The sequence below is a fragment of the Allorhizobium sp. DMC15 genome, assembly GCF_056314065.1.
Map to the genome: position 1 here is coordinate 584,546 of NZ_JBQUZB010000003.1, position 114,753 is coordinate 699,298.

General features: G+C 61.4%; 102 protein-coding genes, 1 tRNA gene, 1 pseudogene and 1 riboswitch (1 of these 105 running past the window's edge). Of the genes and pseudogenes, 50 read left to right on the plus strand and 54 right to left on the minus strand.

Annotated elements, in window-relative coordinates:
- Positions 1-959: the 3' portion of a SulP family inorganic anion transporter gene (locus tag ACT53S_RS17160; RefSeq protein ID WP_476067866.1), read on the plus strand. Its footprint begins 664 nt before the window's first position; 959 of the gene's 1,623 nt are visible here — the last part of the coding sequence; the start codon falls outside the window, past its left edge; its stop codon occupies positions 957-959.
- 21 nt (positions 960-980) lie between these two features.
- On the opposite strand, the gene ACT53S_RS17165 is transcribed toward ACT53S_RS17160, so the two are convergent.
- The 3 genes from ACT53S_RS17165 to recA all read right to left on the minus strand — a co-directional run bounded on the left by ACT53S_RS17165 (position 981) and on the right by recA (position 6,355).
- The gene (locus ACT53S_RS17165) at positions 981-2,237 is read right to left on the minus strand and encodes a GGDEF domain-containing protein (RefSeq protein WP_476067867.1); all 1,257 of its coding nucleotides are present in this window, start codon (positions 2,235-2,237) and stop codon (positions 981-983) included.
- A gap of 208 nt (positions 2,238-2,445) precedes the next feature.
- Positions 2,446-5,103, minus strand: coding sequence for an alanine--tRNA ligase (gene alaS / locus ACT53S_RS17170; protein WP_476067868.1), 2,658 nt, complete (start codon positions 5,101-5,103; stop codon positions 2,446-2,448).
- 163 nt (positions 5,104-5,266) lie between these two features.
- A complete protein-coding gene (recA, locus tag ACT53S_RS17175; RefSeq protein ID WP_113376600.1) occupies positions 5,267-6,355 on the minus strand; it encodes a recombinase RecA in 1,089 nt (362 codons plus the stop codon).
- 242 nt (positions 6,356-6,597) lie between these two features.
- On the opposite strand from recA, the gene ACT53S_RS17180 reads away from it, so the two are divergent.
- Entirely contained in the window at positions 6,598-7,542 is a 945-nt protein-coding gene (locus ACT53S_RS17180) for a carbohydrate kinase family protein (protein WP_476067869.1), read from the plus strand.
- Positions 7,543-7,570: 28 nt separating this feature from the next.
- Positions 7,571-8,497 (plus strand): pseudouridine-5'-phosphate glycosidase, encoded by a 927-nt coding sequence (locus ACT53S_RS17185; RefSeq protein WP_113376602.1) that lies wholly within the window; start codon positions 7,571-7,573, stop codon positions 8,495-8,497.
- Positions 8,498-8,582: 85 nt separating this feature from the next.
- Here the strand turns inward: ACT53S_RS17185 and cckA are convergent, their stop codons facing one another.
- The gene (gene cckA, locus ACT53S_RS17190; RefSeq protein ID WP_476067870.1) at positions 8,583-11,213 is read right to left on the minus strand and encodes a cell cycle histidine kinase CckA; all 2,631 of its coding nucleotides are present in this window, start codon (positions 11,211-11,213) and stop codon (positions 8,583-8,585) included.
- A gap of 261 nt (positions 11,214-11,474) precedes the next feature.
- Here cckA and ACT53S_RS17195 point away from each other — a divergent pair, with 261 nt between their 5' ends.
- Complete coding sequence (locus tag ACT53S_RS17195) at positions 11,475-13,049, plus strand: hypothetical protein (protein WP_476067871.1); 1,575 nt, start codon at positions 11,475-11,477, stop codon at positions 13,047-13,049.
- Positions 13,050-13,200: 151 nt separating this feature from the next.
- On the opposite strand, the gene dksA is transcribed toward ACT53S_RS17195, so the two are convergent.
- Positions 13,201-13,620, minus strand: coding sequence for an RNA polymerase-binding protein DksA (dksA, locus tag ACT53S_RS17200; RefSeq protein WP_062278662.1), 420 nt, complete (start codon positions 13,618-13,620; stop codon positions 13,201-13,203).
- Between the two features lie 276 nt (positions 13,621-13,896).
- Here dksA and ACT53S_RS17205 point away from each other — a divergent pair, with 276 nt between their 5' ends.
- From ACT53S_RS17205 to ACT53S_RS17220, 4 genes are all read left to right on the plus strand, one after another.
- Entirely contained in the window at positions 13,897-14,388 is a 492-nt protein-coding gene (locus ACT53S_RS17205) for a SixA phosphatase family protein (protein WP_113376605.1), read from the plus strand.
- A 137-nt stretch (positions 14,389-14,525) separates the two neighbouring features.
- Positions 14,526-15,998 carry a YcjX family GTP-binding protein gene (locus ACT53S_RS17210; protein WP_476067872.1) on the plus strand — a complete coding sequence of 491 codons (1,473 nt, stop codon included), beginning with the start codon at positions 14,526-14,528 and terminating at the stop codon, positions 15,996-15,998.
- On the plus strand, positions 15,995-17,098 hold the full coding sequence (locus tag ACT53S_RS17215) for a YcjF family protein (RefSeq protein ID WP_476067873.1): 1,104 nt from the start codon (positions 15,995-15,997) through the stop codon (positions 17,096-17,098). Before ACT53S_RS17210 ends, ACT53S_RS17215 begins: the two co-directional genes overlap by 4 nt.
- A gap of 141 nt (positions 17,099-17,239) precedes the next feature.
- On the plus strand, positions 17,240-17,791 hold the full coding sequence (locus tag ACT53S_RS17220) for a hypothetical protein (protein WP_476067874.1): 552 nt from the start codon (positions 17,240-17,242) through the stop codon (positions 17,789-17,791).
- 40 nt (positions 17,792-17,831) lie between these two features.
- Here the strand turns inward: ACT53S_RS17220 and folK are convergent, their stop codons facing one another.
- Genes folK through folP form a run of 3 tightly spaced genes read right to left on the minus strand, consistent with a single transcriptional unit; the run spans position 17,832 to position 19,577 of the window.
- The gene (folK, locus tag ACT53S_RS17225) at positions 17,832-18,356 is read right to left on the minus strand and encodes a 2-amino-4-hydroxy-6-hydroxymethyldihydropteridine diphosphokinase (protein ID WP_476067875.1); all 525 of its coding nucleotides are present in this window, start codon (positions 18,354-18,356) and stop codon (positions 17,832-17,834) included.
- Positions 18,337-18,708 carry a dihydroneopterin aldolase gene (gene folB, locus ACT53S_RS17230; RefSeq protein WP_113376609.1) on the minus strand — a complete coding sequence of 124 codons (372 nt, stop codon included), beginning with the start codon at positions 18,706-18,708 and terminating at the stop codon, positions 18,337-18,339. Before folB ends, folK begins: the two co-directional genes overlap by 20 nt.
- Positions 18,705-19,577, minus strand: a complete 873-nt coding sequence (folP, locus tag ACT53S_RS17235) for a dihydropteroate synthase (protein WP_476067876.1) — start codon at positions 19,575-19,577, stop codon at positions 18,705-18,707. Before folP ends, folB begins: the two co-directional genes overlap by 4 nt.
- 120 nt (positions 19,578-19,697) lie before the next feature.
- Here folP and ACT53S_RS17240 point away from each other — a divergent pair, with 120 nt between their 5' ends.
- The gene (locus tag ACT53S_RS17240) at positions 19,698-20,318 is read left to right on the plus strand and encodes a DUF922 domain-containing protein (protein WP_113376611.1); all 621 of its coding nucleotides are present in this window, start codon (positions 19,698-19,700) and stop codon (positions 20,316-20,318) included.
- A 292-nt stretch (positions 20,319-20,610) separates the two neighbouring features.
- Here ACT53S_RS17240 and ACT53S_RS17245 read toward each other — a convergent pair whose 3' ends face one another.
- Both ACT53S_RS17245 and ACT53S_RS17250 read right to left on the minus strand, forming a co-directional pair.
- Positions 20,611-20,931, minus strand: a complete 321-nt coding sequence (locus ACT53S_RS17245; protein WP_113376612.1) for a 2Fe-2S iron-sulfur cluster-binding protein — start codon at positions 20,929-20,931, stop codon at positions 20,611-20,613.
- A gap of 121 nt (positions 20,932-21,052) precedes the next feature.
- Positions 21,053-21,427 (minus strand): Hpt domain-containing protein, encoded by a 375-nt coding sequence (locus ACT53S_RS17250; protein ID WP_113376613.1) that lies wholly within the window; start codon positions 21,425-21,427, stop codon positions 21,053-21,055.
- A gap of 474 nt (positions 21,428-21,901) precedes the next feature.
- Here ACT53S_RS17250 and ACT53S_RS17255 point away from each other — a divergent pair, with 474 nt between their 5' ends.
- Positions 21,902-27,667 (plus strand): apolipoprotein A-IV repeat region-like domain-containing protein, encoded by a 5,766-nt coding sequence (locus ACT53S_RS17255; protein ID WP_476067877.1) that lies wholly within the window; start codon positions 21,902-21,904, stop codon positions 27,665-27,667.
- Positions 27,668-27,812: 145 nt separating this feature from the next.
- Here ACT53S_RS17255 and ACT53S_RS17260 read toward each other — a convergent pair whose 3' ends face one another.
- The 5 genes from ACT53S_RS17260 to ACT53S_RS17280 all read right to left on the minus strand — a co-directional run bounded on the left by ACT53S_RS17260 (position 27,813) and on the right by ACT53S_RS17280 (position 32,860).
- Complete coding sequence (locus tag ACT53S_RS17260; RefSeq protein WP_476067943.1) at positions 27,813-28,418, minus strand: ABC-type transport auxiliary lipoprotein family protein; 606 nt, start codon at positions 28,416-28,418, stop codon at positions 27,813-27,815.
- A 62-nt stretch (positions 28,419-28,480) separates the two neighbouring features.
- A complete protein-coding gene (locus tag ACT53S_RS17265) occupies positions 28,481-29,854 on the minus strand; it encodes an MlaD family protein (protein WP_142068532.1) in 1,374 nt (457 codons plus the stop codon).
- Between the two features lie 4 nt (positions 29,855-29,858).
- A complete protein-coding gene (locus tag ACT53S_RS17270; RefSeq protein WP_113376617.1) occupies positions 29,859-30,677 on the minus strand; it encodes an ABC transporter ATP-binding protein in 819 nt (272 codons plus the stop codon).
- A gap of 9 nt (positions 30,678-30,686) precedes the next feature.
- Complete coding sequence (locus ACT53S_RS17275) at positions 30,687-31,838, minus strand: ABC transporter permease (protein ID WP_476067878.1); 1,152 nt, start codon at positions 31,836-31,838, stop codon at positions 30,687-30,689.
- A gap of 173 nt (positions 31,839-32,011) precedes the next feature.
- Positions 32,012-32,860, minus strand: a complete 849-nt coding sequence (locus ACT53S_RS17280) for a UDP-2,3-diacylglucosamine diphosphatase (RefSeq protein ID WP_113376618.1) — start codon at positions 32,858-32,860, stop codon at positions 32,012-32,014.
- Between the two features lie 196 nt (positions 32,861-33,056).
- Here ACT53S_RS17280 and ACT53S_RS17285 point away from each other — a divergent pair, with 196 nt between their 5' ends.
- The 5 genes from ACT53S_RS17285 to ACT53S_RS17305 all read left to right on the plus strand — a co-directional run bounded on the left by ACT53S_RS17285 (position 33,057) and on the right by ACT53S_RS17305 (position 38,851).
- Positions 33,057-35,372, plus strand: a complete 2,316-nt coding sequence (locus ACT53S_RS17285) for an NADP-dependent malic enzyme (protein ID WP_113376619.1) — start codon at positions 33,057-33,059, stop codon at positions 35,370-35,372.
- A gap of 57 nt (positions 35,373-35,429) precedes the next feature.
- The gene (locus tag ACT53S_RS17290) at positions 35,430-35,978 is read left to right on the plus strand and encodes a GNAT family N-acetyltransferase (RefSeq protein ID WP_476067879.1); all 549 of its coding nucleotides are present in this window, start codon (positions 35,430-35,432) and stop codon (positions 35,976-35,978) included.
- A gap of 159 nt (positions 35,979-36,137) precedes the next feature.
- Positions 36,138-36,884, plus strand: coding sequence for a helix-turn-helix transcriptional regulator (locus ACT53S_RS17295; protein WP_476067880.1), 747 nt, complete (start codon positions 36,138-36,140; stop codon positions 36,882-36,884).
- Positions 36,885-37,006: 122 nt separating this feature from the next.
- Positions 37,007-37,648 (plus strand): acyl-homoserine-lactone synthase, encoded by a 642-nt coding sequence (locus ACT53S_RS17300; protein ID WP_476067944.1) that lies wholly within the window; start codon positions 37,007-37,009, stop codon positions 37,646-37,648.
- A 132-nt stretch (positions 37,649-37,780) separates the two neighbouring features.
- A complete protein-coding gene (locus ACT53S_RS17305) occupies positions 37,781-38,851 on the plus strand; it encodes a DUF2865 domain-containing protein (protein WP_476067881.1) in 1,071 nt (356 codons plus the stop codon).
- A gap of 6 nt (positions 38,852-38,857) precedes the next feature.
- Here ACT53S_RS17305 and bluB read toward each other — a convergent pair whose 3' ends face one another.
- From bluB to ACT53S_RS17320, 3 genes are all read right to left on the minus strand, one after another.
- Complete coding sequence (gene bluB / locus ACT53S_RS17310) at positions 38,858-39,562, minus strand: 5,6-dimethylbenzimidazole synthase (RefSeq protein ID WP_476067882.1); 705 nt, start codon at positions 39,560-39,562, stop codon at positions 38,858-38,860.
- 41 nt (positions 39,563-39,603) lie between these two features.
- Positions 39,604-39,793: riboswitch (cobalamin riboswitch) on the minus strand.
- Positions 39,794-39,831: 38 nt separating this feature from the next.
- The gene (locus tag ACT53S_RS17315) at positions 39,832-40,668 is read right to left on the minus strand and encodes a TolB family protein (RefSeq protein WP_476067883.1); all 837 of its coding nucleotides are present in this window, start codon (positions 40,666-40,668) and stop codon (positions 39,832-39,834) included.
- A gap of 29 nt (positions 40,669-40,697) precedes the next feature.
- Positions 40,698-42,377: an NAD+ synthase gene (locus ACT53S_RS17320; RefSeq protein WP_476067884.1), complete on the minus strand. Its 1,680-nt coding sequence runs from the start codon at positions 42,375-42,377 to the stop codon at positions 40,698-40,700.
- A 201-nt stretch (positions 42,378-42,578) separates the two neighbouring features.
- Between ACT53S_RS17320 and ACT53S_RS17325 the strand changes: the two genes are divergently transcribed.
- Both ACT53S_RS17325 and ACT53S_RS17330 read left to right on the plus strand, forming a co-directional pair.
- Positions 42,579-44,513: an LTA synthase family protein gene (locus ACT53S_RS17325; RefSeq protein ID WP_476067885.1), complete on the plus strand. Its 1,935-nt coding sequence runs from the start codon at positions 42,579-42,581 to the stop codon at positions 44,511-44,513.
- Positions 44,514-44,730: 217 nt separating this feature from the next.
- Positions 44,731-45,624: a hypothetical protein gene (locus ACT53S_RS17330; protein ID WP_476067886.1), complete on the plus strand. Its 894-nt coding sequence runs from the start codon at positions 44,731-44,733 to the stop codon at positions 45,622-45,624.
- A gap of 14 nt (positions 45,625-45,638) precedes the next feature.
- Here ACT53S_RS17330 and ACT53S_RS17335 read toward each other — a convergent pair whose 3' ends face one another.
- On the minus strand, positions 45,639-46,037 hold the full coding sequence (locus ACT53S_RS17335) for a GFA family protein (RefSeq protein WP_476067887.1): 399 nt from the start codon (positions 46,035-46,037) through the stop codon (positions 45,639-45,641).
- Between the two features lie 82 nt (positions 46,038-46,119).
- Positions 46,120-47,496 carry a class II 3-deoxy-7-phosphoheptulonate synthase gene (locus ACT53S_RS17340; RefSeq protein WP_113376627.1) on the minus strand — a complete coding sequence of 459 codons (1,377 nt, stop codon included), beginning with the start codon at positions 47,494-47,496 and terminating at the stop codon, positions 46,120-46,122.
- 243 nt (positions 47,497-47,739) lie between these two features.
- Between ACT53S_RS17340 and ACT53S_RS17345 the strand changes: the two genes are divergently transcribed.
- Both ACT53S_RS17345 and ACT53S_RS17350 read left to right on the plus strand, forming a co-directional pair.
- Positions 47,740-48,612, plus strand: a complete 873-nt coding sequence (locus tag ACT53S_RS17345) for an alpha/beta hydrolase family protein (protein WP_476067888.1) — start codon at positions 47,740-47,742, stop codon at positions 48,610-48,612.
- Positions 48,613-48,857: 245 nt separating this feature from the next.
- Positions 48,858-48,986 carry a hypothetical protein gene (locus tag ACT53S_RS17350; protein WP_476067889.1) on the plus strand — a complete coding sequence of 43 codons (129 nt, stop codon included), beginning with the start codon at positions 48,858-48,860 and terminating at the stop codon, positions 48,984-48,986.
- An 88-nt stretch (positions 48,987-49,074) separates the two neighbouring features.
- On the opposite strand, the gene gor is transcribed toward ACT53S_RS17350, so the two are convergent.
- From gor to rpiA, 3 genes are all read right to left on the minus strand, one after another.
- Positions 49,075-50,463, minus strand: a complete 1,389-nt coding sequence (gor, locus tag ACT53S_RS17355) for a glutathione-disulfide reductase (protein WP_476067890.1) — start codon at positions 50,461-50,463, stop codon at positions 49,075-49,077.
- Positions 50,464-50,579: 116 nt separating this feature from the next.
- On the minus strand, positions 50,580-51,119 hold the full coding sequence (locus tag ACT53S_RS17360) for a DUF2059 domain-containing protein (protein ID WP_113376631.1): 540 nt from the start codon (positions 51,117-51,119) through the stop codon (positions 50,580-50,582).
- A gap of 17 nt (positions 51,120-51,136) precedes the next feature.
- A complete protein-coding gene (gene rpiA / locus ACT53S_RS17365; RefSeq protein WP_113376632.1) occupies positions 51,137-51,838 on the minus strand; it encodes a ribose-5-phosphate isomerase RpiA in 702 nt (233 codons plus the stop codon).
- Positions 51,839-51,982: 144 nt separating this feature from the next.
- On the opposite strand from rpiA, the gene gph reads away from it, so the two are divergent.
- The gene (gene gph, locus ACT53S_RS17370) at positions 51,983-52,672 is read left to right on the plus strand and encodes a phosphoglycolate phosphatase (protein ID WP_476067891.1); all 690 of its coding nucleotides are present in this window, start codon (positions 51,983-51,985) and stop codon (positions 52,670-52,672) included.
- A gap of 57 nt (positions 52,673-52,729) precedes the next feature.
- Here the strand turns inward: gph and ACT53S_RS17375 are convergent, their stop codons facing one another.
- A complete protein-coding gene (locus ACT53S_RS17375; RefSeq protein ID WP_476067892.1) occupies positions 52,730-54,592 on the minus strand; it encodes a L,D-transpeptidase family protein in 1,863 nt (620 codons plus the stop codon).
- 447 nt (positions 54,593-55,039) lie between these two features.
- Here ACT53S_RS17375 and fumC point away from each other — a divergent pair, with 447 nt between their 5' ends.
- Complete coding sequence (fumC, locus tag ACT53S_RS17380; RefSeq protein ID WP_476067893.1) at positions 55,040-56,428, plus strand: class II fumarate hydratase; 1,389 nt, start codon at positions 55,040-55,042, stop codon at positions 56,426-56,428.
- 44 nt (positions 56,429-56,472) lie between these two features.
- Here fumC and ACT53S_RS17385 read toward each other — a convergent pair whose 3' ends face one another.
- Positions 56,473-57,336 (minus strand): GGDEF domain-containing protein, encoded by an 864-nt coding sequence (locus ACT53S_RS17385; protein WP_476067894.1) that lies wholly within the window; start codon positions 57,334-57,336, stop codon positions 56,473-56,475.
- Between the two features lie 179 nt (positions 57,337-57,515).
- Here ACT53S_RS17385 and ACT53S_RS17390 point away from each other — a divergent pair, with 179 nt between their 5' ends.
- Both ACT53S_RS17390 and ACT53S_RS17395 read left to right on the plus strand, forming a co-directional pair.
- Entirely contained in the window at positions 57,516-59,123 is a 1,608-nt protein-coding gene (locus tag ACT53S_RS17390; RefSeq protein WP_476067895.1) for a fumarate hydratase, read from the plus strand.
- A gap of 219 nt (positions 59,124-59,342) precedes the next feature.
- Complete coding sequence (locus ACT53S_RS17395; protein WP_476067896.1) at positions 59,343-60,407, plus strand: GGDEF domain-containing protein; 1,065 nt, start codon at positions 59,343-59,345, stop codon at positions 60,405-60,407.
- Between the two features lie 12 nt (positions 60,408-60,419).
- Here the strand turns inward: ACT53S_RS17395 and ACT53S_RS17400 are convergent, their stop codons facing one another.
- A complete protein-coding gene (locus tag ACT53S_RS17400; protein ID WP_476067897.1) occupies positions 60,420-61,028 on the minus strand; it encodes a pyridoxamine 5'-phosphate oxidase family protein in 609 nt (202 codons plus the stop codon).
- Between the two features lie 56 nt (positions 61,029-61,084).
- Positions 61,085-62,014 (minus strand): alpha/beta hydrolase, encoded by a 930-nt coding sequence (locus ACT53S_RS17405; protein WP_476067898.1) that lies wholly within the window; start codon positions 62,012-62,014, stop codon positions 61,085-61,087.
- 48 nt (positions 62,015-62,062) lie between these two features.
- Between ACT53S_RS17405 and ACT53S_RS17410 the strand changes: the two genes are divergently transcribed.
- Entirely contained in the window at positions 62,063-62,566 is a 504-nt protein-coding gene (locus tag ACT53S_RS17410; protein ID WP_476067899.1) for a MarR family winged helix-turn-helix transcriptional regulator, read from the plus strand.
- On the opposite strand, the gene ACT53S_RS17415 is transcribed toward ACT53S_RS17410, so the two are convergent.
- Positions 62,547-62,909, minus strand: coding sequence for a gamma-butyrobetaine hydroxylase family protein (locus ACT53S_RS17415; RefSeq protein ID WP_113376642.1), 363 nt, complete (start codon positions 62,907-62,909; stop codon positions 62,547-62,549). The two genes, ACT53S_RS17410 and ACT53S_RS17415, sit on opposite strands and share 20 nt — an antisense overlap.
- Before the next feature lie 207 nt (positions 62,910-63,116).
- Here ACT53S_RS17415 and moaA point away from each other — a divergent pair, with 207 nt between their 5' ends.
- Positions 63,117-64,103 (plus strand): GTP 3',8-cyclase MoaA, encoded by a 987-nt coding sequence (moaA, locus tag ACT53S_RS17420; RefSeq protein ID WP_476067945.1) that lies wholly within the window; start codon positions 63,117-63,119, stop codon positions 64,101-64,103.
- A gap of 30 nt (positions 64,104-64,133) precedes the next feature.
- Here moaA and ACT53S_RS17425 read toward each other — a convergent pair whose 3' ends face one another.
- Positions 64,134-66,668 carry a methyl-accepting chemotaxis protein gene (locus ACT53S_RS17425; protein ID WP_476067900.1) on the minus strand — a complete coding sequence of 845 codons (2,535 nt, stop codon included), beginning with the start codon at positions 66,666-66,668 and terminating at the stop codon, positions 64,134-64,136.
- A 235-nt stretch (positions 66,669-66,903) separates the two neighbouring features.
- On the opposite strand from ACT53S_RS17425, the gene ACT53S_RS17430 reads away from it, so the two are divergent.
- Genes ACT53S_RS17430 through mobB form a run of 4 tightly spaced genes read left to right on the plus strand, consistent with a single transcriptional unit; the run spans position 66,904 to position 70,192 of the window.
- On the plus strand, positions 66,904-67,809 hold the full coding sequence (locus tag ACT53S_RS17430) for a DMT family transporter (protein ID WP_476067901.1): 906 nt from the start codon (positions 66,904-66,906) through the stop codon (positions 67,807-67,809).
- 30 nt (positions 67,810-67,839) lie between these two features.
- The gene (locus tag ACT53S_RS17435) at positions 67,840-69,054 is read left to right on the plus strand and encodes a multidrug effflux MFS transporter (RefSeq protein ID WP_476067902.1); all 1,215 of its coding nucleotides are present in this window, start codon (positions 67,840-67,842) and stop codon (positions 69,052-69,054) included.
- Positions 69,054-69,674: a molybdenum cofactor guanylyltransferase MobA gene (mobA, locus tag ACT53S_RS17440; protein ID WP_476067903.1), complete on the plus strand. Its 621-nt coding sequence runs from the start codon at positions 69,054-69,056 to the stop codon at positions 69,672-69,674. The genes ACT53S_RS17435 and mobA overlap by 1 nt, the downstream gene beginning before the upstream one ends.
- Entirely contained in the window at positions 69,671-70,192 is a 522-nt protein-coding gene (mobB, locus tag ACT53S_RS17445; RefSeq protein WP_476067904.1) for a molybdopterin-guanine dinucleotide biosynthesis protein B, read from the plus strand. Before mobA ends, mobB begins: the two co-directional genes overlap by 4 nt.
- Positions 70,193-70,267: 75 nt before the next feature.
- Here mobB and ACT53S_RS17450 read toward each other — a convergent pair whose 3' ends face one another.
- Entirely contained in the window at positions 70,268-72,631 is a 2,364-nt protein-coding gene (locus ACT53S_RS17450; RefSeq protein WP_476067905.1) for an OmpA family protein, read from the minus strand.
- Between the two features lie 356 nt (positions 72,632-72,987).
- Here ACT53S_RS17450 and ACT53S_RS17455 point away from each other — a divergent pair, with 356 nt between their 5' ends.
- From ACT53S_RS17455 to ACT53S_RS17470, 4 genes are all read left to right on the plus strand, one after another.
- The gene (locus ACT53S_RS17455; RefSeq protein WP_113376649.1) at positions 72,988-73,761 is read left to right on the plus strand and encodes an ABC transporter substrate-binding protein; all 774 of its coding nucleotides are present in this window, start codon (positions 72,988-72,990) and stop codon (positions 73,759-73,761) included.
- A gap of 105 nt (positions 73,762-73,866) precedes the next feature.
- Positions 73,867-74,670: an ABC transporter permease gene (locus ACT53S_RS17460; protein ID WP_476067906.1), complete on the plus strand. Its 804-nt coding sequence runs from the start codon at positions 73,867-73,869 to the stop codon at positions 74,668-74,670.
- Positions 74,667-75,497, plus strand: coding sequence for an ABC transporter permease (locus ACT53S_RS17465; RefSeq protein ID WP_142068468.1), 831 nt, complete (start codon positions 74,667-74,669; stop codon positions 75,495-75,497). The genes ACT53S_RS17460 and ACT53S_RS17465 overlap by 4 nt, the downstream gene beginning before the upstream one ends.
- Before the next feature lie 207 nt (positions 75,498-75,704).
- On the plus strand, positions 75,705-75,971 hold the full coding sequence (locus ACT53S_RS17470; RefSeq protein ID WP_113376652.1) for an aspartate-semialdehyde dehydrogenase: 267 nt from the start codon (positions 75,705-75,707) through the stop codon (positions 75,969-75,971).
- A 5-nt stretch (positions 75,972-75,976) separates the two neighbouring features.
- Here ACT53S_RS17470 and ACT53S_RS17475 read toward each other — a convergent pair whose 3' ends face one another.
- Positions 75,977-76,711, minus strand: a complete 735-nt coding sequence (locus ACT53S_RS17475; protein WP_113376653.1) for a DUF2270 domain-containing protein — start codon at positions 76,709-76,711, stop codon at positions 75,977-75,979.
- 122 nt (positions 76,712-76,833) lie between these two features.
- Here ACT53S_RS17475 and ACT53S_RS17480 point away from each other — a divergent pair, with 122 nt between their 5' ends.
- The 5 genes from ACT53S_RS17480 to ACT53S_RS17500 all read left to right on the plus strand — a co-directional run bounded on the left by ACT53S_RS17480 (position 76,834) and on the right by ACT53S_RS17500 (position 83,433).
- Positions 76,834-77,646: a methyltransferase domain-containing protein gene (locus ACT53S_RS17480; RefSeq protein ID WP_113376654.1), complete on the plus strand. Its 813-nt coding sequence runs from the start codon at positions 76,834-76,836 to the stop codon at positions 77,644-77,646.
- A 99-nt stretch (positions 77,647-77,745) separates the two neighbouring features.
- Entirely contained in the window at positions 77,746-79,356 is a 1,611-nt protein-coding gene (locus ACT53S_RS17485; protein ID WP_476067907.1) for a hypothetical protein, read from the plus strand.
- A gap of 120 nt (positions 79,357-79,476) precedes the next feature.
- Positions 79,477-81,705 carry an HAD family hydrolase gene (locus ACT53S_RS17490; protein WP_476067908.1) on the plus strand — a complete coding sequence of 743 codons (2,229 nt, stop codon included), beginning with the start codon at positions 79,477-79,479 and terminating at the stop codon, positions 81,703-81,705.
- A gap of 166 nt (positions 81,706-81,871) precedes the next feature.
- Positions 81,872-82,744 carry an NAD(P)-dependent oxidoreductase gene (locus tag ACT53S_RS17495; protein ID WP_142068462.1) on the plus strand — a complete coding sequence of 291 codons (873 nt, stop codon included), beginning with the start codon at positions 81,872-81,874 and terminating at the stop codon, positions 82,742-82,744.
- Positions 82,741-83,433 carry a DNA alkylation repair protein gene (locus tag ACT53S_RS17500; protein ID WP_476067909.1) on the plus strand — a complete coding sequence of 231 codons (693 nt, stop codon included), beginning with the start codon at positions 82,741-82,743 and terminating at the stop codon, positions 83,431-83,433. Before ACT53S_RS17495 ends, ACT53S_RS17500 begins: the two co-directional genes overlap by 4 nt.
- A 12-nt stretch (positions 83,434-83,445) precedes the next feature.
- Here ACT53S_RS17500 and ACT53S_RS17505 read toward each other — a convergent pair whose 3' ends face one another.
- Genes ACT53S_RS17505 through ACT53S_RS17515 form a run of 3 tightly spaced genes read right to left on the minus strand, consistent with a single transcriptional unit; the run spans position 83,446 to position 85,246 of the window.
- On the minus strand, positions 83,446-83,934 hold the full coding sequence (locus tag ACT53S_RS17505; protein WP_113376659.1) for an Lrp/AsnC family transcriptional regulator: 489 nt from the start codon (positions 83,932-83,934) through the stop codon (positions 83,446-83,448).
- A 50-nt stretch (positions 83,935-83,984) separates the two neighbouring features.
- Positions 83,985-84,644, minus strand: coding sequence for a uracil-DNA glycosylase family protein (locus ACT53S_RS17510; protein ID WP_476067946.1), 660 nt, complete (start codon positions 84,642-84,644; stop codon positions 83,985-83,987).
- A gap of 35 nt (positions 84,645-84,679) precedes the next feature.
- Entirely contained in the window at positions 84,680-85,246 is a 567-nt protein-coding gene (locus ACT53S_RS17515) for a thermonuclease family protein (RefSeq protein ID WP_476067910.1), read from the minus strand.
- A gap of 139 nt (positions 85,247-85,385) precedes the next feature.
- On the opposite strand from ACT53S_RS17515, the gene ACT53S_RS17520 reads away from it, so the two are divergent.
- Positions 85,386-86,921: a sensor histidine kinase gene (locus ACT53S_RS17520; protein ID WP_113376661.1), complete on the plus strand. Its 1,536-nt coding sequence runs from the start codon at positions 85,386-85,388 to the stop codon at positions 86,919-86,921.
- 2 nt (positions 86,922-86,923) lie between these two features.
- On the opposite strand, the gene ACT53S_RS17525 is transcribed toward ACT53S_RS17520, so the two are convergent.
- Both ACT53S_RS17525 and cobT read right to left on the minus strand, forming a co-directional pair.
- Complete coding sequence (locus ACT53S_RS17525; RefSeq protein WP_113376662.1) at positions 86,924-87,346, minus strand: diacylglycerol kinase; 423 nt, start codon at positions 87,344-87,346, stop codon at positions 86,924-86,926.
- The gene (gene cobT, locus ACT53S_RS17530) at positions 87,339-88,361 is read right to left on the minus strand and encodes a nicotinate-nucleotide--dimethylbenzimidazole phosphoribosyltransferase (RefSeq protein WP_113376663.1); all 1,023 of its coding nucleotides are present in this window, start codon (positions 88,359-88,361) and stop codon (positions 87,339-87,341) included. Before cobT ends, ACT53S_RS17525 begins: the two co-directional genes overlap by 8 nt.
- Positions 88,362-88,486: 125 nt before the next feature.
- Here cobT and ACT53S_RS17535 point away from each other — a divergent pair, with 125 nt between their 5' ends.
- The 3 genes from ACT53S_RS17535 to ACT53S_RS17545 are packed head-to-tail and all read left to right on the plus strand — an operon-like array spanning position 88,487 to position 90,226.
- Positions 88,487-89,272 (plus strand): adenosylcobinamide-GDP ribazoletransferase, encoded by a 786-nt coding sequence (locus ACT53S_RS17535; protein WP_476067911.1) that lies wholly within the window; start codon positions 88,487-88,489, stop codon positions 89,270-89,272.
- A gap of 34 nt (positions 89,273-89,306) precedes the next feature.
- Entirely contained in the window at positions 89,307-89,528 is a 222-nt protein-coding gene (locus ACT53S_RS17540) for a DUF1289 domain-containing protein (RefSeq protein WP_476067912.1), read from the plus strand.
- Positions 89,525-90,226, plus strand: coding sequence for a TIGR02281 family clan AA aspartic protease (locus tag ACT53S_RS17545; protein ID WP_476067947.1), 702 nt, complete (start codon positions 89,525-89,527; stop codon positions 90,224-90,226). The genes ACT53S_RS17540 and ACT53S_RS17545 overlap by 4 nt, the downstream gene beginning before the upstream one ends.
- A 2-nt stretch (positions 90,227-90,228) precedes the next feature.
- Here ACT53S_RS17545 and ACT53S_RS17550 read toward each other — a convergent pair whose 3' ends face one another.
- From ACT53S_RS17550 to hmuQ, 7 genes are all read right to left on the minus strand, one after another.
- Positions 90,229-90,990, minus strand: a complete 762-nt coding sequence (locus ACT53S_RS17550) for an ABC transporter permease (protein ID WP_113376667.1) — start codon at positions 90,988-90,990, stop codon at positions 90,229-90,231.
- On the minus strand, positions 90,987-91,913 hold the full coding sequence (locus ACT53S_RS17555) for an ABC transporter ATP-binding protein (RefSeq protein WP_113376668.1): 927 nt from the start codon (positions 91,911-91,913) through the stop codon (positions 90,987-90,989). The genes ACT53S_RS17550 and ACT53S_RS17555 overlap by 4 nt, the downstream gene beginning before the upstream one ends.
- 168 nt (positions 91,914-92,081) lie before the next feature.
- Positions 92,082-92,906 (minus strand): response regulator, encoded by an 825-nt coding sequence (locus ACT53S_RS17560; protein ID WP_142068448.1) that lies wholly within the window; start codon positions 92,904-92,906, stop codon positions 92,082-92,084.
- Positions 92,907-93,073: 167 nt separating this feature from the next.
- Entirely contained in the window at positions 93,074-93,349 is a 276-nt protein-coding gene (locus ACT53S_RS17565; RefSeq protein ID WP_476067913.1) for a hypothetical protein, read from the minus strand.
- A gap of 115 nt (positions 93,350-93,464) precedes the next feature.
- Complete coding sequence (locus ACT53S_RS17570) at positions 93,465-96,077, minus strand: mechanosensitive ion channel domain-containing protein (protein WP_476067914.1); 2,613 nt, start codon at positions 96,075-96,077, stop codon at positions 93,465-93,467.
- A 116-nt stretch (positions 96,078-96,193) separates the two neighbouring features.
- Positions 96,194-96,712: a heme utilization cystosolic carrier protein HutX gene (hutX, locus tag ACT53S_RS17575; RefSeq protein ID WP_476067915.1), complete on the minus strand. Its 519-nt coding sequence runs from the start codon at positions 96,710-96,712 to the stop codon at positions 96,194-96,196.
- A 6-nt stretch (positions 96,713-96,718) separates the two neighbouring features.
- Positions 96,719-97,063, minus strand: coding sequence for a heme-degrading protein HmuQ (gene hmuQ, locus ACT53S_RS17580; RefSeq protein WP_113376673.1), 345 nt, complete (start codon positions 97,061-97,063; stop codon positions 96,719-96,721).
- Positions 97,064-97,309: 246 nt separating this feature from the next.
- Here hmuQ and ACT53S_RS17585 point away from each other — a divergent pair, with 246 nt between their 5' ends.
- The 4 genes from ACT53S_RS17585 to ACT53S_RS17600 all read left to right on the plus strand — a co-directional run bounded on the left by ACT53S_RS17585 (position 97,310) and on the right by ACT53S_RS17600 (position 101,844).
- Complete coding sequence (locus ACT53S_RS17585; RefSeq protein WP_476067916.1) at positions 97,310-98,197, plus strand: heme/hemin ABC transporter substrate-binding protein; 888 nt, start codon at positions 97,310-97,312, stop codon at positions 98,195-98,197.
- A 20-nt stretch (positions 98,198-98,217) separates the two neighbouring features.
- Entirely contained in the window at positions 98,218-99,282 is a 1,065-nt protein-coding gene (locus ACT53S_RS17590; RefSeq protein ID WP_476067948.1) for a FecCD family ABC transporter permease, read from the plus strand.
- Positions 99,282-100,067 (plus strand): heme ABC transporter ATP-binding protein, encoded by a 786-nt coding sequence (locus tag ACT53S_RS17595; RefSeq protein WP_476067917.1) that lies wholly within the window; start codon positions 99,282-99,284, stop codon positions 100,065-100,067. Before ACT53S_RS17590 ends, ACT53S_RS17595 begins: the two co-directional genes overlap by 1 nt.
- 322 nt (positions 100,068-100,389) lie before the next feature.
- Entirely contained in the window at positions 100,390-101,844 is a 1,455-nt protein-coding gene (locus tag ACT53S_RS17600; protein WP_476067918.1) for an FAD/NAD(P)-binding protein, read from the plus strand.
- Between the two features lie 21 nt (positions 101,845-101,865).
- Here ACT53S_RS17600 and ACT53S_RS17605 read toward each other — a convergent pair whose 3' ends face one another.
- The 3 genes from ACT53S_RS17605 to cysT are packed head-to-tail and all read right to left on the minus strand — an operon-like array spanning position 101,866 to position 104,616.
- Complete coding sequence (locus ACT53S_RS17605; protein WP_476067919.1) at positions 101,866-102,900, minus strand: sulfate/molybdate ABC transporter ATP-binding protein; 1,035 nt, start codon at positions 102,898-102,900, stop codon at positions 101,866-101,868.
- 11 nt (positions 102,901-102,911) lie between these two features.
- Positions 102,912-103,775: a sulfate ABC transporter permease subunit CysW gene (gene cysW, locus ACT53S_RS17610; RefSeq protein ID WP_113376678.1), complete on the minus strand. Its 864-nt coding sequence runs from the start codon at positions 103,773-103,775 to the stop codon at positions 102,912-102,914.
- Complete coding sequence (gene cysT / locus ACT53S_RS17615; RefSeq protein WP_476067920.1) at positions 103,765-104,616, minus strand: sulfate ABC transporter permease subunit CysT; 852 nt, start codon at positions 104,614-104,616, stop codon at positions 103,765-103,767. Before cysT ends, cysW begins: the two co-directional genes overlap by 11 nt.
- 231 nt (positions 104,617-104,847) lie before the next feature.
- Between cysT and ACT53S_RS17620 the strand changes: the two are divergent.
- Positions 104,848-104,981: pseudogene (locus ACT53S_RS17620) on the plus strand (Rrf2 family transcriptional regulator); the annotation flags it as partial.
- 121 nt (positions 104,982-105,102) lie between these two features.
- Here ACT53S_RS17620 and ACT53S_RS17625 read toward each other — a convergent pair.
- The 5 genes from ACT53S_RS17625 to ACT53S_RS17645 form a co-directional block, all read right to left on the minus strand.
- Positions 105,103-105,178, minus strand: a tRNA-Lys gene (locus ACT53S_RS17625).
- 148 nt (positions 105,179-105,326) lie between these two features.
- The gene (locus ACT53S_RS17630; RefSeq protein WP_476067921.1) at positions 105,327-106,244 is read right to left on the minus strand and encodes a PhzF family phenazine biosynthesis protein; all 918 of its coding nucleotides are present in this window, start codon (positions 106,242-106,244) and stop codon (positions 105,327-105,329) included.
- Positions 106,245-106,318: 74 nt separating this feature from the next.
- Positions 106,319-107,047 carry an NUDIX hydrolase gene (locus tag ACT53S_RS17635; RefSeq protein ID WP_476067922.1) on the minus strand — a complete coding sequence of 243 codons (729 nt, stop codon included), beginning with the start codon at positions 107,045-107,047 and terminating at the stop codon, positions 106,319-106,321.
- 9 nt (positions 107,048-107,056) lie between these two features.
- Positions 107,057-108,166 (minus strand): endonuclease/exonuclease/phosphatase family protein, encoded by a 1,110-nt coding sequence (locus ACT53S_RS17640; protein ID WP_476067923.1) that lies wholly within the window; start codon positions 108,164-108,166, stop codon positions 107,057-107,059.
- 160 nt (positions 108,167-108,326) lie between these two features.
- Positions 108,327-109,550 (minus strand): aminotransferase-like domain-containing protein, encoded by a 1,224-nt coding sequence (locus ACT53S_RS17645; RefSeq protein ID WP_476067924.1) that lies wholly within the window; start codon positions 109,548-109,550, stop codon positions 108,327-108,329.
- Positions 109,551-109,750: 200 nt separating this feature from the next.
- Here ACT53S_RS17645 and ACT53S_RS17650 point away from each other — a divergent pair, with 200 nt between their 5' ends.
- Positions 109,751-110,962 carry a GGDEF domain-containing protein gene (locus ACT53S_RS17650; protein ID WP_476067925.1) on the plus strand — a complete coding sequence of 404 codons (1,212 nt, stop codon included), beginning with the start codon at positions 109,751-109,753 and terminating at the stop codon, positions 110,960-110,962.
- A gap of 27 nt (positions 110,963-110,989) precedes the next feature.
- Here the strand turns inward: ACT53S_RS17650 and ACT53S_RS17655 are convergent, their stop codons facing one another.
- Complete coding sequence (locus ACT53S_RS17655) at positions 110,990-111,607, minus strand: TetR/AcrR family transcriptional regulator (protein WP_476067926.1); 618 nt, start codon at positions 111,605-111,607, stop codon at positions 110,990-110,992.
- Positions 111,608-111,674: 67 nt separating this feature from the next.
- On the opposite strand from ACT53S_RS17655, the gene ACT53S_RS17660 reads away from it, so the two are divergent.
- Together ACT53S_RS17660 and ACT53S_RS17665 are read left to right on the plus strand one after the other, a co-directional pair.
- Positions 111,675-112,157 carry a cupin domain-containing protein gene (locus tag ACT53S_RS17660; protein ID WP_476067927.1) on the plus strand — a complete coding sequence of 161 codons (483 nt, stop codon included), beginning with the start codon at positions 111,675-111,677 and terminating at the stop codon, positions 112,155-112,157.
- 75 nt (positions 112,158-112,232) lie between these two features.
- Positions 112,233-112,607, plus strand: a complete 375-nt coding sequence (locus ACT53S_RS17665; RefSeq protein WP_113376687.1) for a heme-copper oxidase family protein — start codon at positions 112,233-112,235, stop codon at positions 112,605-112,607.
- Positions 112,608-112,697: 90 nt separating this feature from the next.
- Here ACT53S_RS17665 and ilvC read toward each other — a convergent pair whose 3' ends face one another.
- Together ilvC and ACT53S_RS17675 are read right to left on the minus strand one after the other, a co-directional pair.
- Positions 112,698-113,717 (minus strand): ketol-acid reductoisomerase, encoded by a 1,020-nt coding sequence (gene ilvC / locus ACT53S_RS17670; protein ID WP_113376688.1) that lies wholly within the window; start codon positions 113,715-113,717, stop codon positions 112,698-112,700.
- A gap of 23 nt (positions 113,718-113,740) precedes the next feature.
- Positions 113,741-114,424 (minus strand): TetR/AcrR family transcriptional regulator, encoded by a 684-nt coding sequence (locus ACT53S_RS17675; RefSeq protein ID WP_113376689.1) that lies wholly within the window; start codon positions 114,422-114,424, stop codon positions 113,741-113,743.
- Positions 114,425-114,753: the final 329 nt, after the last annotated feature.

Consider the following 114,753-nt stretch of genomic DNA (forward strand, 5'->3'; position numbering starts at 1 on the left):
CGACCATCGGCTCGAAGTTCGGCGGCATTCCCTCGGGCCTCCCCATGCCGAGCATGCCACAACTGTCGCCGGAGCGGATTGTCTCTGTCTTGCCGGACGCCGTAGCCTTTGCCCTTCTCGGTGCGATTGAATCACTTCTGTCGGCCGTGGTCGCCGATGGCATGACCGGACGACGCCATCGTTCGAATATGGAACTTGTGGCGCAGGGGATCGCAAATATCGGTTCCGCAGCTTTTGGCGGCATCTGCGTCACCGGCACGATCGCCCGGACCGCCACCAACGTAAGAGCCGGAGCAACAAGCCCCATCTCCGGGATGCTTCACGCGGTGTTTCTGCTGTTCTTCATGCTGGTTGCCGCACCGCTTGCCGCCTACATCCCGCTGGCAAGCCTCGCCGGCGTTCTGGCTGTCGTGTCCTGGAACATGGTGGAACGCTCCGCAATCGTCGCGCTGATACGCACCTCGCGCGGAGAAACGCTGGTGCTGGCGGTCACGTTCCTCCTGGTCATTTTCCGCGACCTCACCGAAGGCATACTCGTCGGCGTGTCGCTCGCGGCGCTGCAGTTCATCCGCCACATGGCGAAAAGCCTCAGAATAACCGCCCAGGAGGATGAACTCCCCCTCGACAACAGTGATGCCGACACGGTGGTCTACCGGCTCGACGGCGCCTTCTTTTTCGGCGCCGTTGCTGCGGCAAGCGCCGTGCTCGACCGGATTGCGGCCGGTCACCGCAATCTCGTCCTCGATTGCAGCGGCATTCAGTTTATCGATACGTCAGGGGCCAATTTGCTCGCAGGCGTCATCAAGAAGGCCCAGCGATCCGGGGTCAAGGTCTATGTCGTCAGTGAACGCCCGGAGATACGCCTGATGCTGGCCCACCACGAATTGCCCATGAAGGACATCGTCTTCACCACGACACTCACGCAGGCCCGCTGGGCCATCCGCGGCGATAGCATCTGACGTGACTGACGTTGGAAGCGATCAAGCAGCCGGACGCGCCGGTTCAAGCGTCTCGCCGCTCGGTCGGGGCTGTAGCGCCTGCAACGGCACGGTCGACGACGGCATTACATCGAAATCAGACCAGCTCAACTTGTCACGGCCGCCTTTCTTGGAGGCATAGAGAGCCCGGTCTGCGGCCGCGAGCGCCATCTGCAGATCGACATCTCCGGCTGCGAGGCGCACGGCACCGAGGCTGATCGTCACCGGTAGTGGCGTCTCCCCCTGGCGAATATCGAGCCGTCCGACAGCGACCCGCAAACTCTCCAGGAGATCGGGCTCGTGTTCCACCTGAGGTGACGGCAGATAGATGCCGAACTCCTCGCCGCCCAATCGGCCGAAGACGCCCCCCTTCGGAAGCCGCCCCGACAAGAAGGCCGCAAGGGCCACCAGCACCGCATCGCCCGCGGCATGACCATGCGTGTCATTGATCGATTTGAAATGATCCGCATCGACCAGCGCAAGAATGGCGCCTGCCGAAGCGCCCTCGGGTTTCTGCCGACTGCTTTCGACCGCCAGAAGGAAGGCGCGGCGGTTCGGCACCGCGGTGAGGAAATCGATTTCCGAGGCCAGCTTATGGGCACGCAGCGTCCGCTCATAGACCATGGCGAAGATCGCGAGCACGCCGACCAGTCCCTGCACGAAAAAGATGAACATCATCAGCCCGAACCAGAGCGGCCCGTAGCCAGCCGAAAGCGTCACTGGTTCGACCAGTGGCATCGGTACGCGGATCAGATAGACAAGCCCATGACCGCCGAAGGCGAAGATGGCCAGGCGCCGTGCCGCCATCGGATCCTGTCGATAACCCCGCCATATGGCCGACGTGACCATGAGAGACGCAAGACAGAAGAGCACGGAACAGACAACGATCCGCATGTTGAGATCGGCGGCAAAGCGCGGCCACAGCGCAAAGCAGACCAGCCAGATCGCGCCGCATGAGAAGGCTTTGACTGCCGGAAAACGGATCTCCAGCCGGTCGAAGGCGATGCAGCCGAGCCAGATGAGACCAAGGCTCCACAGGCTGAAGGCATTGCCAAAGCCGAGCGCCACAACCGGTGGCGCGACATCACGAAGAGCGAGAAGCCCGAGCCCGCCACAGCCCGCCCAAAGACCGAGTGACCAGAATGCCAGCGCCCGATTGCCTCTGTCCTCGTGCCACAACACCGTCACAAACACCGACACGGTGATGCAGACCGCTGACAGGCAGAGGCTAAGCGTCGGTATATGAAAAATCTGGTCCAAGTCCAAACCTCGCGAACGGCGGGACCATGGCAGCGAAAATTGAAGAAAACCCAAAACGCTTCGGTAAATTCACCGATGTATCCACGAAAACTGGGGGGACCATCTGCGGCAAAACGGCTTGCACCGGCGTTCTCCCGTCGCGAATGAGCCACAAAGCAAAAGAGCCGGCACGAATGGCCGGCCCTCTGTCGTTCTTTTCAAGTCCGCTTCAGACGAGCGCGGCTTCGACGGCGGCAATCGCCGCCTCGGCCTGGCCACCGTCCGGACCGCCCGCCTGGGCCATGTCCGGGCGGCCGCCGCCGCCTTTACCACCGAGTGCCGCGGACGCGACACGCACCAGATCCACGGCGCTCAGCCGTTCCGTCAGGTTCGGCGTCACTGAAACCACCGCGCTGGCCTTGCCGTCATCCGACACGGCGATCAGCAGGACGACGGCCTGCTCCAGCCCGACCTTGGCTTCGTCGGCCATACCCTTCAGGTCTTTGGCGTCAACACCGTGCAACACCCGCCCGACAAAGCTGATGCCGTTCACGACCTTTGGTGCTTCGGCGCCGCCGCTCGCGCCGCCGCCCATGGCGAGTTTGCGCTTGGCATCCGCCAGCTCCTTTTCGAGCTTGCGGCGCTCGTCGATCAGGGTTTCAACGCGACCGACCACATCGGCCGGCTGAACCTTAAGCGAAGCAGCCAGCGCCTTCACACGCTCATCCTGCTCGGCGAGATAGGCACGCGCCGCATCCCCGGTCAGCGCCTCGATCCGGCGAACCCCGGCACCAACGGCACTTTCTCCGACGAGGCGGACAAGACCGATGTCACCGGTTGCACTCACGTGCGTACCGCCGCACAGCTCGGTGGAATAAGACTTGCCGGCTTTTTCGCCGCGCAGCGCCGTTCCCATCGAGACCACACGCACTTCGTCACCGTATTTTTCGCCGAAAAGCGCCATTGCGCCTTCGGCGATCGCGTCATCCACTGCCATCAACCGGGTGGTAACCGGAGAATTCTGCAGGATGATCTCGTTCGCCATTTCCTCGACGACCTTCAACTCCTCGGCGGTAATCGGCTTGGGATGCGAAATATCGAAACGGAGACGCTCGGGCGCCACCAGCGAGCCCTTCTGAGCCACATGCGTGCCGAGGATTTCGCGCAGCGCTTCGTGCAGCAAATGCGTGGCGGAATGGTTGGAGCGCAGACGCGAGCGGCGTGCATGGTCGACATTAAGCTGCACTGCGTCACCAGCCTTGACGATACCGTTCTGGACGGCCGCGACGTGCACGAAGACGCCTTCGCCCTTCTTCTGGGTGTCGCTCACAGACAGCGAGAAACCTTCACCGACGATCTCACCGGTATCCCCCATCTGGCCACCGGACTCGCCGTAGAAAGGCGTCTGGTTGACGACGATTTGAACCTCTTCGCCGGCGCTCGCCTGGTCGACGACCTTGCCATCCTTCACGATGGCGAGAACCTGCCCCTCTGCGGTCTCGGCGCTGTAACCGAGGAACTCGGTTGCCCCAAACTTTTCCTTGAGTTCGAACCAGACAGTCTCCTGCGCCTTGTCGCCAGAACCCGCCCAGCTGGCGCGGGCTTCGGCCTTCTGGCGCTGCATGGCGTCGTTGAAGCCTGTGAGGTCAACACCGATGCCCCGGCCGCGCAAGGCGTCCTGGGTCAGGTCAAGCGGGAAGCCATAGGTGTCATAGAGCTTGAAGGCGGTTTCGCCATCGAGGCTGTCGCCCTTGTCGAGCGAGGCGGTGGCGTCGGAGAGCAGCGTCAGACCGCGCTCGAGCGTCTTGCGGAAGCGGGTTTCCTCCAGCTTCAGAGTCTCCGAGATTAAAGCTTCGGCGCGCACCAGTTCCGGATAAGCCCGGCCCATCTGCTGCACGAGGACCGGCAGCAGCTTGTAGATGATCGGATCCTTGGCGCCGAGAAGCTGCGCATGGCGCATGGCGCGGCGCATGATACGGCGAAGGACATAGCCGCGGCCTTCGTTCGACGGCAGCACGCCATCGGCGATCAGAAAGGCAGACGAGCGCAGATGGTCGGCAATAACGCGATGGCTGGCGCGACGCTCACCCTCGGCCTTGACACCGGTGAGGTCGACGGAAGCGTCGATCAGGGCACGGAACAGGTCAATGTCGTAATTGTCGTGCTTGCCCTGCAGCAGCGCGGCGATGCGCTCGAGACCCATGCCAGTATCGATCGAGGGACGCGGAAGGTTGATGCGCTCTTCCTTCGTGATCTGCTCGTACTGCATGAAGACGAGGTTCCAGATCTCGATGAAGCGGTCGCCGTCTTCCTCGGGCGAACCCGGAGGGCCACCCCAGATATGGTCGCCATGGTCGTAGAAGATTTCCGAACAGGGACCGCACGGACCAGTATCACCCATGGCCCAGAAATTGTCGCTGGTCGGAATGCGGATGATCTTGTCGTCCGAAAGGCCGGCGATCTTCTTCCACAGACCGTGAGCCTCGTCGTCGGTGTGGTAGACGGTGACCAGCAACCGGTTGCGGTCGATGCCGAATTCCTTGGTGATCAGGTTCCAGGCGAGTTCGATGGCGCGTTCCTTGAAATAGTCGCCAAAGGAGAAATTCCCCAGCATTTCAAAGAAGGTATGATGGCGGGCGGTATAGCCGACATTGTCGAGGTCATTGTGCTTGCCGCCGGCGCGCACGCATTTCTGCGCGGTCGCAGCCGTCGAATAGGGGCGCTGTTCGAGACCGGTGAAGACGTTCTTGAACTGAACCATGCCGGCATTGGTGAACATCAGCGTCGGGTCGTTGCGCGGCACCAGAGGACTGGAGGAAACAACCTCGTGACCGTTCGTCTTGAAGTAATCGAGGAAAGTCGACCGGATGTCGTTTACACCGCTCATGTCACGCCCTTCATTCAGGCCGGGAACCCGGCCAATTCGCAAAATCAATGGCTTTTATCGCCCGCCATGCCCCCTGTCCAGCGGCGTATCCGCACGCGCAAACGAAAACCGGCCGCGCTTCTGACGAAACGCGGCCGGTGAAAATCAAAGCGAGCCTTGGGCCTTAGATGTCGTCGGCACCATCACCATCATTGGCGTCCGGACCACCGTTCTGCAGGAAACGCTCGGCAATCAGCCCGGCGTTCTGGCGCAGCGCCATTTCAATCTCCTGGGCAACGGCTGGATTGTCGCGCAGGAAGAGCTTGGCATTCTCGCGGCCCTGTCCCAGACGCTGGCTGTTGTAGGAGAACCAGGCGCCGGACTTTTCGACAATGCCGGCCTTGACGCCGAGATCGACAAGTTCGCCCGTCTTCGAAACACCTTCGCCATACATGATGTCGAATTCGACCTGCTTGAAGGGAGGCGCCATCTTGTTCTTGACGACCTTCACGCGGGTCTGGTTACCGACGACCTCTTCGCGATCCTTCACCGCGCCAATACGGCGGATGTCGAGACGAACCGAGGCGTAGAACTTCAGAGCGTTACCGCCCGTCGTCGTTTCCGGCGAACCGAACATCACGCCGATCTTCATGCGGATCTGGTTGATGAAGATGACCATGGTCTTCGAGCGCGAGATGGAGGCTGTCAGCTTGCGCAGCGCCTGGCTCATCAGACGGGCCTGCATGCCCGGCAGGCTGTCGCCCATCTCACCTTCGATTTCAGCGCGCGGCGTAAGCGCGGCAACCGAGTCGACGACCAGCACGTCGATGGCACCGGAGCGCACCAGCGTGTCCGTGATTTCGAGCGCCTGTTCGCCGGTATCCGGCTGCGAGATCAGGAGGTTCTGCAGATCGACGCCCAGCTTGCGGGCATAGACCGGATCGAGCGCGTGTTCGGCATCGACAAAGGCGCAGATGCCGCCCTTCTTCTGGGCTTCCGCGATGGTCTGCAGAGCCAGCGTCGTCTTACCCGAGCTTTCCGGGCCATAAACTTCAATGATACGGCCCTTCGGCAGACCGCCGATGCCAAGCGCGATGTCGAGGCTGAGCGAGCCCGTCGAGACCGTCTCGACTTCGACCACGCTCTCGTTCGCACCGAGTTTCATGATCGAGCCCTTGCCGAACGACCGTTCGATCTGCGAGAGCGCCGCTTCCAATGCCTTGCTTTTATCCACCGATTTGTCCTCTACAAGCCGCAAAGAATTCTGTGCCATTCGATCCACCTTTAGGTTATTGAGGCCGCATAGGCAATGAAGCCGCCGATGGACATCATGTACTCTATTTGTTCTCATTTCGCAAGAGCAATCGAAGTCTTTATTCAGAAAGGCTTTTTGGATGCGTGTTCGAATTTTGTTCCGGGCGGACGCATCGGTGCCGGGGCCCGAGCCGTTGCGGTCGGATCGCTCCCAAAAGCGCGCTCTCCGATTCGTCTTCGCAGCCGGCTGGAGACGATGTCATGAGTATCGAAATCCTGGCCGTCGGAGGCGCTCATATTGACCGGCGCGCCCGCATCTCCGGCGAGACAAGACCGGGTGCGAGCAATCCCGGATCGTGGTTCGAAGAACCCGGCGGCGGTGTCTTCAACGCGGCCCGCAATCTGGCCCGTGTCGGACGCTCCGTGCGCCTGATCGCGCCACGCGGCGGGGATGCAGCCGGCCTGGCGGTCGCCGAGGCGGCAGAACGGGCAGGCATCGATGACTGGCCTGTCCTGTTTTTGGACCGGGCGACCCCGAGTTATACCGCCATCCTGGAAAATGACGGCAATCTCGTCATCGCGCTGGCCGACATGGCGCTTTACGACGCTTTCGTCGCACGACGCCTTCGAGCTCGCTCCATGCGCGACAGCCTCGCTGCTGCGGCTCACGTCCTCTGCGATGCCAATCTCCCTGCAGAGACCCTGGCGGCACTTGCGGCCCTGTCCGCAGCCGGCGGGAAGACGGTTTCGGCTATTGCGATTTCGCCGGCGAAGGTCGTGCGCCTGCGCGGCGCATTTCCCCATCTCCATCACCTCTTCATGAATGGTGCCGAGGCCGAAGCCATCGCCGGCAAGAGACCGGACCGGGCCGAAGACTGGCCGGATCTGCTGCGCGCCAGCGGTCTGCGCGGCGGTTCGGTAACCTCCGGCGGTGGCTTGACTGTCGCCTTCGACGCCGATCGCATCGCTGTTATAGAACCCGCCCCGATCAAGGCGATCGGCGACGTTACCGGCGCCGGCGATGCCTTTGCTGCGGGTTTCCTGCATGCCCGGATCGCGGGCCTGGACCTTTGCCAGGCGCTGCGTCGGGGCACGGCCTGCGCCGCGATCACCCTCGCCTCCCCCCATGCGACGGATGAAAATCTGTCCGCCGCCCGGCTCGACACGCAGTTGTCACTTGTCCCTGAGGCCCGTTTCCTGCCATGACGAGCCGCTCCAGCTTGAAAGATCTCCCATGACGCGTTCCATCTCCCCCCTCCTGCCGATCGCCTATTCCAGCGAAGTCACAGCCGCCAAGCAGCGCGGCGCGGCTATCGTCGCGCTCGAATCCACCATCATCACCCATGGCATGCCTTATCCCGGCAACCTGGAAATGGCGCGCAGCGTGGAAAACATCATCCGCCAGCAGGGCGCCGTGCCCGCGACAATCGCGGTCATCAAGGGCGTGCTGCATATCGGCCTTGAGCCGGCGCAACTCGAAGAATTGGCCCAGATGCAGCATGTGATGAAGCTGTCGCGTGCCGACCTCGCCTTTGCCATCGCTGAACGCCGCAATGGCGCAACTACGGTTGCTGCCACCATGATCGCCGCCTATCGCGCCGGCATCCATGTCTTTGCCACCGGCGGCATCGGTGGCGTGCATCGCGGGGCGGAAGAGAGCTTCGACATATCCGCCGACCTTGAAGAACTCGCCCGCACCGGCGTCATCGTCGTCTCCGCCGGCCCGAAGGCGATCCTCGACATCCCGAAGACGCTCGAAGTTCTGGAAACCCGGGGCGTGCCGGTCGTGACCTATGACAGCGAGGATTTCCCCGCCTTTTGGTCGCGCAGTTCCGGCCTCAAGAGCCCGCTCAGCCTGCCGAGCCCGGCGGCAATTGCCAACTTCCAGAAGATGCGTGACGAACTCGGCATTGCCGGTGGCATGTTGATTGCCAACCCGGTTCCGGAAGCCGACGAAATCCCGCGCGAAGAGATGGAAATCTATATCAGCCGCTCGCTAGCCAATGCCGAACGCGACGAGATCGTCGGCAAGGCCGTCACGCCTTACCTGCTGGACAACCTCTTCCACCTGACCGGCGGCCGCAGCCTCAAGACCAACATCGCGCTTGTCGAGAACAATGCGCGGCTGGCGGCCGAGATCGCCGTTGCCCTCAACGGCTGACGTCTCCTAGACAAAAAGCAGAAACAAGAGAACCCGCCGGATCGCTCCGGCGGGTTCTCTTTTATCGGATTGAGGACGTTCCGGCTCAGCCTTCACCGTCCAGCATTTCGCGCACGGCGACCGCCAACTGCTTCAGCGAGAAGGGTTTAGGCAGGAAGCCGAAGGTCGCATCGGCCGGCAGATTGCGGGCAAAGGCATCCTCGGCATAACCCGAGACGAAAATGAACTTCAGATCCGGATATTTTTTGCGCAGTTCCGTCAGCAGGGTCGGTCCGTCCATCTCGGGCATCACGACGTCGGAGACAACAATGTCGACCTCGCCGTTGAGTTCGTCCATGATGTCGAGCGCCTCGACGCCGGATCCGGCCTCGTGCACCGTATAGCCGCGCGTCTCAAGCATGCGCTTGCCGCCACGCCGTACGGCCTCCTCGTCCTCGACGAGAAGCACAACGGCCGATTTGCCGGTCAGATCTTTGCCATCGTTGGCCGGGTCGACGGCCGCCGCAGGCGTCGCCGGCGGCAGGCTGCCGGCCTCATCGCTGCCCGCCGTGGCTTTGGCATCCATGGGCGCCGCGACAACGTCTGGAATGTGGCGCGGCAGGAAAATGCGGAAGGCGGTTCCCTTGCCGACTTCCGATTCCGGATAGATGTAGCCGCCCGATTGCTTGACGATGCCGTAAACCATGGCGAGCCCGAGCCCGGTGCCCTTGCCCACCTCCTTGGTGGTGAAGAAGGGTTCGAAGATCTTGTCCATGATCTCCGGCGCAATGCCTGTCCCCGTATCCGCGACCTCGATCAGAACCATGTCTTCCGACGGCAATCCGCGATAGCCGAATTCGCCGGCCTCGTCGCCGCTGACATTGCGCGTCGAGACGGTGATCGTTCCACCTTGCGGCATGGCATCCCGTGCATTGACGCAGAGATTGATCAGCACCTGCTCGAACTGCGACAGGTCGGTTTTCACCGGCCAGAGATCGCGGCCATATTCGACCTTCAGCTTGACATTGGACCCGGATATCAGCCGGTCGACCAACATCCGCAGATCCCCGATCACGTCGGTGAGGTTCAAAACGGACGGACGCATCGTCTGCTTGCGCGAGAAGGCGAGCAACTGCCTGACGAGTACGGCGGCACGATTGGCATTGCGCTTGATTTCCATCAGGTCGGCGAAGCTCGCATCCGACGGCCTTGCCTGTAGCAGCAGATGGTCGGAAGAGAGAAGGATGGCGGTCAGCACGTTGTTGAAATCGTGCGCGATCCCGCCCGCAAGCGTCCCCACCGCATTCATCTTCTGCGTCTGCGCCATTTGCGCCTCAAGCGCCTTCTGGTCGGTTACATCGACCGCATAGACGATCGCCGCCTCTTCGGGCGCTTCGTCGCTCTGGTCGATCACGGCATTCACATAGAAGCGGAAATGCCTGATGTCATTGGTCGGATGCCGACTGTCGATCGGCGCGATGTCGACCTGCCGGTCCATGGCGGCGGCCAGAGCCTGACGGAAGCCCTCACGTTCGTTCTCGTGCAGGACGACTTCGATCAGTCCGTGCCGCTCGATTTCGTCACGTGAGATGATATCGGCAAAGAGCTTCATGAATGGCGCATTGGTTCTGAGGATGCGCCCCTCGCCATCCACCGATGCGATCGCCATCGGCGTATTGTTGAAGAAACGGGTGAACCGCATCGAGGCAACGGAGTCGGACTGGTCGGCCCCTTCTCCCTGCTGACGGGCGAGCACGATCGAACGGCTCTCGCCCGGCGCTCCGTCACGTGCGGCCTTCACCCTGTGCACCAGGCGCACCGGCAGGCTCTGACCGTTCACCCGACGCAGATCGAGATCGAGCGTTTCCGTCCGCGCCTGGCCGGGCTCCGCCTGCACCGAATTAATCAGCGCCATACCCTCGCCGGCGACCAGATCGCCGATCGACATGGAGCCCGGGCTGAATTGCGTGAGATCGACGCCGAGCCATTCGGCCAGCGTTGCGTTGAGATAATAAATCTCTCCCTTGCGGCCGGCAGAGAAGAAGCCGGCAGGCGCATGATCGAGATAATCGATTGCGTGTTGCAACTCCTTGAAGAAGCGCTCCTGATCGTCCCGCTCCGAAGTGATGTCGGAGATCTGCCAAACGTGAAGACCCCGTCCTCGACCTTCGCCCGGCAGAAGCCGCGCTTTGAGCCGGTACCAGTGTGCCCCCGACCCGTTGGCAGTCAGGCTGCCGATCGGCTTCAACAGACGAAATTCCTCGTAGCTTTCACGCCCTTCGCGCAGCCCGTTCGTCAGACGGTAAAGCGCTTCGCTGGATTCGCGATAACGTGAGAGCAGCGCCTCCAGCGTCTGGACCTCGGTCGCCTTGCGCGCGCCGGTCATGGCCCCGTATGCGGCATTGGCAAATACGATCCGCCCCTCAGCGTCCGTGATGAGCGTGCCATCGGGCTGGCTCGCAAGAAAGCGGCGGGCGAGACTGTCGCCTTGCGGCTGAGGCATCACCTCGACAAAGCCGATGACGGCCGCGACGATGAAGAAGATCCCCATCATCGCCAGGATGCCGAGGACACCGAGCACGATCTGGTTGTCGAGCTGGTCTCGGAAGAAGACGAAAGCAGCGGCGGCAGCAAGCAATGCAAGCGCCAGCAACAGGATGCGCAGCGCGGCACCAATGCCGCCGCGGCGATCAACCAGGGGGCTGTCTCCGTCGCCGTCGTTCAGCTGTCGTGTCATGAATGCCTCTTGCCTGTAAACGCACCGCCGCCCGGTCAATTCCGCCAGAATCGGTGCAGCATCCTGTTTAACAATTTGCCCGGACGGCAAAAAGCGAAGAAAGCCCGCAATGTCCCGCTGCGTCCACTATCCCACAGGATTGCCGCATTCTGGACTGATAGCATGGCGCGGCTGTCGCGTCCTCAACATCGACGGGACAAAAACCTCGCATTGCAGACAGCGACGTCTTCTGCCAAAAAGCCTGCAAAGGGAGCGTTTAAGATGCTGGACGAACTGATTTCCGCCTATGGCAGCAACTTCCTGGTGGCGGCACTCGGGGTTAGTCTGGGGCTTCTGTGCCTCTTCATCGTGCTGTGGATCCTGCGCAACCGTGCGCCATCGCCTTTCGTCCGCGGTGGCCGCAACCGTCAGCCCCGCCTGCAGGTATTGGACGCAGCAGCCATCGACACGCGCCGTCGCATCGTCCTGATCCGTCGCGACAATGTCGAGCATCTCGTGATGATCGGCGGCCCGACGGACCTCGTGATCGAATCCGGGATCGGCGACGAGCGCCACTACCTCACGGCACGCGCGCTGCAGACAGCCGCTGCGGAGGATGCAGTGCGGCTCGCCCCGCAGATTGCGCCGCAGGGTCTGTCTGCGCCGCCGGCGAGCGCGCCGACCGCTCCGGTCGCGGCACCATCGGTTTCGGGATCGAACGACGCGAAAGCGATTCAGCAGCCGACATCTGCGGAGCGCGAACCGGCAAGAGCCGCGCAGTCCCCTGTTGCTGACCCCATAACCGCTCGCGCATCGGCCCCGGTTGCGAAAGCCGCCGAGAGCGCGGCCGAGCCTTTCGCCCCTCGCAGCGCTCAAATGAGCGAGCGCCGGAGCGAGGCCCCTGTGAAAGCCGAGGCTTCTGCGGCGATCCCATCAAAGACCGTCCAGTCGCCGCATACGGCGGAGACCCCAGCCCCGGTTCTCCCGGCCGCGCCGGTACTACCAGTTCCCTCGCCAGCAGCAGCGACGAGCCCGTCCATGATGACAGGCACTGCAGCGCCCGCAGCCGCTGTCGCGGCGGTGTTGGCACCGGTCCCATCTGCCACGTCCACGGCGCCATCCATCGAGCCGCCAGCGCGTTCTGCAGCACCAGTCGACGTTTCGGCCGCACGCCTTATTGAGGAACCGGAGCCGGTTGTCGCAGAAGCCCCCTCCGTCGAGACGCCGTATCCAGATTCCATGTCCGCAAAGCCGGGCCCCGTGGGATCGGAACCGCCGCAGATTGCGCCGAGGGTCGAACTGCTCGTTGAGCCGGCGATCGCCACGGCCTCACCTGCCACAGTAGGGAGCGTGCCCGCAGTGGAGCCTCCGACCCATGCGGAGTTCGCCGCGACCTCGCAGCCTGTCCCTGGGATGAACGCCGAAGACGTGTTGGACGCCGCCCGCTCCCATGTGCTGTCTTCATCAAGCGCCAGCCAATACGACGCTGAGCGTTTCATGCCCGTAGAGCAGGGACCCGTTCGACCCGAAGAGCCGCAGACGGCACCGGTGTCCGGGCGCGACCTCAGCGACTTCGAACGTGTTTTGGAAGAAGAAATGGCGCTGCACATCGCGGCAGATCCGGGACCATCACGGCAACAGACCACGTCTGCGACGCCGATCCCGGCCTTATTGCCAGAAACCCGTGCCGACCGCCCACGGCCGCCGATCGGTCCGCTCGTCAGCGACCCGCGGCTCACGTCTCCCGCCTCGCCGGCAAATCCGGCAGCAACATCGGCGCCCACAACGGAAGAGCCGAATCTGCAGAACGAGATCGCCCGGATTTTCGGCGAGATGTCGGCCAGTCGCAACCCGTGAGCTTCGGCGGTGACGCCGCCGTAAAAGCGAGGGTGGACAGCGCACGCCGTGCCACCCTCGTCCGCAAGCACACAAAACAAAAAACCCGCACGAAGCGGGTTTTCGACACGATGTCGCCAGACTGACCAAGTTACAGGCCAGAGGCCCGTTGTCACTCGTCGCGATAGACCTTTTCGCGACGCTCGTGGCGTTCTTGCGCCTCGATCGAAAGGGTCGCGATCGGACGCGCATCCAGCCGCTTCAGGCCGATCGGCTCACCCGTTTCCTCGCAATAGCCATAAGTGCCGTCTTCGATCCGCTGCAGGGCTGCATCGATCTTCGAGATCAGCTTGCGCTGGCGATCGCGGGCTCTCAGTTCGATGGCTCGGTCGGTTTCGGAGGAAGCCCGGTCGGCGAGGTCCGGGTGGTTGGCGCTTTCTTCTGCGAGATGTTCGAGCGTCTCGCGCGCCTCACGGAGAATGTCGTTCTTCCAGGCGATCAGCTTTGCCCTGAAGTAGGCCCGCTGGTTCGCGTTCATGAACTCATCGTCTTCCGAGAGTACATAATTGCTAAGATTGATCTTCTCACTCAACGCGATTCTCCTGAAGAACATCTCAATGGGCGGCTGTATATCCTTTCAAGGCAACCGGTTCAAGCCTTCTGAATGTTTCCAGAGCATTTTTAAGTCTGTTATAATTTTGAGCTAAATTTCTATTTTTTAAGCATAAATTCGATTCGACCGCGCACTCGTCGCGGAAGTCTCCGCAACGGAAGGCTGCTGAACCGGCCCCTCGCACACCGGTTGACGGCGACCGCCAAGACCCGCTAGTTCAGTAGTCTGGATGATCTCGCGCCGAAAGCTCTACGGATGACGCCTTCCAACCTGGTTCCCAAACGCATCTATCTGCTTCGGCACGCAAAATCCGGCTGGGCTGAGCCGGGCGGCCGGGACTTCGACCGCAGCCTCTCGGATGCGGGCTTTGCCGAGGCCGAGTTGCTGGCAGAGACCGCGGCGGACCGAAACTACAGACCCGATCTCGTCATCGCCTCGACGGCAAAGCGCTGCCGGCAGACGGCGGATGCCCTGAAACGCGTCTTTTCCGGCCTTGTCGATTTCCGCTATGTCGACGAACTCTACAACGCACCCGCCGAGACCTATCTCGAAATTCTCACGTCAACGCCGGACGTACCGGCCCTGATGCTGGTCGGGCATAACCCTGCGATAGAAGAGGTTTTTGCCAACTTGTGCGGCAACGATGTTGTCGCGCGTACCGTCCCCGAAGGCTATCCGACCGCCGGACTTGCGGTGATTGATGCTGCGGAAGAAAGCTGGCGCCTGCACGACTTCCTCGTCGGCTGAGCGACGCTGTCGCGGCGCGGTAGCAGGTAAGCAGCACGCCACGGTCTTTTTTGCCGATGGAGCCAACCCTATATGCCGAGTGGCGGCTTCGCGCATCCCCGCGCGGCGTGCCAGGACTCGCCAGCGCAGGATCTCGAATGCCCCCTTCCCTCACCAGCCTGACCGATGAAGCGGCAATCGCCTTCGACAACATCGCGGATCGGGCGGCCAATCTGGTCAATCCGACGATCCGCCTCGGCGTCACCGGCCTCTCGCGGGCTGGCAAGACGGTCTTCATCTCGTCCCTCGTCCACAACCTGCTGCATGGTGGCCGCCTGCCCGTGTTCGAGCCACTTCGCGCCGGCCGCATCACTGCGACGTCCCTGCAGGAACAGCCGGACGATGCCGTACCGCGCTTCCAATATGAGGACCACATCCGCGCCCTGGTCGAGGACCGGATCTGGCCGGATTCAACCCGCGCAATTTCCGAACTGCGGCTGACGATCGAGTACCGCAGCGCCAGTGCATGGAGCCGCATGCTCTCACCCGGCCGACTGTCGATCGATATCGTCGACTATCCCGGTGAGTGGCTCCTCGACCTGCCCCTACTCGGTCAGGACTATCGCGGCTTTTCGGAAGCAACGACTGCGCTCGCAGCAACCGGCATTCGGGCCGAACTCTCACGCCCCTGGTTGGAACTTGCCAGCGGAATCGATCCGGACGCGCCGGCCGACGAGATGACCGCCCGACGGCTGGCCGAGGTATTCACGGATTACCTACGCCACTGCAAGTCGGACGAGCGCTCGCTATCGACCCTTCCTCCCGGCCGCTTTCTCATGCCGGGCGACCTCGAAGGCTCGCCCGCCCTAACCTTCGCACCGCTCCCAGTCTTGGCGGACGGACGGGCACCAAAGGGCTCACTGAGGGCCATGATGGAACGTCGCTTCGAGGCCTACAAATCGGTGGTCGTCAAACCCTTTTTCCGCGAGCATTTCGCGCGGCTGGACCGTCAGATCGTGCTGGTCGATGCACTCCAGGCGATCAATCGCGGGCCGGAGGCCGTCCAGGACCTGGAGCGTGCTCTAGGCGAAGTTCTGGCCTGCTTCAGAGCGGGTTCGAACTCGTTCCTGACATCCCTCGTCCGTCGGCGCATCGATCGCGTACTCGTCGCAGCCACCAAGGCGGACCACCTGCATCACGAAAGCCACGACCGGCTCGAGACGCTGACACGCCGCCTGGTCAACCGTGCGATCCGCAGCATCGACATGAACGGCGCCGGCATCGAGGTCATGGCGCTGGCCTCGGTGCGCGCGACGCGGGAAGCCAATGTCAAGCAGGACGGCCACGACCTGCCGGTCATCGTGGGCACACCCATGGCCGGCGAGCGCATCGGCACGGAAATATTCGACGGCAACCGCAAAACGGCGGTCTTTCCGGGCGACCTGCCCGAGGATCCGGAAGCCTATTTCCGCTCGCTCGATCAAGGTCATGCATCCGCCGCGCTTCCGGATCTGAGCATCGTCCGCTTCCGCCCGCCGCATCTGGATGAGAAGGGAGGCGTCACCTTGTCCGTGCCGCATATCCGCCTGGACCGCGCGCTGCAATTCCTCCTGGGAGACCGCCTCACATGACCAAGAAGATCGGACAGGACGAACCGCCTCGCACCCCATCCCCCAGCCGCAGACCAACTGCATTCGCCGTGGAGACGGACGCGCCGCGCCGCGAAAAACCGCACCCGGAACAGGCAGGGCGAACGCCGCGCAGCTTTGCAGGCGAGATCGAAATCGTCCCGGACGAACACGATCCCTTCGCAGGCGTCATCAGCGATGCCGACGTCGTGCCCGTCGCCGCCCCGCGCCCGCGCGGCATATCTTTCGCTCGCATCGCGATGGGCGCTTTCGGTTTTCTGCTATCGCTGGCCGTCGGCCTTTGGGTCGACCGCCTGATCCGTGACCTCTTCTCCCGTGCCGATTGGCTCGGCTACACCGCGATCGCAGTCCTCACCATCGGCCTCTTGGCGCTGCTGATCGCTGTGGGCCGGGAGGTGGCGGGCCTTTACCGGCTCGACGCGGTGCAGAACCTGAAGGCCGATGCGCAGACGGCAGCTGCAAGCATGAAACGGGCGGATGCCGCAGCCGTCGTGCGTCGCCTTTCCGGCCTAGTGGCCCACCGGCCGGAAACGGCCCGCGGGCGCAAAACGCTTGATTCGGTCGAGGACGACATTATCGATGCGCCCCAACTGATCGAACTGGCCGAAAGGGAGCTGCTCGCCCCCCTGGACGCCAAGGCTCGAGCGCTGATCCTCGGCTCCTCGAAGCGGGTGTCGGTCGTGACCGCCGTCAGCCCCCGTGCCGTGGTCGATCTGGCCTATGTCCTCTTCGAAGTCGTCCGCCTCGTGCGCGCAATGGCCGAACTTTATGGCGGCCGCCCCGGCTCTCTCGGCATGCTGCGCTTGCTGAAGGATGTCTTTGCCCATCTCGCCGTCACCGGCTCCATCGCCATCGGCGATGGTCTGGCCCAGCAAGTTCTCGGCCATGGCCTCGCCGCGCGCCTCTCAAGCCGCCTCGGCGAAGGCGTGATCAACGGCCTGATGACGGCCCGCATCGGCATCGCGGCGATGGACCTCTGCCGGCCATTGCCGTTCCGTGCCGCCAAACGCCCCGGGATTGGCGATTTCATCGGCGACCTTACTCCAAGCATGACCGGCAGAAGCGACGAGAGGACAGCCTGAGTCTTTTCGGCCACACCGCGATGTCGAGTGCTGTTTGCCGATTGTCGAAAAGCCGAAATGAGGCTATTGGCAAGGATGCATTAACCATTATTCCGCTAGGGTTCTTGCGGGGTTTCTGGTTTCTCGTACCAAGGTAAATCGATGTCTGCTCGCTTTTCGACAGTCGGCCGCTGCGCCGCAATTCTCGCTGCCGCAATGCTGCTGCCTGTCGCAGCCGCTGATGCTGGGTCGCGCGACAAGCGCTTCTTCGAATCGGTCGCCGGCGTCTGGAAAGGCCCCGGCGAGATCGTTGCCGGCAAATACAAGGGCACGAAGTTCACCTGCAACCTCACCGGTCTGCCGGCAGAGGGCAAGGAGACCGGCCTGAAGCTTGACGGTACCTGCCGTGTGGGCGTCTTCAGCCAGCCGATGTCCGCCGTGATCTCTCAGGCAGGCGGCTCCTACAAGGGCCAGTTCCTCGACGGCGCAGACGGCAAGGGCCTCGACATTGTTTCGGGTACCGTCACCGGCAACCGCGCCGTCATGGGCATCAACCGCGCCAAGTTGAACGGCGCCATGGTCGCCCGCCTGGAGCAGGACGACGCCATGAACATCACCATTTCGGTGAAAGTCGAAGATCGCATGATCCCCGTGATCGGCCTGAAGCTGAACCGCCAGGCAACGGCTATGGCCGAGACAGCCGACAACGAGTGAGCTCGTTGCTCAGGCGTGAAGCCTAACTCAGCAATAGCCCTCAGCCGCGCCACCAGGCGCGGTTTTCGTTTGCGACAGCGATCCCCGCTCCATCCGCCTCGGCGAGCCAGTCCATGACGGTGCGTCCCTGAACCACCAGCTCGCCGGCAAAGTCCGCGAGCGGCATCAGAACGAAAGCGCGCTCCGTCATGCGCGGATGCGGGACCGTCAGGTGGTCCTCATCAAGCATCATCGAGCCAAAGGTCAGGATGTCGATGTCGATCGTGCGTGGTCCCCAGCGCTCGATGCGGACCCGTTTCATGTCTCTTTCGATCTCAAGGCAGGCGGCCAGCAGCGCCTGCGGCCCGAGCCGCGTCTCCACGGCCGCGCAGCAATTGTAGAAGTCGGCCTGGTCGGTCTTGCCCCACGGCGGCGTGCGATAGAGACGCGAGACCTCCGTCACCCGACAGTCGTCGCGCGCATCAAGACGCCGCAGCGCCTCGGCCATCGCGGCCTGCGGATCACCGACATTGCCCCCGAGACCTAGCGTGGCGACCTGCCAGGCATCACTGTCTGAATTGTTCAACGCTCACCTGTACATGGTCGAGGATCCCCGCAATCGGGGCACTTGGCTTGCGCACGCTAATCCGACAGCGCGTGATTTCCGGGAAGCGGTCGAGAAGCCCGCGCGCGATTGCCAGCGCCAGCGCCTCGATCAATTGCCGACGGCTGCCGGTGACGATCTCCTGGATGACTTCGAAGGCAATGCCGTAATGCACCGTACCCTCAAGCGTATCAGTTTCGGCCGCCTGCAGGGCATCCACATCAAACTCGGCATCAACGAAGAACCGTTGCCCGAGCACCCCTTCTTCCGGAAAGACGCCGTGATGGGCGAAGAAGGCGCAGTTCTTAAGCGTGATGGTGAAGATACCGCTCATATCCGCCCACTCCCTGCAGCCTCGATGCGTTGTTGCGTCGAGACCATAGCATCGGCCACCGCGAGCGCGTCGCGGTTGATCGCGACATTGTGGACCCGAAAAACGGAAGCGCCTTTCAACCGGAGCGCCACAGTCGTCGCAGCCGTTGCGGCATCGCGCTCCGGGGCATCCCGTCCCGTGATGGAGCCGAGAAACCGCTTGCGCGAGGTTCCCACGAGAAGGGGAAAACCGAGTTCGTGCAGCTCTTCGAGCCGCGCCAGCAGTTCCATGTTTTCCTCCGGCGTTTCCTTGGCAAAGCCGAAACCCGGATCGAGCATGATTGTTTCCGGCAAGACACCGGCAGCCTTGGCGATAGAGAGAGACTGCCCGAAAAAGAACCGCTGGTCGTCGATCGGGTCGGCACGCTTTTCCCGTCCACGCCCGGTATGCATAATGCAAAGACCCGCGCTGAAACGGGCCGCGACCTCTGCGATCTCGGGTTCGCGCTGAAGACCATACACGTCGTTGATAATATGCGCACCCGCTCCGACCGCAGCCTGCGCCGTCTCCGCCCGATAAGTGTCGATGGAGATCAAGGCTTCGGTTCGGGCGGACAAGGCGGAGATGACGGGAAGGACCCGCGCCATCTCTGCAGCGGCACTCACGGGTGCGGCACCCGGCCGGGTCGACTCCCCGCCGATATCGAGAATCTGGGCTCCCTCATCGACACAGGCCAGAGCGTGAGCAACTGCCCGCTCCGTACTGTCGTGCAATCCGCCATCCGAAAAGGAATCGGGCGTCACGTTGATGATCGCCATTAGAGCTCCGCGCTCCGTCACGTCGAGTGCGCGACCATGCGCCACACGCCAAATTGTCCGCTTGCCGGTCACCAACTGAACCCTGTCCCCTCGACGGAAATCTGCGAAGCTGCGATAGTGCAGCCGCGTTGGCTATGCCCCATGGGCGTGGCGAACACAACATCGCGCCATGAGAACATCGCGGATAGAAGCATGACATCATTCAGCCGTCTGTGGGCAACGCTCTTCCTTGGCGCCCTGACCGGCCTTTCCCCGAACGCGGCGCAATCCGAAACCATCGTTCGCAAATCAATCAGCTATTTCCAGATCGGCGGCAGGACGGCGGCCGATCTCGATGATGAACTGGCGCGCAAAGGCCCGTTTACGGAAGCAACCGGCAATCGCCACCCCGGCGCCACCCAGATCCGCTTCGGCGGCGACCTGACCTATACCAAGCGCGGCACGCGCTGCGCCGTCGAGGATGCGACAGTCACGCTGGAAACGAAGATCATCCTGCCGCGCTGGAAGAATCGCAAGCGCGCCAGCCCCGAGATGGCCATGATCTGGGACGCTTTGTCAGCCGACATAAAGCGCCATGAAGAGCGCCATGCGGAGATTGCCCGCCAGCACGCCAAGCTTCTCGAAAAGCGGCTGTTGAAACTGAGGCCGGAGCGGGATTGCGATCGCCTCCAGGCAAAGGTGACCAAAGTGACCGACGAAGTGACCCGCGCCCATGACATGGCCCAGGTCGAGTTCGACCGGATCGAGTCGCACAATTTCGAGGACCGCATGCTGCGCATCCTGCGTCACCGCGCCGGAAAGGCGTCGAACTAGCAGCAATCACCACTAAATTTTGACAGGTGCGTTGGCAGGCTTGCCACGCCTTGCCCGAAACTTACGACACGGCCTGTGAATAACCGGCGATTTCTGCGCGTGGCCCTTGATACAAATCTGAAATATAAGTGTCATCGAAAACGTTGATTAAGCGTTCCCGATTTTTCCCTGTTCTCCCGGCGCGTCCTGTTGCCACAGGTGCTTCCTCCCTCGCCTGTTTGGCGATGCGCCCGCTTGCCCCGTCGACCGGTTACCGGGAGACGGGGCTTTTTTTTACAACGCAGGCGCTGGCTCAGCCCTGACGTTCCGGAACGTGAACCACGAGGCCGTCGAGCGCCGGGGCAACCTTGATCTGACAGGAAAGGCGCGACGTCGGACGGACGTCGACGGCAAAGTCAAGCATGTCTTCTTCCATGGCGGACGGTGTGCCGACCTTTTCCGTCCAGGCGTCGTCGACATAGACATGACAGGTCGCACAGGCACAGGCACCGCCGCATTCCGCATCGATACCCGGCACCGAATTACGCACAGCGTTCTCCATGACCGTAGAACCGTCCTGCGCCGCGATGTCGAAACGCGTGCCGTCGAATGCGATGATGCTGATTTGTGTCATGATGTGCGGGTCCAGACTTCGCCTTGTGTAAAAATCGGCGAAGTCTTCTCGCAATTTCAGGGTCCAGTCAACTCACGGAGAGGCGAGAGAACGGGCCGCAAGCGGCACGACGCGAGAGACGTCAGCGTGCCAGCTTCAGGATGAAATGTTCGGCTTCGAGCACTGCGCTCGCAACCGTCGCTAGGGTGTCGGCATCCACTCCCTTGGTGTCGACGAGCTCGGCAGCGCTGGCAACCCGCAGCGCACCGACTGCGATGGCCGCATTGCGCAGGCGCTGGGCGGCAGCCTTGGCTTCCGTCTTCCCGGCCTTCTTCGACAATGCCTGGAGGCAACCGCGTGCCTGGCGGGCAAACATCTGCAGGATCTCGATTTCGACGGCCTTGTCGCCCTTGGTCTGTGTTGCAAGGTAGACGAGATCGATCGGTCGCTCATGGGACGGCGCACGTCCATGATGCGTTTCGGGAGCTTCGAATGCGATATTGACGGCTACGGCCATGCCAAAGAACCTTCTTTTCTTTTTATTGGTCCGTCGAGCGTGGCATCTGGAAGTGGCAATCCTGTTAAATCCGCCCGCTCGCACCCCAAAAAGCTCGGATCATGGTTAACGGAATTTAAACCCCCGCAAAAATTGGCTTTTGAGCCTAAATCTAGATTGAAATACTGTTAACAAGCACAAGGCGCCACGGCGTGCTGCACCTGCGTTAATTGTAACGGAGGGGCAAATGTGTCAGTACGATACGGTTGATTGGTCCAAAGGCTGAGAACTTTGACCTCGGGCAAGTCGGTGCTAGAACGATGGGCAATGTTCGCCCCAGTGTGAAGCAGGCTGCTCGGTTTCGAGAACGCGCTTCGTGTGACGTGGCGGCACGCGGAGTGTGATTGTACGGCAGGAAACCGATGGAGCGACGTGGCAGGCGGCCAGTCTCTCTCACGAGCCAGCCGAGCGTAAGTTGTAACGAGGCGTAATCCGATGGCGAACAAGAAGTCCGACTCGATTGACGAGAACGCGTTCCAGGCACTCGAGGCGGCCCTGAGTATTGATTTCGACGGTGACGAAGCGCCTGCGGCTGCCAAGCCCCGGTCGCAAACGCGCGGACCGGAGGCCCCTTTGTCGGACAACTCGCAGCGCCCAGTTTCCAAAAAGCCCATTGACCGCCGATCGGCACGCGCCGCAGAACTCGGACCCGAGCCGGCCCCTCCGCAGCCGCGTTCCCCGTCCCTCGCCCCGGCCAATGACGGCTCGCGCCGCGCACCGTCCGCGATGCTGAAATCGCTGGAAGCCGCGTCCCTGAAGACCGCCTTGCGCAATGCCTCGATCGTGTCCGTCCTCTGGATCCTCGGGGCAGTCGGTCTTTCGCAGCTTCTCTATGGTACGGCCATCTGGCAGGCCCCATCCGTGGCCGATATCGTCGCCATGCCCGGCGTGGTCGCGATCTTCGTCGGGACCTTGCTCCCGATCATGCTCTTCTTCGCCTTTGCCATCATGATGGCCCGGGCGCATGACCTGCGGAATGCTGCCCGCTCCATGGCCGAAGTCGCCCTTCGGCTGGCGGAACCCGAGACGATCGCATCCGAACGCATCATGACCGTCGGCCAGGCGGTTCGCCGCGAAGTCTCGGCCATGAACGAAGGCATCGAGCGTACGATTGCACGTGCGACCGAACTGGAGACGCTGGTTCATTCCGAAGTCACCGCGCTTGAACGAAGCTATACCGACAACGAATTGCGCGTCCGCGGCCTCGTTCACGAACTGGGCTCGGAACGCGATGCGATCGTCAACCATGCCGAACGCATCCGCTCGTCGATCGTCGGTGCCCATGAGCAGCTCAAGGAAGAACTGTCGCTCGCGACGGAAGAAATCTCCGTTCGCCTGCAGACATCGGGCGAAGCCTTCGCATCGATGATCGATATGCGCGCAGCAACGCTGATGGAGAAGTCGGATGCTGCGGTGACCGCACTCGGTTCCCTGCTCGCCCACAAGACCGATTCGATGGTCCAGACGCTGGCTGCCTCGGGCATCTCGCTTTCCACCGAATTCGATTCACAGCTCAAGACTTTGACCTCGACGCTGAACCAGCGCGGTCGGGAACTGCTGGGTGAATTCGAGACACGCGCCTCGACGCTCGACGCCAACACCGAAAAGCTGAATGCCGCGCTGAACGAGCGTGCCCGTCAGCTGAATGAAACGCTGGTCGAGCGGACCCGCGACATCGCCGAAAGCCTGAAGGGCGGCGAAAACGCGATCACGTCCTCTCTGGACGACGTCCTGTCACGACTGAACACTTCGCTCGAAGAGCGCAGCCGGCATTTCCGCCAGAGCCTCCAGGCCAGCGCAGACGATGCCATTGTCGACCTTGATCTCCGGTCCGGCCTGTTTGAGGATCGTTTCCAGACGACGATCGGCCAGATCAACTCCACCTTCGACGAGCGCGTCGCGGAATTCGCCAGCGCCTTCGACCAGCGCGCAGGTACGCTCGACAGCAAGTTGATGGAGAGCCTTGCGCGCATCAACGAAACGGTCAACGGCGGCTCGGATTCGATCAACGGTATCCTCACCTCGAGCATCGAACGCCTCGGCTCCACGCTCAGCGACCAGTCCCTGGCGCTCGCTGTCACCTTGAGTTCCGGCCAGGAGATCCTCGACGATGCCCTCGCCGGTCGCGCCCAGGAAATCGCCGATGCCATGTCGGCCCGCGCGGCAGCGCTGACCGAAAGCCTTGACGCTGCACAGAAGCGCATCGATAGCGTGATGGAAGAGCGCTCGGGCGCGCTGTACGGCGCCCTGACGGATCACCAGTCGCGCTTCGAGCAAAGCCTGTCGAGCCGTGCGGAACACATCATCAACGCGTTGGAGGCCAACCAGGATCGTCTCGCCGAGACGCTGGATCAGAAGGTCGGCGGCATCGCCACGATCCTTGAAGCCAAGAGCGACGATCTGATCGACACGCTCAACACCAAGAGCCTGGAACTCGACCTGACGCTGACCGCCCGTAGCCAGGATCTGGCGGAAACGCTGAGCGACAGCCAGCGCCGCATCGACGAGACGCTGAGCCAGCGCGCCTCCGCCATCATCGACACCGTGGCAGACGCCGATCGCCGGATCGACCAGGCCTTCTCGGAAAAAGCCGAGGCCATCCGCACGGCCTATGGAGACAACCAGGAACGGCTGGAAATGTCACTGGCCGGCCACACGTCCTATCTGGCGTCGACGCTGGAAGAAGCATCCGCCGACATCGAACGCACATTGGGGACGGCTTCCAGCGCGATCTCCACATCGCTCAACACCGGCGTCAGCGACATCGACGGCAAGCTCGTCGAAACCGCCGACCGTCTGCGTGCCAACCTCGACGATGCCACGCGCAACCTTGCAGAAACGCTCGGCGCGACCTCCGGCACCATCGCAGCCTCGTTGACCTCGGGAATCAACGAGATCGATGGAAAGCTGGCGGGCACAGCCGAACGTCTGCGCATGACGCTCGACGATGCAACCGGGGTCCTGGCCGATACGCTCGGGGAGAACGTCGCCAAGATCGCCGGAACCGTCAACGACGGCGTCCGCGACATCGACACACGCCTTGTCGACACGCACGAACGCATCCGCTCGACGCTCGATGACCGCACCCAGGCGATCACCCTCAGCCTTGGCGAGGCCCGGTCTGCTCTGGAAACCACCCTCACCGAACATGCGACCTCACTCGGCACTTCGCTTGCTGCCAGCGCGGGCATGTTGGAGATGAGCCTCGAAGATCACGAAGAGGGTCTGCGCAAGGCCATTGACGAGAGCAGCCGCGCGCTGGACGAACGGTTGCGCGGCACGGCCGGCGCTCTGACCGAACAGATCCGCGATGCCGCCAGCGACATTACCCGTTCGGCACAGGATTTTTCCGGCACGGTCGAGCAGTCCGTCAGCGGCATGACCATGCGGCTCGACGAGACCAGCACGCGCATTGAACAGAGCCTCGGAACGCTGGAAGATCGCCTTCGCAATGGCCTCGACGGTGTCGACGCCCGCGTCAACGACGCTGGTGAAAAATTCGCCGCCCGCCTCGACGAGAAAGTGTCCACCATCGAGCGCGTCGGCGACGAAGCGTCGATGCGCGTCGCTCAGGCGCTTGACGAAGGGACGAACCGGGTTGCCGAAACCTTCGACAGCCGGACCGCCCTGATCGATGAGCGCCTGTCGACCATGGACCGCGCTTTGAGTGTCGGGCTGGAAAACGTCAACCGCACCATCGAGGGCAAAGCCGCAGGTCTTGCCACGGCCCTGCGCGGCGCCGTCGCCGATGCAGCGCGCGACATCGACGCCGAGGCACAGCGCTCGCTCGAGCGTCTGACCGAGACGAGCACCAGCTTCGTCGGCCAGATCGACGAACGCAGCACCGAACTAAACCGTACGCTCGAGCAGCGCTCCGCAGAATTGGCCAGCAGGCTTTCGGACACCAATGCCCTGGTCAGCGCACAGGTGGCCAACCTTACCGGCACCATTTCTCAGGCAAGCTCGACGCTCTCCGGCACGATTGTCGACGCGAACACGACGATCTCCGGGGCGATCTCCGAGGTCAACACGACGCTTGAACAGCGCGCGGCTGCCATCCGCGACGCCATCTCCGGCAACACCCAGGAACTGGCCGTGACGATGAGCGCGGTCGAAAAGGCGCTCGAAGCGCGCGGCAACTCGATCCGCACGGTGCTCGACGACCGGACCCGGGAACTCAACTCGATGTTGTCGAACCGGTCGGCGGAACTTTCGCGCCTCATTGACGAGAAGGCAGCTCCCGTCGTGGCATCCTATGCCGAGACCGGCCGGCTTGCGGCAGAACAAATCACATCCGCAGCGGCAGAGAGCGCCGAGCGGCTGCGGGCGGAGAATGCCGCCCTCGTCGGTGCGATCAGCGAGCGGACGGAACGGGCGGTCGCCCATCTGGGGGCAGCCGAACAGAACCTCGCGGCCAGCGCGTCGCAGTTGATCGAGCGCCTCGGCGAAAGCAATTCCGGCATCTCGGCCGTCATCGAAGAGGCCATGCAGAGCATCGGTGCTCTAGACAGCCGTCTCGGCTCGACCGCATCCCGCTTCACCGAAACGGCGACGCAGGCAACCGACATGCTGTCGACCTCCAATCGCCTGCTGGAAGACAAGCTCGGTCGCCTGACGGCCGTCTCCGGCGAGACCTTGCAGCAGGTCTCCTCGATCGTCAGCCGCTTCGGAGATCACACAAAGGTCCTCGGAAAAGCCTCGGAACTCCTGTCCGCAGCACAGTCCAACCTCGTCGGCACGCTCGAAGAACGCCAGCAGGCGCTTCGGGATCTCTCCATCGGTCTGGTCAAGCGCTCGGAGGAAATCGAGACGACGATGCAGGGCCTCGGCAAGATGGTCGAGACCGCTTTCGACCGCGCCGAACAGCGCTCCGGTCAGATGGCCGGCAATCTCCGTCAGAGCGTCCAGGCCTCGTTCAACGATATCGGCCAGATTCTCGGCGAGACAGAGAAGCGTGCCCAGTCGACGGCCGCGACCATGCGGGAAAGCGTGCAGTCGTCCTTCACCGACATCGGTCAGGTTCTGAGCGAGACCGAGAAGAAGGCACAGCTCACGGCCGCGAATATGCGGGATGCGCTGCTGTCGGCCGAACGCGAAGCGCAGCAGTCCATCGACAATACGCTGACGGAAGCCGAAAAGCGTTCGGGCGAACTTGCCAACCGTCTGCGGGGTGGTCTCGCCGTATCTCTGTCGGATATCGATCGCCTGCTCGGCGAAGCCGGCCGCAAGTCGGAAGGCGCCGCCGCCGCTCTCAAACAGGCGATGCAGGGCGCGGTCGAGGAAGCCGTCAGCCGCTTCTCCGGCGCAACCGACGAGATCCGCCGCTCGGCAACCGACATCCGCAAGGAGCTCGACCTCACCCGCAACGAGTTGAAGCGCGGTGCCTTCGATCTGCCCGAAGAAGCCAAGGAAAGCGCCGCCGCGATGCGTCGCGCCGTGGCCGAACAGATCAAGGCGCTCCAGGACATCTCGCAACTCGTCGGGCGCACCAGCCAGACGCTGGAAATCTCCGAACCGGTCGCCCGCCGCCTGGCTGAGGCGCAGGTCGAGCAACCCCGCCGCGCGCAGCCCGCTCCAACGCCAGTCGCAGCCGCGCCTCAGCCGGCTCGTCCCGCCCCGGATTATGCGCTGCGTGGCAGCCTGAGCGCGACGGAAGCCTACGCGCCCCAGACGCCGAGCCGAACCGAAGGCGGTGGCTGGATCAGCGACCTCCTGCGAGGTGCTTCGCGCGAGGAGCCGACGACTGAAGCCGCAACCGCTCGCTCGGCATCGGCATCGGCACCAGCCCCGGCCCAGGGACGCCCTGCCCCGGATGCTGCGGCCGCAACGCGCCAGGGTGACAATCGCAATCCCCGCCACATGGTGGAATCGCTGAACTCGCTGTCGGTCGACATCGCCCGTGCCATTGACCACGATGCCTCGGTCGACCTGTGGCGTCGCTACCAGCGCGGCGAACGCGACATCTTCACCCGTCGCCTCTATACGCTGAAGGGCCAGCAGACCTTTGACGAAATCAAGCGCAAGTATGACCGCGAACCGGAATTCCGCGTCGCCGTCGACCGTTACATCGCCGATTTCGAGAAGCTGCTGTCGGACGTCGCGCGCACCGATCGCGACAAGTCGATCACCCAATCCTATCTGACATCCGACACCGGCAAGGTCTACACCATGCTCGCCCATGCGGCAGGCCGCTTTAGCTGAAGCCGCAAAGGCGGAACGGACGCCGAAAACAGAAGACGGAATGAAAAAGAACCCCGGATCCTCCGCAGGATCCGGGGTTTTGTCTGTCAGTGGACCGGAGGTCGTCTTTCGGTTGAACTGACCGCCCACTCCTCGATGATAACAGTCAAAGCTGCTGGAGCGTCCAGGCGACAATCTCGCCGGTCACCCGACCGAAGGCCTGATCAAGCGCCGCCACATAGGCGCTGCTGCTGCTGCCAGACGAAGACGCCTCGGCTCGAAATACCTTCTGCGCCTTCACAGTCCCGTTGCGGTCGTTGAGCAGCTTGACCGAGATCTCCACAACGCCGCGATCCCCGTTACCAGTCGCAATCTCGAACGCGCGCACGTCGCTGATGAGCTGATAGTCGATCGCAAGTCCCTGCCCCGGTTTTCCGACGCCTCCGAGACGTCCGGTGTCCTCGAACGCTTCAACCAGTTTGGATTGCACCACGCGGGTCAGTTTGTCGCTCCACTGCGACTTGCTCAGATAGCGGACTTCGGAGCCGGAGACGCGCACCAGGATCTGTTCGCTGTCCAGGGCCTTGAGGGCAGAGGGATCCGCGACCAGCAATTGCCTGTTGCGAGCACTTGCCGTTGTTGGCACCGGTGTAGCGACCGCAGAGAGGTCGAACGTGTCATTCGGTGCCGTGCCACAGCCGGTCAGCACAGCCAGCATCATCGGCAAAGCAAGCCCACAGCCGAGAACAGAGCGGCGGGTCGGGGCCACCATGCGCTTGCGTCTGGAAAGATCACCCACCAAGTCCATCGGCTCATCCATGCTGGCTTGAGAGCTCATCGGCGCGTCCTTCCGTCGAATTCCTTGACCGTGTCGCCGCCGAACAGCAGGCGCTGCGGATTCTGGTCGAAATTGGTGATGGCATCGTTCAGGCCCCGCACAGTCTGCCGCGTGTCCGTGACGAGCGTCTGGATGTCGCGCAGCCCGGAGCTTGAGAAGCGCTGCAGGTTCTCGGCGATCGGACCGATGCGCGCATTGAGATTTTCGGCCGTCATGCGGATCGATTCCAGCGTCTTGCGGGCCTCGACGCTCAAGGAGTTGGCATCGCCGGAGCCAAGGAAGGCATCGACCTTCTTCAGGATGCCGTCGACCTGGGTCGAAGCGTTGTTGAGACGGTTCGCCAGTTGCGTGAAGTCGTCGATCGCCTTGTCGATATCGTCCTTGCGGCCGGTGATGCTGTTCGACAGGTCGCGGAAGCCTGCGATCGCCTGGCGCGCATCGGCCGAGGCGACGGATACGTCGTCGACCACCTTGCCGACCTTCTGGCTGTCGACGGCATCAATGAGTTTGGAAACCTTTGTCAGGGTCTGGTCCGCATTCTTGCCGAAAGCCTGGAAGGTATCCGCCGTGGAACGGAAGCTGTCGATGGCCGGCCCGATCTTGTCGGAAGCATCTGCGAAGCTCGCCGTCGCCCGTTCTGTGTTGCCGAGAATTTTCTCGATCTTGTCCGAATTCAGCGCCTTGAACAGATCTTCGGCGGCCGCCAACGTTCCATCGATGCGGCCGGAAAGACCAGAGACGGAATCGGACAATGCACTGACACTCTTCAGGAACTCGTCAATGCCCTTGGCATTGTCGGCCAGCGACTTCGAGAAAGTCTCGGCGTTGCGGACTGTGTTGGTGAGCGGCGCCCGGGCATCGACAATGAAGCCCTGAAGTTCGCCGATCGCGTCGTCCGCCCGCTTGAGGATGCGGTCGGCGGTCGACAGAAGGTTCGTCACGCTGGACTGATCGGCGGTCAGGATGGCAGGCTCACCCGTGTCGATCGCCCGCTTCAGGATCTGCTCGCCACTTCCGCTGCCGCCTCCGGACAGTTCGATATAGGCCGCGCCAGTCAGGCCCTGGATTTCGAGTACAGCCCGCGTGCCCGAGGTCACAGGCGCGTCGGCCCGCACCTCCGTGAAGGCGACGGAGAACTCCGGATCTTCATTGTCGATATAGAGATTGCGCACCGAGCCGACGGCAATCCCGTTGAAGCGGACCGGTGACCCGATGCTCAAGCCGTTCGCGGATCCGGGGATACGGATGGCGAGCGGGGCCATCGGCCCGCCGCGGCCATATTCCGCCATCCAGTAGACGAAGCCGAAGGCAGCCCCGATGACCAGGATCGTGAAGAAGCCGACGATGGCATAATTGGCTTTGGTTTCCATATGACTACTCTACCGGCTGCGCGGCGCTTGTCTCCGCGCGGGGAATGGAACGGGCACGCTTGCCCCTGAAATAGGATTGCACCCAGGGATCATCATAGGCGAGCATGTCGTCGAGCGACCCTTCAACCATGACTTTCTTCTGGCCGAGCACGGCGATACGGTCGCAGACGGAGAAGAGACTGTCGAGGTCATGGGTGACCATGTAGACCGTCAATCCAAGGGTATCGCGCAATTGAGCGATGAGTTCATCGAATTCTGCCGCACCGATTGGGTCCAGTCCCGAGGTCGGTTCGTCGAGGAACACAAGATCGGGATCAAGCGCGAGTGCGCGTGCGAGCGCCGCGCGCTTGATCATGCCCCCGGAAAGCTCAGAGGGATATTTGTCCGCCGCATCGGGTTTCAGGCCGACGAGTTCAAGCTTCAGAAAAGCGAGTTCGTCCATCAGCCATTGCGGCAGATCCAGGTATTCGCGCATCGGCAGCTGAATGTTCTCCTTGACGGTCAAGGCTGAAAATAGGGCGCCGTGCTGGAAAAGCACCCCCAGCCGCGTATCGAGCGCCATGCGCTCGACATCGCTGACCGCATCGTAATCGGCGCCGAGAATCTCGATCGTCCCGGCCCTTCGCGGCAGGAGCCGAAGCACGGTGCGCATCAGCACAGACTTGCCTGCACCGGAGGCCCCGACAAAACCGAGAATCTCGCCGCGATAGATGTCGAGATTCAACTTGTCGAGCACGATCTTGTCGCCAAAGCCGACCGTCAGGTCCTTGACCGACAGGACAGCTTCGCGGGGGCGGGATGAGGAAGGCGTCTGATCGGACATTCCGGCTCCTCAAAAATCGATCGCTGCGTAGAACATGGCAAAGAGCCCGTCCACGAGGATGACCACGAAAATGGATTTGACCACCGAGGCGGTGACGTGGCGACCGAGCGATTCGGCGCTGCCGCCCACCTTCATGCCTTCGACGGCGGCGATAATACCGATGATCAGTGCCATGAACGGCGCTTTGATCATGCCGGTCGCAAGCGTTGAATAATCGACGGCGTCGTGCAGTCGGGTGATGAAGACCTCGAAGGTGATGCCGGAATAGGCCCAGGAGACCACGGCCGCCCCATAGAGCGCGGCGAAATTGGCGACGATGGTCAGCAGCGGCAACGCGATCGTCAACGCCACCAGACGCGGGAAGATGAGGACACCGATCGGATTGAGACCGATCACCTTCAACGCGTCGATCTCCTCGCGCATCTTCATCGAGCCGATTTCGGCAGTGATCGCGCTGCCCGAACGGCCGGCAATCATGATGGCAGTCAACAGCACGCCGATTTCGCGGAGCTGCAAGATGCCGACGAGATCGACCACGAAGACTTCCGCGCCGAAATAGCGCAACTGAAAGGCACCTTGCTGGGCAATGATTGCGCCGATCAGGAAAGACATCAGGACGATGATCGGCACGGCGCGAACGCCCATGTGGTCGAGTTGGTTGACCACCGAGGCGGGCGAGACCCCGGCGCCGCGCCCGAGTTTCGTCTGAGCACCGCGCACGGCCGAACCCAGCACGAACATCATCGCGACCGCATCCTCCCACAGACCGACCGTCAGGCGACCGATCGGGTCGAAGATGCGTTCGAAACGGCTGCGCGTGTCGGGCTTGTGCTCGGGTGGCTCAACGCGTTCCGGCAGCGCTTCGATCAGTTCGCGCATCTGCGGATCGCCACCGGACAAATCGATCTGCCGCCCGCGTGCCCGTCTCTGGGTCATGAACCGGCGGATCAGCCAGGCGCCCGCCGTATCCATGGCGTTGACACCATCAATGTCGATGACCTCGGGCCGCGTGCCGTCATCCTCGACAAGGGGGCCTGCAGACTTGATCATGTCCGAAAGGCTGGTGTTCTTCCAGCTGCCGCTGAGCCGAATCACGTCGTAGTCGACATGCGCGTTGCGGTCGATCTCGATATGGGCGTTCTCAGACTGAACCGACTTCAAGGGCGCGACAACTTCCAAACCTGCGCCGGCCGAATCCCGGTCCGCAAATCACGTGATTGAATGTCGCGCACTATAACGGCCGACGAGCGGGATGTAATCCTTGCTGAAGCGTTAATTGCGACACGTCCAGCTGATTGCAACGCGCGATGGCGCCTTTGCAACAGCCCACGGCGTCACGCGGCGCGAACACCCTCGCTCTTGGCGGCGTCGAGCGACGGGATCATCACGGGAACCATCTGGGGGACAGCCTTCGGGGCACCTGCGGCACTGATCTTGTGCGCCCAGGAGATAAGCTCGAGGCGACCGTCCGGATGTTCCGCGACCGCCGTGCAACTCTCCACCCAGTCGCCGGTATTGACGTAGTGAATGCCGTCAATGTCCTGCATCAGCGCGTGATGGATGTGACCGCAGATGACACCGTCCACCTCATTACGCCGCGCCTCTTCGGCGACCACCCGCTGGAACTCACCAATAAAGTTGACCGCATGTTTGACCTGCAGCTTGGCCCAGGCCGAAAACGACCAGTAGGGCATGCCGAGTTTGCGCCGGATCGCAGCGAGCATGACGTTGATGGCGATCGCGGTGTCATAGGCCCAGTCACCGAGATAAGCGAGCAGGCGGGCATTGCGCACCACCACGTCGAACTCGTCGCCATGCAGCACCAGATAGCGCTTTCCGTCGGCCATCTCGTGGATCATTCGTTCTGCGACTTCGATCCCGCCGAAATGCATGCCGGGGAAGTCCCGCAGGAATTCGTCGTGATTGCCGGGGATGTAGACGATCCGCGTGCCCTTGCGCGCCTTGCGCAGGAGCTTCTGCACAACGTCGTTGCAGGGCTGCGGCCAGTACCAGCTCCGCTTGAGGCGCCATCCGTCAACAATATCGCCGACCAGAATGATGGTGTCTGCCTCGTGCGTGCGAAGGAAGTCGAGCAGGAAATCGGTCTTTGCAGCCTTCGAACCCAAATGGACGTCCGAGATGAAAAGGGTCCTGAAATGGCGAATTTCGCTTGCGTCTTCCACGGCGCTATCCTCTTGCACTGACTGCGCAAGGCTAAATCAGACTCGTGTTTCAGGATGATGACACGGGCTCAGCCGCCATCGCGCGTGATTTTGCGGGACGTCTGCGGCAGGCGGTTTCAACTAAGGTCTACCACTCGAGGCCGTTTCGTGTATGAGGGGAACAGACCAATTTGTGACAAGACTTGCCGGTGACCCGATGACTTCCCACGATAAGAACAAGACCGAAGCGGCTCCGAAGACGGCCGATCTCGACGAACAGGCGCTCTTCTATCATCGCTATCCGCGTCCCGGGAAACTCGAGATCCAGGCCACCAAACCGCTCGGCAACCAGCGCGATCTGGCCCTTGCCTACTCACCCGGCGTTGCCGCCCCCTGCCTTGCGATCAAGGACGATCCGGCCGCAGCGGATCATTATACCGCCCGCTCCAATCTGGTGGCCGTGATCTCCAACGGCACGGCGGTGCTTGGCCTCGGCAATATCGGGCCCCTGGCATCCAAGCCGGTGATGGAAGGCAAGGCCGTCCTGTTCAAAAAATTCGCCGGCATCGACGTCTTCGACATCGAGATCGAGGCGCCGACCGTCGAACAGATGGTCTCCAGCATCTCGGCCCTCGAACCGACCTTCGGCGGCATCAATCTTGAGGACATCAAGGCGCCGGAATGCTTCCAGGTGGAAGACCAGCTGCGCGCGAAGATGAACATCCCCGTCTTCCATGACGACCAGCATGGGACCGCGATCATCGTCGCTGCCGCGATCCTCAACGGGCTTGAACTGGCCGGCAAGAAGATCGAGGACGTCAAGATCGTCGCCTCGGGTGCCGGTGCTGCAGCCCTCGCCTGCCTCAACCTGCTCGTCATTCTCGGTGCAAAGCGCGAGAATATCTGGGTCCACGACATCGAAGGTCTCGTCTACAAGGGCCGCAACGAGTTGATGGATCCGTGGAAGGAAGTCTACGCCCAGGAGACAGACAAGCGGTCGCTGTCCGAAAGCATCGACGACGCCGACGTTTTCCTCGGCCTTTCCGCTGCTGGGGTCCTGAAGCCGGAACTGCTTGCCCGCATGGCGCCGAGCCCGTTGATCATGGCGCTCGCCAACCCGAAGCCGGAAATTATGCCGGAGGAGGCGCGGGCCGCCCGTCCGGACGCAATGATCTGCACCGGACGCTCCGACTTCCCCAACCAGGTCAACAACGTCCTCTGTTTCCCCTACATCTTCAGGGGCGCCCTCGATTGCGGCGCGACGACGATCAACGAAGAGATGAAGATGGCCGCCGTGCGCGCCATCGCGGCCCTCGCCCGCGAGGAAGTCTCCGAAGTGGCCGCCCGTGCCTATACCGGTGAGACGCCGACATTCGGCCCGGACTATCTGATCCCCTCTCCGTTCGATCCGCGCCTGATCCTGCGCATCGCCCCGGCCGTGGCCAAGGCGGCCGCCGAAAGCGGCGTCGCCCGCCGTCCAATCGCCGATTACGACACCTATCTCGACCAGCTCAACCGTTTCGTCTTCCGCTCCGGCTTCGTGATGAAGCCGATCTTCGCCGCTGCAAAGGCGGCCGCCAAGAAGCGCGTGATCTTTGCGGAAGGTGAAGACGAACGCGTGCTGCGCGCCGCTCAGGTGCTGCTCGAAGATGGCATCGGCGAGCCGATCCTGATCGGGCGCCCGCAGATCATCGAGACGCGCCTGAAGCGCTACGGGCTGCGCATTCGCCCCGGGGTCGACTTTCAGCTGGTCAACCCGGAAGACGATCCGCGTTATCGCGACTACGTTGACGACTATTTCGCGCTCGTCGGACGTGCCGGCATCAACCCGGAAGCCGCACGAACCATCGTGCGCACCAACACGACGGTGATCGGCGCGCTCGCCGTCAAGCGCGGCGAAGCCGATGCGCTGATCTGCGGTGTCGAAGGCCGTTTCGATCGGCACCTGCGCGATGTTCGGCAGATTATCGGCAAGCGACCGGGCGTACGCGACTTCTCGGGCCTGAGCCTGCTGATCTCCCAGCGCGGTGCGATCTTCTTCACCGACACATTCGTCACGGACGATCCGTGTGCCGAGGAGATCGCCGAAATGACGATCCTAGCCGCGGAAGAAATCCGCCGATTCGGCATCAGCCCGAAAGCGGCACTCCTGTCCCACTCGAACTTCGGCTCCCGTCCGTCTGCCAGCGCCTCGAAGATGCGCCAGGCCCTCGAAATCATTCGCAAGGCAGCGCCTGATCTCGAGGTTGATGGCGAAATGCAAGGTGGCTCGGCCTTGTCGGAAGCCTTGCGCAAGCGCGCCATGCCGGACAGCACCCTGACAGGTGAAGCCAATCTCCTGGTCTTCCCCAATCTCGACGCAGCCAACATCTCGCTTGGCATCGTTCGCACGATGATGGACGCGCTGCATGTCGGCCCGATCCTGCTTGGCGCCGCTCTGCCTGCCCACGTGCTGTCGACCTCCGTCACATCGCGCGGCGTGGTCAACATGGCAGCCTTGGCCGTCGTTGAGGCCTCCCAGCCGGAGGCCTGAGGCGGTCAGGACAGGCTTCCCGCTCGGAAGCCAGGCCCTGAAACTCGGAGTGTTCGAATGGAGAGTATCGAAACGCCCCGCCTCACCTTAAGGAATTTTCGGGTGGAGGATGCCGAGGATCTCTTTGCCTATCTGCAGGAACCGTCGGTCAGTTGTTTCCTGTCCATGAAACTTGACGACATGGGCACCGCGAAGGCGGAGGCGGAAAGTCGGAGCCAAAGCGACGAATACATTGCGGTTTGCCTAAGCGGAACGGATAAGCTTATCGGCGATCTGTTCGCGGTACCGGAGGACGACACGGTCTCGGTTGGATGGAACTTCAATCCGGCCTTTTCCGGAACAGGTCTTGCGTCCGAGGCCGCGCGCGCACTGTTTCAATGGCTTTTCTCGGTCAAGCAGGCGCGCAGGCTCTATGCCTATGTGGAGGATAACAACATCCCATCCCAGCGCCTGTGTGAGCGGCTGGGCATGCGCCGCGAAGGCCTGTTCATGGAATACGTGTCTTTCCGAAACGGGGATGACGGTCTCCCGATTTACGAAAACACCATGCAATACGCGATCCTGCGAAAAGAGTGGGACGCCCGAATTGGATCTGTCGCTGGGTGAGAAAGCCAGTCAATCGAAACGGGGCCCAAGGCCGCTGACAGTTTGACGCCACACGAGGCGCGCCCGAAAAAATCAACAACGGGAAGCGCGCAGATTTGACGCTGGACAAGTCAGAGCTGTAACCCTGAAATTGTATCCCTGAGAATCTAGGGTCATTCGATGGGGCAAGAGGGCGTGTATTTCGACCTAGTGAACTGGCTCGACCAACAGGAGCAGTTCGAACCGTCCACATTTCTGCAAAAGCTTCAGGCCAGTTATCAAACCGGCGCCGTGATCTATGTCGACGGTGTGATCGGCTCCGAACGGCTGAAACTGAACAGACTGGTTCACAGCAGGCCGAGCGACGCCAAAAGGACCGCGCGGCTCCTCATGGAACGCCCATTGCGCGACCAGCTCTTGTACGTCTTTTCCGAAATCGAACCGGTTCAAATCGATCTGGCAGCCCTATCAGCGCCTCATCCAAGCGGCCGGTTCAGCTTAGGAGATAACACACGGATCGGCGTGGGCTATCCGCTGCTGTCGCATCCTGGACGCCGCGCCTGCCTTCTTGTCCAGGCAGAGGACGAGAAGGACAGATGGGGTGACTGGCGTCGCGTGAATGACCGCGATGTCTCAAGCCTTGCGGGGCGACTGCATGCGCGGCTCGCCAAGTCGACCACACGAAAGCCGCAGCGACGCCGCAGTAAGACGCTGCTGACACGCCGTGAGACCGAGACACTGGCCTGGATCGCCGCCGGCAAGAGTTATTGGGAGGCCGCGATCATACTCGGCATCACGGAGCGTACCGTACGTTACTTTATGGCCAATGCTCGCGACAAATTGGAAGTCGTCAACAATGCCCAGGCGGTCGCCGAAGCCGTCTGGCAAGGGATTATTCCCCGCCTCTCCGACCGCACGCCCAACTGACGGAAGTCGGGACGATCCATCATATCATAGATTGCAATCCGTGAAGCTGGCGCCACCGCCAGTTTCAGGAATTTCCTATGAACTCCATGTTGTCCGCTCCGACGGTCTTCAAGGAGTTCAGCATGATCAGGATCATCAACGGCGCACGACGCCAGCAGTTTCCCGCCGATATCGACGCCATGCATCGGTTGCGTAAGCGTGTCTTCCATGACCTGCTCGGCTGGGACGTGCAGGTGCGCGACGCCTGGGAAATCGACAACTATGACCGCGCGAACCCGCTCTACGTCCTGTCCTACGGTGAAAGCGGGGCGCTGCGCGGGGCTCTGCGGCTGCTTCCCACGCTTGGTCCGAACATGCTCGACGACACCTTCCCCCAACTGCTAGGGCCGGGCCCCGAAATACGCAGCGCCGCGATCTGGGAATCGAGCCGCTTCTGCATCGATCCGGAAATCTCCCAGGATCGCGCTAGCAACCAGGTGACGATTGCTGCAGCAGAGCTCATGTGCGGTGTCGGCGAACTTGGACTTGCCTCGGGTCTCAGCCACATCGTCACGGTCACGGATGTCTTCCTCGAGCGGATGTTCAAGCGCATGGGTTGCCCCGGCGAACGCATCGCCGACCCCCAGCGCATCGGAACGGTCCAGGCGGTGGCTGTCTCCTGGGAGGTTAGCCACGATCTGCTCAATCGGATGAAAGCCGTTGCCGCGATCGATGGCACCGTCTTGGAGCAACCGATGACGCTGGCTTCCGCGCGCGCTGCATGACGCACGGGGAGCGGTTGCCTTGCCAGGCCGCAGCCGCTCTCTCACCCGTCATTTTACTTTGGCGCCAACTGCCTTATGGTGTCTCCGGAAACACAAAACCGTTGTGTACCGCCAGGCACCCCGGTCGGAGCCATGAAACCACTGACCAGACTGCTCGCCCCCCTGATGGCCATCGCCTGCCTTGCAGCCACCCTGCAGGACGCCAGAGCCACGTCGCTGGCATGCGAGAGGCTGCGAGAACGACTTGTTTCGGCGCGGTCCACGGTCTCGTCCGATGACATCAACCGCTATGCCGGAGCCATTGCGCAGCAAAATCTCGAACTGCGCAAAGCTCGGCAGGACCAGCGGCGGCTGCGCTGCCTCACCTCGTCGATCACTACGATCCGCGCCGATGGCGGCAGTGACTGTGGCGATCTCGCCAAGGCACTTGAACGCATGGAGCGCAACAGGGAGATCCTGACCAGCAAGCTCGTCGAGCTGCGCGAGGGACTGGGCGAAGCTGAAACGGCGCGGCTTGAGCAGGCGCTCGCCGATCATGGCTGCGATAGCGGAAGCACCGTCGTCTCTGCGCCTGAAGAGCCCGAACGAGTTCCATATCTCGACACGCTGGCTGAACCCTATCGACCGGATCGCGCAGCTGAAGCGGCCCTCTCCTTCCGACCGTCGATCGGCATGCTGCCGACCGGCGATGTCCGCACACTCTGCGTGCGAACCTGCGACGGTGGCTTTTTCCCGATTTCCTCACGCACGTCCGCCATCAACTTTGCCCGGGACGCCGCGCAATGCCAGCAGATGTGTCCCGGTGTCGAAACCGAACTCTTCTTCCATTCGGCCAGTTCCGGCGAAACCTCCGACATGGTATCCGCCGCGACCGGACAGCCCTATCGCGACATGCCCAATGCCTTCGTCTATCGCACACGCCGGCCGGCGGAGGATCCGCAATGCCAGTGCGATTTCGGACGTTACCACCAGAGGATGACCCCGCGCCCGGCCGTGCCGGACTATCAGTCGTCAATCCTTACCGTGAAGCCGCAAGACGCGCCGGCAGCCCGGGTCGACGCAGTGATCCCCGCGCCAGTACGAGAGCTCGACGCGGCAGCGCTCAACGTCCGTCGTGTCGGCCCGGTCTTCCTGCCTCCGCAAACCGGCAGCATCGACCTGACGAAGCCCGCAGCTCCCGGTCCGCAGCCTTTGCAGGAATAGCGTTTCTTACGTAAGTTCGTCGGAGCCCGCGCACGCCGGCCATTGCTCCTCGAAGATCAGATCGTCGAGGGCGAGGCGCCTTCGCCACCCCTTCACCTCCAGCTCGGGCCGATCGTAGAGTTCCGCGACGTAACCAAGACAAAGATAGCCAATGATCTCGACGCGCTCCGGAATGCCGAGGATCTCTTTGGCGTCTGCCTCGTGAAAGATGCTGACCCAACCGACACCGACCCCTTCGGCACGGGCGGCAAGCCAAAGATTTTGAATGGCGCACACGGTCGAATAGGCATCCATGCGCGGATTGTGGGTCCGACCAAGCACGACGGGCCCGGCCCGATCCGGGTCGCAGGTGATGCAGATGTTGAGAGGCGCCTTGCGGATACCCTCCAGTTTCAGCGCCCGGTACGCGCTGCGACGTTCATCCGGAAACATCGCCTCCGCCTCTTCGTTCGCGCGTCTGAACGCCTGCCAAATCGCCTCTCGCTGAGCTGCACTGCGAATTAGCAGAAAGCTCCAGGGCTGCATGAAGCCCACGGAAGGCGCGGCATGGGCGGCTCCCAACAGGCGGCGCACGAGATCGTCCGGCAGCGGATCGGGAAGGAACTGATCGCGCACATCGCGGCGCGTATGGATGGCGCGGTAGACGGCGTCCTTGTCTGGCTCGGCAAAGGGCGCTGTCCGGACGAGAAACTCGTTCGGTTTGTCGTGCATCGTAATCCCCACAATGCGCAACCACCCGCCGTCCACGCGGGTTCGGTCTATCTCGCCAGGCCGGTCTTCTGACTGAGCATCATCCGCGACGTGCGCCTTCCCGGATTCCTCCAGTGGCTGGGTTTCCCCTGACACGTCACATCCGCCTCACAGCGTTGGGCACGTGCCGGATTTTCACCGGCTTCCCGATTCTCCCGCCTTGCGGCAGGCACCTGACACAGGTGTTCTACTTGACGGAGATTGCGGAGGACAGACCAAAAGCGACAGCGTCACTCAGGCTGGGGGAAATAGCGCACGAAGGCGAAGGCCGTTCCGTCCGGAGCCCAGTTCGGCACATTGATCGATCCCTGCCCGCCGAAGAACTCGATGAGCGTCTCGACATTCCCGCCATCGGCATCCATCAGACGCAGCCGAACCTGCTTGTCACGCGGGTGCCCTGTCACGTCGGCATCATAGGAGAGGAACAGCACCTTCTTCCCATCTGGCGACGGATGCGGGAACCAGTCGCCATAGTCGTCGGAGGTGAGCTGCTGCAGGTCGCTACCATCCGTGCGCATCCGCCAGATCTGCATAGTGCCGGTGCGGCTGGAATTGAAATAGATCCACTGGCCGTCAGTCGAATAGTCGGGACCGTCATTGTGCCCCTCGCCCTGCGTCAGCCGCCGCTCTGGCCCGCCTTTTGTCGGGATCGTGTAGATGTCGAAGACACCGCCGCGATCGCCGCAATAGGCAAGTTCCTTTCCGTCCGGCGACCAGCCATGCCAGTAGGACGGCATCTTGTCAGTGACCTGGCGCGGTTCGTCGTCCCCGTCACCCAACATATAGATGCAGGACTTGCCGAAGAGCGTATGGTCCGAGAAGGCGATCGAGGCACCGTCCGGGGAGATCCCGTGGTCGTTGTTCAGCCGAACAGCAAAACCGGTATCGATCAATTCCGGCTCCGGATCCTCCTCATCGAGCGGCAGGGCATAGAGCAGCCCGTCGCCGTTCACGACGAGGAACTCGCCGTCCCGCGACCAGTTCGGCGCCTCGACGAGGTCTTCCGTCTGCCAGACGACCTCGCATTCGCGGGTGTTGATGTCAAAGATTTCGACGGAACTGCGCATGCTGCTTCCTCTCGCCCGTTCCGGATCACTCAGCGATCACGGAATCGGTTCGTGATCGGATAGCGACGATCGCGTCCGAAATTCTTCTTGGTGATCTTCACGCCCGGTGCCGACTGGCGGCGCTTGTATTCGGCGAGATAGAGCAGGTGCTCGACCCGGTGCACGGTTGCGATGTCGTGACCGCGTGCGACGATCTCGTCGACACCCATTTCCTTCTCGACCAGGCATTCGAGAATGTCGTCGAGAACAGGATAGGGCGGCAGTGAATCCTGGTCGGTCTGGTTCGGCCGAAGCTCCGCAGACGGGGCCTTTGACAGGATGTTGGCAGGGATCACCTCGCCCGAGGGACCGAGTGCACCCGGGGGAACGTTGGCATTGCGCCAGGCCGACAGCGCATAGACCTGCATCTTGTAGAGGTCCTTGATCGGGTTAAAGCCGCCGTTCATGTCGCCGTAGAGCGTCGCATAGCCGACCGACATTTCCGACTTGTTGCCGGTTGTCACCACCATCGAGCCGAACTTGTTGGAGATCGCCATGAGGATCGTGCCGCGCGTGCGGCTCTGCAGGTTCTCCTCGGTGATGCCGCTCTCGGTCCCCTCAAACATGTCCGAGAGCGACGAAAGGAAGCCCTCGACCGGGTCCTGGATCGGCACGATGTCATAGTGGCAGCCGAGCGCCTTGGCGCAGGCCTCGGCGTCGGCAAAACTTTCCTGCGAGGTATAGCGGTAGGGCAGCATGATCGTGCGCACACGCTCTTCGCCCAGCGCATCGACGGCGATCGCTGCACAGATAGCCGAATCGATACCGCCCGAGAGACCGAGCACCACGCTCTTGAAGCCGTTCTTGTTGACGTAATCGCGGAAACCGAGCACGCAGGCGCGGTAGTCAGCCTCTTCCTTCTCAGGGATCCGCGACATCGGCCCCTGATCGCAGCGCCAGCCTTCGGCCGTGCGTCGCCAGGTCGTGACTGACAGGGTCTCCTCGAACTGGCTCATCTGGAAGGCGAGAGACTTGTCACCGTTGAAGGCAAAGCTCGCGCCGTCGAAGACCAGTTCGTCCTGTCCGCCGAGCTGGTTGGCGAAAATCAGCGGCAGGCCCGTCTCGATCACTTGGCGCAGCGCCACCTGATGACGCACATCCACCTTGCCGCGATAATAGGGCGAGCCATTCGGCACGAGCAGGATCTCCGCACCCGTCTCGGCCAGCGTCTCGCAGACGCCGAGATCGTTCCAGATCTCTTCGCAGATCGGAACGCCGATCCGAACACCCCGGAAGTTGACCGGCCCCGGCATCTCGCCTTCGACAAAGACGCGCTTTTCGTCAAACTCGCCATAGTTTGGCAAATCGATCTTGTCGCGGAAGCCGAGAATCTTGCCACCATCCAGGATCGCCACGGAATTGTGCCGCCCCTTCTCGCCCTGCCGCGGGAAGCCGACGATCACGCCTGGCCCGCCGTCAGCGGTATCGGCCGCAAGCGTCTCGACGGCCTGGAGGCAGGCTTTCAGAAAAGCCGGTTTCAAAACCAGATCTTCCGGCGGATAGCCGGAAATGAAGAGCTCCGTCAGAAGCAGGAGATCGGCCCCCTGCCCGGCCGCTTCGGCGCGCGCCGCGCGCGCTTTGGCAAGGTTGCCAGTCACGTCGCCAACCGTCGGATTGAACTGTGCCACTGCTATACGCAGGACGTCGGAGATCTTCTTTGCATCGCTCATGACACCGATTTAGCCGCTCGTCCGCCCGATCGCAATGTCGCTTTGCTCTCCAGGCGAACCACAGCCCCCGGCCGCGCTAACCAAACCACCGGAAATTCTGGGAACAAAGCTTTCTCGATCACGGTTCATGTAGCATTCATGACACTTATGTGACACCTATGCGAACCTTTGACGACATCTGCCCAAGACCCGGAGTTCGAAGTGGTCCAGTCCAGCCCGAAATCGCTTGTCGCGAACATCTTTAGCGCTTTCGGCGCGACACGCGAGCGAGAGCTCGGAAGCTCCTGGGTTGTCCAGCTTCTCGTCCAATGGATCAACACGGCGCTGATTGCCGCCTCCATCGTTTTACTGAGCGAGATCCTGGCCCGCGGCAGCATGATCGACGTCGTGGAATACATGACCTCAACTAGCCGCCCCGGACTGGTCGCGGTAGGCATCGTCTTCCTCATTCTCGCCTTCACCGATGCGATCATCGGCAAGGCCTACCAGTCGACGCTCTTCATCGGCCCGCTCCTGCTCCTCCCCGCCTTCTTCTCCGGGCAGAAGCAGCTATTCCTGTCGGATCCGCTGTTTCCGAGCGACCTGCTCTTCGGTCGTCAGATCATGGAACTTCTGCCGGCCATGGTAGCAGCGGAACCCATGAAGGCAGTGGGTCTGGCGGTCGGGAGCCTGGCCTTCATCGTCGCCCTGATCACGCTCATCTGGAAAAGCCGCAAGGTGTTCCCACGCCTCAACCTCGTCGGTCGCGGTGCGCGCCTCGTGGTCTCCTTTCCGCTGCTCGCCGGCTTCATCTCGCTCATGGATCCGATGGCGTTCTCGGCCTTTCGTGACCGGTTGAACATCGTGCCCATGATGTGGGACCAGAAGGAGAACTATCGCCACAATGGCTTCCTGATGGCCTTTGCCTTCAATGTGCCCATGGCCCGTGTCAGCGCGCCGGATGGCTACAGCCAGCCCGCAATCACCGACATCCCGTCCGACCGTGTACCCGCCTCCTTCTTCTCGGGACGCCAGGCCGATGTGATCGTCGTGATGAGCGAGAGCCTCTGGGATCCGACGCGACTGACCAGCGTCCGCTATTCCGAGGATCCGATGCCGACAATCCGTGCGGCATCCTCTGGCAACAACATGTTCTCCCCCGAGTTCGGCGGCATGACCGCGAATGTGGAATTCGAGGCCTTGACCGGCTTCTCGAACGCCTTCCTGCCTTACGGCAGCATCCCTTACCAGCAATACATCCGCCGCCCGCTTCCGTCGCTCGCCACCTTCTTCGAATCCAAGGGCTATGTGACGAAAGCCTTCCACCCCTTCCAGAGCTGGTTCTGGAACCGACAGAACGTCTATCAGGCACTCGGTTTCCAGCAGTTCCGTTCGGAAGAGAACATGCCGGCGATGGACAAGCGCGGCATCTTTGCCTCAGACGACGCGCTGACGCGGTACATCATCAAGGAAGCAGACAATACGGAAGCACCGTTCTTCTTCTTCGCGGTCACGCTCCAGGGCCATGGCCCTTACGAGGAGCACCGCTACGCAAAGAACACGGTCGAGGTTGATGCTCCCACGCTGTCGGATGCTCCGACCAAAACGCTCGCGACCTATACGCAGGGCGTCAAGGAAGCCGACCAAAGCCTGAAGATGTTGATGGACTGGGCAAAGAAGCGCCGCCGCGAAACCATCATCGTGATGTTTGGCGACCACCTTCCCCCGCTCGGCGACGTCTACACCGAAAGCGGCTACATGCCGAATGTGGTGGCGACCCGCAAAGCGTCCGTCCCGACGATGAAACGCGAGCACGAAACCCCGCTGGTCGTCTGGTCGTCCAAGCGCGGCGTGCAGAAGGACATCGGCTCGGTCAGCCCCTCGCAGCTGCCACACGTGGTCGTGCGCCTCGCCGGATATCGCCACCCCTACTACACCGGCGTGCTCGGTCGCGTCGGAGAACGCTATACGGTCGTCGACAGGCATCAGCTGATTGGCCGCAATGCCAAGTCTCAGGCCGATTGGGCTCAGGCGGGCGCCGTGGACCCGCTGATCCGAGACTACCGACTGCTGCAGCATGACGTCATGTTCGGTGAAGGTTATGGCATAGACCGGTTCTTCCCCGAACAGGCGTTCCGCTTGCAGCCCAACAGCTGACGCGGGGCGGCAGAGATCGCCCCAACAAGTTGTTACCGATACTGGATGATTTGATCGCGTGGATATCTTGCGACCCTTCAAGATTTGCGGCATAGACTTTTTTTGTTCAGTCGTTCGCAGCGCTTGACAGTATTCGATCAGATTTCTGCGATCCTTGAGACCGGACAGCCGCATTCTTTAGTGACAATAGTCAAAAAGTACGAAGCAGAGCTGTGCAATGCCGCCCATGACGCGTGCTGAAATTGCGGCCCATCCGCTATTTCCCTCGATCGAAAAACAGATCGCTCGACACCTGATTGGAATCCATCTGCAGACACCGCGAATGTCGCGGCTGAAGGCGTCGCATCGCAAGTGGCTGATGACGCAGTCGTTGTTTGCGCTCGCACTGCGCCGGACGCCGGACGATCCGCTGTCCGGTCTGACGGCAACCCGGTTCGTCGAAACCGTCATGCGGCTCGGAGCCGCGAGCCGTAACACGGCGACGGGATATCTGGCCGAACTGGTGGCATACAAATTCCTGCGCGATGTCCCCGATGTGCCGGACCGACGCGTGCGCGTTCTGGAAGCAACGGAGCTCAGCCTCGGCGGCATGCGCAGCTGGTTCAACGGCCATATGGCCTGCCTTGACCGCCTCGATGGCGGCAGGCGAGAACAGACATCGATCGATCACGAAGCGATTTTCATTCTGGCACAGCCGCTGGCCGCCGACATGCTCGTCGATGATCCCGTGTGGCGCGATCCGGCGGACTCGATCGGCCATTTCCTATGGTCCGACCTCGGCGGTATGGTCCTGCACGATCTCGTATCGCGCCTGAATGACGTGGACCGCCAGGCGGCGCGCCATCTTGCCGGCCCTGTGACCCTGGCCGAACTGAGCGAAGTTTATCAGGTGTCGGCAACCAATCTGAAGCGGATGTTCAAGAAAGCGGAAACGGACGGCCTTCTCGGCTGGGAACTGCCGCGCCGTCGCGGCAGCCTGTGGCTGGGCAAGGTCTTTCTCGAAGACTATTTCACCTGGCAGTCCGCAAAATTCGCAGCTCTCGATATCGCCTATCACCAGGCCTGCGATCAACTCGGCATCGCGCCGATGGCCAATGTCGTTGCGGCTTGATCAATGCACTGCTGTCAGCTCTGGCTGGCGGCATATTGGGGCAACCCATCGTTGATCTCGTAGAAATCAGCCTTGTCGTCACAATAGATGTGATAGCCGCCTTTCAGACCCGTGGGAACGTCGAACAGTCCCGCCATCAGCGAGATCGTCTCCTCGCCATCCCCCTTCCAGAATAGCGCGGAGCCGCAGATGCGGCAGAAAGCGCGATCTGCGTCAGGGCTTGCGCGATATCGAGCGATATGCTCTTCCCCCGAAATCGAAACGTCGCCGATCGAGGCATTCGTAGTGGCGTAATAGAGCCCGGTCTGGCGCCGACACTGACTGCAGTGACAGTATCCGACCGCTCCGATTTCGCCCGCAACGGTAATCGTGACAGCGCCGCACAGGCATTTTCCCAGGTGTTGTCCGGCCATGACCTTCTCCTCGACAAACGATTTCGGGCGAGCTTCGTTGAAGCCCGCCCGATCGTCAAACTCTGAAAACTGAAGTTTGGTTTCAGCCGTTCGCAACCATCATGCGCTTTTCGTCCCGGCCGCCCTTCATCCGCTCGGCGAGCAGGAAGGCAAGTTCCAGCGCCTGGTCGGCATTGAGGCGCGGGTCGCAATGGGTGTGGTAGCGATCCTGCAGATCCTCGGCCGATACGGCGCGGGCACCACCGGTGCATTCCGTAACATCCTTGCCGGTCATCTCGATATGAATTCCACCCGGATGCGAACCCTCGGCACGATGGATCTGGAAGAAGCTCTCCACTTCCGACAGGACCCGCTCGAACGGACGGGTCTTGTAGTTGTTGAGCGTGATCGTGTTGCCATGCATCGGATCGCAGGACCATACCACCTTGCGGCCTTCGCGCTCGACGGCTCGGATGAGGCGCGGCAGGTGCTCGGCAACCTTGTCGTGGCCGAAGCGGCAGATCAGGGTCAGACGACCAGCTTCGTTCTGCGGGTTCAGGATGTCGATCAGGTTCAGAAGGTCGTCCGCCTGCAACGACGGGCCGCATTTCAGACCGATCGGGTTCTTGATACCGCGGCAGTATTCGAGATGCGCGTGGTCGGCCTGGCGCGTGCGGTCGCCGATCCAGATCATGTGGCCAGACGTGGCGTACCAGTCACCGGACGTGGAATCCACACGGGTCAGCGCCTCTTCATAGCCAAGCAGCAGCGCTTCGTGGCTGGTGAAGAAATCGGTCTCACGCAGGCTCGGATTGTTGTCCGACGTGATGCCGATCGCCTTCATGAAGTCCATGGTTTCGGAGATGCGGTCGGCGAGCTTCCGGTACCGCTCGGCCTGCGGGCTGTCCTTGATGAAGCCCAGCATCCACTGGTGCACGTTGTCGAGGTTGGCATAGCCACCCATCGCGAAGGCGCGCAGCAGGTTGAGCGTCGCGGCCGACTGGCGATAGGCCATCAGCTGGCGCTCGGGGTTCGGGATGCGAGCCTCTTCGGTGAACTCGATGCCGTTGATGATGTCACCGCGATAGCTCGGCAGTTCGACGTCACCGATCTTTTCCATGTCGGAAGACCGCGGCTTGGCGAACTGGCCGGCGATACGGCCGACCTTGACCACCGGCAGCTGTGCACCGAAGGTCAGGACGACGGCCATCTGCAGGAAGGCGCGGAAGAAGTCGCGGATATTGTCGGCGCCGTGCTCGGCGAAGCTTTCGGCGCAGTCGCCGCCCTGCAGCAGGAAGGCATTGCCTTCCGCGACCTGCGCAAGCGACTTCTTCAGGCGGCGGGCTTCACCGGCAAAGACAAGCGGCGGATAGGATGCAAGCTGCTCTTCAGCAGCCTTCAATGCATTCTGGTCCGGATACGCCGGAACCTGCTTGATCGGCTTCTGCCGCCAGCTGCTCGGGGTCCAATTCTGCGCCATTGTCGTCACCTGTCTCGTACTGGAACTGCGGCAACCTCCCGGCCGCAAGGGATGGGGGCTTATAAACGGTTATCTAAGGGTTGGAAAGCCGAAGTTTAAGGGCTTTCGAACACTTCCGTCGCAGAACGGGAAGAAGAGACAATCGGCATTTTAGCAGGTCACTGGGTGGGGGCTGAAGACACCATGCTTGTATTGACCAATACGTAAAAGTAATATGTCGCAGTCTGCGATGGGAGGATCCGGATGACAGAGCAAGATGCCGCGCCGACGCCCGAACGGCGTGACGTGGCAATCACCACGGCGGATGGTTTTTCGTTAGCCTCGACAGTGTTTGGCGGGAGAGGTGACGGTCCGCTCGCGCTGATCTCCTCGGCGGCAGCCGTGCCGCGCGGCTTTTATGCGCGGTTCGCCGAGCATCTCGTAAAACATCACGGGTTTCGCGCCGCCCTCACCTATGATTATCGCGGCGTGTCAGGGTCCATGGCACCGCCTGGCTGGCGCAGACCTATGCTGATGCGCGACTGGGCCCATTTCGACATGCCGGCGGCTTTGAAGACGCTGGAGGCGCAGGCACCGGGTCACCCCGTCGTCGGCATCGGTCAGTCCTTCGGCGGGCAAGTCCTCGCCCTCGGTGGCTGTGCGGACCACTTTTGCCGCTACCTGATGGTCGCGACCATGACTGGATACTGGGGCAACACGAAACCTCGTTACCGTGTGTTCAGCCAGATGAACCTGATTGGCGTGCCGCTCGCGCTGTTGCTGGGCAAAGTCCCCGGACGTATCGGGCTCGGACAAACCTTGCCGGGAACCATCTTCCGCGAATGGGCGCGCTGGGGACGTCATCCCGACTATTTCTTCGCCGATCCGACAATGGACGCCGTGCGACGTTTCGCCGAGGTCCGCACACCCATTCTCGCCCTCGGCATGACTGACGACCCCTGGGGCACACCCCGCGCGCAGCACGCCCTGCTGAAACATTACACTCAGGCACCCACCGAGATCCGCTGGCTGTCGCCCGATGAGGCTGGAGGGCCCATCGGCCATTTGGGTTTCTTCCGCCAGCAATTCCGCGACACCCTCTGGCAGCCGGCCATCAACTGGTTGCAAGATATCTGATTGCTGCGGCGCACACGGGTTACCCACAGTTTCCACAGCCAGGCGCCTTGTGCTGGCAAGACCCGATCTTGCCCCCAATCCGGGTGAGTCGCATCATCGCAACTCTCCTGATACCGCAGCCCGGTCGTGCATCGACTGACTACGGAAAGCTTCACGCAAGCCTCGCTCTCTACCTGCTCGGGTGGGGGCAGTGCAGTGAGTTGGGAAGCCTATGGCTTCTCACGTTGATCATGAGGATCATTGTGATGGCGTATGATTGGAGTGGCGTACAAACCCGTCGGAACCGCAGATTGCGGCTCGCATTGTTGACCCTGGTGGCCGTGGTGGTCTTCACCGCACCGATCGTTGCCACCGAACTGATCAAGATCTTCTGATTGCACTTACAGGCCGGAGCCTCATGGGGCCGGCCGCGATAAACAGATGCCCGCCCGATTGAGAGCAGGCGGGCACCCAAAATTCTCCTTAGACGCGTTCGCCGTTTCTCACCCGGTAGGTCGGGCTGTACATGGTGACGAGTTCTTCCGCAGCCGTCGGATGCACCGCCATGGTGCGATCGAAATCATCCTTTGTGCAACCGGCCTTCAGGGTGATCCCCAGGAGCTGGGCCATCTCGCCGGCGTCGTGTCCCAGGATATGGGCACCGACCACCTTGCGATCGGCCGCGTTGACGATCAACTTCATGATCATCCTTTCCGCCCGGCCGGACAGCGTCGCCTTCATCGGCCGGAACTGCGCCCGGTAAACCTCGATTTCGTCGAACTTCTTCGCCGCCTGTTCTTCCGAAAGCCCGACCGTTCCGACCTCCGGCTGCGAGAAGACCGCCGTCGCGATCAGATCATGATCGGGTGAGGTCGGGTTGTTCTTGTACTCCGTCTCGATGAAGCACATGGCCTCGTGAATCGCGACCGGCGTCAACTGAACGCGATCAGTCACGTCTCCGAGGGCGAATATGCTGGGGACATTGGTTCGCGAATAGCGATCGACGACGACCGCACCCCGCTCGTTGACCTCGACACCGGCAGCCTCAAGTCCCAGTCCCGTGGTGTTCGGATCGCGCCCCAGCGCCAGCATTACCGTCTCGACCACCAGAACGCCGTTCTTCATCGTGTCCACGGCAAGACTGCCCGCCGGGCTCTTCTCGACCTTCTGGATGTGGTCGTGGCAAAGGATGCGGATTCCCTTTGCCTCCATGGCTTCGTGCAATCCCCGCCGGATGTCCTGATCGAAGCGGCTCAGGATCTCGGCCCCGCGGTAGATCAGCGTGGTTTCCACGCCAAGCCCATGGAAGATGTTGGCGAACTCGACGGCGATATAACCACCGCCGGCAATCAGGATCGAGCGCGGCAGCTTCTCGAGGTGGAACGCCTCATTGGACGAGATGCACAGCTCGTGTCCCGGCAGCGAGGCATGCGGATTGGGCGCGCCGCCGACGGCAATGACGATCCGCTCGGCCGTCACCTCCTTTCCGGTCGCGACAAGCCGCACGCTATGCGGGCCGGTGAGTTCCGCGCGGGTCTGCAGGATCTCGGCCCCCGCCCCTTCCAGCCCCTTGCGGTAAAGCCCCTCCAGCCGGTCGATTTCCTTGTCCTTCGCCGCGACAAGCGCATGCCAATCGAACCGGCTCTCCCCGACCGTCCAGCCGAAACCGGCGGCATCCTCGAAATGCTCGTGAAACTGCGAGGCGTAGACGAAAAGCTTCTTCGGAACGCAGCCTCGGATCACGCAGGTTCCGCCGAAACGGTATTCCTCTGCGATCGCCACCTTCTTGCCCATAGCCGCTGTCAGGCGCGCGCTGCGCACACCGCCGGAACCGCCCCCGATTACGAACAGATCATAGTCGAACTGGGTCATGCATCTTGCTCCTGCGCTGTGCGGCTTCGCCGAATTTCAGCCTGATATAGGAGGCCGCGCCCCAAAAAGAAAAGCCCGGGACGGGTCCCGGGCTCGATAATTCAACAGGCAAGCAATCAGGGCTTGGGCGCCTCGGCCGCAGGCTGTGCTGCCTGCACTTCCTTCAGAAGCGCATCGTTGGCCTGCTTTTCCAGGTCGCGGGCCATGCCGGAGGTCCAGATATCGGCCGCCTTCAGCAATTCGCGCGTGGCAATTGGCCCGTCCTTCAGCAACTTCTTGCCGGCTTCGCTCGAATAGAAGGTGGTGATGGCCTGCAGTTCTTCAGGCGTGAAGGCCTTCGCATAGACGAGGGCGGCTTCGCGCTCGAGATCGGCGCGGCGAGCCGCAAGCTTCAGAGCCTCGGCCTCGACGGTCGACGAAATCTGGTCCTGCAGATTCGGATACGCCTGGATGAGCTGCACCGTCAGACGGTCCATAATGTTCGGCAGGATGGCATCGAAACGATCGGTGACGCCGAGTGCATCAATCGCGGCCCGGGCGGCCTGCAGATGCTCGGGAGCAACGTCCTGAGCCTTGGCGGACAACGCACCCAGCATGACGCTGCCGGCGATGACGGCGATCGAGGCGAAACGGCCCATACCCGAAATGCTGATCATGTAATTCTATGCTCCTGTTAGTTTTTCGGCTCCATCACGCGCGCTCCCGCCGGACCGGCGATGATCGCGAGGGATGCCAAGTTTATGAATAGACCGTGTTCCACGACGCCGGGGATCGCATTGAGCTGTTCCGCCAACGCGTCTGCATCAGGAATGCGGCCAAAAGATGCGTCCAGAATGAGGTGACCGCCATCGGTCGTGTAGAGGCTGTCGTCGCTGCGCTTGCGCAAGGCGAGCGTCCCGGAAAGACCGAGCTTCGAAGCAAGCGCCTCGACGGCGATCTGTGTCGACACCTGGCCGAACGGGTTGATCTCGATCGGCAACGGAAAGGCACCCAGTGTGTCGACGATCTTGGTTTCGTCGGCAATCACGATCATGCGGCTGGAAGCCGAGGCCACGATCTTCTCGCGCAGCAATGCCCCGCCGCCGCCCTTGATCAGCCGCAGCTGCGGGTCGATTTCGTCGGCGCCGTCGATCGTGAGATCGAGCTCGGGCAACTCGTCGAGCGAGCGCAGTTGCACGCCGAGTTCGAGGCAGAGGCGCGCAGTGCGTTCGGACGTGGGAACGCCTTCGACCTTCAGGCCGCCGGCCACGCGTTCGGCCAGGAGGCGCACGAATTCTTCCGCGGTCGAACCGGTTCCGATGCCGAGCCGCATACCATCCTCGACATGAGTGAGCGCCTCGGCTGCTGCCTTGATCTTCATTTCCCGGGCGTCCATGCGCCGAAAACTCCCCTCTGTTGCGTCGAAAGCTGTTTACACGGCTCAATGCACAAACGAAAGCCCTGCGGCAGGCCCTGCAATTGCCTTTTGCGGAGATTTCCCCTACCCCCATCGGCAAGATTGTTCCCCCGGAGTGCAGCCTTGATCGCGACAAGCAAAGCAACGACCGTCGTATTCGACCTCGACGGAACACTGGTCGATACCGCACCCGACCTCGTGGCCAGCCTCAATCACACCATCGCACAACGGGATCTGGCGCCCGTGACTTACGAGGACCTGACGCATCTGGTCGGTCAGGGCGCACGTGTGATGATCACACGTGCCTTTGCCCTAAGGGGCGCACCTGTCAGTGAAAGCGAGCTCCCTCCCCTGCTAGATCGCTTCATCGAGCACTATGCCGCAGGCATGCCGGGCCTCAGCCGACCCTACCCTGGCCTTGTCGAAGCGCTGGATCGGCTACGGGACGCCGGTCACCTGCTGGCCGTCTGTACCAACAAGATGGAAGGGCTGGCCCGTCCGCTGATCGAAGCGCTCGGCCTGACTGGCTATTTCACGGCCATCACAGGCGGCGACACCTTCGCGGTGCGCAAACCTGACGCTGCCCATCTGACCGGAACCATCGATTTGGCCGGCGGCGTGCCGCAAAAGGCAATAATGATCGGCGACAGCATCAACGACATCCTGGCAGCCCGCAACGCGGGAATTCCCTCTATCGCCGTGCCATTCGGCTATTCCGACGTCGCCATCGATACTCTCGGAGCGACAGCGGTCATCAACCATTTCGACGAGTTGACGTCCGAGCTGGTCGAACACTTGGTCACAGGGCGCTGAAACAGAAAATGGCGGGCCGAGCCCGCCATTTCCGTGTTGATGTGGTCCTCGGCTTGCTCAGGCGCGCGGCGTCCGGGCATCCGTGGTGATCTTGAATGCCTTTTCCGTATAGGCGTCGCGGCCATAGACGTCATCAAAATACTCGATCACGCCGTCCTTGTTCGGCCATGCCGTGAAATAGGACACGTAGACGGGGATCTTCTGCGGAACCTGCACGGCGCGGTTCTGGCCCGAAGCGATCTGCTTGCCGATTTCCTCGACCGTCGTCCCCATCACCGCCGCCGCCATGACGCGCGGTTGCGCGAGACGCACACAGCCGTGGCTGAGCGCGCGCATGTCACGGTTGAAGAAGCTCTTCGACGGCGTGTCGTGCATGTAGATGGCATGATCGTTCGGGAACAGGATCTTCAGCTCGCCAAGCGCGTTGTCACCACCCGGCGGCTGCCGCACGTCGACGGAATGCGTGGTGTTCCAATCGACCTGGCTCGAGGCAACCTTGCGACCGCCATAGGACACTTCATAGCCCAAGCGGTCGAGATAGGACGGATCAGCCCGCAGCTTCGGCAGCATTTCGTTGACAATGATGGACTTCGGCACACCCCAGTAAGGATTGAACTCGACCGTTTCGATCTGGTCCTGGAAGAAATAGGTCTGGTTCGACTTAGAGCCGACGACCACCCGCATCGACAGCTGTTCCTTGCCGTCATTGACGTAATACGCCTGGAAAGCCGGCTGGTTGATAAAGACGTAACGCGGACCGAGATCGGACGGCAGCCAGCGGATCGCCTCCATCGCAACCTGCAACTTGGCAATCTTCTCCGCATTGCTGTGACCGGTCATCGCTCGAATTGTCGCCGGACCGACCACCCCGTCGGCCTTGAGACCCTTTTCCTTCTGGAAGGTCTCGACCAGCGACACGAGCTCCGGCGTATAGTCGGGGGTTCCCGCATAGGCGGCCAGCGTCGCGGCATGCTGGGTCAGCACCGCCTCGGACGCGACCTGCTTGACCGCACCGACGATCCGCGACAGTTCCGGATTGCTCTGCCCCGGCTTCAGAAGCGTACCGGGTGCAATGGTGATGGGTTCGACAGATTTCTGGGCGTCTTCCGCGCGCAGACGGGCCAGTTCGGCGCGCAGGGCAAGGAATTGCGGGCTCTTCGGATCGCGGTTGCGAAGATACGCCGCCACATCCGGGCTCATGCGCAGCATGTCGAGCACGGGCGCGATGTTGACGCCCTTCCGCTTGAAATCATGGTAGCCGGAAATCTTGTTGGGATCGATCCGACCGCGCGCGGTATCCTGCACATAGGTCAGCACCTTGGCGGACAAGGCGACCTCGAAGCCCATCAGCTCGCGCTGGCGCTGTTCCGGATCGGTGGCGGCACCGGATTCCGCAGGCACGGCCACGGCATAATCCTCGGGCGCCAGCCCGGCGGCCCCTGCATCGGCCAGCGCCGCGACCATCTCGCGACCGCGGTCGGAAAAGCCGGTGTCGTTGACCCAGATCAGCGGCTTCGTCGTGTTGGAATAATAGGCCTCTACCGTCTTGGCGACCTCGTCATTCGCCCGCACATTGACCTCCGCGAGGAAACGGCGCGTACCGAGGACCTCGTTCTGGGCGGCGGGATCGCCGTTGGACGCCGCCGGCAACGCAATGCGGATCGCGCGCAGTGCTTCAGGCTTGTAGGTGTAGTAACGCGGACCCGCCACCTTCGGCAGAGGTTCGGGATCACCCATTTCGAGCCCGCCGAGCGCCTGCTGCTCCAGAATATTCGGCCGCGCCTGCTCGCGCGTATTGCGACCTGGGCCACCGCGCAGAAGATCGAGAAGCGTCGTTGCCGAAGCCTGGCCCGGCAGTGCACCAAGGACAGTCGTCGCCGCCAGGAATGCCGTCAGTACGAATTTGGGGGTTCTCGTCATGCTCGCTCTCGTGTCAGGTCGAGCCCGATGGACTCGCGGCTTGATGGCCATTTGCGCGGATCACTAGCCGATCAGCCTTGGATTGGGAAGTTCGGCGCCGCTACCGGGAACGGAACGCCGGGCAGAATCTTACGTGGTCAAAGCGCTGGTGACGCGCCGACCACCGGCGAACTAAATGGAAACATTCGTTAATTTTTTATTGACGTTAACGGAGTGTAGCCAAATCATCCCTGCTCTGCACCGTCACGGCCCGCACAAATTGTCGTGACGCGTGCCGAAATTGACACAAGCCACGACGCCGTGCTGCCGGAACATTCGTCCCGGACATGCCGATTTCTTGACAGTCCAGCACCAGTTAACGCTATGCAGTTGCAACAACGAGCGGGCAACTTACATTGCCACGGTAATGCGCAACTCAGCGAACCATGCGAAAAGGCAGAATTTCCCATGACGAAAAGAACCGAGACCGACACCTTCGGACCAATCGAGGTCGAGGCAGACCGCTATTGGGGCGCGCAGGCCCAACGCTCCCTCGGTAATTTCAAGATCGGGTGGGAAAAGCAGCCATTGCCGGTCGTCCGCGCTCTCGGCATCGTCAAGCAGGCAGCCGCCCGGGCGAACCTTGCGCTTGGCAAGCTGGACCCGAAACTGGCGGAAGCGATCATCGCTGCCGCGCAAGAGGTGATCGACGGAAAGCTCGACGGGCACTTCCCACTCGTCGTCTGGCAGACGGGCTCGGGTACGCAGTCAAACATGAATGCCAACGAGGTGATTTCCAACCGGGCGATCGAGATGCTCGGCGGCGAGATGGGGTCGAAGAAACCGGTGCACCCCAACGACCACGTCAATATGAGCCAGTCCTCGAATGACACCTATCCGACGGCCATGCACATCGCGGCCGCCGAGCACGTCGTCCACCATCTCCTGCCGGCTCTCAAGCACCTGCATGGGGCGCTCGACGCAAAGGCCAAAGCCTTTCACCACATCATCAAGATTGGTCGGACCCATACCCAGGACGCCACCCCCCTGACACTCGGCCAGGAATTTTCCGGCTATGCCGCCCAGGTGGCATCCTCCATCAAGCGCATTGAGCTCACGCTCTCGGGTCTCTACGAACTTGCCCAGGGCGGCACGGCGGTCGGGACAGGCCTCAACGCGCCTATCGGCTTTGCCGAAAAGGTTGCCGAGGAAATCTCCAAGATCACCGGCCTGCCCTTCGTGACCGCACCGAACAAGTTCGAGGCGCTGGCGGCCCACGATGCTATGGTCTTTGCCCATGGCGCGATCAACTCAGCCGCTGCAGCCCTCTTCAAGATCGCAAACGACATTCGCTTCCTCGGCTCCGGACCGCGCGCCGGTCTCGGCGAATTGCAATTGCCGGAAAACGAGCCTGGCTCTTCCATCATGCCTGGCAAGGTCAACCCGACGCAGTCGGAAGCGCTGACGCAGGTTTGCGCCCACATCTTCGGCAATCAGGCCGCCATAACCTTTGCCGGCAGCCAGGGCCATTTCGAACTCAATGTCTACAATCCGATGATGGCCTATAATTTCCTGCAGTCGGTGCAGCTGCTCGGCGATGCCGCCGTGTCCTTCACCGACAATTGCGTGGTCGGCATTGAGGCCCGCGAGGACAATATCCGCAAAGGCGTCGAGAACTCGCTGATGCTGGTGACCGCGCTGAACGGCAAGCTCGGTTACGACCTCTGCGCCAAGATCGCAAAGACTGCGCATAAAAACGGGACGACGCTGCGGGAAGAGGCCGTTGGCGGCGGTTATCTCACCAACGAGGAGTTTGACCAGTTCGTCCGCCCGGAACTCATGATAGGTCCACAATGACATCCGGGATGCGGGAGCCTCCGGGCTCCCGCTCCGCAAGCGCCTCAGAGCGTTAGGGCTTCGAGCCCCGTCCGGAGCGTGTCGCGGGCACGAAACAGCGCCATGTCCGCCTTGTGCACGAGATCGGCCATGCTCTCCTCGTCTCGACGCTGCGCAATCCCGAATGTGGCGCGCAGGCTGCCGCGAGCGACCGGCCCGACTTCGAGTTCGGCAATCGCCCGGCGCAAACCCTCGCAGCACGCATAGACGCTGTCGGGTCCGTCTCCTGCAAAAAGCAGGACGAAGGTGCTTGCAGACATGCGCGCTGCAACCGGCCGTGATCCAAAATGCGTTCGCACGAGATCACCGACTGCGACCAGAACCAGATCGGACACCTCCCGGGACCCGAGAACTTGAACCGTCTCAGCGGCCTCCAATTCGAAGACGACTACTGTGACGGGCTTCCCGCGCGCTGCCATGCGGTCAAGCTGTACGTCGTAGGCCGCGCTTCCGTTCATGAGCCCGGTGAGTGGATCCAGCGCGGGCTGTCCGTCAACCCGTTCGGCCAGGGCCGCGATTTCACCGACCATACCGCAGACCGCCCTAGTGACGACCGCGATTTCATCATTGCCACGTCTGTTCAGATGCTCCTCTAAAAAGAGCCCGTCACGGCGGTAATGCGTTATCGCCGTCGCGAGATGCCTGAGGGGCCGCATCAGCCACCACATGGTCGCAAGGCACGCAACCGTACCCACGAGGGTCGCCGCAAGGACCACCAGCGCGATGGACAAGTCGTCTGAAGCCGTTCCTGTCCCGAAGGCGAGAAGCAGGGCGATCAGCGGCACATGGATGCAGACGAAGCTGACGCCGAAAATCTTGAATACGATCGATCGCCGCCAGGCGCTGTGGTCGCTTCTGTCCAATGCCATTGTGTGACGCCCTCCTCCATCGAATCACAAGTGCACCGTCGCATTCTTACGAAATCCCGTCTCACCCAAATACCGGTGTGGCGGTCAACGCGCCGCCTTCGGCTTTCGACGCATTGAAATATTAAAGGGTTCCCCGTAAACCACCGGAAATTCCAGCAGATGCCGTGAAAGGTCCCGTGATGGCAGACGATCTGTTTCCAATTGGCGAAGACTTGACCCCCTATCGCAAGATCACCTCAGACTACGTGTCCGTAGATACATTCAAGGGTCAGGAGATCCTGACGGTGGAGCCAGAGGGGCTGCGCCTGCTCGCCGAGACAGCCCTGTCCGACATCAATCATTTGCTCCGTCCGGGCCACCTGAAACAACTTGCCTCGATCTTGGGGGATCCCGAAGCAACAGATAATGATCGCTTCGTCGCCTTCGACCTCCTGAAGAACGCCAATATTGCGGCCGGCGGCATCCTGCCGATGTGCCAGGACACCGGCACAGCGATCGTCATGGGCAAGAAGGGTCGCCGCGTCTGGACCGATGGCCACGACTACGAGGCTTTGGCAGAAGGTGTGCGCGACGCCTATGAGCGCCGCAACCTACGTTATTCGCAGCTGGCGCCGATCAAGATGTTCGAGGAAAAGAACACGAAGACAAACCTTCCGGCTCAAATCGACCTCTACGAAGAGGGCGAGGATGCCTACAAGTTCCTGTTCATGGCAAAGGGCGGCGGCTCGGCCAACAAGACCTTCCTCTACCAGGGAACGCCTTCGCTTCTAACCCACGACCGGATGATCGACTTCCTCAAGGAAAAGATCCTGACTTTGGGTACGGCAGCCTGTCCTCCCTACCATCTGGCGATCGTCATCGGCGGTCTCTCCGCCGAGATGACGCTGAAGACCGTCAAGCTTGCTTCGGCCCGTTACCTTGATGACCTGCCGACCGAAGGCTCGGAGAGCGGCCACGCCTTCCGCGATCTGGAGATGGAACAGGAAATCCACAAGCTCACCCAGTCGCTTGGCGTCGGCGCCCAGTTCGGCGGCAAGTATTTCTGTCATGACGTGCGCGTCATCCGCCTCCCCCGCCATGGCGCATCGCTCCCGATCGGCCTTGGTGTCAGCTGTTCCGCCGACCGACAGGCAAAGGGCAAGATCACCAGAGATGGCATCTACATCGAGCAACTCGAGACCGACCCGTCGAAATACATGCCTGAGATCGACGAAACGGCCCTGTCATCCTCCGTGGTCAAGATCGACCTGAATCAGCCGATGGCCGCGATCCTTGCCGAATTGACCAAACACCCGGTCAAGACCCGCCTGTCCTTGACCGGCACGATCATCGTCGCCCGTGACCTCGCCCATTCCAAGATCCGCGACCGGCTGGAAAAGGGCGAAGGCATGCCGGAATACATGAAGAACCATCCGGTCTATTACGCAGGCCCGGCCAAAACACCGACGGGCTACGCCTCCGGCTCCTTCGGCCCGACCACGGCTGGCCGCATGGACAGCTATGTCGATCAGTTCCAATCCTTCGGCGGCTCGATGGTCATGCTGGCCAAGGGCAATCGCTCGCGGGCGGTACGCGAGGCCTGCAAGACCCATGGCGGTTTCTATCTCGGCTCGATCGGCGGACCGGCCGCACGCCTGGCCCAGGACTGCATCAAGAAGGTTGAGGTTCTGGAATATCCGGAACTCGGCATGGAAGCCGTCTGGAAGATCGAGGTCGAAGACTTCCCCGCCTTCATCGTCACTGACGACAAGGGCAATGACTTCTTCCAGGAATTCAATCTGGGGTGATTTTTTTCAGGTCCGGAACGTGCCGCGACGTCAGGCAAAGACTGTTGCGGCACGGCAAAACACATCAAAAACATACAGTTAAGCAGAGACTTCCAGCGCCACTCGATTTTGTTTCAATTACATCTCGTAACGGCAGCATTAAATCTTTCAAAATCATTTGCCGCTAACATCTTCTTTGACCTTTAAGGGGCACCCAAGAGGAAAGTTGGAGTTGGCCGAATGACCACGGCAGCGCCGTCCAAGACGCAGGCACCCGACATCGCGGCACAGATTACCTATGCCATGCGGTCGATGGGCGTTGCACCCATTCCGCGCAACTACGAACTCTTCTATGAAGCGTTCATCGGATCCAATCCGGCATTATCCCGTGAATTGGCGGCCCTTGGCAGCCGTGCCAATCAGGACGAACTGGACGCGATCGGCCAGCAGTATTTCGGCCATCATCAGACCCGTGCCATGGAAAATGTCCATGCGCGCATTCTCGGCGAACTGGATGCATTGTTGCGCGTTCTACGCAAGGAGCAAACCTCGCTCGAGAGCTACAACCGGTTGCTCGGCGAAACCTACAGCCGCATCAATTCCAAGAGCAGCAACAGCGCCGACATTCTGCGCAGCGCGATCAATATTCTGACGGAGGCCACCGGCAGCACCATGGCACACGGTGAAGACACCGTGGGGCAGATGGTGCAGCGCTCGCAGGAAATGGATGAGGTTCGCCGCGAACTCGACGAATACAAACGCATCGCCAACACCGATTCCTTGACGCGCATCGCCAATCGCCGCGCCTTTGACGAAAAACTGGCATCGGTCTATGTCAGCGGTACCCGTCCGCTCGCAGCCCTCGTGCTGGCCGATATCGACAATTTCAAGAAGATCAACGACGTCTATGGCCATCCGGTCGGCGACAAGATCCTTGCAACCGTCGCGACGGTCCTGCGCAGCAATGTCCGCAAGGATTGCTTTGTCGCGCGCACCGGCGGTGAAGAATTCGCCATCATCATCGAAGGCAACACGGCAGACGAAGTTCAGCAGACGTGCGAGCGCGTGCGTGTCGCTCTTGAGACGACCCCGTTCAAGAACTCGAAAACCGGCATCAACTATGGTCCGATCACGATTTCGCTCGGCTACAGCATGGCAACCGATTCCGAAGATGCCGGTGAACTCTATGCCAAGGCAGACATTGCCCTCTACTGCGCCAAGAATGCGGGGCGCAACCGGACTCGTGCCTATGAAGAGGGCATGAAGAAGGACTTCACCAAGAGCTGGCTGATCTACAAACGCTGATCAGCCCGCGCATCACCACATGGTCTTGGCGGCCCGCGCGGGCCACTCCCTGTCATAGGTCTCCTGATCGAAGCTTGCCTTGGCTGCCTTCAGCATAGCACCAGGCTTCGGAAGATCGCCGGCGACCGCATGGCGGTCGGAATTCCACAGATCCGCCCGCATGACGGCGCGGGCGCACTGGAAGTATACCTCGTCTATGGTGATCACCACCACGCTGCGCGGATGCTTCCCATCCATGGTGAAACTCTCGAGCAGATCGGGTTCGACGCTGACCACCGCGTGCCCATTGACGCGCATAACCGTGTTCGAACCCGGGATGAGAAACATCAGCGCCACGCGGGGATCGCGCACGATGTTGAGCAGCGAATCGATCCGATTGTTGCCACGCCAGTCGGGCAGCGTGAGAGTCTGCTCGTCTTCGATGCGCACCACGGCTCCGGCATCGCCGCGTGGCGAGCAATCGAGCCCTTCAGGCCCCACGGTCGCAAGCGCCACAAAAGGCGACGAATCGATCATCTGGCGATAGGCGTCGGTCAAACGGGACACCACCTTGGCAACGGACGCCTCGCTGACATCACCGTAAAGCGCCTTCAGCTCCTCCGGCGACTGGATGATGGTCATGAAACTCTCCCTGATCGACGCTCTGCCTCAGGGATTAGGCAAACCGGATGACAGGATCAAGACACGGCACGTTGCATATCGGCATGGAACGGCCGCTCGGACAGGAGAAATGCACCGACGGCACGGATCACCTCCGGGGCACTGACGATCCGGCGATGGCCATGGCCATTGGCCCACAGATGCCGAATGTGCGGCGAGACGCCGATGTAGCGCTGTGCGTGTCCGACATGAACCTCCTTGTCGTCCTCGGCATGCACGACAAGCAAGGGCCGGTCGAGGCGTCTTGCCACGGCAACCCCGTCCAACTCCTCGACACTGCGACCGGAAAGCAGTTGGACCCGTGCACGCATGGACGCCAAACTTGCGCGTCCAAGCCCAACAGCACCGGCAAAGTTGTTGAACACGTCGCTGATGCTGGAGGGCGCACCGATGACGGCAAGGCGGGGGCACTGGAGTATTGGAATATCGCAGAAGACGCCTCCTGCGGCCATCATCACGGAAGCCCCGCCAAACGAGTGACCAACCACCCCGGCAAAGGGACCGAATTGCCGTTCGGCAGCGACGATCGCCTCTGCTGCAATCTTCAGATCGAGGCGCCGACCACTGGAACGGCCATGACCGGGCAGATCAAGCAACACGACCTCCGCCCCCGCAGCGAGCAAGCCGGCAGCCATTTCGGTCAGATACTCCGCCCGCGAACCCCAGCCATGAACAACGAGAATACGGGATGCGCCATGCACCGGCGCCGTCGTTTCCCGCAGGAGATGCGCCGCAGCCATGCCGCGGGAGAGGGCAAGGCGCACCGTCTCGGCGCCTCGAAGGCGCTCCGTCCCCTGGCGAAACACCTGCTTTGCCTTAAGGCCGGAAGGGTTTCTGGAAGGAGTGCGACAGAAAAGTGCGAAGGCCAGCCGCCCGGAAGCATGCGGCGACAGTCTTTCCAGCTGTGCGAAGGTCAGGCGGGTGACCTTGAGGGCAAAGGATGTCATAGTCGGGGTTCCGATCATATGTTCAATATTGAACAATAAAGTACAAGAATGAACAAAATTCAAGCCTTCCCCTGGGACCATCCGCGATTTCGCAGCTGGATCTCTGTCGGCCGCGCCTGCCAGCTGATGCAACAGGCCCTCACACGGGCGCTGGGACCTCTCGACATCAAGCCTCCGCATCTCGACATCTTGGTCAATCTCTATCGTTTTGAAGCCATTTCCCAGCAGGAACTGGCACGAAAGCTCCTGGTCGGCCGATCAAACATGAGCATGCTACTGCCGCAGATGGAGAAGCGCGGTCTTTTGGAACGCCGCGCCGATCAACGCGACAAGCGGGTTCTGCGCCTGTTCCTGACGCCCGAGGGGCGCATGCTCACCGAAAAGGCCATGGTCATCCAGACAGACCTGATCGAGCAAATGCTGTCCGCAACACCCCTGGAAGACTGCACCCGCATGGCCGAGACCATGGAGCGCCTGACCCAGCGCATGCTGGCAAGCAATCTGGGCGGAGATGGCGAGGATGACACGGCCGTCAGCGCGGATCGCGGCTGAGTCCCTTTTCGGCCAACTTGCGCTCGTAATCGGCGAATTTATCGGCGCCATGCTCACCCAGTTCTCGAAGATAGATCCAGGTGAAGATGCCGGTGTCATGGCCATCGTCGAAACCGATCCTGACGGCATAATTGCCCGTCGGCGTCACGGACCGGATAGCGACGTCCCGTTTTCCGGGCACCGTCACAGCCTGGCCCGGTCCGTGGCCCTGCACCTCGGCCGAAGGAGACAGAACACGGAGCATCTCGGCCGGCAGGTTGGCCACCGTACCGTCGTTGAAGCTGACAGCAAGCATGCGCCGGTCCTTGGACACCTTGAGTTCATTGGGCCAGATCTCGGACATGAAAACGCTCTCTTTGCAGGATAATCTGGCTTGAGAGGTACGGCCAAGGCCTTGCTCATGCAAGCACTTTTGCGCCGCTCTGTTGCACCTGGCGACGGCTTGACGGTCGCCCGCCATGGCCCCACATTACGGCAAACACGGAGTATCGGCTTGCAGCAGATTTCAGGCACGTTGACGGCGACACCGCTTGCGGAGAGGGCGAGCCCCATGATCGACCCCTTCGGGCGGACGGTCACTTACCTGCGGGTTTCGGTCACCGATCGCTGCGATTTCCGCTGCACCTATTGCATGGCCGAAGACATGACCTTCCTGCCGAAGAAGGATCTTCTGACGCTGGAGGAGCTCGACCGGCTCTGTTCGGCCTTCATCACCAAGGGCGTGCGCAAGCTGCGGCTGACAGGCGGTGAACCGCTCGTCCGCAAGAATATCATGCACCTGATTCGCAACCTCTCGCGCCATCTGGGCAGTGGTCTCGATGAACTGACGCTCACCACCAATGGATCACAGCTCTCCCGCTTCGCCGATGAGTTGGCGGACGCAGGCGTTCGACGCATCAACGTGTCACTGGACACACTCGACGCCGCCAAATTCAAGGCCATCACCCGCTGGGGCGACTTCGACCGCGTGATGGACGGCATTCGCGCTGCGCAGAAGGCAGGCATCGCGATCAAGCTCAACGCCGTCGCCCTCAAGGATTTCAACGAGCATGAAATCCCGGCATTGATGGAATTCGCCCATGGGGAGGGCATGGAACTGACGCTGATCGAAACGATGCCCATGGGGGAGATCGGCGAAGACCGGACGGATCAGTATCTGCCCCTTTCGCTTGTCCGGCAGAAGCTGGAAAGTCGCTTCACATTGACCGACATTCCTTTCCGCACCGGCGGACCGGCGCGCTATGTCGAAGTCAAGGAAACGGGCGGACGGTTGGGCTTCATTACCCCCCTCACCCACAATTTCTGTGAAAGCTGCAATCGGGTCCGGCTCACCTGCACAGGCACGCTCTACATGTGCCTCGGCCAAGACGATGCCGCAGATCTGCGCACGGCGCTTCGCGCGTCGGGCGATGATGCCTTTCTGTCAGCTGCCATTGACGAAGCGATCGGCCGCAAGCCGAAGGGCCACGATTTCATCATCGACCGCACGCACCAAAAACCGGCGGTCGGTCGGCATATGAGCGTGACCGGCGGCTGAAGCCGCCGGCCTTGATCGAACGGCCTGTGCTCAGGCAGAGCGCCTGAACTCGACCGGAGCGGAAGCCTGCATTTCGGTCCGGAAATGCCCGATTTTGTGCATCAGGATGTCGACCCGCTGCCTCAGCCCCTGTATTTCGGCATTGTTGTCCTCGACCATCGCAGCGTTCTGCTGAGTGATCAGCTCGACGTCGCGCACTGCATGGGTCACCTCGCTGATACCGGTCGACTGCTCACGCGTCGCTGCTGATATCGTCTCGACGAGCGCCTGAACCTCCTCGACCTGATCGATGATCGATTGCAGCGCAACGCCCGTGTTCTCGACGAGCTCCACACCGGAACGCACCTGACCGCCGCTCACGGAGATCAGTGTTTTAATCTCCTTTGCGGCATTCGCGCAGCGCTGCGCCAGATCGCGCACTTCCTGGGCAACGACGGCAAAGCCGCGACCGGCCTCCCCGGCGCGCGCCGCCTCGACGCCTGCATTGAGCGCGAGAAGGTTTGTCTGGAACGCGATTTCGTCGATGACACCGATGATGGTGGAGATTTTTTCCGAAGACCGGCTGATCTCAGACATCGCCTCCACCGCCTTGCGCACGACCACACCGGACTGCCGGGCGTGATCACGGGCGGATTGGACCGATTGCGCAGTGCGTCCGGCACCATCCGCCGTCGAACGCACGACATCGCTCAGATGCGACAGAGCCCGAACGCTTTCTTCAAGCGCGGCTGCCTGCTGTTCGGTGCGCCGGGCAAGATCGTCAGCCGAAACGGCAAGATTTTCCGTGCCGGCATTGATGTCGACACTCGCGGCCCGAACCTCTTCCAGGGTTGCGCGAAGCGTCTCGACCGCCTGATTATAGGTCGAGGCCATGGCGACGAAATCGGCAGGCAGATCATCGCGCATGGTTACATTCAACTGACCCTTGGCGAGGGCCTGAAGAACGGAAGACAGCGCTTCCAGCGCAGCACGCTGGTCAGCCTCAACGCGCGCACGCTCCCGCGAGCGGTTTGCACTCTCCTCTTCCGATTGTGCTCTCGCAGCAGCGGCTTCTTCCTCCAGCCGCTTGTTTTCGAGTGCGGCGTCGCGGAACACGGTCACCGAACGGACCATGTCTCCGATTTCATCACCGCGATTGCGACCTTCGATCGGCACGGAGAGATCACCGCTGGCCAGCCGGGACATCACACCGGTGATCCGCTTCAGCGGAGCCCTCAACGTCTCGATCAGCATCAGACCGCCAATGATGGCAAGGAGTGTGCCGACGACCATGGTGATGACCGAGATCGAGGCGGAACGTTCGCTGTCCTCGCGTCCGATCTCTTGGGCATGGCTGACGAAATCGCGCAACGTCGCCATGGCGTCCGACACATGGCCGTTTGCCGTCAGACGACGCTCCTGCCAATCACGCCCCGCATCAAGCCTGTCCTGCGAGCCCGTAACCAGGGCCTCCAGCGATGGTGCGATCTTCTGAGGGAAATCGCGGAGCGCACTGTTCTTGACACCGAGTTCAGAGATCCGTGCGGCAATTCCTTTCATCGCCTCGACCTTTGCGGCGACTGCTTCGCGGCTCTGGTCGTCGAGAATGCCCAGCATCTGCTGTACCTTGAGTTCTGTCGTGGCGATCTCCAGCACCGCAGTATCGACGAGACCCATCAACTCCTTCTGCTCGGCCACCAGTTTGTCGAGGTTGACGAAACGGTCCGCAGCGACGTCTGAATTCTTCGCGCCTTGCAGAGTGATGTCTTGCTCGATCTCCACCAGTTCCGACAGCACGCGACCAATGTCCTGTGCCTTGACGTCATCTGCCGCGCTACTTTCCAAAGTGGCATCGATTTTCGCCAGGGCGGCAGAAACCTTGTCGACAAGGACCTTGCCCTTATCCGAGACGATGGCTTCCGCTTTGGCGATGTCCTTTTTCAGAGGCGCGATGTAGAGCTTTGTCTCCGAAAGCTGCTCCTCGGGCGTGAACGCCATCTGGACGCCAACTCGCAGCTTGCCGAGACGATCGAGCAGGCTCTTGAAGGCGGAGGCATCGAAGAGCAGTTCCTTGGCAAAGCGCTCCTTGCCGGCAAGGTCAGTCCGGACGAAATCGACCTGTTTCAGGATCGTCTGCCCCTCCGCCTTAAGCTTGGCAACCGCGTCGGTCAGACCGGCATCAAGCGTGTCGCGCCGGATCTTGTTTTCCCAAAGCGCGGCGGTTTCGTCACGCATGAGAGACGGCAGATTGCGCAACGCCCCGAGATCTGCGGCATCGGCCTGCTTGGCGAGTACGCCGTCCAAAACGCCAAGTCCCTTCTCCTGTGCATCGACCGCCGTCAGGAGAGCCTCCCTGCTCGCCTCCGTCGGATCGAGGCTGAATTCCTGCAAGCCCTTCTGCAACTGCTCCAGATCACTGATATTGCCGATCGTGGCGCGGGTGACGGTCATGTGACCGTTGAGCATGGTCGCCGTGCGGTAACCGAGCAGGCCAACGCCTGCCATAAGAACAACGAGAGGAACGACAAAAAGCAAAACTTTGGTAACGATCCTGCGGCTTTGCAGGAGGCGATCAATGAAACTCATAAGACCCTCGGGAGGTTCGACATCCTGCCACCAACATCGGCGCAGCGTCGAGCGGGCGGCACCACCTCATGCAGAGCCGTCCCGAGCTTCGCCGGTCGGCACTTGCTCAATGGTTAATCCGGAACCGGCTTTTTGGCCCTTGGCGCCGCTTCTCCGAAGTTTTTTGTCTGGAAACGCGGTTTCTCTAAAGTTCGCAATGGTCTACAACCAATCGGCAAGCACAGGAATGTCCGGAATGCCGTTATCTGAGAATACACGGGGTGCGCTCTTGATGGCGGCCTCGATGGCCGGTTTCACCTTCAACGACGCGCTCACGAAATCGGTCACCGACGATCTAACGGTAGCCCAGATCATGTTCGTGCGCGGAGCCATCACCACGATCCTCGTCTATGCGGTCGCGCGCCGGCTCGGCGCTCTCGATCATTTGCGCACCATTCTGCAACCGCTGATCTTGTGCCGGATCTCCTTCGAGACGATCGCCGCAGTCGCCTTTCTCTCGGCCCTGGGCCAGATCCCGCTCGCCAACACCTCTGCCATCCTCCAGTCCCTACCGCTCGCTGTGACCTTAGGCGCCGCCCTGGTCTACCGCGAGCCGGTTGGCTGGCGACGCTGGGCGGCCATCGGGTTTGGCTTTATCGGTGTGTTGGTGATCATCAAGCCCGGCCCTGAGGGCTTCACCCTCGCCTCTCTTTATGTCGTGCTGAGTGTCGTGACCGCCGCCGGCCGCGATCTCGTCACCCGCAAGATCGATCCGCGCGTCTCCTCGCTCACCGTCACCCTCTTCACCGCAGCCTCGATCTCCGTTGCCGGCCTCTGTCTGGTTCCAGCCTTCGGCGGCTGGCGGCCGCTTTCGCTTGATGCCTTCGCCACACTGGCATTGGCCTCGACCTTCCTCTTCGTCGGTTATCAGGCAATCATCATGGCCATGCGGCTCGGGGAAATCTCTTTCATCGCACCCTTCCGCTATACCAGCCTGCTGTGGGCCGTCATTCTCGGCATGGTATTCTTTGGCGAACGGCCGGATCTGTCGATGGCAGTCGGAGCGACCATTGTCATCGGCTCGGGTCTCTATACCTTTTACCGGGAGAAGAAGAGAAAGGCGGCGGTGGCCAGCGCATCCGAGCCCGGATCGCCCGCCTGATCGCGTCCAATCTCGTCACAAGGAACGTCCGTGCCGCCTTCCCGTTTCCTCGACCGCACCAGTCCGCCCCATATCATAAGCCTCGTCGCGATCGCCGGGCTGTCCGCCCTGACGATGAACATCTTCCTGCCCTCCCTGCCCGCCATGGCAAAAGATCTGAGCGTCGATTACGATCGTGTCCAGATCCTCGTCTCCGGCTACATCGCCATGACTGCACTGGTGCAATTGATCATTGGCCCGTTGTCGGACCGATATGGACGTCGGCCGGTCATGCTCGGCGCTCTCGCCATCCTGCTACTCGCCTCACTCGTCTGCATGACGGCACACTCCATTGAGCTGCTCACCGCCGCACGCATGGCACAGACCGCCGTGGTGGCGGGCCTCGTTCTGTCGCGCGCGATTATCCGCGACATGGTGCCGGTCGAAGAGGCGGCATCGATGATCGGATATGTGACCATGGGCATGACCCTTGTTCCCATGGTCGGCCCAACGGTTGGCGGCCTTCTGAGCGACGCCTTCGGCTGGCGTGCGAGTTTTGCAGCCATCGCCGTCGCCGGACTTCTGGTGCTGCTTCTCGTGCGCCACGACCTCGGCGAGACCAACCACCGGAAAAGCAGCAGCTTTACCGCTCAGTTCCGCGCCTGGCCGGGGCTGCTGGCCTCGGGACGCTTCTGGGCTTTTACGCTCGCCGCGACCTTCACTTCGGGTGCCTTCTTTGCCTTTCTCGGCGGTGCACCCTTTGTCGGGGGTACGCTCATGGGCATGACGCCGAGCGTGCTCGGGCTTCAATTCATGTTCATTGCCTCGGGCTACATCGCCGGCAACTTTCTCTCAGGCCGTTACGCCCGGCGGGCCGGCATCGAAGCAATGATGCTGATCGGAGGCGTTGTCGCCTTGATCGGCGCCACCCTCCCCATCGTGCTCTTCGCCCAAGGCATGACGACTGCCCTTGCCTTTTTCGCGCCGCAGATCATCGTCGGCTTCGGCAACGGACTGTCTCTCCCGAGCGCCAATGCCGGCATCGTCAGCGTACGCCCGGAACTAGCGGGTTCGGCGTCGGGCCTCGGCGGTGCGATCACCATGGGTGGTGGCGCCTTCGTCTCCTGGCTTGCCTCCGCCATCCTTTCGGTCGAAACCGGGGCAATGCCTCTTCTCCTCGTCATGGTCGCCTGCTGCCTGCTGGCTCTGATCGCGATTGGCTGGCTGTGGAGGTCGCGGCCGCGTCCCGCCGGGGACCCACGCTGATGGCGCGGCATGATATACCTGGCCTCATCCTCGGCAGTGGCCTGTCGCGGCGCATGGGCGACGACAAGACCGAGATCCGCCTCGGCGGCCTACCCCTCCTGGAGCATGTTGCGCTGCGCCTCGCGCCCCAGGTCGCGACACTCGCCGTCAATCTTCCCACCGGACATCCCCTGAGCGGGATTTATCCCAACATTCCAGACACACGTCCGGACCGGCCGGGTCCGCTGGCAGGGGTTCTGGCCGGGATGCAAGCCTTTGCACAAGCTGCGGATCGTCTCGTGACAGCACCGGTCGACGCGCCTTTCTTGCCAAGAGACCTCGTGGAACGGATGGTGAATGATGCCTCCTTGGATGAGATCGTCGTCGCGGCATCCAACGGCCGCGAGCATCCCGTGGTCGCCCTCTGGCCTACGGGGCTGGCCAAGGATCTGCACAACTGGCTCGCGGATCCACAGCATCGACGTGTCCGCGATTTCATCCAGCGTCATCCGTTCAGGATCGTGCCGTTCCCGGAGGTCGAAAGGGCAGACGGCCGCGGACGCATAGATCCGTTCTTCAACATCAACACGCCGGCGGATCTCAACCTGGCGGGCGAAATCGTCGAGTGGGGCGGAGCATGAGCGGACCAGCGCGGATTTTCGGCATCGCCGGCTGGAAAAACTCGGGCAAGACCGGACTTGCCGTCCGGCTGGTGGAAGAATTTACACGGCGCGGCTATCGCATCTCCACCATCAAGCACGCCCATCATGATTTCGACATCGACAAGGTCGGTGCCGACAGTTTTCGGCACCGACAGGCGGGAGCACACGAAGTCGCGATTGTGTCCGGCACACGTTTTGCGATCATGCACGAATTGCGCGGAGAACCCGAACCCAGTTTCGACGAGATCCTGAGCCGGATCGCACCCTGCGACCTCGTCCTCATCGAGGGCTACAAACGAGAGCCCGTCCCGAAGATCGAGGCTCGGCGCCGTGAGGCATCGAAACGCGATCCGCTCGCGCCGACCGATCCGTGGATTTGTGCCATTGCCGCCGACCACACGGTCAGCGGGACGGACCTCCCGGTTTTCAGCCTCGACGACACCAGCGCGATTGCCGACTTCATTGCCGAAAGGACCGGCCTGACGTTTCGCAACTAACTGGCCGACGCAAACGGCAACGGGGCCGCAGGATATAGTCCTGCGGCCCCGTTGCGTGTTGTCCGAACTCCAGTGTCAGTCGTTGCTGGAGACGTTGGCCGGGCGGACCAGAGAGGTCACGCGACGGATTGCGACGCGACGGTTCTGCTGTTCCGCTGCCTGGGTGCGGATCTTCAGGTAGCGCTCGCCATAACCCTGGACCGACATGTTTTCCGGCGGGATACCGTAGACCTCGGTCAGAAGGTTTGCGACGGCCGCCGCGCGCTTGTCGGATAGGATGAGGTTTGCCTTGTCGGCGCCCACAGCATCCGTATGGCCTTCGATCAGGAACACTTCGCCCGGATCCTTGTCCAGCAGCTTGGTCATGGCAGCCGCGACCTTGCGCAGCGTCTTGGCCTGAGCGAGCGGGACCTCCGCCGAGCCGGTCGGGAATGTAATCGTATCGAGGTCGATACGACGGACCTTGTCACGCAGGCGCGCAGACGACTTGACCTCGTCGATGGAGTAGACGCGTTCCACGCGTTCGACCGGAGGCCGTGCGAGGAAGTCGTAGTAGTCGCGGTCCGGCGCACGCGAGGTGCTGATGATGTAGTCCTGCACCGGAACGGTCAGGCGCATCGGCGGCAGCGACAAGCCGACGTCGATGAAGACCTGCGGCCGCTCGTTGTCCGCTTCCGGCGAGTACATCAGCACATATTCGCGGCCCCTCGGCGAAATGCGTGAGCGGATGACGATGTCACCGTAACGGTTGTAGACGGTAACGATACGCGACCCGTCTTCACGGATGATCGTCTCGCGGGTACGGCCACGTGGCAGTTCCTCGTAGTAGCTCTCCTCCGCGTCGTAGCGCAGACGCTGACGGTCGTCACCGCGCACGATGATCTGATTGCCGACATTGATGACAGTCCGGTTGTCAACCTGCTCGACGACGCGGATCTCCGTCACCTGGTTCACCACATTGTTCTGGATGATCGTGTTGTTGGTGGTGTTGTTGACGGTATTGTTCGTCGTGTTGTTGGTGATGTTCGTCACGTTGGTGACATTGTTCACCACGGTGGTCGGCACGTCGAACGTCGGTTCGGCCTCAAGGCGCGTGCCCTCTTCTGCAATCGTTGCCTTGACCGTCTCCGGCTCGACCTGGACAACGTTCTGCTGGGCGTCGGCATCGGTTTCCGGCGGCGGTGCAACATCTTCCTGGGCGCGGAGCTGAGTGCGCTCCTCGCGAGCGGTCTCACCGCCGCTATTGTCCGCGTCCTTGTCGCTGTCGAGAACGGCAGCGCCGTTGTCGACCGGCAGAACCACCGTTTCGGTGCTTTGCGACGGATCTTCAGCGATCTGCTGCTTTTCCTCTTCCGTCCGGTTGTCGGTGATTTCCTCGACAGGCTGGTCTTCCGGCGGCTCTACCGCAGGCACCACGACCTCTTCCGTCGGAGCCTGCTCGGTTTGATCGGTTGCCTGTTCCGGCGCCGCAGTACCGTCGGCCGGGGCCTCGCCCTCGGTCTGAGCCTCGGTGCCATCTGCAGCGCCGTCTGTGGCCGGAGCCTCCTGTTCGGTCGTCTGCTGGCCGTCCGCGTCACTCTCGGCAGGCGTCTCGGCCTGCTGATCTGCCGGTTGCTGTTCGGTTTCGTCCTGTGCGGGGGCGGCCTGTTCTTCTGCAGGCTCCTCGGCGGGCTGCTGCTCCGGTGACGCTTCCTCGGTCTGGGTTTCCGGGGCGACAGGGCATTCACCCTCGCTCGGCGCCGTCGATCCATCCGCGCAGGTGACACTTTCTGGCGTTGCTTGTTCAGCAGCCTGTTCGGCCTCTTGCTGCGCCTGGGCATCGGCCTCTGCCTGGGCCTGCGCATCTGCTTCGGCCTGAGCCTGCGCTTCGGCTTCTTCCTGCTTTTGCTGGGCTTCGGCTTCCGCCTGGGCCTGTGCTTCAGCTTCCGCCTGGGCCTGTGCTTCAGCTTCCGCCTGAGCCTGGGCCTCGGCTTCCGCCTGGGCCTGCGCCTCAGCTTCCGCCTGGGCCTGTGCTTCAGCCTCTGCCTGAGCCTGGGCCTCGGCTTCCGCCTGGGCCTGCGCCTCAGCTTCCGCCTGAGCCTGGGCTTCAGCCTCTGCCTGAGCCTGGGCTTCAGCCTCTGCCTGAGCCTGGGCCTCGGCTTCCGCCTGGGCCTGTGCTTCAGCCTCCGCCTGGGCCTGCGCTTCGGCTTCCGCCTGGGCCTGTGCTTCAGCCTCTGCCTGCGCTTGGGCGTCACGGGCGTCGCACGTTTCCTGCGAGTCCGCTTCGGATCCATCGCTGCAGACGACGGCCTGCGCGAGCTGGATCAATCCTTCCTCCGCCTGACGTGACTGGGTCTTCGACATACCCTGGCTAACCGCCGATGCAGCCACGGGCTCGGCCAGCACCGCCATGGACAGCACCGGTATCGCCACCGTGTTCAGCAATCTGTTTTTGAACATACCCTGCGTTTCCTTCCTTCACGCCAATGTCAGTCTGTCCGACTGTTTGTCTTGGCGCCGTTGAATAGCCAAGTCGATTCTGCGGACCGATATTGCCACTAAGCTAGGTTTCGCAAAATTAACCTCGTCTGAACGACTTGGAACCATTTTTGCTCCATTCTTCAAGATACACGCCCTCGATCGATCCTCAGCCTGCTGACGACGCAGCATCGAAATTAGGGATGCGACACTCTTTGTTGTTGATTTCGGCACCGAAAGCAGACGAATATTGGACCCAAGTGTGGCCGATGACGCCGCACGATCCAGGATAGCCGCGTTAAAAAGACAAACGGCATCCGCCAACAGAGAGGGATCTCATGCGTATTCCGACACGTTTTCTGGCAGCCGCCTCGATTGCTGCTCTTTCGCTCTTCGCCGGCACAGCCATGGCGCAGGAAAAGATCATCATCGGTACGGAAGGCGCCTACCCGCCCTTCAACAATCTGGAAGCCGACGGCTCCCTGGTTGGCTTCGACATCGACATCGCCAAGGCGCTCTGCGATGAAATGAAGGTCACCTGCGAATTCGTCACCCAGGATTGGGACGGCATCATTCCGGCCCTCCAGGCGAAGAAGTTCGACGCGATTATCGCTTCCATGTCGATCACGCCCGAGCGCAAGGAAAAGGTCGACTTCTCCAAGAAGTACTACAACACTCCGCCGGCCGTCGCCGTGCCGAAGGATTCGACCATCGCCGACGTGGCCGGTCTCAAGGGCAAGACTATTGGCGCCCAGTCCTCGACGACCCATGCTAACTACGCCGAAAAGCACATGGCCGATTCGGAGCTGAAGCTTTATCCGACGGCGGACGAATACAAGCTCGACCTCGAAGGCGGCCGTGTCGACGCCGTCGTCGATGATATCGTCGTTCTCTCGGAATGGCTGAAGACCGATGCCGGCGCCTGCTGCAAGATCCTGACCCCGCTTCCGGTCGACGTGGAAATCAACGGCGAAGGTGCAGGCATCGCCGTTCGCAAGGGTGAAACCGCGCTGGCCGACAAGTTCTCTGCCGCGATCGAGGCAATCCGCGCCAACGGCAAATATGCCGAAATCAACAAGAAGTACTTCGACTTCGACGTCTACGGGAACTGATTTTCCCGCTTTGTGACAATTGCGATGGCGGAAGTGCAACGCTTCCGCCATTTTGCGTTACGGGTATGAAGAAAAAAGGCGGAAATACCGCCAAGGGGGAATGGCATGGGCGGACTGTCTTCCGCGCTGGGCTCGCTATGGGCCACTCTGTCCTATTGGCTCGATCCTTTTTGCGGACCGGTCGGGATCTTCGCGCTCTTCGGCGGCGACGGCCTTTTGTCCTGTGGGAACATCGGATGGGCCGATGAAATCGCGCTCGGCGTCAAGGTCACGATCGTTCTCGCCCTGATCACGCTGCCCGTCGGACTGATGCTCGGCTTTCTGATCGCGCTTGCCATGCAATCGGAGGAAAGAAGCCTGCGGACGGCAGCCGGCATCTACACCACGATCTTTCGCGGCCTGCCGGAACTGTTGACCCTTTTCATCGTCTACTACGGCTTCCAGATGATGGTGCAAGCGGTTCTGTCCTCGTTCGGCAGCGAGGAGCGGATTGAAATCAATGCCTTTTTTGCCGGCATGCTGGCGCTTTCAGTCGTCTTTTCCTCCTATTGTTCGGAAGTACTGCTCTCCGCCTTCAGAGCGATCCCCAAAGGTCAGTACGAAGCCGGAAGCGCCGTCGGCCTCTCCCGAGGCCGGACCATGCGCCTGATCATCGTACCGCAGCTGATCCGCATTGCCCTGCCAGGTCTCGGAAACCTCTGGATGAACCTGCTGAAGGACACAGCACTCGTGTCGGTCATCGGGCTGACCGATATCCTGCGCCAGACCGGCGTCGCGGCAAAAGTCACGAAAGAAGCGTTTCTCTTCTACGCCATTGCATGCGCACTTTATCTTGTGCTCGCCACTCTGTCGTCGATCGGATTGAACGCAATCTCGAACTGGGCCAACCGTGCGGAGGCTTCCCGATGAGCCACGCCCTGGAACTCATTCCTGCACGTCCCGCGCCGCCGATTGCCCGCCCAGCCATGACGCCGGCGCGTGCGTTCGGTTACGGCGCCTTGGGCCTTTGGCTGCTGCTCGCGGTCGCGCTCGCCTACATGATGATAAGCGGCTGGGACACGGAGAAATTCGTCAAATACGGCCCCCGCTATCTGGAAGGCCTGGCGACAACCTTGGCTCTGGTCGCCAGTTCGATCACGCTCGGCGCCCTCCTTTCCGTGCCGATCGCCTATGGGCGCATGTCGAAAAACATCGTCTTCAACTCCATCGCCTATGCGTATGTCTACGTCTTTCGCGGCACACCGATGCTCGCCCAGATTTACCTGATCTATTACGGTCTGGGCTCCTTCCGCGCCGAGATCGAAGCGGTCGGCCTGTGGTGGTTCTTCCGCGAGGCCTGGTATTGCGCCATCTTGGCCATGACCATGAACACGGCAGCCTATCAGGCGGAGATCTTGCGCGGCGCCATCCAGAGCGTCCCGCGTGGCCAGACAGAAGGCGCGAATTCGCTCGGCCTACCGTCCTCGGTAACCTTCTGGAAGATCATCCTGCCCCAGGCCTTGATCGTGGCACTTCGCCCCTATGGCAACGAGATCATCCTGATGATCAAGGGTTCTGCCGTCGTCGCCGTCGTCACGGTGCTCGACCTGATGGGCCAGACCCGTTACGCCTTCTCGCGCACCTTCGATTACCAGACCTACTTGTGGGCAGCGATCTTCTATCTCGCGATCGTCGAACTTCTGCGCAACACATGGGCGGCGCTTGAAGGCAGATTGACACGGCATTTAAAGCGCTGAACGTCTTGAGGCAGCCCTCTTAACCAACGCTCAAGTCCACTTGCGCCCGATATCATCTCGTCGAAGCACAAGGCTTAGGGTTTCGTTTACCCTGTCGTGTTCCCATCATGACAGGGCCCGCGTCGATCGCGGCCCCGGTCGGTCGCGGAAGCGATGACACCGTCCGCGTCGATCCGTCTTCCAAGAGAACACGGGGAACGCCGGAACATGAACAGCGAAATGGAACTGATGCTCAAGGGCTATGGGCTAACCACCGCCCAGATCCTCTATCGCCTGCCCGACCACCCTTCCCTGCTGCAGACCTATATCTGGCAGCATTACGATCTGGCCCCGGAATTCCCCGAGATGCGCGGCTTCCTGCGCTTCTGGCAGGACAAGATCGAGGGGCCGATCCACTCGGTTACCTACGTCCACAAGAAGATGATTGCGGCCAGCGAATGGCGTTCTCTCAAAGGCGAGTTTATCCTGCACTGAGCCGGTCAGACATGCACCTCACCATGGGCGAATTCGCCGTCGTCGGGTTCGGGATAGAACAGCGCGACTGCGAGTGCGGCATAGAAGACCGCCACGGCAACGAGCACGATTGAACCGTGCACCGGGCCGAGATGGGCATTGACCATCAACTGGTGAAGGTTGCCCACGAATTCCGCCGGTCGCTCATCCGCCTGCAGTTTGGGGCTCGAGATCTTCAACCCCCAGGCCAAGAGCAGAATGCCATACATCCAGATATAATTGCGCCGGATCCGCCGGAACAGAGCTTCCCGGTAGCTGATCAGGAACACCGGCACCCTCAGGCTCGCGGCGATCGCCTCCGCCCAGTCCGATCTCAGTTCGGCCTGCGGACAGAGCGCCTGGGCGAAATAGTGCCGCTCCAGCTGCCGCACCCGCGCCCGATAGACGTCGAAAAAGCGATAACGTCTTGCCTCGATCAGCAGGAATACAGAGATGAGCAGCATGGCGAAGAGAACCACGCCGTGATGCGACGTGGGTGTCGAAAGCGAAACCGAAAGCAGACCCGCCACCACGGTCATCGACCAGTTGGTCGTGCGGTCGATCCGGTCGCGCCAGCTCGTCATCCGTCCGATTTCACCACGATAATAGTGGATGATCATATTGGCCTTCTCGGCCGAGTTGGAGGGCAGCGTCGGGGCGAGCCGCCGTTCAGATGAGCCCACAAGCTCATGGTTTTCTGCGGTTTTGATCGTCTGTGACATGCCGGACTCCGTTTCCCCGAAACGTCGGAACAACGGCGGAGTTCCCTTTTGATTGCCAAGCCGCCGCGGACCGGCTAGACGACCGCTAACGGCCCGATCGGGGCTTGAGACAGGAGCGCCCCATGGCCAAGATCGACGAAGAAGCGCTGGCGGAGGCCTACAACCGGGCTCTGGCACTGGAAAAGGCGGGCGAGATCGACGCCGCCGTTAAGGCCTATGAGGAGGTGCTGGCGATCGACCCTGACGATCACGGCGGCGCCTCAGTCCGCATTGCCGCGCTCGGCCGTGGCGAAGCTCCGCCAAAAGCGCCCGATGCCTATGTCGAAACCCTCTTCGATCAGCACGCCGAAGCCTTCGAAGATATCCTCGTCGAGCAACTCGGTTATGCCGTTCCCGTCATGGTCCGCCAGCGCCTGCAGCAACTCGGTCTCGGGCCATTCCAGCGTCTGCTCGACCTCGGCTGCGGAACGGGACTGACTGGCGGCGCCCTGCGAGACATGGTCACCGACATGACTGGTATCGACATTTCCGAAAAGATGGTCGAGATCGCCCATGAAAAGGACCTCTATGAGACCCTCTACGTCGCCGAGATCGAGGACTTCCTCGAAGACAACGACGACGAAGCCTTCGACCTCGTAACCGCGACCGACGTTCTGCCCTATCTCGGCGCACTGGAGGCGTTGTTCTTCGGTGCGGCGGAAAACATGGTCTCCGGCGGCATCTTCGTCTTCTCGTCCGAAACTGCGGGCGACGACGTGTTGGCCGGTCGTCCATTCATGGTCGGCCCGCATCAGCGTTTCCTTCACGCGGAGAGCTATGTGCGCGAACGGCTTGTTGCGACCGGCTTCGAACTCCTGGAAATCAGCGACATCAATGTGCGCATGCAGGATGGAAGCCCGTCACCAGGACATCTGATCGTCGCAAAGCGGACCTGACAGGCCTCCAGTTGCGAGTTTTCTCGCCCAGAGGTTGCCGAAGATTAATGTAACTCGCCTTGCGTTTTGCTAGGATTTCCCCGCTGGGAGGGGGAAACCATGCAAACGGATGCAACGACTGCTGCCCTTGGCGGGCACTTTTCTCTGTGGATCGGGCTCGCAATTGCCCTGGTGACAGCCTTTGCGCTGATCTTTGGTCGATACGAAATCCGTCTGCGACGACTGCGCCTTATCCGCGACTATGTGAAAACTTTTCCGGTCTTGGAACCTTCGGAAGACGGGATAAGCTCCACGAATCCTTCGTTCGAATTCGTCCGCAGCAAATACGCCGCCGACGTCACAGTCACTGACGACGCACCAGCCAAGTCGCAAGCGGCGATCGTTGAGGAAATCAACCGGACGATTACGGAGACGCGCCTTCTTCTGAGTGGCGGGGATGCGCAGTTGCTGGTCGCGTCGCTACCTTACATGCTGCTCGTCTTCGTGGGTTTTTCCGTCACCTTTTCCGGCGGCACTTGTCCGACCCAGGCGCAGGCCTGCATTCAGAGCATCACCCACAACCTTCTGACCGTCGGCGGTGCCACCTTCAAATCGGATATCGCGCCGGAGCAGTTCCGAAAGCTATCGGAAAATGTGCTGACAGTGGCGGCCATCACCTTCGTCGGCGCCTATCTTTCGTCACTACGCTATCTCGTGCAGGCTCTCGCCGTCTTCGACCTCAACGGCTTCACCGTCATTCGTCAGGCTGCGGCCATGACAGTTTCGGTTCTCGCCTCCGCGGCGCTCTACCGGGCCGTGCCCGACCTCGGCAGCGTCTTGTCGCTGACCGGCACGCAAACCAGTTCCCCCGTCAACGACCTGTCTACAGGCTGGATCCTCGTCGCCTTGGCCTTCGGCCTCTTGCCCGGCAGCGTTCTGCAATTCGTACTGGTCAAGGTCGGCAGCATATTCGACTGGATCAAGCAGTCGGACAACCGCTTCATTGAGTGGACCCGTGTGGTCCCGCTCGATGCGATCGACGGCATCGACTTCTTCACACGCTTCCGTCTGGAGGAATGCGGCATTTCCGATGTGCAGTCGCTAGCGACCTACAACCCGATCATGCTGCACATTGAAACGCCCTACGGGATCTATCAGACGGTCGACTGGATCGCGCAGGCGCAGCTCTGCTGCGTCGTCGGCCTCGACCGTTTCCTGCTGCTGCGGCAGTTCAACGTCAGGACCATCTTTGATCTCGAGCGGGCGCTGAAACAGAACAAGGAAGACATGTCCGAAGAGGATCGCAAGGCGATCGACCAGTTCGATCGCATCTACGCGGCGGTCCTTTTGGCGCCCACCGGTCCGATGAAGAAGCTGCAGGAAAAAAGCTCTGCCAAATTTCTGATCCCCGACGGTCAGACGATCAAGGAAGTGGATGCGAGTGACTTCAGCATCTGGGCAATGAAAACCATCAGCGCAAGCGACGTGGCCGCGTCCCGAGCGATCGAACATCTGATGGACTGGATCGGAGACGACCTGCATGTGAGACGACTGCGTCGCCTGTGGAACGAGATCTCCGACCGCCTCGGACCAACGAGCCTGGTGCTCACCCCCGACCAGAAGATCAAGGGGGTAGAGCCGCCCGCAGCACCGCAACGCCAAGCGCCCGCAGGCGTTGACACGGACACGGGTCAGGATGCGGACCCGGGGGCAGATCCGGCCCAGAAATGACACCGCCTCTGGACAGGAGCGCGTAATTGGAGAAAATACAACTGTCTGAACATGAAGTCTGATTCGCGACAGTGATCTGTCTCCTGAATGAGTCAGTGAGTAATGTTCGAGGACATACCCTTGAAAATCAGTTTCGACACCCAGCTGATGCCTTTCGATGGCTGCGAGCCGCAGCTTGCCGTCATCATGCTGAATGCAGCGCGACCGGGGGATCCGACACCGCGCCTTTTGGCCGAACGTTGGCGCGGCCACTTGAGCAAGGCGCTTTTTGCGCTGCCGCAGGTCGAGAACCACCGTTTGACTGCGGGCGCAGCGCAGGCGGGCTCAAGCTATCGGGCCGCAATCGAACTCGGCCTCGGCGAAGCAGCGCTGGAGGAGTATGTCGGACAGATCCGCGAAAAACACGGCTTGGATAACAGCCAGATCGCGCTCGTCGGCTACGCCGAGGGCATGACGCTCGCGCTCTATTACGGCCTGCGGCAGACGGAGAAACTGTGCGCCGTCATCGGCTTCAGCGGAGACATGGCCGGTTTTGCCGATCTTCGCTCTGAAATCGCGAGCCGCCCGCCTGTCCTGATGGTGCATGGCGAAAAGGACGACGTCGTTCTGCCCGCCACCTTCCTCAACAACTACACGCGCCTTGCCGAGGCCGACGTGCCGGTCTCTGCGTGTTTCCGGCCGGGTCTTGACCACCAGGTCGACGACCTCGGCGCAGATTCCGCCATGTTCTTCCTGCAGGGGGCGCATGCGGCCGCCGGCATCCGTCAGCCGAAAAAGAAGACGCTTGATGAGGATGTGGCGAAATCGATCAAGCTGGTCATCTGGGATCTCGACGACACGCTCTGGAAGGGTACCCTGGACGATGCTGATGCCATCACCGTGCATGAGAGCCGTGTCGAGGCCATCCGCCGCCTGAATGGCAGCGGCGTCGTCTCGGCGATCTGCTCCAAGAACGATTTCGAGACCGCGCGCAGGAAACTCGAATCGCTGGGCCTCTGGGACGAATTCGTCTTCCCGCGCATCGCCTTCGTGCCCAAGGGGGCCGCACTTCAGGCCCTGATCGCGGACATGCAGCTGAAGCCGAAAAACTGCCTGTTCATCGACGACAATGACATCAACCTGGCAGAAGCAAAGGCGATGTTGCCCGACCTGCATACGCTCGACGCCAAAAGTGACGACTGCGACACCTTTCTCACGCGCCTTGCCGACGCCCATGCCGGCGTCAGCAAGTCCCGCGTCGAGGAATATCGCTCGCTGCAGAACCGCGTCAGCGAAAGCCAGACCTTCGAAGGCAGCCGCGAGAGCTTCCTCCACACCTGCGACATCCACGTGGCGATCGCCACCAGCTCCGATCTGATCGATTTTGCGCCTCGCATCGAGGAACTGATCAACCGCACCAACCAGCTGAACTACCTGAAGACGCGGGTCGAACCCGGCTCCATGGTCAATTACGTTGCCGAAGCCTCGCTCCGTGAAGGCTTCGCGCTCTTCGCATGGGACAAATTCGGCTATCACGGACTGGTTGGTTTCATCAGCGCGGAGACCGAAACCGAATCGATGCAACACATGGCCTTCTCATGCCGCATCATGCATATGGGCATCGAGAACGTTCTCCTGGAGCGGGCATTCCAGCGTTTCCGGAATTTGCAGGTGCCCGACAGCGTGCCGGTGAAGCCGGAGATCCCTGCCTGGATCACCGTCGAGGATTTCAACGCGCCCGGCATCCGGGAACGCATCCTCGCCGAAGAAAAGAGCATTGCAGCCGGTAACCGCGACATCCGGATCCGCTTCATGGCGAACTGCCAGTCCGGGATCTTCTGCCACTATGCAGGCCTCAGGGACGTCGCCGAAATCGACAGCATGCCGCGCGTCTTCATGATGCCGCACGTGCTCAACAAGTCCTATCTCCAGCAGCATTTCCCGCCGGCGCTTGTCTATTACCCCGGAACCGACTTCTACAACATCATGTGGCCGCCGGAACTCTTGGGAATTCTGGACAAGGGACTGTACGAAGTCTGCGCGACCGAGTTCTGCGAACACCTGAAGGCAAACGGCAATCGCATGCTTCTGATCACCAGTCCGACCGGGGTCGATCCCAGCGACTTCCTCGTCATCCGAGGCGTGACCAAGGAGCGGATGGAAGCGATGTCGGCCGTCTGGCGCAAGCTTGCCGCCAAATATGAATGCATCGACCTCCTGGACGTCGACAGCTTCGTCAGCCCCGATCTTGCCGCCGACAGCACCCACTTCCGGGTCGAAGCGAGCCGCGAAATCGCCGAAAGGATTGCGGACTGGTACAAGGCCCTGCCCTCAAGTCTCTTCGAACCGCAGTTGGCACTGGCAGGCTGACCGGACATCCCAAAAAAGTTCGCCGCCGGTGCCCCGGCGGCGAATTGTTTTTACGGAGGTGGATATCGTCGCCACTGCGCGATCCGAAAATGCCGATCTACGCCTTTCTCGAAGCCGGGCATTCGGCTAAGCCTGCCGCAACGGACATTGAGACAGGAGCATGGTCATGGCAAAGGTCGCATTCATCGGTTTGGGGGTCATGGGATATCCCATGGCCGGTCATCTCAAGGTCAAGGGAGGCCATGAGGTAACCGTCTACAACCGCACGACGGCTAAGGCCGAAGCCTGGGTTGCGCAATATGGCGGAAGTCATGCCCTGACCCCGGCCGAAGCGGCAGATGACGCCGACTTCGTCTTCACCTGTGTGGGCAATGATGACGACCTGCGTTCGGTAACGACAGGCACCGACGGTGTGTTGTCGCGCATGAAATCAGGTGCCATCCTGATCGACAACACCACCGCTTCCGCAGAGGTGGCGCAGGAACTCGCAGCGGCCGCAGCCGCCCGTGGCTGCGGTTTCGTCGACGCCCCTGTATCGGGCGGACAGGCGGGTGCGGAAAACGGTGTGCTGACCGTCATGTGCGGTGGTGAAGCAGGAGACTTCGAGCGGGCAAAACCGGTCATCGACGCCTACGCGCGTATGGTCGGCCTCATGGGTCCCGCGGGCTCCGGCCAGTTGACCAAGATGGTGAACCAGATTTGCATTGCCGGCCTGGTTCAGGGCCTCGCCGAAGGCATTCATTTCGGCAAGAAGGCCGGTCTCGACATCGAAAAGGTCATCGAGGTCATTTCCAAGGGTGCTGCCGGCTCCTGGCAGATGGAAAACCGGCACAAGACCATGAATGTCGGCAAATACGACTTCGGTTTTGCCGTCGACTGGATGCGCAAGGATCTCGGCATCGTCCTGAACGAGGCGCGGCAAAATGGCGCCAACCTCCCCGTGACAGCGCTGGTGGATCAGTTCTATGGAGAGGTGCAGAAATTGGGCGGCAATCGCTGGGACACGTCGTCGCTGCTCGCACGGCTCGAAGCCAAATGATCGGCCCCTCCTCCACGGCAGACGAGATCATCGCGCACCTGCGCTCCATGCGGTCGGAGGAGACCATAGCCGGAATGGCCCGCTTTGGGATCATGACCGACACGGCGCTTGGGATCGGCAATCCCGTGCTACAGAAGCTCGCCAGGGAAATCGGTACGAACCAGGAGCGGGCCACAGAACTATGGGAATCGGACATTCGGGAAGCGCGCCTGCTCGCCCTGTGGACCTTTGATCCAGGTCTTCTTCCCGAGCGCGAGGCCCGGCGTATCGTCGGCGATTTCAATTCCTGGGAGATCGTCGACACAGCAGCCGATCTGCTGACGCAAACGCCGTACTGGCGCGTTCTCGTCGGGGAGTTTGCGCAAGACGATCGGGAATTCGTCCGTCGGACAGCCTTTGCGATGATTGCGGGCGCCACCGTCCATAACAAACAGGAACCGGAGGCGACCTTGATCGCCTGGCTACCGCTGATCGAGCACCACGCGACGGATCCGCGCAACTTCGTCAGGAAGGCCGTGAATTGGGCCCTTCGCAACATCGGCAAACGCACTCAGTCCTGTCACGCCGCAGCCCTGACGCTCGCAGAAAGCCTGGCACAGAGCAGCGATGCAACGGCCCGATGGATCGGCAAGGACGCCTTGCGCGAACTGCGCGACCCCAGACGAACCGCCCGCCTGCGGCCCGGATAAAGGCCAGACCTGTTACTCCTCGCCGGACTTCTGATTGTCCAGCATCATGTAATCGAGGGGCAACTCGGTCGTATACTTGATCTGTTCCATCGCGAACGCGGAAGAAACGTCCCGGATTTCGATCTTGGCGATCATCCGCTTATAAAAGGCATCATAGGCGGCGATGTCGGGGACGACGACCCGCAGGAGATAATCGACATCACCGCTCATTCGATAAAACTCGACCACTTCCGGAAATTCCGAGACAACCTCGGAGAAACGCTTCAACCATTCGATTGAGTGGCTGGAGGTGCGGATGGAGACAAAAACCGTGACCTTGGTGTTGACCTTGGCCGGATCGAGCAGCGCCACGCGGCGGCGGATCACGCCGTCCTCTTCCATCTTCTGGATGCGGCGCCAGCAGGGGGTCGTCGACAGGCCGACTTTCTTGGCCAGATCCGCCACGGCAAGGGTGGAATCCTCTTGGAGGATACGAAGGATTTTGCGGTCGAGGCGATCCATGATGATTCCTGTAAGACTGATTTTCCCCGATATAGCCGAAAATCGACAATTTAAGAAAAATCATTTCGACCTATCAACAGGGAAACGGTCTGCCGCAGGACGGGGAGAACCTCCGCTTCAAACCATGGATGCCGTTTCAGCCAGCCTGTATTGCGCCAGCTCGGATGGGGCAGAGGCAAGACCCTCGGACCAGGAGCATTGGACAACATCGTCTCGCGCCACCGCTCGACCGTCTCCGTCATGGTTCGAGCTCGACGTGCCCCCAGGTGCCAGGCCTGCGCATATTGACCGATGGCCAGGATCAGCTCGATCTGCGGCATCGAACGCATGACGGTCGCACGCCAATGCGAGGCACATTCCCGCCTTGGCGGCAGGTCGTGGCCTTCGGCATTGTATCCCGGAAAGCAGAACCCCATGGGCGCAATCGCAAACAGCGAACGGTCGTAGAATGTGTCCCGGTCAACGCCGAGCCACATACGCAGCCGGTCGCCGGAGGCATCGTTGAAGGGAATGCCGGTCTCATGCACCCGAAGCCCGGGCGCCTGCCCCGCAATCAGCACGCGCGCGGTCGACGAAAGGTATGCGACAGGCCGCGGCTCGTGCTGCATGCGGTTTTCTGGCCCGCCGGCGGGTCTGTCGCGGCAGATCCGGCACTGGGAAATGGTGTGGCTGAGCACATCGGTCGGAACCACATCCTCCGCGGTCGGCATCAGAGAAGTGGCGGACGAAGGCGGCGATCCGGGGCTCATGGAAGGTCTCCTCTTGCGAACCAGCCGACCAGCGGCTTGATCAGGAACGTCTGAAACCATCCGGCTTGTTCCCGCGTCTCGACCATTCGCCGACGTCGCCAGTCTTGCGGCCGCTCGAAGGTCCCTGCCCAAAGTCCAAGGCGGTCCTGCCGCGCCTGACGCTCCGCAATGTGGTAGGCGCCGTCCGAAACGGCAAGACCTGCAGCCACCATCTCGCGCCCCAGGTCCTGGGTCCGGCTTTGGCAAGTCACCAGCCGTCGTCCGTAGCGATCGACGTCCCCCTCATGACCGAAACAGGTGAAGACGTCTGCTCGAAGGAGCTGCTCAAGCGCCGCGCGCGCAAGCGCTCCGCAGTCAAACAGACCATCCTCGCCGGAGCACGTCTGGCCGATTTCCGGCGCGTCGATCCCGCGCAGGCGCAACAGCAGCCCCCTGTCCGCCAGCGTGTCGCCATCGACTGCCACAAAAGGCCCATGCAGCGTGACCCCGTGGCCCGTCTCAATCCGGGCAATGATCAGCAAGCCCAGGAACAGGATCGAAAGGCCGACGATGACGTCCCCCATGCGCCTCCCCGTCACCGCCACATTGTCTCCCATTTCGAAAACGAAACCTTGTCACATATGGCAAACAAATCCTTCCGCTGCAGGATCTTCTTAAGGATTGCTCGCTAAGTTCCTCAAAGGCGCGGAAGACTGCAACTCCATGAGTAACGGCGTATCGACATCGGCGGACAAGAACATTGTCGACCTGACGCGGGCTCACCGCAACAGGGCGGCGACCAAGGCCGTGCGTACCACCCGTGAGAGGCTGCAGTCCGGCCAGGGCATATCACCGGCCTTCGACGTCGAAATCCTCGGGATGCACATCAACGCGACCCTGCAGGGCGCGGCCGTGATTCCGGCCCTTCTTCTTCTCGCCGCAGGCTTCGGCTCTTACTTCACCTCCCAGCCGGAGTTCTTCATCTGGGCCTTGTTCGGCCTCACCATGCACGCCTTGGGCATCCTCGTCGTCAAGCGCGCCGCCCGAACTGAAATCACGCCGCAGAACCAGAAACGTTGGCGCCATATCCTGCTTCTGGCGCAGGTGGCGATGGGCAGCTGCTGGGCCGTCTTCGCCCTGCAGGATTGCATCGCCTGCGACCAGTCTGCCTTCCTGTTTTACAAAGGCGGCGTGCTGCTATTGGCCCTGTCGATCACGGCGATGGCGACCATGCTGCTGCGCCAGGCCGTGCTGTTCAGCTTCCTGCCGACCGTGATGGCATTGAGTTATGTCGCCGCAAGCGGCCATCGCATGCTGGATCTCGGGCTGACGACGGTGTTCACCACAGCCCTGATCTTCTTCATCTACATCACAAACCGGCTGCACCAGGCAAACCTCAAGCTCCTGTCCTTCCAGACGGAGAAGGACGACCTGATCGCTGAACTTGAGGTGGCGAACTCGCTCTCGGACGAAGCAAGGCGGCGGGCGGAGGAAGCCAATATGGCGAAGTCACGCTTCCTCGCCTCCATGTCACATGAGCTCCGCACGCCGCTCAACGCCATTCTCGGCTTTTCGGAGGTCATGGCGACGGAGGTCCTCGGCCCCCTCAACAACCCGCTCTACAAGGAATATGCCGGCGACATTCATCGCTCCGGCAAGCACCTGCTGGAACTGATCAATGAGATCCTCGACCTGTCGCGCATTGAGGCCGGCAAATACGAACTGAACGAGGAATCCGTCTCTCTGCTGGAACTGGCGGAAGACTGCATCGGCATGATCCAGCTTCGGGCGAAATCGAAAAATATTCGTATCGAGGAGCAGTTTGAGATGAACCTGCCTTCGGTATGGGCCGACGAGAAGGCCATGCGCCAGGTGATCCTGAACCTTCTGTCGAACGCCGTGAAATTCACGCCGCATGGCGGAGAGATTCGCGTCAAGGCCGGCTGGACGGCGGGTGGCGGGCAGTATGTTTCCATCCGCGACAATGGTCCGGGCATCCCGGAAGACGAGATCCCGGTCGTCCTTTCGGCCTTCGGCCAGGGCTCGATTGCCATCAAGAGCGCCGAACAGGGGACAGGCCTCGGCCTGCCGATCGTCCAAGCGATCCTTGCCAAACACGGCGGAGAGTTCAAGCTCAAGTCGAAGCTGCGGGAGGGAACCGAGGTCATTGCCATCCTGCCCTCGAACCGCGTCTTGGAAAGCCTCCCCGCCGTGAGCGAGGTCCAGGCGGTCGAGCCGCGTCGCCGCCAGTTTGCCTGACCTCAGCCGAGAAGGCGTGTGATCACGACGTAGCCGGAAAACGCGGCATTGGCGACAATCAGGCAGAAGACTGCAAAGGATCCGAGATCCTTCGCATTCCGGCCAACCGTCGAGATCTCCGGCGAGATCCGGTCGACCAGTTCCTCGATTGCCGTGTTGAGAGCCTCGACGCAGAACATCAGCAGCATCAGCACGACAAAGCCCAAAAACTGCAGCGGGCTCGCTCCGACCAGGGCAAAGATCCCAAGGCCGGCGACGAAGGCCAGGATCTCATGACGGAAAGCCGCCTCTTGGATCAGGCGCTTGAAGCCCTGCGCCGAATACTGGCCGGCGGCGAAAAGGTGCGCCACGCCCGTCTTTTTCTCGAATGTTTCGGCGGCGAGCTTGCGGGGTGCCGCAACCCCCTTCTTCTTCGGATTAGCCATGGGTCTTGTTGCTCACACCCGCCTGTTCAAAGGTCGCCATGCCGGAATGGCACGCGGCGGCCGCCTTCACGATCCCTGCGGCAAGGGCCGCACCGGTTCCCTCGCCGAGCCGCATGCCGAGCGCCAGAAGCGGCGTCTTGCCCAGCCTCTCGATGGCTCGCAGGTGGCCCGGTTCGGCGGAGACATGCCCGATCAGGCAGTGGTCAAGCGCAGACGGATTGGCCGCCTTGAGGATTGCGGCTGCCGCGGTCGCAACATAACCGTCGATCAGGACAGGGATCTTCTCCATTCGTGCCGCAAGAATTGCCCCGGCCATCGCCGCGATCTCGCGGCCACCGAGGCGCCGCAAGACTTCGAGCGGATCGGACAAATGCTCTCGATGAAATTCGACGGCCTGCTTCACGGCAGCCACCTTGCGCGACAGGACATCGCCTTCAGAACCGGTACCGGGGCCGACCCAGTCTTCCGCCTCGCCGCCATAAAGCGCCAGGTTGATGGCAGCGGCAATCGTCGTGTTGCCAATTCCCATTTCGCCGATGCACAAGAGATCGGTACCGCCCGCAATCGCCTCCATGCCGAAGGCCATGGTTGCGGCACAGTCTCGCTCGGAGAGCGCCGGCTCGCAGGTGATGTCACCGGTCGGATAGTCGAGCGCCAGGTCGAAGATCTTCAGGCCGAGATCATGGGTTACGCAGATCTGGTTGATCGCCGCACCGCCCGCGGCGAAGTTTTCCACCATCTGCTGGGTGACCGAAGAGGGGAAGGGCGTGATGCCGTGTTTGGTAACGCCGTGATTACCCGCAAAGATCGCCACCAGCGGACGGGTGACCGCCGGAGGACGCCCCGTCCATGCTGCGAGCCACATGGCAATTTCTTCAAGGCGCCCCAGCGCCCCCGGCGGCTTGGTCAGCATCCGGTCGCGATCGCGCGCGGCAACCAGCGCTGCGGTATTGGGACCCGGCAGGTCGCGCAACAGAGCGCGGAAATCGTCGAATGGCAAGCCGGTAACGGTCATGGGATGCGCTTCCTTGTAATCTGCAGCCAAATCGGGCTTTGTGGCATCTCTCATACTGACCACGCTCGCCAGTCTCAACTCAAAAAGCGGCGGCAACGGTCGTCATATGAATGGATGGCGCATTGATGCTCGACGGGCGGAACCTGGTGAACGAAACGGCAAGGGCCATCGGCTTTCTCAGCCACATTCCTGTTTCCGCCAGGTACTTCGAAAATCATGATGGTAGCCTCTCGCGCACAGTGATGGCCTTTCCCCTCGCCGGCTTTGTGATCTCTCTGCCTGCAGCGCTTCTGCTGACCTTGCTGACCCTCGTTGGCGCCCCTCCCTTCGTCACCGTCCTCACAGCCCTTACCCTGCAGATCCTGGTCACCGGTGCCCTTCACGAAGACGGCCTCTGTGACACGGCGGACGGCCTCGGCGGTGGGCGCGACCGTGATCGCGCTCTGGCAATCATGAAAGACAGCCGTATCGGGACCTATGGCGCGCTCGCACTGATCCTGTCCGTCGGTCTGCGCGCGGCCGCCCTTGCGGGCGTTGTTTCGACCGAGTCACCACTCGCTGGAGCCTTCGCCTGGCTTACTGCCGCAGCCCTGAGCCGCGCGGTCATGGTATGGCATTGGTCGGCACTGCCGCCGGCAAAGGCGGATGGTGTGGCAGCCTCGGTCGGCACCCCGGATGGCGCGGCGCTTAGGATTGCCCTCGTCAGCGCGCTTGCCCTGACGGCATTGCTCGGTCTCTTCGCACGACCACTCGGCGCCGTGATCGGTGCTCTGGTTGCGACTGGCCTGCTGACAGTCGGCTTCACCCGCTTCGTGAAATCGAAGATCGGGGGCCATACGGGCGACACCATCGGCGCCTCGCAGCAGGTTGCCGAGGTCGGCTTTCTCCTTGCCCTTGCCATCCTCCTTTAGGCATCCGATATAGTATGCGATCGAAAGGAACCCGATGGAATCCCCCTGCATCCTGATCTGTTCGATAGACGACAAGACCGGCTTCTGTTTCGGTTGCGGACGCACCCGTGACGAGATCGGCCGCTGGACACTCTACACGGGTGAAGAACGTCGGGCGATCATGGCGAGCCTGCCTGCGCGGCTGGAGACCGTCGAGCGCAAACCGCGACGAGAAACCCGCCGCACCCGCATGCAGCGCGAGCGCGAGAGCGGCTGATGCGTTTCCTGATCGGCATCGGAATTCTCGCCATCGGCCTCATCCTCCTTGTCGTCAATCATGACAGGGGTCAGACTTTCGGTATCGACAACGACGCCGTCGGCCGAATTGTCGTCGCCCTACCGATCCTGTTGATGATCTCGAGCGGCATCGTACTCGGTCGTCGCGCCCTCGGCCAAAGCCTGCGGCAACTGTCGATCTGGGTGCTGATCGCGATGGCGCTCGTCACCGGATATCTCTACCGCAACGACATGCGCGCTGTTGGGGAGCGTCTGCTTGCAGGCCTTATGCCCGGACGCGCAGTCACGGTTACGACCGCTGACGGCGCGAAAGAAGTAGTCCTGCACAAGTCCTTAGGCGGACATTTCGAGACAAGTGTCGAGATCGGCCCGGTATCGGTACCGTTTCTCATCGATACCGGAGCAAGCTCCGTCGCCCTGCGTTTCGAAGATGCCGTGCGGATCGGCATCGACCCCTCAGGGCTCGCCTTTACCCGTACCGTACTAACGGCAAATGGCCAGGCACAGGCCGCCCCCCTGCTTCTGCCGGAACTGCGGCTCGGCCCCATCGTCCGGAAAGGTGTGGCGGCGGTGGTGCTGGAAGAAGGAAAGCTCGACCAGAGCCTGCTCGGCATGAGCTTCCTGTCGACGCTCGGCTCGCTGCAGATGCAGACCGACGAACTGCGGCTGCGTGACTAACCTCAGGCCCGCAGTTTGTAACCCGTGCGGAAAATGAAGGTGAGGACCGCAAGGCAAGCCGCGAGGAAGACACCGATCATGCCGACACTGATCAGCGGATGGACGTCCGACACCTCAAAAAAGCTCCAGCGGAAACCGCTCACAAGATAGAGAACCGGATTGAGATGACTGACCGCCTGCCAGAAGGGCGGCAGCATGTCGATGGAATAGAAGGTGCCGCCAAGGAACGTGAGCGGGGGGACCACGAGCGATGGCACCAGGTTCAATTGCTCGAAATTCTTTGCCAGAACCCCGATGATGAAGCCGGCCAAGCTGAAGGTGATGGCGGTCAGCATCATGAACAGCAGCATCAGCACCGGATGGGCGATGTGCAACTCGACGAAGAACATCGCCGTGAACAGGATGATTAGACCGATCATCATCCCCTTCGTTGCAGCCGCTCCGACATAGCCCAGCAGGATTTCGCCCATGGCGACGGGCGCCGAGAGGATCTCGTAGATGGTCCCCGTGAACTTCGGAAAGTAGATGCCCACAGAACCATTCGAAATGCACTGGGTAATCAGCGCCAGCATGATCAGACCGGGCGTGATGAACCCGCCATAGGAGACGCCGGCCACCTCCTGCATCCGAGATCCGACGGCAGCACCGAAGACGATGAAGTACAGCGCTGTGGAGAGAACGGGTGAAATGACACTCTGCAAAAGGGTCCGACGAGTGCGCGCCATCTCGTAGAAATAGATCGACTTGATCGCTTCGATGTTCATGCCTTGGCTCCGATCAGCGAGACAAAAATTTCCTCAAGCGAGGTCTGGCGGGTGGACAGGTCATCGAAGCGAAGGCCTGCGGCTTCCAGTGCCTGCAAAAGCCGACCAATATGCGCGTCGTTCGTACCGAGCTCGTAATTGTGGAGAAGCTGGTCTCCCGCCTCGTTGAGCGTGAGATCCCAGCCGGAAAGGCTGGCTGGAATCTCCGCAATCGGCTCCGGCAGGTTGATGGCCAGCTGCTTCTTGCCGAGCTTGCGCATCAGCGCATCCTTGTTTTCAACCAAGAGCAGCCGACCATGGTCGATGACGCCGATCCGGTCGGCGATCTCCTGCGCTTCCTCGATATAGTGGGTGGTCAGGATGATGGTCACACCTGTCTTGCGCAGGCGCTCCACGAGCTGCCACATATCCTTGCGCAAGGCGACATCGACACCCGCAGTTGGCTCGTCGAGGAAAAGAATGCGCGGTTCATGAGACAGTGCCTTGGCGATCAGCACCCGCCGTTTCATGCCGCCGGAGAGTTCGCGCAGCGCATTGTCGCGCTTGTCGTACAACGAAAGGTCACGCAGGATCTGATCGATCAGAGCCGGATCGGCCTTCTTGCCGTTGAGGCCCCGTGAGAAGCTGACGGTATTGAACACCGTCTCGAACATGTCGGTGGTCAGTTCCTGCGGCACCAGGCCAATTTCGCCACGCGTCTTGCGGAACTCCTTGACGACGTCATGACCGGCCACCAGCACCGTGCCTTCGGACGGATTGGTCATACCGCAGATGATCGAAATGAGGGTCGTTTTGCCGGCACCGTTGGGGCCGAGCAGCGCAAGGATCTCGCCCTCCTCGATGTCGAAACTGACATCGTCGAGAGCCTTGAAACCGTTTGAATATGTCTTCGAGAGGGAATCTATGGAAATGATCGGGGGCATGGCGCGCTCGGTGAGCTGAGAAGGGTGTGACCTATATAGGCAGCCCTTCCCGTTTCACCAGAGCCATGCATCAAACGGTTCGTTCGCGTCACAGAAAACGTCGTCGGACGATCGAGATCGTCCTCGACGTTTCTTGTCCAGCGAGCACCCGTCGCTCAGCCCTGGCCGTTATTTCGAGCGCGCCTGAGCGGCCTTGATCTGAACCAGCGTGTCGAGGTTCTGGTTGACGCGGCAATAGAATTCCTCGTCGATGAACGGGCGCAGCATGAAGTCGTTGCCACCGACTTTCAGGAACCGCGCCGACAACAGACGGTTCGTCGAGGAAGAAACGCCGATGATCCTGAGTTCGTGCGAACCGCGAACGGCACGAATGCGGCGCGTCAGTTCGAAACCATCGATGTCGGGCATGTTGTAATCGGTCACGACCAGGCCGATATCCGAATTTGCCTTGAGGATCTCGATCGCCTTTGCACCGCTCTCGGCAAGGCTCACTCGGAAATTGTAGCGTTTCAGACGGCTGGACAGAAGCGCGCGCGCTGTCGGGCTGTCATCGACGATCAACACGTGATGGCGATGATTGGTCAGAAATCGATACACCGACTCCGCCAGCATTTCGACTGCGAAGATATTGTCCTTCAGGATGTAGTCGACGATATCCTTGGACAGGAGTTTCTCGCGGGTCTCATCATGGAAGGTGCCCGTGAAGACGACCGTCGGAATATTGCAGTCGATCAGATATTCGAGGGCCTCGCCGTTCTCCGCACCCGGAAGATTGATGTTGGAAATCGCGAGCGCCACCGGCTCATCCGACAGCTCATTCGCCATCTGGAGGTCCTCGAACGTTCTGCAGATCTCGACATCAACGCCCATCAACTCCTTGAGGCGCTGACTGATCATTTGTGTGAAGACATTCGAGTCTTCTCCGAGAATGATCCGGACGTCGGGAAATGTTTCCCCGGAATACTGCATTCCGGATATGCCAAGGATAGCCATTCGAGGGTGCCTTCTGTGACGTGTTCAACACAGAGACATCTAACAGAACCCGTTTTCGGAACCGTTAACTGAGGCTTCTCAGGCACTTGCATCCGGAAAAATAGTTAAGCGGGTGCAAATATAAAGAAATCGGGCTTGCCCGATGGAGAGATCACTCACCGCGCATCTCACTTGACGGTCGCGACACCATCGGTGATCTCGACACTCTCCCCGCCGGCAAGGCCGATCCGGTCACCATTGGGGAGCGTCAGGAAACAACCAGCCGGGCAGATGGTTTCCGAGCCACCGGCGTCCAGCGGCAACTCCATCTTGTTGCCATCCTCGACCACGACGAGCACGATGGCCGAGGGGCCGGCATTGTGCACCGACGCAGCGGATGCCGATCCGGCAGCCAGCACAGACATCATTCCGGAAAGCGCACCCGTCACCACTCGCATCGTCATGCCTGCAGCAGGGCCTCATAAAGCCCCGTCCCTTGCCTAATGCCATCGGATGAATTCCGATTTGCCATGCCCCTCTTATGCCGCAATCCGCCTGAATGGCGGCTGAATGCGGCGTTCATGGCAGGAGTTTGTCATCATCCGGCTCTGCTGGCAATTCATCGACAGGCGTCTTGCGCTCGGCCTCTGTCTTGGACTTTCGCCGCAGCAGAGCGTTGCGATCCTGCTCCCGCACATGGAGCATGACATCCTGATGCGGGTAAGGCATGACGATCCCCCGCGCGCGGAAAGCCCTGAGGATCTCCATGCGCACCCGGTTACGCACCCCGAGCCCCTCGCCCATGTCGGCGAGATGGAACCGCAGCTCGAAGTCGAGTGAGGACGCACCAAAGCGGAGGAATTCGACATGCGGCTCGGGATTGCGCAGGATATCCGGCATAGCGTTGACCACCTGCAGCAGGACGTCGATGACCTCCTGCGGATCGGCGTCATAGGCGACGCTGACGGGAATTTCACTACGCTGTACCTTGTTGCGGTGGGTCCAGTTGCCGAGCGGTGCGTTGATCAGTTCGGAGTTGGGCACGATGATCGACTGGCGCCGGAAAGTCTCGATCTCGGTCGCACGCACCGAAATCCGCTTGACGATGCCCTCGTTCACGCCGGTGATCACATGGTCTCCCACCTTGAACGGACGCTCCACGAGCAGGATCAGGCCCGACACGAAATTCGAGACGATGTTCTGCAGACCAAAACCGATGCCGAGCGAGAGGGCACCGGCGACAAGCGCGAGACTGGAAAGGTCTATCCCGGCAGCGGAGATGCCGACGATCGCCGCAAGCCCGGCACCGAGATAGCCGACCCCCATCTTCACCGAATTGCGCACGCCGCCATCGACCTGTGACCGGGCCATGACATTGCCATCGAGCCATTTCTGGAACCAGCGCGTGAGCATCAGCCCGCCAACGAACAGGAGCAGGCCGCCGAGAATGCCGAAGATCGAAATGCGGATGGTCCCGATATTGATCTCGGTGAACAGATTGAACAGCCAAAGCTGCATGTCTCGCGGCTGAAAACCCCAGGACATCAGGATCAGCGGGATGCCGGTCACGAGCGCGAATGCGTAAATCAATAACCCCGCCGCGATGCCGCTCTGATCGAGACCAACGGGTCCGAGCTTGAAGCGACCCGCCAGATAACGGCCAACCCTGGTCTCGCCGAACTGGTTGGGTGCCGAAATCGCCTTGCCGGAGAGAATGCCGATATACATGGTGGCGACGACGGCACCGGTGACGATGATCTGTGTGGCAAGGAACCGCGACAGTCCGATATAGCCAATGCCCGCCGACAGGATCAGCAGCACACCGATAACCCGCAGCGTGACGACCACCGCCCTCGGCCATGGCCGGCCCGGCGCGAAGGGGTCGCCCTTATCCGACAGAACCGGTCGCAGGAACGAGACGAAGAACAGCAGAAAGCCGACGATGACGGATGAGGCCAGACTCTTCATCACGGTCAAAACGACAGGCGAACTGAAGGTCTCGCTGATGACCGCCAGCAGATAGTCGAGGCCGTTGACGAGAGCCATCAGGAAAATGGCGATACTCACGTCACGGGCGCCCTTGTTGGACAGCTTCACCAGCCGCCAATTGGGTGCCGAGGGCGCGAGCACGGCACGCGAAACCGCCGTGACGAAGAAGACCAGCCCGATCAGCGCGAAGAAGGATGCAGCGATCGGTGCAATGTCGGGCCGCAAGACGTTGAAGGTGTCGAGCAGGAAATAGGCCGATGCAAGAAAGAAGCTCAGTGCCATGGACGGCAGGATTGTCGACCAGAAGGCGACCGAGAACCGGCTCATATAGGACGGATCTTCGACCGTAAGGTCACGTCGATTGATATCGCTGAACACCCGCTTCTCGACGAACAGGATCACCGACGCAAGCGCCAAGGACAGCAGGATCGCAAGCGCCAAAGGCACTGCCTTGAACTTGATGACGAAGACGATCCAACTGCTGATGCTGCGTCTGACCCGCTCGGCATCACTCCAGAAGGACTGCCGCGCCTCCTCGAATGTCTGCGCGTCTATATCCGTGTGGGCAAAGAGCGCATTGGTGAAAAGCGCGCGCCTGATGTCGGATATCTCGTCCGACAGCGACTTTGCCTCGATCGACAGGTCCTCGGCCTGACCGGTGATCGCGTTGATTTCCGCACGGCTGGCGTTCAATCGGCCACGTTCGTCGGTGACGCTTGCGGGCTCCGGGGGCTGTCCGTCCGCCGGCGGCGAACCAAGCTCGGTCAACCGTGTCTGGATATCGTTGAGGCGTGGCCGCAGGTCGACGGACGTCTGCAGAACGTCCCGAACCAGCGCGTCGACCTTCACTTTCAATTCCGCGAGAAGCGCGTCGTCCTGCCGGTGCTTCTCGACTTGATCGCGCAGCGTCGCAAGCTGGGTCCTGGCAGCCGCCAAGCGCTCGCCGGCTGTCGCAAGCTGTTCGTCGCGCGAGGGCTCGGCCTCGGCAGGGGCCGGAGCCTCGGGCGCAACGGTTGCTGGAGGCTGTGTGACGGGTGCCGGCTGCCCCTCATCCGCAGTCGCGGGTGCCTGAGAATCGACCGATGCCGGTGGAGCGACCTTGTCCTGTTGCGCCTGCAGGCCGGATGGCGCCATCAACGTTGCGATGACAATCGTGGCAAGCGAAAGGGCGAGGACGAAACGGGGCGGGCGCAGTCGGATCAAGGGGAGGTCCAGTCATGGATGGCGATGCCGCGACAATAGGACCAGTTAAAGGCAAAAGAAAGAACGACTTAAACCGGACGCCGACATCCCGGCCGGCGTCCGTTTACGGAATGGCGTTACATGTTCGCCTGGCGCAAGGCCTCGAACCGGCTGACCTGTTCGGCAATCAACGTCCGTTCCTTATCGCGACGCACAAAGACCTTGAACATCGCCTTGCCATCAGCGTTCATGAACCAGACAGAACACGACCGGCGGCCGTGGAAGCCGCGATCGACGAAAGCGATCGAGACACAACGCTCCTTGCGGATATGACCGCCAATGGGGCTATCGCCGTGGATGTTGAACCAACCGTGGCCCTCGCTGCCTTCGGGCAGACTGCCCTCGACCTCGAGCACGATGTCTTCGGTGTGCACGATCATCAGAATCTCGCCCCAGGACGAAAGATCCTTCCAGATTGGCTCCCACCGCTCCGCAGGCACCACGACGGCCGCGCCGCCAGGAAGTACGGCGAGGATTTCGGCCGGCGTGACATCGGCCTTGGTTGCGATCTGCTCGATCACGCCATCGGGCTTTTCGGCAAGTGCCGCAATCGCCCGTTCGGCGCGCTCGGGCGTCGAGAGAGACAAAGCGCTCATCGTCGATCAGGCCGCCTGGACGTCGGCGCGGTTGCCCGACCGGTCCTCATGAATGATCACTTCGAAACCTTCGAAATGCGGTCCGGACAGATATTGCACCTTGCTTTCGCCGGCACGTGCATGGGCTGCGCGGAACTGCTCGGACTTGGTCCAGGCTAGGAAGTCGGCCTGCGTCTCCCAGACGGTGTGCGAGGCATAGAGCGTGTGATCCTCGGCCTTCGGGCCCTTCAGCATGTGAAACTCGACGTAGCCGGGCATCTCGGCCAGCCGTCCCTGGCGCGAGCGCCACTGCGTTTCAAAGGCTTCTTCAAAGCCGGGGACGACGCGAAAACGGTTCATGGCAATGTACATGGAGTGGCTACCTCTCTTGAAAACTCGGAATGGCGGACACGGCCGGATACTCGCCGGGATGCCGAGTATGACGGCATCGCCGGTCAAAGGGAACTGCCGCGATATCTTGCCTTGGTAGATAAACTTGCGTACGATAGTCAAGTTATTTGTCGCGACCCGATCGTGACGGAATCCTTCAGGTCGACGATGCAGAAGGCAGCCACTGCCGCCGGCATCGCGTCCGCAAGCACAGGTACGACACCGCCAATGTTTCTCTCCGCCGCACACCGCCGCCCCGCCCTTGCCGTGGCAGTTGCCACCCTGCTCGCCCTGCAACCCGCATTCTCGCAACCGGCATCCGCCGCTGAGGCGCGCCGAATTGTCGCTCTGGGCGGCACGGTGACAGAGATCATCTATGCGATCGGTGCGGGGGACAGGATCGCAGCCGTCGACAGCACGAGCACCTATCCAGCGGAAGCGGCGAACAAGCCCGACGTGGGTTATGTGCGCCAGATCTCGCCTGAGGGTGTGCTGTCGCAGAAGCCGGACTTGATCGTGGCCGAATCCGGTGCCGGACCGGTCGATGCCATCGAGATCCTCAAGAAAAGCGGCATCGATTTCGTATCGATCCCCTCCCCGCCCGAGGCTGCATCCATCCCGGACAAGATCCGGGCCGTGGGAGCCGCAATCGGCTCTGAGGACAAGGCGAACCTTCTGGCATCCGATGTGACGGCCAGGCTGAAGGCCCTCGAAGACAAGATCGCCGCCCATGACGGACCAAAAAAGAAGGTTCTGTTTGCCCTTTCGCTTGCCAATGGCCGCGTCATGGCTGCTGGCTCTGACACCTCGGCGGATGCGATGATCCGCCTTGCGGGCGGAGAGAATGCCGTCTCCTCGATCTCCGGCTACAAGCCGCTGTCCGATGAAGCTGTGATTGCCGCGGCCCCCGATGTGGTCCTCGTCATGAGTGGCGGCGCCATGCATCTGACCGCCGACCAGGCCTTCGCTTTGCCCGCCCTTGCGGCAAGCCCGGCGGGCCGGAACGGCGCTTTCATCACCATGGACGGGCTCTACCTGTTGGGCCTCGGCCCCCGCGCTGCGGAGGCTGCGGCAGATCTCCATGCAAGCCTTTATCCCGAGAGCGTCAAGCCGTGAGCGCGGTTCCCCAGTCCGGCATGCGCGGAAGGGTGGCCGGCGATCGCTCCGCCCTCGGCCACCTGGTCATTGCAGCGCTTGTCCTCGTACTCGTCATCGCAGCCCTCGTCTCCATCGTCATTGGCCCGACCGGCGTCGGCCTCCCGGATCTCGTTGCTTATCTTCGCGGCGAGGCGCAAACACTCGATCAGCAGAACCTCATCATTCTCGAGGCCGTGCGGCTGCCGCGAACCGCGATGGGCCTGTTGATTGGCGCAGCCTTGGGCGTGTCGGGCGCGATGATGCAGGGCCTGTTCCGCAATCCTCTGGCGGACCCCGGTATCGTCGGCGTCAGTTCGGGCGCAGCGCTCGCAGCGGTGATCGCCATCGTGCTCGGTCCGACCCTGCTTTCGCCGCTCGCAGCCGTATTCGGCACCCTCTTTCTGCCGCTGATGGCCTTTGTCGGCGGGCTTGGCAACACGTTCCTGCTTTATGCCATCGCGACCCGCAATGGCCGCACATCCACGACCGCCCTGATCCTGTCGGGCATCGCAATCGCGGCGCTGACGGGTGCGGCGACGGGGCTGCTGATCTTTATGGCCGACGATCGGGCCCTGCGTGACATCACCTTCTGGTCGCTGGGGTCCCTGAGCGGCGCCAATACCACCAAGATCATATCCATCTTGCCGTTCGTCGCTTTTGTCCTGCTCATCATCCCGTTCGTTGCGCGCGGCCTTGACGCACTGATCCTCGGCGATGCGGCGGCCTTCCACATGGGGATCCCGGTACAGCGATTGAAGCGGCTGACGATCCTCGCGGTTGCCGCCGCCTGTGGCGCAACCGTTGCGGCAGCCGGCGCCATCGGATTCATCGGCATCGTGGTCCCACATCTGCTGCGGCTGGCCACCGGCCCGTCCCACCGTTTCCTGCTGCCGGCCTCCGCGCTCGGGGGAGCGGCTCTACTCCTGCTTGCCGATACCGCGGCTCGCACGCTCGCGGCACCGGCGGAGCTGCCGATCGGCATCATCACTGCGCTTTTCGGCGCCCCCGTCTTCCTGATGCTGTTGCTCGGCCGAAACGGCCGGCAGACCCTGGAGGCGCTGTGATGATTGAGGCCCATGAGATCTCGGTGATCCGGGGTCGCCGCACTCTGCTCGACCGCGTGAACCTGCGCCTCGAACCCGGGCGCTTCACCGTCGTGATCGGCCCCAACGGCGCCGGTAAATCCACGCTGTTGAAAGTCCTCTCAGGTGAGATCGCCCCCGACGCAGGCAAGGTCACCTACCAGGACCGGCCGCTTCAAAGGCTCACGGCACTCGCGCTTGCTGCAGAGCGGGCCGTGCTGCCACAGTCGAGCGCCCTCTCCTTTCCCTTTACTGCGCTTGAAGTCGTCAGGATGGGAGCGGTCGCAGGCGGCAGTCTGGCGCCTGGCCAGGCCGCCCGTCAGGCACTGGCCCGCGTGGGGCTTGGTGGTTTCGATGCCCGGAGCTACGATGCGCTCTCCGGCGGAGAGCAGCAGCGCGTCCAACTGGCCAGGGTGCTGGCACAGATGCCGGATCCGCTGGCCGGCGGTCGCCCCCGCGCAATATTCCTCGATGAGCCGACCGCAAGCCTCGACATCGGCCACCAGATCTCCGTGCTGGAAATCGCGCGTGACTTTGCCCGCCGAGGCGGCGCCGTTCTGGCCATCCTTCACGATCTCAATCTCGCGGCGGAGTTCGCCGATCACCTCGCGGTTCTCCACCGGGGACGGCTTGTGGCCGCAGGGTCGGTGGCCGACACATTGACCGACGACGTGGTCGGGGCTGTCTATGGGATAACCGGCGCCGTGGGCCGTGTTCCTCCCTCCGGCATCCCCTATGTCCTGCCACAGGCGCGGCTCGGCGCTTGACGCTGAGCCGGCTACGGGAGTTGTCCACAGTTATCCACAGGGCGGTACACATCAAAACCACCGCCATTTCAGAACATGAAGAGAACACTGCCGACGAGAGATCGGAACATAACCGGAATATCGGCGATCAGGCTTACGTTGGCTCATGGCACGGGAACGGGGTGAGACCTTAGCCGGCCAATCTCCGAAGCAGCATGTTTCATGTCCGGCACGTCCCGTTCCTGGTGAGGGCGTTCCCAACAGGCATTGTCGCCAAAAGGAACCACGGCTGGACTAATTCATTTCTATGGATATTATAGAGATTGAATGGAGGACGAAGTCGATGTTGCGAATCACAATGTCCATTCCACAGACCTCGGGCACCACGCCCGACCCCAGGGGCCACGTCGCGATCATCGGCGGGGGCTATACAGGGGCCATCATCGCCCATCTGCTTTCCGAACGAAGCCACGACAGTCTTGCGTCCATTACCGTCTATGAACCGCGGGAGACATTGGGCGCCGGTCTGGCCTATGGCAACGGCGATGTCGATCTCCGCTTGAACGTCGCGGCCCACCGGATGCGCGCCGTTCCCGGTGATCCCGCAGCCTTCATCAAGTGGCTCGACACGAAGAGCCGCCTGACTACGGATCCGGGTTCGATCACCCGTGGCGGTACCTTCTCAAGGCGCCGCGACTTTGGTCTCTTCATGAAAGACCTGCTGCAACCGGCTCTGGAATCGGGACGGATTGCCCATGTTCGCCAACAGGTCACGCGCCTCGAACGCGACGGCTCGACCTGGGCGATCACACGTGCCGACGGGCAAGTGGATAACGCCGATACGCTCATCATCGCGACCGGACACGCCTCACCCAAGATTCCTGACCAGATTCCGGCATCGCTCATCCGTTCGCGGCGCTGTCTACCGGCGGACAGACTGGAAACAATGATCGGCGAGATCGCTTCCGAAGACAGCGTGTTCGTTCTGGGAACCGGTCTCACCGCCCTCGACGTTGTCGCAAGCCTGAGAAGCCGCAATCATGTCGGGCCAATCCATCTTGTGTCCCGAAACGGTCTGCTTCCCCGACCGCATGCCGCAGGAGACTTCCCACCCCACGGCACGTTTGAACGCGTCGAACCGACCGCACTTGGACTGCTGCGCCATGTCCGCTCGCTGACCGCCGAGGCCGAAAAGAACGGTCTCCCCTGGCAAAGCGTGATGGACGCCCTCCGCCATCAAGGTCAGGCCATCTGGAAACAGTTCCCCGAGCCGGAGAAAAGACGCGTGCTGCGCCATCTTCGCAGGCTGTACGAAGTCCACCGGTTCCGGATGCCGCCGCAGGTGGAGGCTCTTCTTAAAAGCTGCGGAGAACAGTTGATCACCGTGTCACGGGGACATCTGGTGAGCGTAAGAGATATCCACGGACGGCTGGAATTGGGTGTAAGACGCACGAAGGACCAACGCCACGAAGCCCTTCAGGTCGACCGTCTCGTGATTGCGACGGGGCCTGACTCGTCTAACCTTCTGGATTATCAGAATCTGCTCCGGTCAATGCGCGACAGCGGATATCTGGTGCCGGATCCCTTGGGTCTGGGCATTGCCTGCGACGATCACTGTCGCGCCATCTCCGCAGCCGGACTGCCGCAATCCTCCTTGATCATTGCCGGCCCCCTCACCCGGGGCACCTTCGGAGAAATCACCGGCGTGCCCGAAATTGCAGCCCAGGCGGTGGCGATCGCCGATACCGTCATACGGCAGGCAGGCGTGTCCAGACGAACGATCTCAATCACCCGCTGACGCCGAACACCGCGTCTCAGATCAGCGGAAGATGCGCCACTTGGTCGGCTTGAACCGGAGCTGCGCGCCGATCGCCACTTCCGCGCTCAGCGGAATCTCGATCTCGATGTGATGCGCCGGCCCATCGCCCGATACATCCAGTTCGGCAATCCGTGTCCCGGCCAGACGACGCTGCGCCGTGACCGTGCCGACGATGCTGTCGGGTCCATCCGCAAGGACAACGTCCTGAGGACGGAAATAGAGCTGCCCTTCCCCGTCGGCTTCACCCATCGCAGGAGCGATCGTCACACCTTCGAAGACGACAGTGCCATTTTCGACCGTGACCGGAAGATGGGAGGACTCGCCGATGAACGAGAAGACGAAGGCGGAATTCGGCCGGTCATAGACATCGTCAGCGGTACCGACCTGCTCGACCTTGCCCTGGCTCATCACGACGACGCGGTCGGCGAGCTCAAGTGCCTCTTCCTGATCGTGGGTGACGAAGAAGGTGGTGTGACCGGTGCGATCATGAAACTCTCGAAGCCAGCGACGAAGATCCTTTCGAACCTTCGCATCAAGCGCGCCGAATGGCTCATCGAGCAACAGCACGGACGGCTCGATTGCCATCGCGCGCGCCAGTGCAACGCGCTGCCTTTGCCCCCCGGACAACTGCGCCGGATAACGCCGGTCGAGGCCTTCCAGCTGGACCATGGCGAGCAGGTCCGAAACCCGTGACTTGATCTCGGCGTTCGACGGGCGCGTCGCCTTGGGGCGAACCCGCAGGCCGAACCCAATGTTCTCTGCCACCGTCATATGCTTGAAGAGCGCATAGTGCTGGAAGACAAAACCGACATGCCGCTCTTGCACCGTCTTGTGCGAGGCATCCTCCGTTCCGAAAAAGATCTGTCCTTCGGTGGGCTGCTCGAGACCGGCGATCAGCCGCAAGAGCGTCGTCTTGCCCGATCCCGAGGGGCCGAGGAGCGCAATGAGCTCGCCGGTCTTGACCGAAAGAGACACATCATGGAGCGCCGGAAACTGGCCGAACTCTTTCCTGATGTTCTTGATCGCGACTTCCATGGAGGAACCTTTCAGTGCTTGCGAGTGCCGGAAAGTTCGGCACTGTACCGGATCTCGAGGATCGTCTTCAGCGCCAGCGTCACGAGCGCGAGGAGAGCCAGGAGGGTCGATACGGCGAACGCCGCGACAAAATTATATTCGTTGTAGAGAACCTCGACATGCAGCGGCATGGTCTCGGTCAAACCTCTGATGTGGCCGGATACGACGGAAACGGCGCCGAATTCGCCCATGGCACGCGCATTGCAGAGCAGCACGCCATAGAGCAGGCCCCATTTGATGTTGGGCAGCGTCACATACCAGAAGGTCTGCCAGCCGGATGCGCCGAGCGAGAGCGCCGCCTCCTCGTCACCGGTTCCCTGTTCCTGCATCAGCGGAATGAGCTCGCGCGCCACGAAGGGAAACGTCACGAAGACGGTGGCAAGCACAATGCCGGGAATGGCGAAGAGGATCTCGATGCCCCAGGACTTGAGGATCGGACCAAGCACGCTGTTGGCGCCGAAGAGCAGCACATAGACCAAACCGGAAATCACCGGCGAGATGGAAAACGGCAGGTCGATCAGCGTCGTCAGGAATGACTTGCCGCGAAACTCGAACTTGGCGATCGCCCAGGCGGCAGCCACGCCGAAGACCAGATTGAGCGGCACGGCGATCGCCGCCACCGTGAGCGTCAGTTTGATCGCCGAAAACGTATCAGGTTCCGCCAGGGCTTCGAAGAATGCCCCCGCGCCGCGCCGCAGCGCTTCGATGAACACGAGAACCAGCGGCAGCAGCAGGATCACCGCCATGAACAGGACGGCAATGGCAATGAGGACGAAGCGCGCAAAGGGCGTTTCCGTTGCAGGATCGCGGAACCGGGGACGCAGATCAGCGGACATTGGTGAACCTCCGGCGGCTCCAGGCCTGCAGCAGGTTGATCAGGAAAAGCATGGCAAACGAGATGACCAGCATGATCGCGGCGATCGCAGTGGCACCGGCATAGTTGAACTCCTCAAGCCGGATCACGATGAGAAGCGGCGCGATCTCCGAGACATAGGGAATATTGCCGGCGATGAAGATGACCGAGCCATATTCGCCAACCGCACGCGCGAATGCGAGCGCAAAACCGGTGAGAATTGCCGGCAGAAGCGAAGGCAAAACGACGAGGCGCACAGTCTGGAAACGGTTGGCTCCGAGCGTTGCCGCGGCCTCTTCCACTTCGCGATCGACCTCTTCCATAACAGGCTGCACGGTACGGACAACGAAGGGCAGCCCGATGAAGATCAGGGCCACAACAATCCCGGCCGGCGTGAAAGCGATCTTGATTCCAAGCGGCGCAAAGAGCGCGCCGATCCATCCATTGTTCGCATAGAGTGCAGCAAGCGCAATACCGGCGACCGCCGTCGGCAGCGCAAAGGGCAGATCGACAATCGCGTCCAGCAACCGGCGTCCGGGGAAATCGTAGCGCACGAGCACCCAGGCGACGAGCACACCGAACACGACATTCACCAATGCCGCGATCAGCGCCGCCCCGAAGGAAATCCGCAGCGCCAGCAGCGTGCGCTCATCCAGCAGAACGGCGACAAAATCCTGAAAACCAAGGGAACTGGCGCGAAGCACGAGCGCTGCCAGCGGGATCAGAATGATCAGCGTGAGGTAGATGAGCGTATATCCGAGTGTCAGCCCGAATCCGGGCAATATGCTCGGTTGCCGCCACCTGCTTCTGCTCACGCTTTTCATACATATCTCCCCGGAGCACCCGTCGCGGCACCACGACGCCATTCATAGCGTCGGCCAAAGCCAAAGAAAGGAAAATTCTTCCATTCCGACCGGACCGAGGAGAAATAGATGATCCAGCCAACGGCAATCGGGACGGACTGTTTGCCGCGGCTAAGACGATGGGGCTGAGGCCTGTTACGAACCAGGGAATGATAGCTTCCCCACACCGCACGCGAACCTCTACGCTAGAGAATGCTCCCCAAAAAAGGTAGATACGGACTCATGCTCTGGTCGACCTTACTCGGCTGGCTCCGGGCCAAACCGCTTTCGTCAATAAAATGGCCATCCACAAAAATAATGCGAAGACGATTCTGGACACACCCCTGGGTGGCAAACCATACAAAACCCGCGCCGAATCGGCCATCCGCACGACGCGGTGCATCGCCGGAAAACCATGAGAAATCGGTCTAAAGACCGATCTCAATATCTTGAACTAGATGAGAAATTTGGTGGGTGATGTAGGGCTCGAACCTACGACCCGCTGATTAAGAGTCAGCTGCTCTACCAACTGAGCTAATCACCCGACCGCGCCGTTTCTAGTGGCGTCCGCCCCGTTTCCGGTGGCGTGACCGGGCGTATAAACAGGAACCGGGACCTTGTCCAGCGCGTCGGCGAAAATTCTTGGCCTTCTGGTCAAAAAAATTTCGCAAACACGGAATTATCCTTATTTTTCAAAGATCGAGCTCGCCGCTGGCGATGCGAATGGCCTGTCCGCCGATCCGCGCACGGAAAACCGCGCCATCTTTCACGTCCACATGCAGGTGAATATGGGACGGGCGCCCCATCTCCACACCCTGCTCAATCATCAATGGATGGTGGCCGTCCGGCAGTGCGTCGAAGTGGTGGATCGCGCCCGACAGGGCCGCGACGGCGGATCCCGTTGCCGGATCCTCGGCGATCCCCATGTCGGGCGAGAACATGCGCGCATGGAACTTCGCGGCGTGGTGGACGCCGCCCCGGCAATAGACATAGGCCGAGGTGAGGCGTCCTTCGCTCATCGGCGCAACCCGCTCCCAAAGAGCAGGATCGAATTCCAGGCTCTCAACGGCTGCAAGGTCGTGGACGGGCACCAGCAGAAAGGGAACACCCGCGCTCCAGACGGTTGGCACGTGATTCTCGAAGCCGATGGCGCTGGCCTTGATCGACAGAGCATCGGCGAGCCCCTGCGGATCCAGCGTCAACGAGTGGCGTGCCGAGAGCCGGGGAAGGTCAAACTCGCAGAAGCTCGCCTCGCCATGGCGCAGTCTTACGGCACAACGGACGGGGCCGATGTTTTCCTCGAGCACCGAAACGAGATCGAGACTGTCCTGACTGCCGGAATAGTGGCGTTCGGCGAGTGCGATCGCCGTGCCCACCGTCGGGTGTCCGGCAAAGGGCAATTCTCGGCCCGGCGTGAAGATCCTCAACCGCGCGGTGTGCGCCGCATGGCTCGTCTCCTGCACGAAAACGGTTTCGGACAGGTTCAGTTCGGCGGCGATCGACAGCATTGTCTCGTCCGACAGACCGTCGCCGTCGAAGATCACCGCAAGGGGATTTCCGGCCAGCTTGCGATCGGTGAACACATCATAAATGGCATATCGTCTCGCCACGGGCCGTCTCCGCTCTGAGGGTCGCGCTCGCCGCCACACTGCCCGAGCATCTCCTCCAAGGCAAGGAAGGAGCGTCACGTTCCTGTCGCGAAGTACCAGTCCAGGATCGGCAACATGGCAGCACCATAGCGGTGGGCATTGCGGTCGGCACTGCGGATGGCGACGGCGCAGGCGATCTCTTGCTCGGCAGCCGTCTGGGCAAAGTGGTCGATGCGCGCCAAAAGCTCCTTCGCCGGCTCCCGGAAGCGGTAGATCCGTAGAAGCGTCAGCTTGTACGGCCGATAGCTCGCATACATCACGCCGTCCGCATCCGCGTCATCGAGATCAAGCCCGGTCTCCTCCAGGACTTCGCGCCGCATATTGCCCATGAGATCGCAGCGGCCATCGACAACGTCGGAGGGGTCGAGCGAACCGGCGGCAAAATAGACCTGACCGGGATTGGCAGTATGCCGAGACATTTCAACGGCGATCAGCGCGCCATCGCCTGAAACCAGCACCGGATAGCCGAAGAGATGACCGGCTCCGGCCAAACTCCGCTGCCGCCGCCACCAGAGAAAGGCGGCAAATGACGCCTCGTGCCCCACGGCCCGCACCTCGCCATCAACGAACTGCATTTGTCGCTGCAGGATCAAACGTCCGTTATAGAGCGCAGGATTGGCCGCATGCTCCTGCATCCAGTGAGCCGCAATGGCATCCGCATGGTCCATTTCCAGCGGGTGTGAGCCCGGATCGACCCTGAGCGCGATACCACGAATGGGCGTGACGGCCCCGTCCATCGGCAACCCGATCTCGGCATCGATCATGGGGCTTCCTCAGGGCAGATGCAGGGAAATGGTAACAGGGCAATGGTCCGACGCTTTCGGTCGATCCCAGCCTATCCGTGGATAGCGCTCGACCTCCTGCCCGGGTGGGAAGGGTGTCCGAAACGGCTGGCCATTGCGGATGATGTCAGGCACCGCCGTCGGATTGGCCCGTGCCAGCCCCGCTGAGAGCCAGATATAGTCGAGCTGGCAGAGATGCTGCTCCTCGGGGCCTCGAGCATGGTAAAGCGTCCAGCGGTCGAGCACGTGGCGCCGGCGCATGACATTGTCGGCGAACCCGTCCCTGGAGAAGATATCGAGGGCGCTCGGCAGGCCGTCGCGCGGTACGAAGTCATAACCCCGGCGACGATCGCCAATGACATCGATCCGCTCCTGGTAATCGTTCATGTCGCCGCAGATGACGAAGTTGCGCTCGCGCGCCTTCTCGCGGCCGAAGCGGTTCTCGATGATATGGCGCACCGCTTTCACCTCGGCTTCACGCACTGGCATCGTGCTGGTCCGCCCATCGCCACCCTCCCGTCCATTGGTCATGGACTTGAAATGCACGACGTACAGCGTGAGGGGGCGTCCGCCGATGAGCAGGTCGAGTTCGAGGCAATCCCGCTTGAAGATCCTGTCCTGCGGCTGGATGTTCGGCCCGAGCCCCGGATGATGCAGGTTGAGGTCGTGATAAGTGAGCGCCGCATGACTTTTGACGTCCTGCACCTCGATCCGCTCACCGTGCCGCGTTTCCTCACGCATCAAGACCGCGACGTCGATGCCGCGACTGTCATTGCCCTCGACGAGATATTTTTGCCGGTATCCCGAACCCACCATGCGGAAGAGATAGCCGTATTCGAAGGCCTTGAGGGCCTCCATATTGTCCACTTCCTGCAGGCAGAGGATATCGGCCTCGGTGTCGGCGATGGCAAGCGCCGACAACTGCCGTGTGTCGTCCGTTGCAGCAACAACCCGTGCGGCTTCCAGTCGCTGGTAATCCGCCTCGCTCTGGATCTCGAACAGCTTCAGCACACGATCTGATCGCAGCTGGTTGCGAAAACCGGTGAAATCGAAGCGAGTAACGAGATTTTCGATATTGAAGCTGGCAATCCGAAGCGTCATGGCAAACCAATCCGGGCGTACCTGGAACCGCCAGGCCGGGCCCAATCAATCATGCCATCCGCGACTCGGCAACCACACGGCACAACGACACCCTCGTAGGACACCGAGCACGCCTGAGGCCGGATGGAAGCGGGCGCGCTCCAAAGCGCGGAGGGCGGCCTCAGGCAGCAACTTGAAGGCTAGCGGCAATCAGACGACCAAGCCGCTTGATGCCTTCTTCAATCATCGCCTCATTCGCGCAAGAGAAGGACAATCTCAGCGTATTGCTCCTCGAGCGGTCGGCGAAAAAGGCCTGCCCCGGAACGAAGGCAACCTTTTCCGTTTCCACCGATCGCGCCAGCAATTCCGTGCCATCCAGCCCCTCGGGCAGCGTCACCCAGATGAACATACCTCCCTCCGGCGTCGTCCAGCTGGCACCGGCCGGCATATGGGCTGCGAGAGCCTTCAGCATGGCGTCACGCCGCGCCGAATAGGCCGCCCGGATCTTGGCGACCTGCGCATCGAAATGGCGTTCGGCGACATGGGTGATGGCGATCTGGTTGATCGAAGAGGAATGCAGGTCGGCCGCCTGCTTCATCAAAACGAGCTTGCGGATGACAGGCGTCGCTGCAACCACATAACCGACGCGAAGTCCGGGCGCGAGCGTCTTTGAAAAACTGCCGCAGTAAATGGTCCTTGTCGCTTCGATCGAGCCGCTACGCTCGATGTCGAGCGACAGGATCGGCCGCACAGCCTGCCCGTCGTAGCGCAGATGCTGATAGGCGGCATCCTCGATCACAGGAATATCCAGCTCGTCGGCGAGAGCAAGCAGCGCGCACCGCTCGTCCTGCGTCACGGTCTGACCGGTCGGATTGGCAAAATCCGACGAGAGATAGGCGAACTTGACCCGCCCGCCCGCATTGTCGGCGGCCGCGCGATAGCTGTCCGGGGTCCGATTGCCGAAGCTCAACTGGTCATAGGTCGGCTCATAGGCATTGAAAGCCTGCAGCGCACCAAGATAGGTCGGCCAGTTCACCAGCGCTGTATCGCGCGGCGACAACATCAGCTTGCCGAGATAGTCCAATGCCTGCTGCGAACCCGAGGTGATGAAGATGTTGTCGACGCCGCATTCGATGCCAAGCCGCGCCATCTCTGACTGCAGCCACTGGCGAAGCGGCAGGTAGCCTTCTGAGACCGAATATTGAAGCGCCGATGCCGCCTGCCCTGCTGCGAAGATGTCGCGGTAAGCCGCGTCAAAGGCTTCCGTCGGGAACAAGGCCGGATCGGGAATGCCGCCGGCAAAGGAAATGATCTCCGGCCTGTCCAGCAGCTTCAACAGTTCACGGATCTCAGAGGCGCGCATGCGCGAGGCACGAGTGGCGAAGACATGGTCCCAGTTCAGCATCGGGGTTTCCTCAAGGCTTGTCGTTATCCGACCAAGAGACCATGAAAAAGGCGATAGGTCAACAATGCTGACCTATCGATCTCCGGTCACGAATAAACTTCGTACCAGTGGCTACATTTGATGCGATTGCGCCTCGATTATTCCAATGAATATTAAGAGTGATTGCGCTACCAAAGGCCAAGTCGGGAACTGTATCGCACATGACAAACCATTCGCGCCCACCACTGCTGAAGACTCTGGCCACCCCGATGGTGGGCGCGCACGATCAGGAGCATTCTGGACACTGGGAGCAGTTGACCGAGCTCTACAAGATAGACCCGCACATCCTGGCAGCAGCAGCGATTCTATCTGCCTCTGTCTTGCCCTATGCGGAGGGGCATCGCGAGAGGGTGATCGCGGTGGCCCTGATCCTCGCGCTTCAGCTACTGATCCGCTTCGTCGGGGACCACATGTTCCGTCGGCGCAGCCAGAATGCCGAGGTCAAACCATGGCTCTTGGGGTTCATCGCAATATCGCTTTTGTCCGGCATCGCCTGGGGTACCTCCCTTGCACTTCTCTATCAGGGCGCAGGCCCCGAAGCGCAGGTGCTGGTGCTGGCGGTCGGCTGCGGCATTGTCCAGTCATGCGCTGCACGGGCCTACATGGCACCGGCGTCCACGGTGCTCCTCATTCTGATCATAGTCAGCATCTTCAACATCGCCGCGCTGAGCGAGGGCGACTGGCTCATGATCCCCATCTGTCTGGCCTATGTGGTGTTCCAAGCAAGTTACATGACCCGTCTGATCGGCCTTGAACAGGCACGCGCCGCGGCCGAACAACAGACAGGAACGCTCCTGCTGGAACTGGCGGAGAGCAACGAGAAGCTACGTCGCGCCAACGAGCAATTAATACGCCACGCAGCGACAGATGGCCTGACGGGACTTGCAAACAGGCGCAGCTTCGACGCCGAGCTGAAAACATCGGTGAGTGAGGCCAAGGCCTCGGGCACGCCCCTCTCCCTGCTCCTTCTCGACGTGGATCACTTCAAGAGCTTCAACGACACCTATGGTCATCTTGCAGGCGACAAATGCCTGGAGATGGTCGCCCGCATGTTGCAGGACGAATGCGCTGCCGCCGGTTTTTACCCCGCCCGATACGGTGGAGAGGAATTTGCCGTGATCATGCCGCAAGCCGACCGCCACTTGGCAGAGAGCTTTGCCGCCCAAATTCTCCACAAAGCAACCGCACTGGACTTCTCGGAATTGGCGTTACCCTCGAAACCGGCACTTACCGTCAGCATAGGCTTTGCGACACTGGAGCGCGATGAGGATACCGGACGCGCCCTCATCAGCCGCGCCGACAAAGGCCTGTACGCCGCCAAGCAGGCCGGCCGCAACTGCGCGCGCATGGTTGAGCGGACACCGACCGGCTGACCACTGCGGCCGAACCACAGCTCCTGATCAGGTGTCTGCCGACACGCCCTTTGCGGTAATCAGTCCCGCCAACATCGTTTTGGCGGCCCAAAGGGTAGTATCGCGCGCCTCCTGCGCATCCAGGCCACACACGTCTCTGAGAACAACCAGCGTTTCTATGCCTGTCAGCAGAGACAGGCCATAAATCAGGCGCTGAAAATCCTCAGCAGGCAACCGCGACCGAAGCGGTTCGAGCGCTTCCGTAAGCCAGCCTATACGCCGTGCCCCGCGTTTGACCTTGCTGTCTCCGGTGACGGTGCTCGCCAGCAAGGCGCGAAACATAGGTTCGTTTTCACTGACCATGTCGAAGATGCGACCGATGAGCACCTCGAGCTGATCGCCGACCGCCTGAGGGTCAGCACCCGGCGCGACCGGTTCGATACGGATTGAGGTTGCAACTGCATCCAGTACCGCCTCGCGGATCATTTCCTCCGGCGCCGAAAAATAGCGGTAGGCCGTCGCGCGCGAAATCCCAGCGTGATCGGCGACCTCCGCCACAGAGGGCTGGCCACCGCGCTCCGTCAGTTCCCGCGCGGCCCGCAGCAACTCCGCGCGCGTTCGCCGCTTCTGGTTGATACGCTCGAAACTTTTCTCTTGACTGCTCATCCTCACCTCTTTATGAGACAACAATCTCATTAAGGGATAAAGTATCACAAAGGAGAGGAAATGCAAGATGAATACGACAATTACAGACGCAACCATTCACAGGCCTGAAACCGTCCACTTTCTCGGAAGCCTGCTGACATTCCGCGCGCACGCCTCCGAGACCGAGGGCCAATCCTCGATCGTGGAATCCTACTCCGCGCCCGGGGCTGGCGCGCCGCCGCACCATCAGGCCGACGCAGAAGCCTTCCTCGTCACAGAAGGCATCTTCGAATTCATGCTGGGCGATAGCTGGCGCCGCTGCGGGCCCGGAGAATTCGTCTATGTCGCGCCGGGCGTGGTCCACGCGTTTCGCAATGCCGCCAGCGCGCCGTCCCGGATGCTGATCATCAACCTGCCGGGCGGCCCACATCAGGATTTCTTCAAGTCCGTCGGCGAGCCGGTCGAATCCGAGACCACCGTCTTCCCACCAATGGGGGCACCGGACGTGGGACGCCTCGTCGCGGAGGCCGAACGCTTCGGCATCACCATTCTGCCGCCGCCGCAGCACTGACGGTAAGCGCAGCCGCGCTGCACCTGCGTCGTTATCCACCACCCATCGCAAGCACTGTTTCGAGAGGTTCGCCCCATGCGCGGATTGGCATATTTCTGTATCGTTTCAGCGGCCATGTATGCTCTGGCGGGCATGGCCTTCGGCATCGTCATGGCCGCGTCGCACGACCATACGCTGATGACTGTCCATGCCCACCTCAACCTCTTGGGTTGGGTATCCATGGCCATCTACGGTCTCTATTATCACGCGGTCCCGGCCGCCGCCGACACTCGCCTGGCAAAAATCCATGTCGGGGTCGCCACGCTCGGCCTCTGGATCATGATACCGGGCATTGCCATGGCCGTTCTCGGCATGACCGAAGGACCAGCGATTGCAGGGTCGTTGTTGACGATCCTCGGCATGCTGCTCTTCACCGCCCGCGTCGCAACAGCACAACGAGCCTTTGCATGACGAGGCGATTGCCCCATCCGAGAATTGCACGAGAAAAAGCCGGAGAGGTCGCCCTCTCCGGCTTATTCAATTTATGCAGGAACGAAGAACTTAGTTCTTGGCCTTGTCGACCAGCTTGTTCTTGCCGATCCACGGCATCATGCCACGCAGCTTGGCGCCGACTTCTTCGATCTGGTGGGCGTCGTTCATGCGGCGGATACCCTTGAAGCGGGCAGCACCGGCGCGGTATTCCTGCATCCAGTCGGACGTGAACTTGCCGGTCTGGATGTCGTGCAGGACGCGCTTCATTTCAGCCTTGGTTTCAGCCGTGATGATGCGCGGACCGGTGACGTATTCGCCCCACTCGGCCGTGTTCGAGATCGAGTAGTTCATGTTGGCGATGCCGCCTTCATAGATCAGGTCGACGATCAGCTTCACTTCGTGCAAGCACTCGAAATAGGCCATTTCCGGGGCATAACCGGCTTCGACCAGCGTTTCGAAACCAGCGCGGATCAGCTCGACGAGACCGCCGCAGAGAACGACCTGCTCGCCGAAAAGGTCGGTTTCGCACTCTTCCTTGAAGGAGGTTTCGATGATGCCCGAACGGCCGCCGCCAACGCCACAGGCGTAGGAGAGAGCGAGTTCAAGCGCATTGCCCGATGCGTTGTGATGGATGGCAACGAGGCAGGGAACGCCGCCGCCCTTCTGGTATTCGCCGCGAACCGTGTGGCCCGGGCCCTTCGGAGCGATCATGACGACGTCAACGGACGACTTCGGCTCGATGAGACCGAAATGAACGTTGAGGCCGTGTGCGAAAGCAATCGCAGCACCGTCACGGATGTTCGGAGCGATGTCGGCCTTGTAGATGTCGGCCTGCAACTCGTCCGGGGTCGCCATCATCATCAGGTCGGCCCAGGCAGCGGCGTCTGCAACGGTCATGACCTTGAAGCCGTCGGCTTCGGCCTTCTTGATCGTGGCGGAACCGGCCTTCAGCGCGATCACGACGTTCTGGGCGCCCGAATCCTTCAGGTTCAGCGCATGGGCGCGACCCTGGGAACCGTAGCCGATGATGGCAACCTTCTTCGACTTGATCAGGTTCAAGTCGGCATCACGATCGTAATAGACGCGCATTGTAGTGTCCTTCCCTATGCTTGTCAGTTGTGGTGGATGTTGGTGATCGACGCTCCGGAACGGGATGCCCCGTCGAGACCCGCCGAAACGCGGTCGGTGCCGTAAAGCGCGAGGAACGCGGAGACCGCCTTTGCCGCGCGGGCACCGAATTTATGGGTTTGCGGTGCTTCACCGAGCAGCATACGCACATGCAGATCGCTGACGATCAGGCCGTAAAGGGTCCGATAGGCATCCTCGCCGTCTCCAAAACGAAGCAACCCGTCCCGCTGCCCAGCGTCGAGCAGCGCCCGCGCCCGACGATCGATCTGCCGGCGACCGCGCTCGAGCAGCAGCGTCCCAAGCTTCGAGCCATCGCGGCTCGACTGGCCAATCGCAAGGCGGTTGAGCGCCAGCGAGACGTCGCCGGCGAGCACATCGAGCAGATCGCGGGCAAAGACCTCAAGATGATCGGTGAGGGTCGCCACCGTCAGTCGCTCTCCCGGCCGCTCGAAGGTGCGGACCTTGCTGGCCTGGTAGGAGATCATGGCAGACAGCAGACCGTCGCGGTCGCCAAACCATTTGTAGAGGCTCTCCTTGGAGCAGTTCGCAGCCCGCGCCAGGCCGGCGGTTGTCACGGCCTTGTCTCCGCCTTCGACGAGCAAACGCAGAGCTTCTGCCAGAACGGCATTCTGGCGCGGCGTGAAATCGGCAGACGGATCGGTCGACATGGGAGCCTCCTGGTACCGTACGGTACGGTTCTCGCCTTCATAATCTGCGGCCCGCCCCTTGGTCAAGGGCACGGTGCAGAATTTTACGGCAGTTGCCGCCGCCCTGACACAGGATTTGGCGCCGTCTTCATCATTTCATGCCGGGCGGGAGCGGCGAAATCATCCGGAAACGAGGTAGCGCACTCTCACAAAAGGGTGAAAGAAATAAAAAATAATGGTTATATGTCATAGTTAAATGACGGTGAAATGACACCCTAAGCCTTTGAAACTCAACGCTCAAAATTTCAAGTACCAAACTGGATACCGGGTACTTTCACCGAACCAATCAG

Coding starts and splice junctions, on each gene's coding strand:
- ACT53S_RS17660 (WP_476067927.1), top strand. CDS start 111,675: ATGAATACGACAATTACAGACGCAACCATTCACAGGCCTGAAACCGTC.
- ACT53S_RS17360 (WP_113376631.1), bottom strand. CDS start 51,119: ATGATCAGCATTTCGGGTATGGGCCGTTTCGCCTCGATCGCCGTCATC.
- ACT53S_RS17295 (WP_476067880.1), top strand. CDS start 36,138: ATGGGGCAAGAGGGCGTGTATTTCGACCTAGTGAACTGGCTCGACCAA.
- ACT53S_RS17520 (WP_113376661.1), top strand. CDS start 85,386: ATGAGTAACGGCGTATCGACATCGGCGGACAAGAACATTGTCGACCTG.
- ACT53S_RS17180 (WP_476067869.1), top strand. CDS start 6,598: ATGAGTATCGAAATCCTGGCCGTCGGAGGCGCTCATATTGACCGGCGC.
- ACT53S_RS17290 (WP_476067879.1), top strand. CDS start 35,430: ATGGAGAGTATCGAAACGCCCCGCCTCACCTTAAGGAATTTTCGGGTG.
- ACT53S_RS17505 (WP_113376659.1), bottom strand. CDS start 83,934: ATGGATCGCCTCGACCGCAAAATCCTTCGTATCCTCCAAGAGGATTCC.
- recA (WP_113376600.1), bottom strand. CDS start 6,355: ATGGCACAGAATTCTTTGCGGCTTGTAGAGGACAAATCGGTGGATAAA.
- ACT53S_RS17665 (WP_113376687.1), top strand. CDS start 112,233: ATGCGCGGATTGGCATATTTCTGTATCGTTTCAGCGGCCATGTATGCT.
- ACT53S_RS17350 (WP_476067889.1), top strand. CDS start 48,858: ATGGCGTATGATTGGAGTGGCGTACAAACCCGTCGGAACCGCAGATTG.
- ACT53S_RS17300 (WP_476067944.1), top strand. CDS start 37,007: ATGATCAGGATCATCAACGGCGCACGACGCCAGCAGTTTCCCGCCGAT.
- cckA (WP_476067870.1), bottom strand. CDS start 11,213: ATGACACGACAGCTGAACGACGGCGACGGAGACAGCCCCCTGGTTGAT.
- ACT53S_RS17560 (WP_142068448.1), bottom strand. CDS start 92,906: ATGGCTATCCTTGGCATATCCGGAATGCAGTATTCCGGGGAAACATTT.
- ACT53S_RS17495 (WP_142068462.1), top strand. CDS start 81,872: ATGGCAAAGGTCGCATTCATCGGTTTGGGGGTCATGGGATATCCCATG.
- ACT53S_RS17250 (WP_113376613.1), bottom strand. CDS start 21,427: ATGGCCGTAGCCGTCAATATCGCATTCGAAGCTCCCGAAACGCATCAT.
- ACT53S_RS17565 (WP_476067913.1), bottom strand. CDS start 93,349: ATGACGATGCGAGTGGTGACGGGTGCGCTTTCCGGAATGATGTCTGTG.
- ACT53S_RS17305 (WP_476067881.1), top strand. CDS start 37,781: ATGAAACCACTGACCAGACTGCTCGCCCCCCTGATGGCCATCGCCTGC.
- ACT53S_RS17405 (WP_476067898.1), bottom strand. CDS start 62,014: ATGACATCCTTTGCCCTCAAGGTCACCCGCCTGACCTTCGCACAGCTG.
- ACT53S_RS17485 (WP_476067907.1), top strand. CDS start 77,746: ATGCAAACGGATGCAACGACTGCTGCCCTTGGCGGGCACTTTTCTCTG.
- ACT53S_RS17600 (WP_476067918.1), top strand. CDS start 100,390: ATGTTGCGAATCACAATGTCCATTCCACAGACCTCGGGCACCACGCCC.
- mobA (WP_476067903.1), top strand. CDS start 69,054: ATGGCGCGGCATGATATACCTGGCCTCATCCTCGGCAGTGGCCTGTCG.
- ACT53S_RS17255 (WP_476067877.1), top strand. CDS start 21,902: ATGGCGAACAAGAAGTCCGACTCGATTGACGAGAACGCGTTCCAGGCA.
- ACT53S_RS17475 (WP_113376653.1), bottom strand. CDS start 76,711: ATGTCACAGACGATCAAAACCGCAGAAAACCATGAGCTTGTGGGCTCA.
- ACT53S_RS17425 (WP_476067900.1), bottom strand. CDS start 66,668: ATGAGTTTCATTGATCGCCTCCTGCAAAGCCGCAGGATCGTTACCAAA.
- ACT53S_RS17540 (WP_476067912.1), top strand. CDS start 89,307: ATGGAATCCCCCTGCATCCTGATCTGTTCGATAGACGACAAGACCGGC.
- cysT (WP_476067920.1), bottom strand. CDS start 104,616: ATGAAAAGCGTGAGCAGAAGCAGGTGGCGGCAACCGAGCATATTGCCC.
- ACT53S_RS17315 (WP_476067883.1), bottom strand. CDS start 40,668: ATGCGCAGTTCCGTCGAAATCTTTGACATCAACACCCGCGAATGCGAG.
- ACT53S_RS17400 (WP_476067897.1), bottom strand. CDS start 61,028: ATGACCATCATCCAGTCGCCGGAGGAGCTGAAGGCGCTTTACGGTGAT.
- ACT53S_RS17320 (WP_476067884.1), bottom strand. CDS start 42,377: ATGAGCGATGCAAAGAAGATCTCCGACGTCCTGCGTATAGCAGTGGCA.
- ACT53S_RS17590 (WP_476067948.1), top strand. CDS start 98,218: ATGCGCGGAAGGGTGGCCGGCGATCGCTCCGCCCTCGGCCACCTGGTC.
- ilvC (WP_113376688.1), bottom strand. CDS start 113,717: ATGCGCGTCTATTACGATCGTGATGCCGACTTGAACCTGATCAAGTCG.
- hmuQ (WP_113376673.1), bottom strand. CDS start 97,063: ATGTACATTGCCATGAACCGTTTTCGCGTCGTCCCCGGCTTTGAAGAA.
- mobB (WP_476067904.1), top strand. CDS start 69,671: ATGAGCGGACCAGCGCGGATTTTCGGCATCGCCGGCTGGAAAAACTCG.
- ACT53S_RS17240 (WP_113376611.1), top strand. CDS start 19,698: ATGACATCATTCAGCCGTCTGTGGGCAACGCTCTTCCTTGGCGCCCTG.
- ACT53S_RS17655 (WP_476067926.1), bottom strand. CDS start 111,607: ATGAGCAGTCAAGAGAAAAGTTTCGAGCGTATCAACCAGAAGCGGCGA.
- ACT53S_RS17195 (WP_476067871.1), top strand. CDS start 11,475: ATGCTGGACGAACTGATTTCCGCCTATGGCAGCAACTTCCTGGTGGCG.
- ACT53S_RS17205 (WP_113376605.1), top strand. CDS start 13,897: ATGACGCCTTCCAACCTGGTTCCCAAACGCATCTATCTGCTTCGGCAC.
- ACT53S_RS17430 (WP_476067901.1), top strand. CDS start 66,904: ATGCCGTTATCTGAGAATACACGGGGTGCGCTCTTGATGGCGGCCTCG.
- ACT53S_RS17210 (WP_476067872.1), top strand. CDS start 14,526: ATGCCCCCTTCCCTCACCAGCCTGACCGATGAAGCGGCAATCGCCTTC.
- ACT53S_RS17185 (WP_113376602.1), top strand. CDS start 7,571: ATGACGCGTTCCATCTCCCCCCTCCTGCCGATCGCCTATTCCAGCGAA.
- ACT53S_RS17455 (WP_113376649.1), top strand. CDS start 72,988: ATGCGTATTCCGACACGTTTTCTGGCAGCCGCCTCGATTGCTGCTCTT.
- ACT53S_RS17385 (WP_476067894.1), bottom strand. CDS start 57,336: ATGGCATTGGACAGAAGCGACCACAGCGCCTGGCGGCGATCGATCGTA.
- ACT53S_RS17460 (WP_476067906.1), top strand. CDS start 73,867: ATGGGCGGACTGTCTTCCGCGCTGGGCTCGCTATGGGCCACTCTGTCC.
- cysW (WP_113376678.1), bottom strand. CDS start 103,775: ATGTCCGCTGATCTGCGTCCCCGGTTCCGCGATCCTGCAACGGAAACG.
- ACT53S_RS17395 (WP_476067896.1), top strand. CDS start 59,343: ATGACCACGGCAGCGCCGTCCAAGACGCAGGCACCCGACATCGCGGCA.
- rpiA (WP_113376632.1), bottom strand. CDS start 51,838: ATGGACGCCCGGGAAATGAAGATCAAGGCAGCAGCCGAGGCGCTCACT.
- ACT53S_RS17650 (WP_476067925.1), top strand. CDS start 109,751: ATGACAAACCATTCGCGCCCACCACTGCTGAAGACTCTGGCCACCCCG.
- ACT53S_RS17525 (WP_113376662.1), bottom strand. CDS start 87,346: ATGGCTAATCCGAAGAAGAAGGGGGTTGCGGCACCCCGCAAGCTCGCC.
- ACT53S_RS17345 (WP_476067888.1), top strand. CDS start 47,740: ATGACAGAGCAAGATGCCGCGCCGACGCCCGAACGGCGTGACGTGGCA.
- ACT53S_RS17645 (WP_476067924.1), bottom strand. CDS start 109,550: ATGCTGAACTGGGACCATGTCTTCGCCACTCGTGCCTCGCGCATGCGC.
- alaS (WP_476067868.1), bottom strand. CDS start 5,103: ATGAGCGGTGTAAACGACATCCGGTCGACTTTCCTCGATTACTTCAAG.
- ACT53S_RS17470 (WP_113376652.1), top strand. CDS start 75,705: ATGAACAGCGAAATGGAACTGATGCTCAAGGGCTATGGGCTAACCACC.
- ACT53S_RS17450 (WP_476067905.1), bottom strand. CDS start 72,631: ATGTTCAAAAACAGATTGCTGAACACGGTGGCGATACCGGTGCTGTCC.
- ACT53S_RS17215 (WP_476067873.1), top strand. CDS start 15,995: ATGACCAAGAAGATCGGACAGGACGAACCGCCTCGCACCCCATCCCCC.
- gor (WP_476067890.1), bottom strand. CDS start 50,463: ATGACCCAGTTCGACTATGATCTGTTCGTAATCGGGGGCGGTTCCGGC.
- ACT53S_RS17595 (WP_476067917.1), top strand. CDS start 99,282: ATGATTGAGGCCCATGAGATCTCGGTGATCCGGGGTCGCCGCACTCTG.
- ACT53S_RS17415 (WP_113376642.1), bottom strand. CDS start 62,909: ATGTCCGAGATCTGGCCCAATGAACTCAAGGTGTCCAAGGACCGGCGC.
- ACT53S_RS17245 (WP_113376612.1), bottom strand. CDS start 20,931: ATGACACAAATCAGCATCATCGCATTCGACGGCACGCGTTTCGACATC.
- ACT53S_RS17605 (WP_476067919.1), bottom strand. CDS start 102,900: ATGGAAGTCGCGATCAAGAACATCAGGAAAGAGTTCGGCCAGTTTCCG.
- ACT53S_RS17285 (WP_113376619.1), top strand. CDS start 33,057: ATGACTTCCCACGATAAGAACAAGACCGAAGCGGCTCCGAAGACGGCC.
- ACT53S_RS17410 (WP_476067899.1), top strand. CDS start 62,063: ATGAACAAAATTCAAGCCTTCCCCTGGGACCATCCGCGATTTCGCAGC.
- ACT53S_RS17330 (WP_476067886.1), top strand. CDS start 44,731: ATGCCGCCCATGACGCGTGCTGAAATTGCGGCCCATCCGCTATTTCCC.
- ACT53S_RS17220 (WP_476067874.1), top strand. CDS start 17,240: ATGTCTGCTCGCTTTTCGACAGTCGGCCGCTGCGCCGCAATTCTCGCT.
- ACT53S_RS17585 (WP_476067916.1), top strand. CDS start 97,310: ATGTTTCTCTCCGCCGCACACCGCCGCCCCGCCCTTGCCGTGGCAGTT.
- ACT53S_RS17375 (WP_476067892.1), bottom strand. CDS start 54,592: ATGACGAGAACCCCCAAATTCGTACTGACGGCATTCCTGGCGGCGACG.
- ACT53S_RS17515 (WP_476067910.1), bottom strand. CDS start 85,246: ATGGGGGACGTCATCGTCGGCCTTTCGATCCTGTTCCTGGGCTTGCTG.
- ACT53S_RS17635 (WP_476067922.1), bottom strand. CDS start 107,047: ATGATCGATGCCGAGATCGGGTTGCCGATGGACGGGGCCGTCACGCCC.
- ACT53S_RS17510 (WP_476067946.1), bottom strand. CDS start 84,644: ATGCCGACCGCGGAGGATGTGGTTCCGACCGATGTGCTCAGCCACACC.
- ACT53S_RS17675 (WP_113376689.1), bottom strand. CDS start 114,424: ATGTCGACCGATCCGTCTGCCGATTTCACGCCGCGCCAGAATGCCGTT.
- ACT53S_RS17270 (WP_113376617.1), bottom strand. CDS start 30,677: ATGTCCGATCAGACGCCTTCCTCATCCCGCCCCCGCGAAGCTGTCCTG.
- cobT (WP_113376663.1), bottom strand. CDS start 88,361: ATGACCGTTACCGGCTTGCCATTCGACGATTTCCGCGCTCTGTTGCGC.
- ACT53S_RS17260 (WP_476067943.1), bottom strand. CDS start 28,418: ATGGTGGCCCCGACCCGCCGCTCTGTTCTCGGCTGTGGGCTTGCTTTG.
- fumC (WP_476067893.1), top strand. CDS start 55,040: ATGACGAAAAGAACCGAGACCGACACCTTCGGACCAATCGAGGTCGAG.
- folB (WP_113376609.1), bottom strand. CDS start 18,708: ATGAGCGGTATCTTCACCATCACGCTTAAGAACTGCGCCTTCTTCGCC.
- bluB (WP_476067882.1), bottom strand. CDS start 39,562: ATGCACGACAAACCGAACGAGTTTCTCGTCCGGACAGCGCCCTTTGCC.
- ACT53S_RS17340 (WP_113376627.1), bottom strand. CDS start 47,496: ATGGCGCAGAATTGGACCCCGAGCAGCTGGCGGCAGAAGCCGATCAAG.
- ACT53S_RS17390 (WP_476067895.1), top strand. CDS start 57,516: ATGGCAGACGATCTGTTTCCAATTGGCGAAGACTTGACCCCCTATCGC.
- ACT53S_RS17555 (WP_113376668.1), bottom strand. CDS start 91,913: ATGCCCCCGATCATTTCCATAGATTCCCTCTCGAAGACATATTCAAAC.
- ACT53S_RS17640 (WP_476067923.1), bottom strand. CDS start 108,166: ATGACGCTTCGGATTGCCAGCTTCAATATCGAAAATCTCGTTACTCGC.
- ACT53S_RS17480 (WP_113376654.1), top strand. CDS start 76,834: ATGGCCAAGATCGACGAAGAAGCGCTGGCGGAGGCCTACAACCGGGCT.
- ACT53S_RS17535 (WP_476067911.1), top strand. CDS start 88,487: ATGCTCGACGGGCGGAACCTGGTGAACGAAACGGCAAGGGCCATCGGC.
- ACT53S_RS17465 (WP_142068468.1), top strand. CDS start 74,667: ATGAGCCACGCCCTGGAACTCATTCCTGCACGTCCCGCGCCGCCGATT.
- ACT53S_RS17335 (WP_476067887.1), bottom strand. CDS start 46,037: ATGGCCGGACAACACCTGGGAAAATGCCTGTGCGGCGCTGTCACGATT.
- moaA (WP_476067945.1), top strand. CDS start 63,117: ATGATCGACCCCTTCGGGCGGACGGTCACTTACCTGCGGGTTTCGGTC.
- ACT53S_RS17500 (WP_476067909.1), top strand. CDS start 82,741: ATGATCGGCCCCTCCTCCACGGCAGACGAGATCATCGCGCACCTGCGC.
- ACT53S_RS17550 (WP_113376667.1), bottom strand. CDS start 90,990: ATGAACATCGAAGCGATCAAGTCGATCTATTTCTACGAGATGGCGCGC.
- hutX (WP_476067915.1), bottom strand. CDS start 96,712: ATGAGCGCTTTGTCTCTCTCGACGCCCGAGCGCGCCGAACGGGCGATT.
- ACT53S_RS17265 (WP_142068532.1), bottom strand. CDS start 29,854: ATGGAAACCAAAGCCAATTATGCCATCGTCGGCTTCTTCACGATCCTG.